The organism is Ancylobacter sonchi (assembly GCF_018390695.1).
GTDB classification, from domain to species: domain Bacteria; phylum Pseudomonadota; class Alphaproteobacteria; order Rhizobiales; family Xanthobacteraceae; genus Ancylobacter; species Ancylobacter sonchi.
In genome coordinates this window covers 1-111,454 of sequence record NZ_JAHBGF010000033.1, presented here as the reverse complement: position 1 = coordinate 111,454, position 111,454 = coordinate 1, and the positions used below count along the sequence as shown (strand labels likewise).

Below are 111,454 nucleotides of genomic sequence, written 5' to 3'. Positions count from 1 at the left end.
CCGGAGATGCTGCTCTCCGCGCTCGACATCTACCGCAGCCGCTTCAAGCCGTCCGAGCAGCTCGCCCGCCCCTACACCATGGTCGGCGTCAACGTCATCGCCGCCCCGACCGATGCCGAGGCGCGCCGGCTGGCGACCACCCAGCAAATGTCGTTCGCCGACATCTTCCGCGGCGCGCGCGGCCTCAGCCGGCCGCCGATCGACGACATCGAAAGCTACTGGTCCCCGATGGAGAAGGCGCAGGCGATGCGCATGCTCGCCCGCTCCATCGTCGGCTCGCCGGAGACGGTGCGCGCCGGCCTCAGGGCTCTGGTCGCCGAGACCGGGGCGGACGAGCTCATCGTGGTGTCGGACGTCTTCGATCACGCCAAGCGCCTGCGCTCCTTCGAGCTCATCGCCGAGGCGGCGGGGCTCGATGCGGCGCCGACGGCAAGCCTGCCGGACACCCGCGTTCCCGACGCGAATCTAGCCTCCGCCACCTAGAGCATTTTCGAGCGAAACGGGCACCGGTTCGCGCGAATAAAATTCGCACTTACAAAGACTTATAGCAATTCCGGCGAAGCGGGCGTCACCGGAATTGCCTGAGTCGTTCCGTATCGTTTCGGCATGACGATTTGCGGTATCTGATTTCCGGGCAGTGGCGGAAATGCGCCATGCCCGGAAAGGCGGCACTTGGTTCGATTGCAGCATTTTCAATATTTTAGCTGGCAAACGAGCCCGACCCAGAACGCACCCGCTCGGGATCGCCCCAGTTTCCGTGACGGAATTCGACAAATTGATGGACTTGATCCATGCGATTACCGCATGGCTTGGGGTGCATCTGGAATTTTACTAATCTATATCCCCTTCTGGTCGACGGGCGGGTCGGCTGCGATCACCAGAGGGAGTCCGATGCTCACTTCCAGTCCTCCGGGCGTCTCACGCCGCAGGTTCCTCACATCGACGGCGATGGCCGCGCTGCTGGCCGCCAGCGGCAAGGCGTTCGGCGATGTGATCCGCGGCACGCAGCCCTTCTCGCCTTTCGACTACGCGCCGCCGGAGACCCTGCCGGGCGGGCGCTGGTACTTCTTCTCGCCCGACGAGGCGCGGACGGTGGAGGCCATGGTCGAGCGGCTGATCCCGGCCGACGATCTCAGCATGTCCGGCAAGGATGCCGGCTGCGCCGAGTTCATCGACCGGCAGCTCGCCGGCTCCTACGGCTCCTCTGAGCGGCTCTACATGCAGGGCCCCTTCCAGAAGGGCACGCCCGAGCAGGGCGACCAGTCGGAATTCGTGCCGCGCGAGCGCTACCGCCGTGGCCTCGCCGCGCTGGATGCCTGGTGCCGCGCCAACCATTCCAAGGCCTTCGCCGAGCTGCCGGGCGAGACCCGCGACGAGATCCTGTCCGGGCTCGAGGCCGGCAAGATCGAGCTGCCGGGCTTCGACGGCAAGCTGCTGTTCGAGACCGTGCTCGGCAACACCATGGAAGGCTTCTTCGCCGACCCGATCTATGGCGGCAACAAGGACATGGTGTCGTGGAAGATGCTGGGCTTTCCCGGCGCGCGGTACGACTACCGCGACTATGTCGAACGTCACAACGAGAAGCTCGACCTGCCGCCGCTGTCGATTGCCGGCCGGCCGGAATGGAAGACGAAAGGCTAGTCCATGGCTATGAAGCTCCCCCGCAAGGATGTGGTGGTCATCGGCCTCGGCTGGGCCGGCGCCATCATCGCCAATGAACTGACCGACGAAGGTCTCGACGTCGTCGCCGTCGAGCGCGGCCCGTGGCGCGACACGGCGCGCGACTTCAACATCGCCACCGCCGCCGACGAGCTGCGCTACAACCAGCGCCAGGAACTGATGGTGCGCCCGGCGCAGAGCGCCATCACCGTGCGCAACAACATCTCGCAGACCGCGCTGCCGATGCGCAACTGGGGCTCGTTCCACCCCGGCAACGGCACCGGCGGCGCCGGCAACCACTGGGCCGGCATCACCTTCCGCTTCGGGCCGGACGATTTCCGCCTGAAGAGCTACCTCACCGAGAAATACGGCGCCGCCGCCATGCCCGAGGAGCTCACGCTCCAGGACTGGGGCACCGACTGGGCCGAGATGGAGCCGTATTACGCGTCCTTCGACCGCCTCGCCGGCATTTCCGGCAAGGCCGGCAATCTGAACGGCGTCATCCAGGAGGGTGGCAACCCGTTCGAGGGTCCGCGCTCGGAGGAATACCCGACCAAGCCGATGAAGCAGCCCTATGGGCCGACTTTGTTCGCGGAGGCCGCGCGCAAGCTCGGCTACAAGCCGTTCCCGGTGCCGTCGGCCCTCCTGTCGGAGGCCTATACCAACCCGCTCGGCGTCACCATGGGGCCGTGCACCTTCTGCGGCTTCTGCACCAATTACGGCTGCGCCAACTATTCCAAGGCCAGCGCCATCACCACGGTGCTGCCGGCGCTGGTGCGCAAGTCGAACTTCACCGCGGTGACCAATTCCGAGGTGCTGCGCGTCACCCTCGACCGCTCCGGCACCCGTGCCACCGGCGTCGTCTATGTCGATAGCTCGGGCCAGGAATGGGAGCAGCCGGCAGACCTCGTGGTGGTCAGCGCCTTCACCTTCGAGAATGTGCGGCTGATGCTGCTGTCCGGCGTCGGCAAGCCCTACGACCCGGTGTCGAACACCGGTACCACCGGGCGCAACTACTGCTACCAGACCGCCAACGGCGTGCAGCTGTTCTTCGACGACAAGAACTTCAATTCCTTCATCGGCGGCGGCGCCGTCGGCATGGGGATCGACGAGTTCAACAACGACAATTTCGACCATTCCGGCCTCGGCTTCTTCGGCGGCGGCTCGATCCGCGTGACGCCGATCGGCGCCGCGCCGATCGCCAGCCGCCCGACCCCGCCCGGCACGCCGCGCTGGGGCTCGAAATGGAAGAGCGAGACGCAGAAGGCCTATCTCAGCACCATGAGCATCGGCTGCGAGGCGTCGAGCTACGCCACGCGCGGCAACCATCTCTCGCTGGATCCGACCTACACCGACCGGCTCGGCCGCCCGCTGCTGCGGGTCACGTTCGACTTCCCGGAGAACGACCTCAAGATGGCTCAATACTGCACCTCCAGGGTCGGGGAGATCGCCCGCGCCATGGGGCCGCGCCAGGTCGTCGAGCGGCCGATGAAGGGCCACTGGAACACCGTGCCCTACCAGTCCTCGCACGTGGTCGGCGGCTTCGTCATGGGCACCAATCCGACCACCAGCTCGGTGAACAAATATCTGCAGACCTGGGACGTGCCGAACCTGTTCGTGGTCGGCGCCTCCGCCTTCCCGCAGAACCCCGGCTACAACCCGACCGGCACCGCCGCGGCGCTGGCCTTCAAGGCCGCCGACGCCATCCGCAACCTCTATCTGAAGGCGCCGGGCGCGTTGGTGCCGGCATGAGCAGGACCGCCCTCCTCGCCCTCGCCGTCGTCACCGGCCTCACCGGCACCGCCTTCGCCGGCGACCAGACCGATTTCGTCACCGTCGAGCGCGGCCGCTATCTCGCCGTGCTCGGCGACTGTGCCGCCTGCCATACCGCGCCCGGCGGCAAGCCCTTCGCCGGCGGCGTGCCGATCGAGACGCCGTTCGGCCGGCTGGTCGGCGCCAACATCACGCCGGACCGCGAGACCGGCATCGGCGACTGGTCGCTGGACGAGTTCCAGCGCGCCATGTCGGAAGGCGTCGCCAAGGGCGGCTACCATCTCTACGGCGCCATGCCCTACACCGCCTACACCAAGGTGACGGCAGCCGACAACGCGGCGCTGTTCGCCTATCTCAAGACCCTCGATCCCGTGCACAACGAGGTCGAGACCAACCAGCTGCCCTTCCCGTTCAACATCCGGCTCAGCCTGTTCGGCTGGAACCTGCTGAACTTCACCAAGGGCGAATACGTCCCCGACCCGAAGCGCGACGCCGAGTGGAATCGCGGCGCCTACATCGTCGAGGGCCTCGCCCATTGCGGCACCTGCCACACGCCGAAGAACGCCCTGGGCGGCGACAAGGCCGGCGAGGCGCTGCGCGGCAACGTCGTCGACGGCTGGCTGGCGCCGGACATCACCGGCAACGGCCATGCGGGCATCGGCAAATGGACCGCCGACGAGCTCGTCGCCTACATGAAGGACGGCGCCAACCGCTACGACATCGCCTCCGGGCCGATGGCCGAGGTGGTGGAGAAGTCGTCCAGCCAGTGGACCGATGCCGACCTCAAGGCGGTGGCGACCTATCTGAAGAGCCTTGACGGCGCGCCCGCCGCGCCGCCGGCGCCGCTCGCCGCCACCGATCCGCGCATGGTCGCCGGCCGGGCGATCTATGAGGATCGCTGCTCGGGCTGCCATGTCGGCACCGGCGAGGGCATCACCGGCCTGTTCCCCAAGCTCGCCGCCGCGCCGCTGGTGAACAATGCCGACGCCTCCTCGCTGATCCGGGTGGTGCTGGCGGGAAGCCGGGCCGGGACAACCGATGCCCGCCCGACCGGCCCGTCCATGCCGGCCTTCGCCTGGAACCTGAAGGACGAGGACGTCGCCAACCTGCTCACCTATGTGCGCAGCAGCTGGGGCAATGCGGCCCCGCCGGTGAAGGTCGAGGCCGTCCACGAGCTGCGCGGCGAATTGCAGCCCTGACCGCGCTCCGAACCCGGGCCGACAGTCGGCCCGGGTTCAGTCTCTACCGCCTCACTTGCCCGCCCGGGCCGGCCGCGCGTCGCCGAGATTGGGCAGCAGCGCGGCGAGGATGCCGATCGCCGGCAGGAAGGCGCAGGCCTCGAAGACGAAGGTGAGGCTGGTCCAGTCCGCCAGCACGCCCAGCACGGCGGCGCCGATGCCGCCGAGCCCGAAGGCGAGGCCGAAGAACAGCCCCGACACCATGCCGACCCGGCCCGGCATCAGCTCCTGCGCGTAGACGACGATGGCGGAGAACGCCGAGGCCAGGATCAGGCCGATCACCACGCTCAGCACCAGCGTCGCGGTCAGCCCGACATGCGGCAGCACCAGCGAGAACGGCAGCACGCCGAAGATCGAGCCCCAGATGATCGCCTTGCGGCCGATGCGGTCGCCCAGCGGGCCGCCGACCAGCGTGCCGACCGCCACCGCCGCCAGGAACACGAACAGATAGAGCTGCGCCTGCTCCTCCGTCGTGCCGAAATGCTGCATCAGGTAGAAGACGTAGAAGCTGGTGAAGCTGGCGAGGTAGAACCACTTCGACACCAGCAGGCACACCAGGATCGCCACCGCGCCGATCACCTTGGCCCGGCCGAGGCGGGGGATCAGCGTGGCCGGGCCGCCGCTCAGGCGGGCATGGCCGTTGGCCTTGTACCAGTTGCCGAGGCCGGTGAGCAGGATGATGCCGCCCAGCGCCGCGAGGCAGAACCAGGCGAGGCTCTCCTGGCCGCGCGGCAGCACGACGGCGACCAGCAGCAGCGGCCCGAGCGCGCTGCCGATATTGCCGCCGACCTGGAAGGTCGACTGCGCCAGCCCATAGGCGCCGCCCGAGGCCAGCCGGGCAATGCGCGAGGATTCCGGGTGGAAGATCGACGAGCCGATGCCGAGCAGCACGCCGCCGGCGAGCAGCACCTCGAAGGAGCCGGCGAAGGCCAATACCAGCAGGCCAAGCATCGACATGCCCATGCCGAAGGGCAGCGAATAGGGCTGCGGCCGGCGGTCGGTATAGAGCCCCACCAGCGGCTGCAGCAGCGAGGCGGTGACGTTGTACACCAGCGTCAGCAGGCCGATCTGGGCGTAGTTAAGGTCGAAATTGCCCTTGAAGACCGGATAGGCGGCGATGAACAGCGACTGCAGCATGTCGTTGAGCATGTGGCAGAGGCCGGCGGCGCCGAGCACAAGGTAATGGGTACGGACGGGGGACGCCCGGTCGGCAACGGTATCGGCAGCGGTATCGGACATGGTGGCAACGCGGATCCTGCTTCGCGCCGCGGACGGCGCTTCGGTCGATGCCAGTCTTAGCGGCTGGCCTGCGGCCCGCTACCGCGTTAAGGTCATCTTCTTACGCGAGTGGGCCAATGCAGCCGGGCAGTACCGTCGAAGACGCCTTTCGGGAGGTCGCCCGGCCGGTCATCGCGCTGGGCTCCGACTATGCCGACGGCCATGTCATCGCGCCGCACTGGCACCGGCGCGACCAGCTGCTCTACGGCTCCACCGGCGTGGTGCTGCTCGCCACCGCCGCCGGCGCCTGGGTGATGCCGCCGGAGCGCGGCATGTGGATCCCCGCCGGCATCGTGCACGATGTGCGCATCCTCGGCCGGGTCGGCATGCGCAGCCTCTATATCGAGCCCGGAATCATCCGGGGCATGCCGGCGCACTGCCAGGTGCTGGGCATCCCGCCGCTGATGCGCAGCCTGCTGGCCGAGGCGGTGTTCGTGCCGGCGGAATACGATCCAACCGGACGCGACGGCGCGCTGATGGCGCTGATCCAGCACGAGATTCCGCTGCTGCCGGCCCTGCCGCTATCGCTGCCGCTTCCCGCCCACCGGGCGCTGGCCGAGCTTTGCCGGCACTTTCTCCTCGCGCCGACGCCGCATGCGACGATCGACGCCTGGAGCGAGGCGGCCGGATGCAGCCGCCGCACCTTCACCCGGCTGTTCCGCCGGGAGACCGGGCTGAGCTTCGTCGCCTGGCGCCAGCAGGCCTGCGTGATGGCGGCGCTGCCGCGTCTCGCCGCCGGCCAGCCCGTCACCGCCGTCGCCCTCGATCTCGGCTACGACAACCCGGCCGCCTTCACCGCGATGTTCCGGCGCATCCTCGGCGCCCCGCCCGGCGCCTATCTCGCGCGGGAGGCCTGAACGGGCTTGCGCCATGAGTGCCGCGGCTTGTCCTGCCTCGGCCGCCGCCGCTAGAAATGGGGGCGGGGCGGAAACACGATAGCGCCGGGAATGCGGGCGGGGGGACGGGTCGTGAATACCGAACAGGGCGTGCTGCGCCTCTCGATCGCGGTCACGCTGCTCATGGCGGCGGCGGGTATCGTGTTCGGCCTCATGTCCGGCTCCTTCGCCATCGTCTTCGACGGCGTCTATGCGATGACCGACGCCACCATGACCGTCGTCGCGCTGCTGGTGTCGAACCTGATCGCCACCTCCACGGCGGGCGGGGCCGCCGGCGGACGGCTGGTGAAGCACTTCACCATGGGGTTCTGGCATCTGGAGCCGATGGTGCTCGGCCTCAACGGCATCCTGCTCACCGGCGCGGCGGTCTATGCGCTGATCAACGCCATCGGCAGCCTGATGGCCGGCGGCCGCCACCTCTCCTTCGACCACGCCATCGTCTATGCGGTGCTGACCATGGTCGTCGCGCTGGTGATGGCGGCGGTCGGCCGGCGCGCCAACCGGACGCTCGACTCCAGCTTCGTCGCGCTGGATGCCAAGGCCTGGCTGATGAGCGGCGGCCTCAGCGGCGCCCTGCTCGCCGCCTTCGTCTTCGGCTATTCGACCCAGGGCACGCGCCTCGCCTGGATGACACCCTATGTCGATCCGGCGGCGCTGGCGCTGGTCTGCCTCATCGTCATTCCGCTCCCCGCCGGCACCATCAAGCAGGCGCTCGCCGACATCCTGCTCGTCACCCCCTCGGAGCTGAAGCAGCATGTCGACGAGGTGGCGGAAGCCGTGGTGCGCCGCTACGGCTTCCTGTCCCACCGCTCCTATGTCGCCCGCGTCGGGCGGGGGCGGCAGATCGAGCTCTACTTCATCGTGCCCCGCGACCAGCCGGCGCGGAAGCTGGAGGAGTGGGACCATATACGCGACGAGATCGGCGAGGCGATCGGCGGCGAGAGCCCGGACCGCTGGCTCACCATCGCCTTCACCACCGATCCCGAATGGGCCGATTGAGGCCAGCGGCCGGCCTCCGGTACGGAAATACTTCCAGCCGGATGTCTTGCCACATCTTTCGTACCGCCGGGTACTGGATAGCCGTTGAAGCCGCTTCGGCGCTGCGCTAATGCGTCCCCATGAGCAATAAACTCGAAGTCCTGCGCAACCGGCTACTGGCGGCGCAACGGGAACTGATCAAGGCGGCGGCCGAGGCGGGAACGCTCCCCTCGGACAATGCGCTGCGCAAGATCGCCGATATCGAAGTCACCATCGGTGCCATCGAGGCGATGCTCGACGAGCAGCGCAAGGGCTAGACAGGCCCGACCTCGCGCTCCTGCCTCCCACAACCCGACCATCATGCGCGACGCCGCCGGGCGGGAACGACCGGACGGGCCCGGCGCGCGATATCTCACGACCCTGCCGCTTCGCCGCGAGACCGGCCGGCACCGGCCACCCATGGCGGCCTCCTCCGCGGCGCAGCGCGGCCGCGCTCAGTTGTTGACCGCGATGATGGCGACCCGGCCCTTGTCGCCGATGCCCGAGAACCAGATCTCGCCATTGCCGATCATCACCCCCCGCCAGTTGGCGAACAGGTCGGCATAGTTCTGCGCCGCCACCACCTGCCGGACCTTGGGGGTGAGAATCTTGTCGTAGCTGGCGATGAGGCCCTTCGCGTTGCGCACCGTCGTCGTCTTGCCGCCGATCTTGGTGCGCAGCGGGTAGTCGACCATGCCGGCGACGGCGGTCCGGTCATCGGCGGCGACCGCCTTCTTCAGCGCCTCGAAGAAGGCGTGGTAGGACTCGTGTCCGCCGAACAGCCCGTCCAGCGTCGCGTTCACCTCGCCTGCGCTCTGCGCCCGCGCTACGCCCGCGCCAGGGCCGATGGCGAGACAGGCGGCGAGCAGCAGCACGATGGTCGCGCCGCGCGAGCTCCGACGCAGCAAGCTGGCCAGCCGGCAGCCCCGGACCGCGCGCAACCGAACGGGGACGATCGAGAGCCCGAATACGCTTGCCTTCATGTCATTCCCCCATTTTCTCCGGCGATCCTTACCCGAAATTGTGCCCGGCGCCGCACGGAGGAACGAAGGGCGGAGGTGAATAGGGGCTGATCCTGACAGATCGATTTTCCCTTGATAGTTGCGGGCGCCGCTATCAGGCTACTCCTCGGTGGCGCCACGCTGGCGTTCGACGGCGCAGGTCTCAAGGCTCCGGCGCACCCGATGACGGAGGAGTGCCGTGCCCGCCCTGCTGAAATCGATACCAAATGAATGGGGACCGAAGGCCGGCGCGGACGCCGGAGCAGCGACGCTCACGCGCACCGGCCCCAACGACATCCTGATGACCGCGCCCGCCAATCTGGCGCTGGTGATGCTGTCGCCGCAGCCGAACCGCGAGGTCGCGCTCGACAGCGACCGCCGCACCATCACCCTGGCGCCGGTCGGCTCCCTCGAAATCGTGCCGGCGGGGTCCGAGCTGTTCGCCCGCTGGGTGGTCGCCAAGGAGAACCTGCTCGTCGCCCTCGATCAGCAGCGGCTGGCGCGGCTGGCGGGCGAGGAGTTCCAGAATGACGGCTTCGAGCTGCAGCCGCCGAGGATCGGCGGCGTCGATCGCAAGGCGCTGCGGCTGTCCCAGATGCTGCGCGAGGAATTCCAGCGCGGCGAGCACGCCAGCGAACTCTGCTTCGACGCGCTGATCACCCTGTTCGCCACCCATCTGCTGCGCAACTACTCCTCGCTGCGCGACCGGCCGGACGACCGCCACAGCGGCGGCCTGTCGCCGAGGGCCTGGCGCACGGTGAACGACTTCATCCAGGAGAACCTGTCGCAGCCGCTGTCCATCGCGCGGCTGGCCGAGATCGCCGGCCTTTCGCCGAGCCACTTCCTGCGCGCCTTCCGCCGCTCGCTGGGGCAGGCGCCGCATCAATATCTGCTCGGCCAGCGCCTTGCTCTGGTGGAGCGGCTTGTGACCACCACCGACCTGCCCTTCGCCGACATCGCGGCGGCGAGCGGCTTCTCCAGCAACAGCCACATGACCTCGACGATGAAGCGCCTGCGCGGCGTCACCCCGACCGAGCTGCGGCGCGGCGGCCTCTAGCCGCCCCGCTTCCCGCCTCCCCTCCGCCGTCCCCAGCCCGGCCCGCCAGCGGCCTTGCCCTCCGCCCCCCGCCCGGCGGAAGCTGCGACCGCGCCGGTCCGCGCGGGAGCCCGTCGAAACGATGACGTCGGAAACGCTGTTTCACCTCCTCTACCTCGTCGCCATCGTCGCCGAGGCGATGACGGCGGCGCTCGCCGCCGGCCGGCGCCAGATGGACTGGTTCGGCGTCGCGCTATTGGGTAGCATCACCGCGCTCGGCGGCGGTTCGGTGCGCGACGTGCTGCTGGGTCGCCATCCACTGTCCTGGGTCGAGAACCCGTCCTATCTATTGATCACCGCCGGCGCGGCGCTGGCGACCATCCTGATCGCCCGCCACATGGGCCATCTGCGCCGGCTGTTCCTGCTCCTCGACGCGGTCGGGCTGGTGGTGTTCACCATCATCGGCTGCAACATCGCCGCCGGCCTCGGCCTGTCGCCGGTGATCGTCATCGCCTCCGGCATGATCACCGGCTGCGTCGGCGGCGTGCTGCGCGACGTGTTGTGCGCCGACGTGCCGCTGCTGTTCCGCGCCGAGCTCTACGCCACGGTGTCCATCGTCACCGGCATGCTCTATCTCGCCGGCCAATGGTGGGGCCTGCCGCATGAGCCGGTGATGCTGGGGGCGATGCTGCTCGGCCTCGCTTTGCGCCTCCTGGCGCTGCGCTTCGGCTGGAGCATGCCGAAATTCGTCTACACGCAGTCGCTGCACTGAGGCATCGCGGCACCAAGGACGGCGCCTTCAGCCTGCGGCGACCGCCTCCCCGGCGAAGAAGCGGTTCTCCGGGCGCGGCAGGCCGAGATGCTCGCGCAGCGTCGCGCCCTCATAGTCGCGCCGGTAGATGCCGCGCCGCTGCAACTCCGGCACCACCTTGTCGACGAAGTCGTCGAGCCCGGCGGGCAGGAACGGGAAGGTCACGTTGAAGCCGTCCGAGCCCTCGGTCTCCAGCCATTCCTGCATCTCGTCGGCGATGCTCTCCGCCGTGCCGACGAAGGCGAGGCCGGCATAGCCGCCGAGCCGCTGGGCGAGCTGGCGAACGGTGAGGTTCTCGCGGCGCGCCATCTCGATCACCCGCTCGCGGGCGCTGCGGCTGGCATTGGTCTCCGGCACGTCGGGCAGCGGTCCGTCGGGATCGAAGCGCGAGGCGTCGTGGCCGAGCGAGATGGAGAGCGAGGCGATGGCGCTGTCGTAATGCACCAGGCTGTCGAGCTTGGCCCGCTTGGCCCGCGCCGCCTCCAGGCTGTCGCCGACCACCACGAAGGCACCGGGCAGGATCTTGAGATGGTCGCGCGGCCGTCCCAGCCGGTCGAGCCGGCCCTTCACGTCGGCATAGAAGGCGCGGCCGGAGGCGAGGTCGGAGGCGGCGGCGAAGATCACCTCCGCCGTTTCGGCGGCCAGCTGGCGGCCCGGCTCGGAGGCGCCGGCCTGCACGATCACCGGCCAGCCCTGCACCGGCCGGGCGATGTTGAGCGGCCCGCGCACCGAGAAATACGTCCCCTTGTGATTGAGCACGTGCAGCCGCGCCGGATCGAAAAAGAGCCCGCTGTCGGGGTCGCGCGGGAAGGCGTCGTCGGCGAAGCTGTCCCACAGGCCGGTGACGACGTCGAAGAACTCGCGCGCCCGCACATAGCGCTCATCGTGCTCCATGTGGTCGTCGAGCCCGAAATTCAGCGCCGAATCCGGGTTGGAGGTGGTGACGATGTTCCAGCCGGCACGCCCGCCGCTGATGTGGTCGAGCGAGGCGAAGCGCCGGGCGATGTGGAACGGCTCCTCGAAGGTGGTCGAGGCGGTGGCCACCAGCCCGATGCGCGAGGTCGCCATCGCCAGCGCCGACAGCAGCGTGAACGGCTCGAAGGAGGTGACGGTGTGGCTGCGCTTCAGCGCCTCCACCGGCATGTTCAGCACCGCCAGATGGTCGGCCATGAAGAAGGCGTCGAACTTGCCCTCCTCCAGCTTCTGCGCCAGCCGTACGAGATGGCCGAGGTTGAAATTGGCGTCCGGCCAGGCGCCGGGATAGCGCCAGGCGCCGGTATGGAGGCTCACCGGCCGCATGAAGGCGCCGAGGTGAAGCTGCTTGCGAGTGCTCATGCCGGTCTTTCCCGTGGCCGTGGCGGGCGGAGGCGAGCCCTATAGCTATGCCGCGACGGCGCCGCCGCAAGCGGCGACCTGTCGGTTCCCCGGCACATGAGCAAAAGCACCCGCCCGAGGCGGCGATCGCGGAAAAACCTTCTCAGCTCTCGCTGGCCTGCGGCAGCGCGGCGCGCCGCCGGCGCGGCGCCGGCTTGGCCAGCTTGCGCAGGATCAGCGTCGTGCCGACGAGGAACACCACGGTGAGCACCGCCATCACCGCGATCCACTCCACGCTGCCGAAGCTGCCGAGTTGCGAGGCGGTGTGCCCGGCGAGCCAGCCCGGCGCCAGCATCACCGCGGCCCACGCGATGGCGGAGGTGACGTTGGCGATCTGGAAGTGGCGGTGCGGCATCGCCATCATGCCGGCCACCAGCGGGATGGTCGAGCGGATCGGGCCGAGGAACCGCCCGAAGAACACCGAGGCGAAGCCGTAGCGCTTGAAGAACAGCCGGGCGCGCGCCACGCTCGGCCGATACTGCGACAGCGGCCAGCGGTAGATCACGCTGCGGCCGACCCGGCGCCCCAGCAGGTAGGAGACGGCGTCGCCGAGGATGGCGCCGATGATCGAGCCGACGAAGATCGGCAGCGGCTCGACGATCCCGGACCCCATCAGCCCGCCGATCAGCATCATCAGGGCTGTCGCGGGAATGAACAGGCCGACGATGACGAGGGATTCGCCGAAGGCGATGATGCCCGCCAGCAGCAACGCGTAGGACTGATGCGTCTCGATGAAGACGCCGACCTGGCCGATGAACTGTTCCATGAACACTCTTCTTGCCCGATGCGTGCGTCAGTTGATTGACAGCCCGCACCGGTTCCGCCCCCCAGTGGCGCGCAACATAGCCGCTGCGGCTCGCCGCCCGGCAGGGGTGGCGCGATCACAAGGCGGCTAGGTCACCCTCGCCCACGCCCCGGCATGGCTGGCCAAGCCCTCGCCGCCCTGCACGGATTGGTGAGAATAACTCAGTATTCTATGAAAATAATGCCGGATTAATTCACGCCGGGGCGAGAGCTACCGTTTCTCCATCAACACGGCGCCGCGCTGCGGGCCCAATCGGATGGAGATCGACATGCGTACCTGGTTCATCACTGGCGCCTCCCGTGGTTTCGGCGCCCTCATCGCCCGCGAGGCCCTTGCGGCCGGCGACAATGTCGTCGCCACCGCCCGCGACCCGCGCACCGTCGTCGATACGCTCGGCGAGCATCCCCGCCTGCTGGCCGTCGCCCTCGACGTCAATGACGAGGCTCAGGCCTTCGCCGCCGCCGGCGAGGCGGTGAAGCGCTTCGGCCGCATCGACACGCTGGTCAACAATGCCGGCTTCGGCCTGCTCGGCGCGGTGGAGGAATCCAGCGCCTCGGAAGTCGAGCGGGTGTTCCGCACCAATGTGTTCGGCCTGCTCAACGTCACCCGTGCCGTGCTGCCGCACATGCGCCGCCAGCGCTCGGGGCACGTCATCAACATCTCCTCTCTGGGCGGCTATGGCGCCTATCACGGCTGGGGCGTCTACGGCGCCACCAAGTTCGCGGTGGAAGGGCTTTCCGAGGCACTGTCGCAGGAACTCGCCCCGCTCGGCATCGCCGTCACCGTGGTGGAGCCCGGCTTCTTCCGCACCGACTTCCTTGACGACCGCTCGCTGGTGAAGACCCACGCCGAGATCGCCGACTATCACGAGACGGTCGGCGCCATGCGCAGCTTCGCCGCCGGCGCCAACCACGCCCAGCCGGGCGACCCGGCCAAGCTCGCCAAGGCCTTCATCGTGCTGGCCAATGCCGAGAACAAGCCGCTGCGCCTGCCGCTCGGCAGCGATGCGGTGGCGCGGATCGAGGACAAGCACGCCTTCGTCGAGAGCGAGCTTGCCGAGTGGCGCGCCCTCGCCCTCTCGACCGACCACGACGATCAGGCCGCCGCCTGATTACCGGCCGGGGAGAGCCGCCGGCCACCCGGCTGGCGGCTCTCACGCCCCGGAATTCTCACGCACCGCGAGAAAAATCGATGAAGGCGCGCAGCGAGGCCGGCATCTGCCGCCGGCTTGGATAATACAGGTAGAAGCCGGGATAATGCGGGCACCACTCCTCCAGCACCCGGACGAGCGCGCCGCTGGCGAGATGCGGGCGCGCCTGCGCCTCGAAGAGATAGGCCATGCCGACGCCGTCGAGCGCCGCCTCCAGCATCAGGTCCTGCTCGCTCAGGGTCAGCGGCCCGTCCACCTCGACGGCGATCTCCTCCCCGCCCCGCTCGAACTCCCACGCATAGAGCGCGCCGCCGAGGAAGCGGAAGCGGATGCACGGCTTCCCGCGTAACTCGCGCGGATCGTGCGGCACGCCGTGACGGGCGAAAAAGGCCGGCGAGCCCACCACCGCGAAGGCATGGCGCGGACCGATCGGCACGGTGATCATGTCGGCGGCGATCGCCTCGCCGAAGCGGATGCCGGCATCGAACCCCTCCGCCACGATGTCGACGAGCGCGTCGCTGACCACCAGCTCGACCCTGATATCGGGATAGGCGGCGATGAACCGCGCCAGCAGCGACCTCAGCACCAGCCGCGCGCACAGACGCGGCGCATTGAGGCGCAGCGTGCCGAACGGCCGGTCGCGGAAGCTGTTGAGTTCGTCGATGGCGTCGTCGATGTCGCGGAACGCCGGCCCCACCCGGCCGAGCAGCCGCTCGCCCGCCTCGGTCAGCGCCACGCTGCGTGTGGTGCGGTTGAGCAGCCGAACCCCGAGCCGTTCCTCGACAAGCCGCATCGAGTGGCTGAGCGCCGACGGCGTCACCCCCAGCTCGGCCGCCGCCCGGCGAAAACTGCCATGCCGGGCAATGGCGAGGAAGACGCCGAGGTCGGCGGGATCGATGCGCGCCATTGATGAACTGGTCTCGCTAATGGGACTTCGAGCATCGGTAAGGATGCACAATGCTACCCGGCTTCACCAGCAGCGATTTGTCGGCCTCACCGGCCACCCGACCGGCAGGGCTGGCCTCATCGTCCACCTCACCGGCCTTCCGGCGGAGCTAGCGGTCGCGGCAGGGGAACTCCTGCTGGTGCACCGCGATGCCGTCCTCCCCCGCGAGGATCACCGCATAGGCCGGCGGCTCGAAGCTCACTTGGTGCGGCCCGGAAAAAGCCAATGCCGACTGGTGGTTAGTGCTGCGGACGGCGGCGAAGGGAAGACCCTCCCACAGCCCGCTGGCCAGCCGATGCACGTGGCCGGCGAAGAGATGGCGCACACTTCCATGCCGGCGCAGCACCGCCGCAAGCCGGTCCGCCTCCGCCAGCCGGGAATTGTCGAGGGAAGGAATCCCGATCGACACCGGCGGATGATGAAGAAATATCAATGATTTAGATACCCCCGTCAACGCCGCGTCCAGCCAGTCGAGCCGCACCGCGCACAGCCGCCCCTCGACATGGCCGGGTTCATGGGTGTCGAGCAGCACCGCCCGCCAGCCACCGAGATCGACGGCCGCCTGCACGAAGCCGTCCGCTCCGACGACACCGGGAAAGGCGGCGGCGAAGGCGATGCGGTCGTCGTGATTGCCCATCATCAGCCGACAGGGCGCCTTCAGCGCAGTCAGCCGCTCGGCCAGCGCCGCATAGGCCGCCGGCTCGCCATCGTCGGTAAGGTCGCCGGAGAACACCACCAGATCGGCATCCGCATGGTGACGGTTCAGGTCGGCGAGGCAATCCTCCAGCCGCGCCAGCGGATCCGAGCCCTGCAAGATACCGCCCGGCGACACCAGGTGAAGATCGCTTACCTGAATGATTTTACAGGGCTTTTTCACACCGCCGTCTCCCGCAGCGTGGCCTCGATCAAGGCCAGCAGTTCGTCGCGCAGCTGCGGCGCGCAGCCGATCACCGGGCCGCCGGCAAGAAGATCGCCGGCCTCGAAGTCATTGGTCCAGCCGCCCGCCTCGCGGATCAGACACAGCGCGGCCAGGCAGTCCCAGGCATTGATATGCGGCTCGTAATAGGCGGCGTGGCGCCCGCAGGCGACATGCGCCAGCCCCAGCGCGCCGGAGCCGTGGCGCACGAACATGCCGCCCGCCGCCAGCAGCTTCTCGATGAACGTCGCCACCACGCGCGGCGGCACCCGACCATTGGCGCCGACGCTGACCAGCCCGCTGCGCAGGCCGTTGCGCGCATCGACGTGGATCGGCGCGCCGTTCAGCGTCGCCCCCTGCCCGGCGACCGCCCGGAAAAGCTCGCGTGCATTGGGATCGAGGATGAAGCCCGCCACGGTGACACCATCCTGCATCAAGGCGAGCGAGACGCACCAGTTGCGGATGCCGTGCAGAAAGCAGCTGGTGCCGTCGATAGGGTCGAGAACCCAGACGAATCCTGACGCCGAGGGCGTGAAGCCGTATTCCTCGCCGAGAAAGCCGTCGTCGGGAAACGCGACGGCGATCCGCCTGCGCACCAGTTGCTCGACCTCGCGGTCGGCGATGCTCACCACGTCCTGCCCGCCGGTCTTGGCCTCGACGGCGAGGCTGGCGATCTCGCCAAAATAGCCCAGCGCCAGCGCGCCGGCCTCCTCGACGACGGCGCGCGCGACATCGAGCCGCGCGGCAAGGGGATCGGACTCGGTCACGCAGCTACTCCGCTGTCTGTCTCGGCGATGAGGAAGTTGTAGAAGAAGAAGTGCTCGCCCGCTCGACGAACACCGCCCGCAGGCGGACCGTGGAGGGCGCGGCGCCGGGCGAGGCCAGCCGGCGGTCAAGGTGTGCCACCGTGTGGACGGCGATCTCCGCCGGATCCTGCCGGAAGGTGCTGAGCCGATAGGCGTCCCAACTGGCCTCGGGTATGTCGTCGAAGCCGATCACCGCAACGTCTTCCGGCACGCGCAGGCCGAAACGGTGTCGCGCCGCATCCATCACCCCGAAGGCGATGAGATCGTTGACGCAGAACACCGCCTGCGGTCGATCCACCATCGCGAACAGCACCTGCGCCGCCTGCTGGCCGCCAGCATAGTCGGAATCGGCGCCACGAGCCGCGACCGCCTGCGCCCCGAGCCGGCGCGCCTCGTCGAGAAAGGCCTGCTCGCGCTCAACGATGCTCGGCGTGCCCGAGGCCGAGCCCGCAAGGCCCAGCCGGGTCAGTCCACGCGCGAGGAACAGCCGCGCTGCCTCGCGGGCGGCGGCCTCGTTGTCGACCTTCACGTGATCGCAGCCGGGTTCGGATCGGCCGATGGAGATCAGCGGCTGGCCGTTGCGGCGGGCGAGCTCCACGAAGGAGGCCGGCGGCGAGCCGGACAGGATGATCGTCGCCTCGGCGCGATAGCCGAACAGCGCCGCCTGCGCCGCCTCCAGCTCCGCCGTCGAAGAGCCGGTATTGATGAGAAACGGCAGATTGCCGCGCCGGATCAGCGCGGCAGTCAGTGCGGCGACGAGATGGGCGCGGAACCCGACTTCCGGCCGCGTCGCCACCAGCCCGACCAGTCGGCTGCGATTGGCCAGCAGACCGCGCGCGAGATCGTTGACCTGGTAGCCGAGCTCGGCCGCCGCCCGCATCACCTTCTCGCGCGTCTCGGGGGAAACGCTGGCGCCCGGGGTGAAGGCACGCGACACTGCCGACCGCGACACGCCAGCCCGCTCGGCCACCTGCTGCGCACTGACGAAACCACGCACGCCGTCATCGGTAAGGGACATGGTCAGCGGCCGACCTTCGACAGCACGTCGGATTTCAGGAAGCGCTCCACCACCAGCATGAAGCCGATGGACGGAACGAGCAGCAGCAACGCCGTGATGGAGGCCACCTGGTAGTTGCCGCCCGCCCCGGCAGTGTAGAGCAGCAAGGGCAGCATGTTCACGTCCGGCGCGCCGACGAAATAGCTCCCCGTGAACTCATCGAGCGACTCGAGGAAGACGAAGATCGCGCTGGCGAGCAGGCCCGGCGCCGCCAGTGGCAGCGTCACGTCGAGAAAGGCCCTCAGCGCCCCGGCGCCGATGGAGCGCGCCGCCTCCTCCAGCTCCGCGTCGACGGCCGAGAAGGCGGCGGTGGCGATCCACACCGCGTAGACAAGGCCGTGGGTGACATGCACCAGCACCACGCCGGGGATCGTGCCGTTGAGCCCGAGCTGGTAGAACAGCCGCGCGACGTTCACATAGACCGTCAGGTTCGGGAAGGCCTGCGGGATCAGGAAGGCGATCAGGATCACCGCCCGGAACGGCAGCCTCAGCCGCGCGAGCGCGTAGCCGGCGGGAATGGCGAGCGCCAGCGAGACCACGACCGTCAACCCGGCCACGGTCAGGCTGTTGGCGAGTGCCTCCGTCGCGTTGCCGCGCGGCGCGAACACCCGGCCCCAGTAGCTGAAGCCATAGTCGATCGGCAGCGCGTGCGGGAAATACCAGCGCTCCGCCACCGTCCACAACAGCAGGTTGGCGAGCGGCCCGAAGATCACGAAGGCCAGCAGGCCCAATACCAGGCCCCGCGGGATCCACCACAGGTCGACGCCCATGGCCGGGCGGTCCTGCGAGGCGCTCGTGACATCGATCTGCGCCATCATGCCCGCTCCTTCACGCTGTGGCGCAGATACAGCCACGCCACGCCGGCGCTGGCGATGAGCGAGACCACGCCGAGCGCGTTCGCCACGCCATAGTCGCCATAGGCGTTGATGCGGAAGGCGATGTCGGCGGTGATCATGGTCGGCGACTGGGCGTTGATCATCAGCGGGACCGACAGCACCGACATCATGGTGACGAAGGACAGCACCAGCGCCACCATCAGCGTTCCCGCTACTTGCGGCACGAGGATTTCCAACAGGATGCGCACCCTCGAGGCACCGAGATTGCGCGCCGCCTCGAGGGTGCCGCGGTCGACCGACGCCATGGCGCCGGCGACCAGCAGCGCCACGAAGGGCGTCTGTTTCCACACAAAGGCGATGACGATGCCGCGCCAGTCGAGGAAGCTCGTCGCGTCCATCGGCGTGATCAGCCCAGCGCCGATCAACACGTTGTTCATCAAGCCGTTTTTGGCGAGGAAGGTGCGCAGCACCTGCCCTACCACGATGAACGGGACGAACATCGGCCAGCGATACAGCCAGCGCAGCAGGGCGACCGCGCGCGGATTCTCGCCGAGTGTCAGATAGCCGCCGATGGCGATTGCGAGCGCGCCGATGATCGCCGTCGACAGGCTGACGATCATCAGCGTGAACAGGATGTCGGAGGTGTAGAGCTCGAAGGTCTTGATGAAATTACCGAAACCGAACCCGCCGCCGACCTCGAAGGCGCCGGCCACCGAGGCGGCCAGCGGCACCACGAACAGCAGCAGGATCACCGCGAGGGCGGGCAGGACGAGCAGCAATCCCAGAGCGGGCGTCGGCATGTCGGTCTTCCGGGAGAAGCGGCCACCCGGGACGATCGGGTGGCCGATGAGGCTCAATTGGTGGCCTGACGCTCATAGGCTTCGAGGATCGCGCTGTTATAGGGCGCGATGGGGAACGGCTTGCCGTTCTTCGCCAGATCTTCCGGGGTGATGGCGATGAACAGCTTGTCCCACGTCGCCTTGTCGAGCTCCGGCTGGACGTACTGGGCGTCGATGCCCGGATACCAGTTGAAGCGCTTGACGATGCCCTCCGCCTGCACCTTCGGGCTGGTGGCGAGCTCGACGAACTTCTCGGCGAGTTCCTTGTTCGCGCTCTTAGCGGGGATCACGTAGTGCATCGGCTGGCCGGGCATGCCGGGCGCCGGCAGCACCAGCTTGAAGTCCGGCGGCAACTGGCCGTTGGCCTGCCAGGAATAGAACATGTCGACCCACACCGGCCCCATGGCGATCTCGCCGCGCGAGAGCAGGTCGAGCGTGCCGGCATTGCCGGGGGTGAGCGTCGCGTTCCTGGTGAAGTCGCGCAGCGAGGCGAAGGCGGCGTCCCACTTCTTAGTCTCGGCCGCTTCGAAGGGACCGTTCATCAGCTTGTTGGCGTCGCCGTCGCCGAAGGCGTAGATCCAGCCCATCACGAAGCTGACGCCGGAGGCGCCGCCCTTGATGCCGTTATAGCCGAACTGCTTGGGATGGGCCTTCGCCCAGTCGGCAAGCTCGGCATAGCTCTTGGGCGGGTTGGGCACCAGCGCGGGGTTGTAGGCGATGGCGGTCTGGCTGTTGAACATCGGCATGACGTAGCCGGTCACCTTGGTGCCGAGCGCCATGTCGGCATTGGAGCGGCTCACCAGCTTGCCGGTGGAGATCTTGTCGCGATACGCCTCGAGATAGGCGCCGGTGATCATCGGGCCGACGAACTTCTCGTGCACCACCGCGACATCGGTGTCCCAGGTGGTGCTGCCGGCCTGCTTCTGCGCCTCGAAACGCTCGACGATCTTCTGCGAGCCGGCATCGCCCGGGCCGGTGCCGACCACGCGCACCGTGTTGCCGGGATACTGCTTCTCGAACAGCGGCGCGAGGTACTGGTTGACGTAGTCGACCATGTTCTGGTCGCCGGCGGTGATGACGGTCAGCTCGGCGGCACTGGCCGGCGCGGCGGCGAGGCCGAGCGTCAGTGCCGAGGCGACGAGCGCAGGCTTGAGAAGGCTCTGCATGGATCGGATCTCCGTTGGAAGAAGGATGGCGGGTCAGCTTGCCTGGAGGACGCGCTCCACCGGACCGCGCGGGGCCGCTGGAGAAAGCTCGGCCGCCGCCTCTAGCGCCGTCGCATCGGGCGCGCTCGACGAGGTCGGCAGGTTGAAGAGGAACAGCTTGTCGCCGGGGATGCGCAGCTCCACGCCGGCACCGCTGTCGAAGGGCCGGGCCGCATCGGCGAACAGCGTCTGGTCGCCGACCCGTACCGAATGCCGCCAGCCGCCGCCGAGATAGCTCGCCGCCTCGACGCGGCCGGCGATGGTCAGCCCTTCCGCTCTCGACGCTTGTGCGTCAGCGGCGACCATCTCCACCGCCTCGGCGCGGAAGCGGGCTTCCAGCCGGCCGCTCGACAGAAGGCGTCCATCAAGGGTCAGCGTGGCGGAGGACGACTGCCGGCCGGCCGCGATGTGGACCGCGCCGCCGGCGACCTGTCCCTCCAGCGCCAGCACGTTCTCGGCGCCCATGAAGGCAGCGACGAAGGACGAGGCGGGGCGGCTGTACACCTCTTCCGGCGAGCCCTGCTGGGCGATGCGTCCGGCTTCCATGATGACGACGCGGTCCGCCATCGCCATCGCTTCCTCGCGATCATGGGTGACGATGACGGCGGTGATGCCGAGCCGGCGCTGCAGCGCGCCGATCTCATGGCGCACCTTCAGCCGGATGCGGGCATCGAGATTGGAGAGCGGCTCGTCCAGCAGCAGGATCTGCGGATCGACCGCGAGTGCCCGGCCGAGCGCCACCCGCTGGCGCTGCCCGCCGGACAGCGCGGCCGGCTTGCGGGCTCCGAGCCCTTCAAGGCCGAGCAGGGTCTCGATCTCGGCGACCCGCCGGTCGATCGCGGCGCGGGAAAGCCCCTTCAGCTTCAACCCGTAGCCGATGTTCCGGGCGACCGTCATGTGCGGCCACAGCGCGTAGGACTGGAACACCAGCGCCATGCCCCGCCGGTCCGGCGGCATGAGCGTGACATCGCGCCCATCGACCGCGACCGTGCCGGTGGAAGGCGCCACGAAGCCGGCCATGGCCCGCAACAGAGTGGTCTTGCCGCAGCCGGAGGCGCCGAGCAGGGCGACGAACTCTCCCTTGCCGATGGCGAGGTCGAGCCGCTCCAGCACGCGGGTCGCGCCATAGCCAACCGACAGATCGGCGATGCGGAGGAAGGCGTCGTCGTTCATTCCGGGTCCTTGCACAGCTGTGCAACATCGGGCGCAGATCGCCGCGGCCACGAACCGGAACTAGCTTGCTTTCATTGCAGAGGGATGACGGCTCGGGGATGACGGCTCGCCGACCGGTCACGGCCGCCCCGGCGACCGAAAGGGATAGGCCAAGATCGAAACGCGGCACGCCCCGGGGCGGATCTCGGGAAGGTGGATCACCGGAACGGCGCAAGATCACCGCGGCTGGGAATGGCAAACCCGGAGCCTACCCTTCCACAGCGATGGGGAAGCCCAACCGATGCACGCGGATCGATGGACGATGGAGGACCGGAGATCGCCGCTGACGGCCTACGCGCCGTCGACCTGCGACAAGGCGCGTTTCCGGCAAGAAACGTGTCCGCACGGCGACCGATCAAGGTGCCGTGCGGACCGTAAATGTCAGACATCAACCTTGGTCTGATCGACGACGGTGGCACCCGGCGCGTTCTTCTTGATCGATTCGATGGCGCTCAGCGCCGATGCCTTGGCTTTGTAACCTTCCGACGAAAACATGCTTTCGCCGTTCGACGCCTTGAACCGGAACCGGAATTCGCCGGACTTATCCTTGTAGACCTCAAACTTGTACATTTCCCACCTCGTCATTTTTTGACGTTAGGCGGCCATGTCAGCACGAATTGGCACTCTTGGGTAGCGGGAGAGGGTCAGTCGTCCACCTTGAGCGCGGCGATGAAGGCTTCCTGCGGAATCTCGACGCGGCCAAACTGGCGCATCTTCTTCTTGCCTTCCTTCTGCTTGTCCAGAAGCTTGCGCTTGCGGGTGATATCGCCGCCATAGCACTTGGCCGTCACGTCCTTGCGCAACGCCTTGATGGTCTCGCGGGCGATGATCTTGGCGCCGATGGCTGCCTGGATCGGGATGTTGAACAGATGCTGCGGGATCAGGTCCTTCAGCTTCTCGCACATCGCCCGGCCGCGATATTCCGCCCGCGAGCGGTGCACCAGCATGGAGAGCGCGTCGACCGGCTCGGCATTGACCAGGATCGACATCTTCACGAGGTCGCCCTCGCGATATTCGGTGATGTGATAGTCGAAGGAGGCATAGCCCTTCGAGATCGACTTCAGCCGGTCGTAGAAATCGAACACCACCTCGTTCAGCGGCAGGTCGTAGGTGACCATGGCGCGGGCGCCGACATAGGTCAGCTCGATCTGGTTACCGCGCCGGTCCTGGCAGAGCTTCAGCACCGCGCCGAGATAGTCGTCCGGGGTCAGGATGGTGGCGCGGATCCACGGCTCGCGGATCTGCTTGATCTTCACCACGTCCGGCATGTCGGCCGGGTTGTGCAGTTCGAGCACCGTGCCGTCGTTCATCTCGATCTCGTAGATGACCGAGGGAGCGGTGGCGATCAGGTCGAGGTTGAACTCGCGCTCCAGCCGCTCCTGGATGATCTCCAGATGCAGCAGGCCGAGGAAGCCGCAGCGGAAGCCGAAGCCCAGCGCCGCCGAGGTCTCCATCTCGAAGGAGAAGCTGGCATCGTTGAGGCGCAGCTTGCCCATCGCCGCGCGCAGATCCTCGAAATCGGCGGCGTCGACCGGGAACAGGCCGCAGAACACCACCGGCTGCGCCGGCTTGAAGCCCGGCAGCGCCTCGGCGGTCGGCCGCTTCTCCTCGGTGACGGTGTCGCCGACGCGGGTATCGGCGACTTCCTTGATCGAACCGTTGAGGAAGCCGATCTCGCCCGGGCCGAGCTCGGCCATCGCCACCATCTTCGGCGTGAACACGCCGACGCGGTCGACATCGTAGACCGCATTGGTACGCATCATCTTGATGCGCTGGCCCTTTTTCAGCACGCCGTCGACGATGCGCACCAGCACCACGACGCCGAGATAGACGTCGTACCAAGAGTCGACCAGCAGCGCCTTAAGCGGCGCCTCGCGGTCGCCCTTGGGCGGCGGCAGGCGGGTGACGATGGCTTCCAGCACGTCGGGGATGCCGAGGCCGGTCTTCGCCGAGATCAGCACCGAATCGGAGGCGTCGAGGCCGATCACGTCCTCGATCTGCGCCTTCACCTTGTCCGGCTCGGCGGCTGGCAGGTCGACCTTGTTGAGGACCGGGACGATCTCGTGATTGTTGTCGATCGCCTGGTAGACATTCGCCAGCGTCTGCGCCTCGACGCCCTGCGAGGCATCGACCACCAAGAGCGAGCCTTCCACGGCGGCGAGCGAGCGGTTCACCTCATAGGCGAAGTCGACATGGCCGGGCGTGTCGATGAGATTGAGGACGTATTCGTTTCCGTCCTTCGCCTTGTAGGACAGGCGCACCGTCTGCGCCTTGATGGTGATGCCGCGCTCGCGCTCGATGTCCATGTTGTCGAGCACCTGATCCGACATCTCACGCTCGGACAATCCGCCCGTGATCTGGATCAGGCGGTCGGCGAGGGTCGACTTCCCATGGTCGATATGGGCGACGATGGAAAAGTTGCGGATGTTGGCGACGGGCTCGGTGCTCATGGCGCGCGGGATAGCATTGGCGCTCACCGCTCACAAGCGTTGCGGCGGTTTGCAGAGAGGCTTCTGGGGCGGCTTGCAGGCTGGCATCCGATCGACCACATTCCCGGCACCCCACCCATGGAGTGATCATGTCCGAGCTCAAGATCGCCGTCGTCCCCGTCACGCCGTTCCAGCAGAACTGTTCGATCGTCTGGGACGAGACGACCAAGCGGGGCGCGGTGATCGATCCGGGCGGCGACCTGCCGCGCATCCTCGCGGCGCTCGAAGAGCTTGAAGTGACGGCGGAAAAGATCGTTCTCACCCATGGCCACATCGACCATGCCGCCGGCGCCGCCGATCTCGCCGAACAGCTGAGGGTACCGGTCGAGGGGCCGCATATCGGCGACAAATTCCTGCTCGACGACCTGGTGGCCAATGGCGAACGCACCGGCATTCCCGGCAAGGCGGTCACCCCCAGCCGCTGGCTGGAGGAAGGCGACAGCGTCGATATCGGCGGCATTCCGTTCGAGGTGCTGCACGTTCCCGGTCATACGCCGGGTCATGTCGTGCTGTTCAGCCGCGACAATGCCTTCGCTCTCGTCGGCGACACGCTGTTCCAGCGCTCGGTCGGACGCACGGATTTTCCCTATGGCAATCACGACCAGCTGATCACCGGCATCAAGACCAAATTGCTGCCGCTCGGCGATTCCGTCACCATCCTGCCCGGCCACGGCAATGCCTCGACCATCGGCACGGAAAAGCGCAGCAATCCCTACATTCGCTGATTTGCCGCAGCGTTAAACGGAACGTTACTCGCGCTGCGGCGCAGCACGGCCAATCATGGCGGGGAGCCTCGTGCTGGGGGAGCTTCGCTCATGCCGTCATCACCGTGCCTGCGCCGCATCCGCTCCGGCCTGATCCCGCTTGCCGCCACCTTCGCCGTCACCTTCGCCGCCCCGGCGTTGGCGCGGGCGGATCGCTGCCCGAAGCTGGTGGCGGAGGCGCCGGTCCGGGTGCTTCCGGCGGCGTTCCGCCCTTCCCCGCAGCCGCTGGAAAGCGGATTCCGCGAAAACCTGTTCCGCCTCGCGGCCGGCGCTCCCGGCGAGGTGACGCTGAACTATATCGGCCACTCGACCTTCCTGATCGAGACCGCCGGCGGCGTCACCGTCGCTACCGACTATAACGACTATGTCCGCGCCGATGTCGTGCCGCGCGTGGCGACGATGAACCGGGCGCACAGCACGCATTTCTCGCTCGCCCCCGATCCCGGCATCGAACACGTGCTGAAGGGGTGGGGCGACACGCCCGGACAGCCGGCCCGCTACGATCTCGACGTCGGCGATTTGTGGATCGGCAACCTGCCGACCAATACCCGCGACTGGGAAGGCGGCACGATCCGCAACGGCAACTCGATCTTCGTGTTCCGCGCCGCCGATCTGTGCATCGCCCATCTCGGCCATCTGCATCACACGCTCACCGAGGACGACATTGCCGCGCTCGGGCGCATCGACGTCGTGCTCGCCCCGGTCGACGGCAGCTACACGCTCGATGTCGACGGCATGATCGAGGTGCTGAAGGCGCTGGAATCGCCGCTGGTCATCCCGATGCACTACTTCAACCCGTCGACCCTCGATGCCTTCCTGAGCCGCCTCGGCGGGCGGGCCTTCATCATCGAGCGGCATGCCGGATCTAGCCTTGTCGTCTCGCGCGCCAGCCTGCCGCGCAAGCCGACGGTCGTCGTGCTGCCGCCGCGCTGAGGCGCGCTACATGTCGCTGCGCGCGAGGCGTTCCAGCCAGCCCGTCGCGACGCCGGCCTCCATCGGATGGCCGAACAGGTAGCCCTGGCCGCATTCGCAGCCGAGTTCCTGCACCGCCGCCGCCTGCTGCTCGGTCTCGATGCCCTCGGCCAACACCCGCATGCCGAGGTCGCGCCCCAGCCCGGCCACCGCGCGGACCAGCGCCCGGTCGGCCACCGAATTCACCATGTCGACGATGAAGGAGCGATCGAGCTTGATCGTGTCCACCGGCAGGCGGCGCAGATGGGTCAGCGAGGCATGGCCGATGCCGAAATCGTCCAGGGCGATGGAGAAGCCCTGGCGCCGCAGTTCCACCAGCGCGTCGACCACGGCCTCGCCCCGCGCGCCGAAGGTCACGGCCTCGGAGACCTCGAACTCGATCTGCCCGGCCTCGACGCCGGCGGCGAGGATCGCCTCGCTTACCCGCGCAATACTCGCCCCGCGCTGGAAATTGTTACGCGAGAGATTGATGGCGATACGGCCCGGCTGGATGCCCGCCGCGCGCCACAGGCCGATCTGCCGGCACACCTGCCGGACCACGACGTCGCCGATCGGCACCATCAGGCCGATGCTCTCGGCCTGATCGAGGAAGTCGCCCGGAAACAGCAGGCCGCGCTCCGGATGACGCCAGCGCAGCAACGCCTCGAAGCCGAAAGGCCGCCGGTCGACCATCCGCACCAGCGGCTGGTAATGGATCTCGAACCCGCCGTCGACGAGCGAGGCACGCAGATCATCGATGCATTTGTAGCGCTCGTCGGCCGCCTGCCGCATGGCGGGATCGAAGAGCTGGATGCGCCGGCCCTCCTCGGCCTTGGCGGCATAGAGCGCGAGGTCGGCGTTGCGCTGCAGGACATCCGGACGGTCGCCGTCCTGCGGCCACAGCGCCGCGCCGAAACTGGCACTGACGGTCAGCCGCGTCGCCGTGGAGGGCTCCTCGATGGCGGCCGACAGCGAACGGCAGATGCGTTCGGCGTGCTGGCCCAACGCCTCGGGCGTGCCGAGGCCCGGCAGGATGACCGCGAACTCGTCGCCGCCGAGCCGGGCGCAGACCGCCTGCGGCTCGCCGCAGGCCGACAGCCGCTTGCCGATCTCAAGCAGCACCGTGTCGCCCACCGCGTGGCCGTAGCTGTCGTTGATCTCCTTGAAGCCATTGAGATCGATGGCCAGCAATCCACCGACCGCGGTCGGATCGGCCATGGCCCGCTCCAGCTGCTCGGTGAAGCGCCGACGATTGGCGAGGCCGGTCACCGCATCGTAGCCGGCATAGAATTCGGCGCGGCTGGTCGCCTCGACACGGTCGGTCACGTCCCGCTGGTTGACCAGCACCGAGAGCCGCCCGGTCACCGGATCGATGGTCGTGCGGGCGTCGATGCCGTACCAACGCCGCCCCCTTGCCGTGTCGACGATGAAGTCGCCGGACACCGTCCGCCCCATGAAGGCGTCCGGCCGCTCCGGGTCCCGCGCGACCACGCCCCCCCACATCTGCAACCCTTCGGACGGATCGGCGAACATCGAGGCGAAGCTGCGGCGCTCGCCCGGGAAGCTCGCTTCGGCGGCCGGGTTGCGATAGCTGACCCAGCCCTCGTCGTCGAACAGCAGCACGTTCACCAGCGTGTGCCGCAACGCCTCGCCGGCCCGCAACTCGTCGGTCAGGCGGGCATAGTGCTCGACCTCCATGAGCAGGCCGACATTGCCATTGTCGAGCCGCACGCCGCTCATCAGCGCATCGACGGTGAAGGGGCGATGGCTGGGATAGAAGGTCCAGCGCTCGGTCACCACCTCGCCGGCCGATATCCGCTCGACCAGCCGGCCGAGGCGCTGGCGCATGGCATCGGAGTGCGGCGTGAAATCGCGCGCGAAGAACTCGGCTTCCTGCCCGGGGTCGACACCCCACAGATGCAGGGCCGCCTCATTGGCGAAATGCTTGCGCATGCGGCCGATGTCGAGAATCCACACAGGCCGCTTGAGCGCCACCAACCCTTCCGTCCGGCAGGCCGGAAGGGCTCGAGTCAACAGACTACCGGTACCCGCCATCACTTCCGCCGCCAATACGGCGTGCCCCCGCTGCGGATCCAACGATTGCACCGTACGAGCAATTAGTTACCACGGCAATGTGGCGGCCACGCTGTTTCCACGCTCCCCGCCCTGTCCCGTCAGGCAGGCGCGTAGGAGGCCGGATCGAGCACGCCCGGCCGGCCCGGCAGATCGAGCACGCTGGCGCGCGGCGTGCCCTCGGAAATCACCCGCCCCCGCCGTACCACGAACAGCCGTGCCGCCTTCAGCCGGATCGCCTCGATGGGGTCGGCGGCCTGCAGCACCACCAGATCGGCATTGCAGCCGGGCGCGATGCCATAGCCTTCCAGCCCCATGATGCGGGCGGGATTGGTCGTCACCGCCTCGAAGCACCAGGTCATCGCCTCGCGCGCGGTCATCTGCCCGACATGCAGCGCCATGTGCGCCACCTCCAGCATGTCGCCGGAGCCCAGCGAGTACCAGGGGTCCATCACGCAGTCATGGCCGAAGGCGACGTTGACGCCGGCGGCGCGCAGTTCCGGCACCCGCGTCATACCGCGCCGCTTGGGGTAGCTGTCGTGCCGCCCCTGCAGGGTGATGTTGATCAGCGGATTGGCAATGGCGTGGACGCCGGCTTCGGCGATCAGCGGGATGAGCTTGGAGACGTAGTAATTGTCCATGGAGTGCATGGAGGTGAGGTGCGAGCCGGCGACCCGCCCCTGCAAGCCGAGGCGCTGCGTCTCATAGGCCAGCGCCTCGATATGGCGGGACAGCGGATCGTCGCTCTCGTCGCAGTGAATATCGACCCGCAGCCCGCGCTCGGCGGCGATCTCGCACAGCGCCTTCAGCGACGCCGCGCCGTCCGCCATGCTGCGCTCGAAATGCGGGATGCCGCCGACAATGTCGATGCCCATGTCGAGCGCGCGCACCAGATTGCGGGCGGCATTCGGCGAGCGATAATAGCCGTCCTGCGGGAAAGCGACCAGTTGCAGGTCGATATAGTCCTTCACCCGCTCGCGCACCTCGAGCAGCGCCTCGACCGCCAGCAGCCGGTCGTCGCAGACATCGACATGCGAGCGGATCGCCAGCAGTCCCTGGCTCACCGCGAGGTCGCAATAGCGCAGCGCCCGCTCGATCACCGCCTCATGGGTGAGCAGCGGCTTCAACTCGCCCCACAGCGCGATGCCCTCCAGCAAGGTGCCGGATTCGTTCATCCGCGGCAGGCCGAGCGACAGCGTGGCGTCCATGTGGAAATGCACGTCGACGAAGGGCGGGCTGACCAGCCGGCCGCCGGCATCGATCACCCGTCCGGCCTCGGCGTCGATCCCCGGCTCGACCGCGACGATGCGGCCGCCCTCGCAGGCAATGTCGAGGCCCGAGCGCCCGTCGGCAAGGCGGGCGTTGCGCACGAGAAGATCAATGCTCATCGTTGTCCCTTGAAATACGGCTTCATCAAAGCGCGCGGATAGTCGGCGCGGCGTGCCAGCAGCACAAGCGCGGCGATGGAAAATAGGTAAGGCAGCATCAGGAAGATCTGGCTCGGCACCGCGCCGCCGGTGATGGTCTGCAGACGCAGCTGGTAGGCATCCAGCGCGCCGAACAGCAGGGCCCCGAGCAACGCCTTGCCCGGCCGCCACGAGGCGAAGACGGTGAGCGCGATGCACACCCAGCCACGCCCGTTGATCATGCCGAAATAGAAGGCGTTGAAGGCCGAGAGCGTCAGGAAGGCACCGCCCAGCGCCATCAGCGCCGAGCCGGCCATCACCGCGCCGATGCGCAGCCCGACGACGGACAGCCCCTGCGCCTCCACCGCCTCGGGGTTGTCGCCCACCGCCCGCAAGGCGAGCCCGAGCGGGGTGCGCGCCAGCACCAGCGCCAGGACAATCACGCAGGCGAAGGCAAGCAGGGTGAAGGCGGTCTGCTGGCCGAGTATGGGGCCGAGGAACGGCACATCGCGCAGCAGCGGCAGGTCGAGCGGTGGAAAGGCGTCGATGCGCGGCGGCGTCCCCACATTGGGGAAGGCGACCCGGTATCCGAAATAGGCGATCGATGTCGCCAGCAGGGTCACGCCGATGCCGGTGACGTGCTGGGAGAGCCCCAGCGGCACGGTCAGCACGCCATGGATAAGCCCGAACAGCGCGCCCACCAGCGCCGCCACCAGCACCCCGCCCCAGAGCGGCAGGCCGAGATAGACCGCCAGCCAGCCGGACATGGCGCCGGCGACGAAGATACCCTCGATGCCCAGGTTGAGTACGCCGGCGCGCTCGCAGAGCAGCGCCCCGAGCACGCCGAAGATCAGCGGCGTGGCAATGCGGATGGTCGCCGCCCAGAAATTCGCCTGCGACAGGATCTCCAGCGCGGCCCACATCACGCGGTCTCCCTGCGCACGCGAACGATCCGGAAGCGGATCAGCAACCCGCCGACCATCACGCAGAGCAGCGACAGCGCCACCACGAGATCGGCGAGATAGTTGGAAACGCCGATGGCACGGCTCATCGAATCCGCACCGACGAAGACGGCGGCGATGAAGACCGCTGCCGGGATCACCCCCAGCGGCGACAAATTCGCCAGCGTCGCCACCACGATGCCGGCATAGCCGAAGCCGGGCGACAGGTCGGCGGTCAGGTAGCCCTTGAGCCCCGCCACCTCGCTGGCGCCGGCCAGCCCGGCGAGGCCGCCGGACAGCAGCCCGACCAGCGCCATCGCCTTGCCGACCGGCAGGCCGGCATAGCGGGCGGCGCGGGCGTTCTCGCCGACGGCGCGGATGCGGAAGCCCCACACGGTGCGGGTGATCAGCACATGCAGGCCGATGGCGCAGACCACCGCCAGCACCAGCCCCCCATGCAGGCGCAGGCCCGGCACCAGCTTGGGCAGGGTGGCTTCGTCGAGCACCGGCGCCGATTGCGGCCAGCCAAGCGCCATTTCGTCCTTCATCGGCCCTTCCAGCATCATCTGCACGAAGAGCAGCACCACGAAATTGAGCAGCAGGGTGACGACGACCTCGTCGGCGCCGAAGCGCATCTTGAAGAACACCGGCACCAGCAGCAGGGCCGCTCCGGCGACCGCCGCGCCGACCAGCACCACCGGCACCAGCAGGGCCGGCGGCAGCTCCAGCATGCCCGCCCCAAGCGCGACGGTGGCGAGCGCGCCGGCATAGAGCTGCCCCTCGGCGCCGATGTTCCACAGCTTCGCCCGGAAGGCGACGGCGACGGCAAGGCCGGTGAAGATCAGCGGCGTGGCGCGTGTCAGCGTCTCGGCGAAGGCGAAGCCGCTGCCGGCGGCACCCTCCACCATGAGCCAGAAGGCCTGCAGCACCGGCGCGCCGGACAGCGCCAGCGGGATGGCGGTGAGCAGCAGCGCCACCAGCCCCGCCCCCACCGAGACGGCGAGGGTCAGCCAGACCGGGGTGCGCTCGCGCGGAACGAAGCGGATCATGCGGCCTCCTCCGCCGAATGCCCGGCCATCATCAGGCCGACGGTGCGCGTGTCGAGGCCGGCGGCGTCCATGGCCGGCGACAAATGCCCCGCATGGATCACCGCGATGCGGTCGGACAGCGCGAAAAGCTCGTCAAGGTCTTCGGAAATCAGCAAAATTCCCGCGCCACGCCCCCGCGCCGCCAGCAGCCTCCGATGCACGTCGGTGGTGGCGCCGATATCGAGGCCACGCGTCGGCTGATGCGCGAGGATGAGGCGCGGCGCGCGCTCCAGCACGCGGGCCAGCACCACCTTCTGCATGTTGCCGCCGGACAAAGCGCGGATCGGCGCCTCCGGGCCGGGGCAGCGTATGTCGTAGTCGCGGATCGCCTGCGCGGCGCGGGCGCGGATGGCGGACCGCCGCAGCAGGCCATGCCGCTGGTTCTCCGAGGCGGCGAGCGTCTCCAGCACATAGTTCTCGGCCACGCTGAGCGCGCCGATGGTACCGTCGCGATGGCGATCCTCGGGGATGCGGCCGACGCCGGCTCCGATGCGCGCGCTCGGATCGGCGCGGGTCGCGGCGTGCCCGACGATCTCGCAGCTGCCATTGCGCGGCGCCTTCAATCCGGCGACCAGCGCGGCGAGCGCTCCTTGACCGTTGCCGGAAACGCCGGCGATTCCAATGATTTCGCCGCCACGCAGCTCCAGATCGGCGCCCTCCAGCCGGTCACGCTCGCCGGGCGCGCCGACGTCGACGCCGGCAAGGCGCAGCACCGGAGCGCCGAGAGTCGCCGGTGCGCGCTCGCGCGGCGGGATCTCGCGCCCCACCATCAGCTCGGCCAGGGTCGCCCTGTCGGCGCCCGCCGTCGGCCGGTCGGCGACCTTGGCGCCGCCGCGCAGCACCACCACACGCTCGCACAAGGCCAGTACCTCATGCAGCTTGTGGCTGATGAAAATGACCGCAAGCCCTTTCTTCGAAAGGGCTTTCACGGTCTCCGCCAGACCGTCCGCCTCCTGCGGGGTGAGCACCGCGGTCGGCTCGTCGAGGATCAGCACCCGCACGTCGCGGTAGAGCGCCTTGAGGATCTCGATGCGCTGCTGCTCGCCGACCGACAGCCGGCCGACGGGAACGCCGAGGTCGGCCTCGAGCCCGGTCTCCTTCATCAGCCGCGCCACCTTCGCCCGCGCGGTCGCCTTGCCGAAGCCGAGACGCCACAGCGGCACGGTGCCGAGCACGATGTTCTCGAAGCCGGTGAGGTTCTCGGCCAGCGCAAAGTGCTGATGCACCATGCCAATTCCCGCCCGCAACGCCGCTTCCGCCGAGCCGCCGGGCAAAGGTGCCAGCTGGCCCGCGGCATCGGCGATATGCACCGTGCCCTCGTCGGCGACGTAGTGGCCGAACAGGATGCTCATCAGCGTCGTCTTGCCGGCGCCGTTCTCACCAAGCAACGCCACGATCTCGCCGGCCCGCACGTCGAGGTCGATGGCGTCGTTCGCGACCAGACTACCGAAGCGCTTGGTAATGCCGGACAGCGAGAGGACCAGCGGCCGTGTCTCGTGCGGTGGACGATCAGGCTGATCGGGTGCGGTCAGAGCGATCATGAGGATGCCTTCTGAATCTTCCTGATGAGGAGCAGCCTCGGAAGGGGACCGTCCACCTCCCTCTCCCCAGGGAGGCGAGCCGTCACCACCGGCCACCTCCATCGTTCTTCCTCACCTCGTCGGGACGAAGCGGATCGTCGAGGGGCCACACACTCGCGGAACGTGGAGCCCCCTCACCCCACCCCTCTCCGTCAACATCGAATGTATCCGATGTTGACCTTGCCGAAGGCCAAACTCGGCAACAGCCGAGTTCGGCGCCGGGAGAAGGAGGCACCGGATCCTGCACCGACCTTCCTTCGGTTATCCGCAGGAGAAGGGGCAGGCTTCCGGTGGAAGATGCCAGCCCCGTGCCTTCGGGTTTCAGCCGCGAAGACGGGGTGCCGGGACGACGACGAACGACGGTGGGGCAAGGTGCCGGGTGGCGGGTGGCGGCGACTGCCGCAGACCCCGCCGCCGCCGTCCCGCCACCACGCCCTTACATGGTCGGCTTCGGCTCGGCGTCGTTCACGTTGACGCGGAACATGCCGTCCTTGATCTCCTTCTCGCGCACCAGCACGAGCTCGATCACCTCCGGCGGCACCACCTTCGGGTCGAGCGGGGCGAGGCTCGCGCCGCCATGCGCCATGTAGGAGAATGGGCCGTAATCCTCGGCGGTGAAGGTGCCGTCCATCACCGCCTTGATGGCGCGGTCGATGGTCGGCTCCATCTGCCACAGCGCCGAGGCGATCACCGTGCCGGGATATTGCGCGGAGGTGTCGATGACGTTGCCGATCGCCTTGACGCCCCGCTCCTTGGCGGCGTCGGACACGCCGAAGCGCTCGGCGTAGAGAATGTCGGCACCCTTGTCGATCTGGGCGAAGGCGGCTTCCTTGGCCTTGGGCGGGTCGTACCAGGAGTTGATGAAGGTCACGAGGAACTTCACGTTCGGGTTCACCGAGACCGCGCCCTCCATGAAGGCCTGCATCAGCCGGTTCACCTCGGGGATGGCGTAGCCGCCGACGAGGCCGATGATGTTCGACTTCGTCATCTTGCCGGCCACCATGCCGGTGAGGAAGGACGGCTCGTGGATGAAGTTGTCGAACACCGACAGGTTCGGCTTGGTGGGACCGAAGGACGAGCCCATCAGATAGACGGTGTTCGGGTAGTCAGCCGCTACCTTGCGGGCCGGGCGCTCCACCGCGAAGATCTCGCCCACCACGAGGTCGGCGCCCTCCTGCGAATATTGCCGCATCACCCGCTCATAGTCGGTGTTGGCGACGTTCTCGGAGAATTTGTAGGTGATGTCGCCGCGCGCCTCGGCCGCCTTCAGCGCCTTGTGGATGCGCGACACCCATTGCTGCTCGACCGGCACGGTGTAGATCGCCGCCACCTTGATCGGCTTCGCCTTGGCGGCGAAGGCGGCGCTGCCGAAGCCCCCGAGCGCCAGGGCGCCGGCGCCGAGCGCCAGCAGCTGGCGGCGATCAAGCAGCCCTGACGAAAAAAGCGGCACGGATTCCGTTGATTTGCGCATCTGTCTCACCTCTCCCGAGCCCGGGGCCTCGCCCGTTTCCTGTCGGTCAGCTTATGCGAGTGGCGTGCCAATTTCGAACTGTTTGGTCCGAAATTCACCGCTCGCTGCGTTCACGCTGCCAGCAGGCCAGAAGATAGGTGCGAATGAAAGGCGGCATCGCCTCGTCCACCTCGTCGGGGCCGCGCACCACCACCACGTCGGCGAGTTCGGAACGCTCCTCCGAGGCGATGAAGCCGCGGATGCGGGCGGCAAGAGCGTCGGCGCCGAGCGGGCTGCGCACTTCCCGGATCAAGGCGATGCGCGGGCCGGCGAACACTCCGGTCCAGCCCGCCGCGACCTCGACGTCGGCATGGGTCACTCCCATCTCCTCGCCGAGCTCGCGCATGGCGCTGCCGCTGAGATCGACGGTGCCGTCCGGTCGCAGGTCGCTGAGGTCGGGCGTGCCGGCAGCGAAGTAGATTCGCCCGGCATTGGCGGTCCAGGACGCCATCCGGCCGAGCAGGAAGGCGCCGTCGGCCGCGCGCAATGCCGCCATGGAGAAGGTGTTGCACACCCCCTCGCCCGGAAAGCCGTTGCGCAGCCACCACAGCAGCGAGGCGAAATCGGTCTCGCGGTAGCGGCCGGTCAGTACCCCGTCCGCTACCTGGTGGCGGGCCATCACCAGGATGCGGCCGTTCCACAAGGCAGGATTGGTCGCCGCCTGCGCGGCGAAGAAGGCGTCGACCTCGGCGCGCCGGCTCTCGGCATAATCCCAGGAGCCCGGCTCCAGCCTGAGATCGAGGTGGTCGATCGGCATCACCTGCGCATCGCCGTCGCTGCCGATCATGCGCGTTCACCGCGTGCCGGGGGCCGGGTCGAGACCGGCGTCGCGGCGCCCCGACCGGCGCGCGCCTCACACATGCAGCACGCCCTCTGCCACCACCACGGCGCCGCCGCCGATGGTGACGCGGGTCAAGACCTCGCCCGCCACGTCCAGCCCCAGCCGCACCAGGCTCGACCGGCCCATCTCGACGCCCTGGAGGATGTCGTAGGCGGTAAAGCCCTCCGCCGGCTTCTCGCCCTGCATCAGCACCGCCGCCAGCGCGGCGGCGGCCGAGCCGGTGGCGGGATCCTCGTGGATGCCCATATTGGCACCGAACATGCGGGCGCGGAAATCGCCCTCGCCCTCGTCATCGCGGCAGAACACATAGACGGAATCGGCGGTGCCGCCGAAGGCACTGATCAGCCGCCCGGCGCTCGGGCTGATGCGGGCGAGCGACGAGCGCGACTCCAGCGGGATGCAGACGAAGGGCACGCCCGCCGAGGCGACGACCGGGCGGTAGTCGTCGAAGCCGATATCCGACCGGTCCAGCCCCAGCGCCTGCGCGCAGGCCTCGACGCTCGGCGCCTCCTCGTCGAGGATCTCGGGCAGGCGGGGAACGGTGAAGGTGGCGGTGCCGGCGCGCGGATTGCGCAGGCTGACATGGCACGGCACCGGGCCGGCGCTCTCCTCCAGCACGAAGTCGGTCGACAGTTCGACCTCGTCGCGCAGGGCGAGCAGCACCGCGGCGCCGACCGTCGGATGGCCGGCGAAGGGCAGCTCGTGATTGATGGTGAAGATGCGCAGCCGCGCGCGATGTTCCTCATCGGTCGGCGGCAGCACGAACACCGTCTCCGACAGGTTGAACTCTCGGGCGATGGCCTGCATCTGGTTGCCGTCGAGCCCCTCGGCATCGAGCACGACGGCGAGCGGATTGCCCGCGAGGGCGCGGTCGGTGAAGACATCGAGCACGACGTAGCGGCGGGCCATGGCCTTACAGCTTCTCCGGGGTGAAAACGCGCGAAGGGGTCACGAACTCGTCCTGGGCGGCGACGGTGAGGATCTCCCGCGAGCCGGCCGCCGCGGTACGGGCAAGCAAGCCGTAGGCCGAGGACGCGGCCTTGCCGAGCGCCTCCGCCGTCGAATGGCTGCTTTTCCAATGCACGAAGAACAGGGCGGCGATGGCGTCGCCGGCGCCGTTGACCGAAATGCCCAGCTTGGGCGTGCGCACGCGGTAGCAGCCGTCCGGGCCCGAAGCGAGCATGTCGATGGAATCGGCGGGGGTGTCCTCGGTATGCAGGCTGGTGACCAGGATGACGCGCGGGCCGGTGGCGTGCACCGCCGCGCAGGCGAGGCGGGCATCCGCCAGCGTCGTGGTGGCGCGCCCGGACAGGAAATCGAGCTCGAACTGATTCGGCGTGATGATGTCGGCGGCGGGCACGGCGCGGTCGCGCATGAATTCCGGGATGCCCGCCCGGACATAGACGCCGGTGTCGGTGTCGCCCATCACCGGGTCGCAGCAATAATGCGCGGCGCTGTTGGCGGCCTTCACCCGGCCGACGGCATCGAGAATGGCGTCGCCGATCTGCGCCGACCCCATATAGCCGGACAGCACCCCGTCGCAGCGCGGCAACGCGCCGAGATCGTCGATGCCGTTGACGAGATCCTGGATGTGCTCGGCGCCGAACACCTCGCCGCGCCAGGCGCCATAACCGGTGTGATTGGAGAACTGCACGGTCTGCAGCGCCCACACCTCATGGCCGAGCCTTTGCATCGGAAACATGGCCGATGCGTTGCCCACATGCCCATAGGCAACCCAAGATTGAATCGAAAGGATGTTCATCCGCACGCGCCCCGGCCTTCCAAGAACGATCCGCGCATAGCGTCGCCGATGCAAGGGCACAAACGAAATTAGATGTGCGGATCCATAATGTTGGCGTGTGGCGTGTCGCATGCGATACGCTTTTGGCCGACAATATCCGGTGCTTCGCCACCGCCGACAACCGAAACCGACAACCCCGAGAGATCATGACCGCGATGCTTTCCGCCTGCGCCCTCGCCGCCGCCATTCGCTCGGGCGACCTCGCCCCGGCCAAGGTCGCGGCCCGCTGCGCCGAGGCGATCGCCGCGCAGGAGGGGGAGATCCACGCCTTCACCGCCCTCGACGTCGAGGCGATGCTGGCCCGTGCGCAGCAGCCCGGCCTCGCCGCCCGCCCGCTTGCCGGGCTGCCGATCGGGATCAAGGACACGTTCGACACCGTCGACTTCCCGACTGCCTACGGCTCGCGGATCTACCGGCGCCACCGGCCGGCCGCCGACGCTGCGATCGTGCGGATGATCGCCCGCAATGGCGGCCTCGTCGCCGGCAAGACCTCCACCACCGAATTCGCCTTCACCACGCCGGCGGAGACGCGCAACCCGCACCGTCCTTCCCACACCCCGGGCGGGTCCTCCTCGGGTTCGGCGGCGGCGGTGGCGGCGGGCATGCTGCCTCTGGCCATCGGCTCGCAGACGGCGGGCTCGGTGATCCGTCCCGCCTCCTATTGCGGCGTCACCGGCTTCAAACCGTCCTTCAAGCTGATCCCGATGCTGGGCAGCAAGACCTTCTCCTGGTCGCTCGACACGGTCGGCCTGTTCGCCGCCGGGGTCGCCGACGTCGCCTTCGCCGCCCGCGCGCTCAGCGGGCGCGAGCTGTCGATCGACGCCACCGCCCGGCCGCCCCGCCTCGCCGTCATCCGTACGCCGCGTGCCGGCGCCGCCAGCCGCGATGCCGACGCCGCCCTCGAGGCCGCCATGCGCGCCGCCGAACGGGCGCGGGCGCATGTGCGCGAGGTGACGCTGCCGCCGGAGGTGGAGAGCGCCGACGAGGCCCATGCCATCGTGCAGGCCTATGAGGCGTCGCTGGCGCTCGCCGACGAGTGGGACCGCCATCGCCGCCAGCTCTCGCCGCAGCTCGCGGTCTATCTGGAGCAGGCCGCCGCCGTGACGCCCGACACCTATGACGCGGCCCGGCGCACCACGCGCCTGGCGCGCCACGCCTTCGCCGACCTGGTGGAAAGCTACGACGCCGTGCTGACCTATTCCGCCCCCGGCGAGGCGCCGGAAGGGCTCACCTCCACCGGCTCGTCGATCTTCAACCGGCTGTGGACGCTGCTGGGCGCGCCCTGCGTCAACGTCACCGGCCTGACCGGCGCCAGCGGCCTGCCGATCGGCGTGCAGGTGGTCGGCCGCTTCGGCCGCGACCGCTCCGCCCTCACCGCCGCCGCCTTCATCGAGAAGGCCATCCGCCCGGCGTGAGCCGGCTCAGTTACCGCCGGCCAGATCGCCAATGACGCGCCACAGGCGGTCCTTGAGGCCGACGACGGGGGGCGGGGCGATGAGGATGGCCGGCCCCTCCGCCGGGGTGCCGCGAACGGCCAACCGGCCGACATGGATCTCGCCATCGCTCCGGTAATGCTCGCCGCCGGCGCGGCCGAACAGCGTCGGGCCGAGGCCGGTGACCTGATAGACCGCAACCAGCGCGCGGGCGTCATCGAGGTCGGCGATCAGCCGGTCGCGCACGGCATCGATGTCCGGATCGAGCCGGCGAACGGCGCTGCCGGGCTGATCGGGACGGTCCGAAGTCGCCGCGCCGAGCCAGACCGGCCGCCGCTCGGCGCCGATGTCCAGCACCTTCCACAACAGCACGCGGTCGCGGCGGCCGGTGTCCCCCTGCTCCGCCGTCTCGAAGGCGAGGTCCGGCAGGCGGCCGGCATAGACCAGCAGCGCCCTATCCGGCTCGCCTGCCTGCCAGCCGGCGGCGGCCATGGCGTGCTGGATCTCCTCGCGCGTGCCGACGAGGCCGACGTCGAGCGGGTCGCCGGGGAGTCCCGGAAGGGTCGAGGTGACCATCGGCAGCGGCTTGATGCCCGGCTGCTCGCCGTGGTGGGTCCACAGCCGCGGCGCCATCGAATAGGCGAGCGCCAGCCACGCAAGGAAGGCAAGCAGCGCCCAGTGCCAGACGCGACGCGCCGGCCGACCCGGAGTGGCCATGCCCGCCCCTACTCCGCCGCCACCGATTTGTGGCTGGCCGGATCGTAGTTGAGCACCGGCGCCAGCCAGCGCTCGGTCTCTTCCACGCCCATGCCCTTGCGCGCGGCATAGTCCTCGACCTGGTCACGCTCGATGCGGCCGACGCCGAAATAGGCGGCGTCGGGATGGGCGAAATACAGCCCCGACACCGCCGCGCCCGGCCACATGGCGAAGCTCTCGGTGAGCTCCACCCCGATGGACGAGGTCGCGTCGAGCAGCTTGAACAGCGTCGCCTTCTCGGTGTGGTCGGGTTGGGCGGGATAGCCCGGCGCGGGGCGGATGCCGCGATAGGTCTCCTTGATCAGCGCCTCGTTGTCGAGCGCCTCGTCCGGGGCATAGGCCCAGAACTCGCGGCGCACCCGCTCATGCATGCGCTCGGCGAAGGCTTCGGCGAGGCGGTCGGCCAGCGCCTTCAGCAGGATCGAGGAATAATCGTCATTGGCCTTCTTGAACGCCTCGGAGCGCTCATGCTCGCCGAAGCCGGTCGACACGCAGAAACCGCCGACATAATCCGCCACGCCGCTGCCCTCGGGGGCGACGAAATCGGCGAGCGCGATGTTGGCGCGCCCCTCGCGCTTGCCCATCTGCTGGCGCAGCGTGTGCAGCGTCGCCAGCGGCGCGTTGCGGGTGTCGCCGGCATAGAGGGCGATGTCGTCGCCCACCGCATTGGCCGGCCAGAAGCCGATCACCGCACGGGCGGTGAGCCACTTCTCGTCGACGATCCTCGCCAGCATCTTCCGCGCGTCGTCATAGAGCGCGCGAGCGGCGACGCCGACCTTGGGATCGTCGAGGATGGCGGGGTAGTGGCCGATGAGCTCCCAGGACTGGAAGAACGGCGTCCAGTCGATATAGGGCACCAGCTCGGCAAGGTCGTAGCTTTCGAACACCCGGGTGCCGAGGAAGGTCGGCACCGGAGATTGATAGCCGGCAAAGTCCAGTGCGAGACGGTTGGCCCGCGCCTCTTCCAGCTTCACCCGAACCTTGTTGCGGTCACTCTTGGCATGGGCGTCGGCGAGCTTGGCGTATTCGGCGCGGATGCTCGCCGCATAGTCGGCGCGGGTGTTGTCGTTGAGCAGGTTGGACACCACGCCCACCGCGCGCGAGGCATCGGTGACATAGACCGCCGGGCCGCGCAGATATTGCGGGGCGATCTTCACCGCCGTGTGGACGCGCGAGGTAGTGGCGCCACCGATCAGCAGCGGCAAGTCGAAGCCCTCGCGCTCCATCTCCGAGGCGACATGCACCATCTCGTCCAGCGACGGGGTGATGAGACCGGACAGGCCGATGACGTCGACCTTCTCCCTGCGCGCCACTTCGAGGATCTTCGCGGTCGGCACCATCACGCCGAGGTCGATCACCTGGTAATTATTGCACTGGAGCACGACGCCGACGATGTTCTTGCCGATGTCGTGCACGTCGCCCTTCACCGTCGCCATCAGGATCTTGCCGGCGGCGGGAGCATCGGTGAGGCCGAGCTCCAGCTTTTCCGCATCCATGAACGGCATGAGGTAGGCCACCGCCTGCTTCATGACGCGGGCCGACTTCACCACCTGCGGCAGGAACATCTTGCCGGCGCCGAACAGGTCGCCGACCACGTTCATGCCGGCCATCAGCGGGCCTTCGATGACATGCAGCGGCCGCGCGGCGGCCGCGCGTGCCTCCTCGGTGTCGGCCTCGACGAATTCGGTGATGCCGTTGACGAGGGCGTGCTCCAGCCGCTTCTCCACCGGCCAGGTGCGCCAGGTAAGGTCGGCCTCCTTCTTCTCGCGCCCGCCGCCGCGGAACCGCTCGGCAAGGGCGAGCAGCCGCTCGGTGGCGTCGTCGCGGCGGTTTAGCACCACGTCCTCGCACGCCTCGCGCAGCTCCGGCTCGATCTCGGAATAGGGCGCGAGCTGGCCGGCATTGACGATGCCCATGTCCATGCCCGCCGCGATGGCGTGATAGAGGAACACCGCGTGCATCGCCTCGCGCACCGGCTCGTTGCCGCGGAACGAGAAGGAGAGGTTCGACACGCCGCCCGACACATGGGCGTGCGGCAGGTTCTGCCGGATCCAGCGCGTCGCCTCGATGAAGGCGACGCCGTAGCCGGCATGCTCCTCGATGCCGGTGGCAACCGCGAAGATGTTCGGATCGAAGATGATGTCCTCGGGCGGGAAGCCGACTTCCTCGACGAGGATGCGGTAGGCGCGGGCGCAGATCGAGGTCTTGCGCTCGAACGTGTCGGCCTGGCCCTGCTCGTCGAAAGCCATGACGACGACGGCGGCGCCATAGGCACGCACCAGCCGGGCATGATGACGGAAGGCGTCCTCGCCCTCCTTCATCGAGATCGAGTTCACGATCCCCTTGCCCTGGATGCACTTCAGGCCGGCCTCGATGACGCTCCACTTCGACGAATCGACCATGATCGGCACGCGGGCGATGTCCGGCTCGGCGGCGACGAGGTTGAGGAAGGTCACCATCGCCTTCTCGCTGTCGAGCAGGCCCTCGTCCATGTTGACGTCGAGCACCTGCGCGCCGTTCTCCACCTGGTCGCGCGCCACCGCCAGCGCGGCGGTGTAGTCGCCATTGGTGATGAGCTTGCGGAAGCGCGCCGAGCCGGTGACGTTGGTGCGCTCGCCGATGTTCACGAAGGTGGCGACGGGTGCGGTCATGACGCCTGCTCTTGATGCGGGGTGACGGAAGGACGGCGGAGTCGGGAACGGGTGGCGGTTCTCATGCCCGCATCTCGAAGGGTTCGAGGCCCGACAGGCGCAGGCGCGGGGCGATCTCCGGGAGGTCGCGCGGCGCATGCGGGGCGACGGCGCGGGCGATGGCGCCGATATGGTCCGGCGTCGTGCCGCAGCAGCCGCCGACGATGTTGACGAGACCGGAAGCGGCGAACTCGCCGACCAGCTTGGCCATCGCCTCCGGGCTCTCGTCATAGAGGCCGAACTCGTTGGGCAGGCCGGCATTGGGATAGGCGCAGACGAAGGTGTCGGCGATGCGCGACAGTTCGTCGATATGGCCGCGCATCTCCTTGGCACCGAGCGCGCAATTGAGCCCGATGGAGAAGGGCTGGGCGTGGCGCAGCGAATTCCAGAACGCCGCCGGGGTCTGGCCGGACAGTGTGCGGCCGGACAGATCGGTGATGGTGCCGGAGATCATCACCGGCACGCGGATGCCGCGCGCCTCGAACAGCCGCTCGATGGCGAACACCGCCGCCTTGGCGTTCAACGTGTCGAAGATGGTCTCGATCAGCAGGAGGTCCGAGCCGCCGTCGATCAGCGCACCGGCCTGCTCGCCATAGGCGGTGGCCAGCTCGTCGAAGGAGGTGGCGCGGAAGCCGGGGTCGTTGACGTCCGGCGAGATCGAGGCGGTGCGGTTGGTCGGCCCGATGGCGCCGGCGACGAAGCGGCGGCGGCCGTCCTTCGCCTCGGCCAGCTTCGCGGCCTCCTTGGCCAGCTTGGCGCCCTCGAAGTTCAGCTCGTAGACGAGGCTCTCCATGCCGTAATCGGCCATGGCGATGGTGGTGCCCGAGAAGGTGTTGGTCTCGACGATATCCGCCCCGGCCATGAAATAGGCGAGGTGGATGTCGCGCACCGCATCCGGCACGGTGAGGTTCAGCAGGTCGTTATTGCCCTTGAGGTCGCGGTTCCACGACTTGAAGCGCTCGCCGCGATAGCCGGCCTCGTCCAGCTTCAGCTGCTGGATCATCGTGCCCATGGCGCCGTCGAGCACGAGGATGCGCTCGCGGGCGGCGGCCTGGAGGGCGGCGAGGGTGTCGGTCCGGGATACGGTGTCAGCCATGGCGGAGCACTTTCTGCTCCCTCTCCCCGCGGAGAGAGGGTTGGGGTGAGGGGTACCGCCGCGCAATGTTTCGAGAATGCGGAGCGGAACGCCGTCTATGTTCGTCAGCACGTCGTTATTGCAGAAACGGATGACCAGATAGCCACACGCCTCGATCATCTAGGTTCTATCGACTTCGGTCTCAGGGCCGTGTTGCCCGCCGTCGCGTTCGACCACCGATTGGATATCGGGGCAGAGCAATCGACCGTGAAGCGATCGATCGGCGCCTGCCGCCGGAACTTCCAACCATCCAGCGGCCGGTTGCGGAGCGTGACCAGAAGAGAAACTCAGCGTCCGTCTGGTCTCGGCGCAACCGGCGCGCACGAAATATCTTAGCGTCCATCCCCCTCACCCGCCGCTCCGCGGCGACCTCGCCCCAGTAGGGAGAGGTAAGCAAGACGCTCACGCCGCCGCCTGGCCGTTGCCCTGCCCTTCCGCATTCTGCGGCGGGCGGATGCCGAGCAGGTGGCAGATGGCGTAGACGAGGTCGGCGCGGTTCAGCGTGTAGAAATGGAACTCGGTCACGCCGCGATCGACGAGGTCGAACACCTGCTCGGCCGCCACGGCGGCGGCGATCAGCTTGCGGGTCTCCGGATCGTCGTCCAGCCCCTCGAAGCGGCCCGCCAGCCATGCCGGCATGTAGCAGCCGGTCTTCTCCGCAAAATTGTTCGCCTGCTTGAAGTTCGATACCGGCAGGATGCCGGGCACGACGGGAACATCGATCCCCCGCGCGCGCACCTTGTCGAGGTAGCGAAAATACAGGTCATTGTCGAAGAAGCACTGGGTGATCGCCCGCGTGGCGCCGGCCTCGACCTTGGCCTGGAGGATGTCGAGATCGGTGTCGAAGGACGGGCTCTCCGGGTGCTTTTCCGGGTAAGCCGATACGGAGACTTCGAAATTCGCGATGCGGCGCAGGCCGGCGACCAGATCGGCGGAGCTCTTGTAGCCCTCCGGGTGCGGCTCATAGGCCTGGCCGACCCCGCCCGGCGGATCACCGCGCAGCGCCACGATATGGCGCACGCCGGCATCCCAATAGCCGCGCACCACCTCGTCCACCTCGCCCTTCGAGGCGGCAACGCAGGTGAGATGCGCGGCGGGAGCGAGGCGGGTGTCCTTGACGATGCGCTCGACGGTGGCGTGGGTGCGCTCGCGGGTCGAGCCGCCGGCGCCATAGGTCACCGAGACGAATTTCGGTGCCAGCGGCGCCAGACGGGTGATGGAGTTCCACAGCGTGGCCTCCATCTCCGGCGTCTTGGGCGGGAAGAACTCGAACGACACCGAAATCGGCCGCCCGCCGGAGCGGCGGCTGCGGCGCTCGACATCCGACGACATCAGGCGACCTCCTTGTGCTTTTGGGCGGGCTGCGTCGCGCGCGGATCGCGGGCCAGCCAGAGAGAAACGGTAAGTTTTCCATCGGCTTGCGGGGCAAGCGGGCGATGCGAGCGCGGCACCAGCCCGGCCTGGGACAGCCAGTGCTCGACCACCTCCGGCGCGAAGCCGAGGCGACGATGGGCGTGCGCCTCGCGCAGGAATTCGAGGTCGTGCGGGGCGAAATCGACCACCAGCAGATGCCCGCCGGGCTTCAGCACCCGCGCCGCTTCCTTCAGCGCCCGCGGGGCGTCCTCGAGGAAGTGCAGCACCTGGTGGACGATCACCACGTCGAAAGCGTCGCGCGGCAGAGCGAGGCTGTAGATATCCCCCTGCCGCACCGTGCAATTGCGCGCGCCGGCCCGCTCCAGATTGGCGCGGGCGACGGCGAGCATGTCGGACGACAGATCGATGCCGACGCCGCGCTCGATGCGCGGGGCAAACAGCTCCAATATGCGCCCGGTGCCGGTACCGAGATCGAGAAGCGAAGAAATCTCAATGCCTTGAAGGGCCTCGAGAATGGCCTGCTCGACCTGTTCGTCGGGGGCGTGCAGGCGGCGCAGCGCGTCCCATTCATGGGCGTGGGCGCGGAAATAGGCCTGGGCATGGGCGGCGCGGGCGGCGCGCACCGCCTCCAGCCGCTCATGGTCGCGCAAGAGGATGTCGTCGTCCGGCGCCATCAGGGCGAGCAGCGCGTCGCTGAGGGCGGCGGCGGGGGTCTCGGCGGCGCGGCGGTAGAACACCCAGCTGGCCTCGCGGAAGCGCTCCACCAGCCCGGCTTCGGCCAACAGCTTGAGATGCCTCGAAATTCGGGGCTGCGACTGGCCGAGGATTTCGGTAAGCTCGGAGACGGTCAGCTCGCCTTCGCCCAGCAGCGCGAGCAGGCGCAGGCGCGTGTCCTCACCGGCCGCCTTGAGGCCGTCGAGCAGGGACGCGAAGCTGAGCGGCGATGCCGGCATGGAGCCCTCGATGAGATATAAAGATATCTTTATGTCTTTTCGCCAGGGGATGCAAGGGAAGTCAGATGCAAGGGAAGTCGTGGGGGAGTCGGCGACCCGGTCGACAAGGCGTCGGCCCGGCCGCCGCACAGGGCAGTGAGGTGTAGGATGAGGACGATTTCGCCGACCGGGGCGACCGATCAGGCCGATGCGGCGGAATTCGGCGTCCGCCCCGGCGAGGTGACCCATGAGCTGCCGGCCGCTCCCGATGCCGGGGTGTATTTCATCGGCCGGCTGCGCACGCCCTGGACCAGCCGCCGGGACTGCCCGAAGAACGGGCGCGAGTCGCAGGCGGTGTGCACCGTCGAACTCGATCCCGCCCTCGCCCCGGCGCTCGACGGGCTGGCCGGCACCACCCATCTGTGGCTGCTCTACTGGATGGACCGGGCGCCGCGCGACCTGCTCGTGCAGGTGCCCCGCACCTATGGAAGGGGACGCGGCACCTTCGCGCTGCGCAGCCCGGCGCGGCCCAACCCCATCGCGATGAGCGCGGTGCGCCTTTTGGGCATCGAGGGCACCCGACTCACGGTGACCGGGCTCGACTGCCTCGACGGCACGCCGCTCATCGACATCAAGCCGTATTTCGCCTCCACCGACTGCCATCCCGAGGCGGTGGTGGGCTGGCACCGCGAGCGCGAAATCGCCGATGGCCGTGCGAGCAGCAACGACTTTTCAACGATTTCGAAACCATAATGCCCCGGTCGACGTTAACGACATAGGACAGGGTTACTGTTGCTTATATGCATCGCCCATGCGTTTCGTGCATGGCTGAAGCACACTGGACCATTCGTGACTTAGTCTTGTCTTGAACCCGCCTTGTTCCTGCGTCATGTCGTCGTCGCAAAGGTTGTGGCATTCACTCCAGTAGGCTTGATGATGGTCGTTCGCCTAGGTTTCGCTCCCGCGGTCGCTCTGGCCCTTCTGACGTCGGTCGGTACGGCCGGCGCCCAGTCCTATCCCGTCGAGGCCACGCAGTCGGCCGAGCCGGTGCCGGGCACCGTCGAGGTGCCGGCCGCCATCGATCCCTACGGCACGTCGAGCGCCCCGGCGCAGGGCGGCGTCGCCCCGATCATGGCCCCGCCGGCCACCGCCGGCGCGCCGGCCCCGGTTTCCGGCTATGCCAATGGCGGCACCCCGTCGGGCTATCCCACCGGTGCCTATTCCGGCCAGCAGCCGGCCGGCTACACTGCGCCCAACTACGCCGCGCAGTCGGCTCCCGGCACCACCGCGGCACAGCCCGGCTATCCCGCCGGCGCCTATTCCGGCCAGCAGCCGGCCGGCTACGCCGCGCCGAACTACACCGCGCAGTCCGGCCCCTATACACCGCCGGGCCAGGTGCATGCCGCCGCCCCGGCCGGCCAGCCGGGCTATTCGGCTCCGCAGCAGCAGCAGGTGATGGGCGCCAACGGCGCCTCGGTCGCCACGCTGCCGCCGGAGGATCAGCCGGAGGAAGGCCCGCCGAAGGAACTGCCCGCCAATCTGAAGCGGCAGACGGTGGACTACGCGACCACCCAGCCCCCAGGCACCATCATCATCGATACGCCGAACACCTACCTCTATTACGTGCTGCCCGGCGGCAAGGCCGAGCGCTACGGCATCGGCGTCGGCCGCGACGGCTTCACCTGGTCCGGCACCGAGAAGATCTCCCGCAAGGCGGAATGGGCCGACTGGCGCCCGCCGGCGGAGATGATCGAGCGCCAGCCCTACCTGCCGCGCTTCATGGCCGGCGGCCCCGGCAACCCGCTGGGCGCCCGCACCATGTATCTCGGCGGCACCATCTACCGCATCCACGGCACCAACCAGCCGTCCACCATCGGCCAGTTCATGTCCTCCGGCTGCATCCGCATGCTGAACGAGGACGTCGAGAACCTGTATGACCGCGTGAAGGTCGGCACCAGGGTCGTGGTGATGCCGGGCAACCCGGCGGCCAAGACCGCCGATGGCAGCGCCGCGATGCAGCCGATGCCGGTGAGCGCCGCCGGCGCGCCGAACGTGGCGGTGCGCTGAGGCCATCTCTCCGGCGGGCATTCCCGCCGGAAGCCTGACGACATGAAATCGCCCGGACGAGGGATCGTCCGGGCGATTTTCGTTTGCGGATCGAACAGAACGGGCGGCCGCCCTCACCGCCCCCACAGGCGCTGGGCGGGCACGCGCACCTCGATGGCGCTGCCGGCGACGAACTCGCCGGGCCGTTCCACCCAGGCGACGAGGCCGCGCCGGCCGCGCGCCGCGCCGACAAAGGCGAGGTCGAGGCCGGTCCGGCCGGGATGATGCCGCGCCACCGCCGCCCCGGCATGGCGGCAGGGCGCGTTCTCCCCCTCGACCGCCAGGCAGGCGCCGCCGGGAAAATGCAGCCGGGTGCCGGGCGGCAGCGCGGTCAGGTCCGGTAGCCCCTCCACCACCAGATTGGCGCCGAGCCAGGACGGCTCGATCACCGGCAGCTCCAGCCGGCCGGCGATGAGGGCGAGTTCGTCCGGCGCCACCAGCGTCAGCTGCCGCGTGTTGCGGATCGGCGTGCCGCGCGGATACCACGGCACCCGCGAATCGGCCTTGCGGGTGAAGCCGCGATGGCGGTCGCCGGCCAGCCCCTCGAAATCCACCGCCGCTCGCTCCACCGGGCGGGTGAGGAAATCCGCGCCGTCGGCAATGAGCAGCAGCGACAGCCGCGCGGCCAGTTTGCGGGCGGGCACGGTGGCGTCGTCGAACAGCGGCAAGGTTTCGTTCATGCACGGATCTCCGCGAGTGTAGGACGGATATTAACCGCCCCGCACGACGCCGGGGAAATGCGGACTGCGCGCGGACACCGACCGGTCTAAGATACCATCGTTTCCCGCCGCGCACCGGAACCCCGCACCGGGGTGGCGCGTTTGCGCTCCGTCGGCGCGGCGCCAGCATGAAGGACGAGACCCGATGTCGACCCCGACCGATTCCTTCCCCTCCACGCCGGCCGGCTCGCTCGCGGGCCACCTGCACGAACTGCGCGCCAAATGGGGGTGGTTCGTCGCCCTCGGCATCATCCTGATCGTGGCCGGGGCGATCGCGCTCGGCAGTTCCTACGGGCTGGTGGTCGGCACGCTGATCTCGGTCTACTACATCGGCGCGATGATGGTGGTCGCCGGCATCGCCCAGATCTTCCACGCCTTCGCGGTGAAGGGCTGGGGCGGCTTCTTCTTCTGGCTGCTCGACGGCCTGCTCTATCTGGTGGCCGGCGTCATCGCCTTCACCAATCCCGACCTCGCCGCCGCCGTGCTCACCCTGCTGCTCGGCATCTCGTTGATCGTCGGCGGCCTGTTCCGGCTGGTGGCGGCGTTCAAGCTGCGCCCGGCGGCCGGCTGGGGCTGGATCCTGTTCTCCGCCGTCATCGCCGTCCTGCTCGGCATCGAGATCACCGTGCAGTGGCCGATCAATTCCATGTGGATTCTCGGCCTGTTCCTCGGCGTCGATCTCATTTTCAACGGCTTCACGGTATTGATGCTCGGGCTCGGACTGAAGAAGAAGTAAGCGAGGTTTCGTGAGGCAGAGCGCCACCGCCCGACGCGTCGCGCAGGAACAGCCGGCCGGACAACCGGCCGGCATTGTGCCGCCGCCGGATCGCCGCGATGCCCCGACCGGTTCCACCCCGCCGACGGCCGCCGACACGCCGGGCACCGCCCCGACACCGCCGGCCGCCAGCGGGCGCGACCTGCGGCTCGACCTGTTCCGCGGGCTGGCGCTGTGGTTCATCTTCCTCAACCACATCCCCAACAATGTGGTGAACTGGATCACCAACCGGAATTTCGGCTTCTCCGACGCCACGGAGATCTTCGTCTTCATCTCCGGCTACACCGCCGCCATGGTCTATGGGCGCGAGCTCGACCGCTCCGGCACGCTGGTGACCTCGGCACGCATCCTCAGGCGGGCCTGGCAGCTCTACATCGCCTTCATCTTCCTGTTCGTGATCTATCTCGCCGAGATCTCCTATGTCGTCGGCTCCTTCTCCAATCCGCTCTATGCCGAGGAGATGGGAGCGCTGCAGTTCCTCTCCGAGCCGGACGTGGCGCTGGTGCAGGCGCTGCTGCTGAAGTTCCGGCCGGCCAACATGGACGTGCTGCCGCTCTATATCGTGCTGCTCGCCGGCTTCCCCCCGGTGCTGTGGGCGCTGAAGCGCTGGCCGGACGCGACGCTCGCCGTCTCGGCGCTGGTCTATGCGCTGGCGCTCAATCTCGGCATCAACCTGCCCGGCTATCCCGACGACCGGATGTGGTTCTTCAACCCGTTCTGCTGGCAGCTGATGTTCGTGTTCGGCGGCTGGTGCGGGCTGGGAGGCAGCGACCGCCTCGCCGGGCTGATCCAGAACCGGCTGGTCGTGGCACTGGCGCTCGCCTATCTCGTCGTCTCGCTCGCCGTGGTGGTGAGCTGGTGGTGGCGCCCGCTGGAAGGGCTGGTGCCGGACGCGATCGGCTTGCTGATCTACCCGATCAGCAAGACCGACCTGTCGCCGCTGCGCTTCCTGCACTTCCTCGCCCTCGCCGTGGTGGTGGTGAAGCTGGTGCCGGTGGATGCGGCCTGGCTGCGCTCCCCGGCGCTGCGGCCGATGATCCTGTGTGGCCAGAACTCGCTGGAAGTGTTCTGCTTCGGCGTGTTCCTTTCTTTCGCCGCACATTTCGTGTTGAACGAGATCAATGGCTCGCTGACCATGCAGTTCATCATGAGCGCGGCGGGCATCTTCCTTATGGTGGCTCTCTCCGTGCTGTTGTCATGGTATGCTCGCGTGGAGCGCGAGATTGCCGCGCGGAAGTATGGGTAGACGGCGCGGATCGACGTGAAACGCACGACGCTCGGAGTGATACTGGCTTGCACGGCGTTCCTGGCGGGCGGCGCTACCGTCCCGGCGCGCGCCGAACCCGTCTGCGCCGCGCCTTCCGAGCTCACCCGTGCCGGCTTCGGCCTGCCGCGCCTCGCCAAATCGCTCGAGGACAAGACGCCAACCACCATACTGGTGCTGAACTCCTCGGCCACGGTCGAGAAGAAGCCCGCCAAGAGCACCGGCGCCGCCAAGGACGCGGTGCCCAAGCGCTTCCCGAGCTATATCGAGGAGATTCTGCGCGCCCGCTATCCCGATGGCGGCATCGTGGTGGCGACGCAGAACCAGCCGCGCGCCACCGCGCAGGCGATCCTCACCGTGCTGCCCGACCTTCTGCGCGTCAACAAGCCGGCGCTGCTGATCTGGCAGACCGGCACCTATGACGCCATTCTCGGCGTCGACACCGGCGCCTTCGGCGACGCGGTGAGCGACGGCATCCGTATCGCCCACGAGGCCAAGACCGACGTGATCCTCGTCGGCCCGCAATACAGCCCGCGCACCTCCTTCGCCTTCGACGTCGCGCCCTACACCAACACGCTGCAATGGACCGCTCGTGGCAACGGCGTGCCGTTCTTCGACCGCTACGACGTCATGCGCTACTGGCAGGACGAGGGCATCTTCGACCTCGACGCCGACCGCCCCTCCCCGACCCTGTTCGACGATGTGCATGGTTGCATCGGCCGGCTGCTGGTCGGCATGATCGCCGACGGGGTCGACAAGAAGACCCTCGGCTCCCGCTAACCCCAACCCCGACACCGCCAAGATGAACCTGACCCGCCTCGCGCTTCCGGGCCTCGTCGCTGCCACGCTCACCGTGACACTCGCCTTGCCGCTCGCCGGCACGCCGGCCGCCGCCGCCACTTTGCTGGCGCCGAGCTGCCCGGCCGGCAACGTGGCGCTGACCCGGCTCAGCCAGCCGCTGCCGCGCTTCGCCAAGGCGCTGCGCGAGGGCGGGCCGGTGAAGATCATCGCCATCGGCTCCTCCTCCACCGCCGGGGCGGGGGCGAGCTCGCGCGCGGCGAGCTATCCGAGCCGGCTGGAAGCGGCGCTGCGCCAGCGCTTCCCCGGCATCGAGCTCACCGTGGTCAATCGCGGCATCAACGGGCAGGACGCGCCGGAGATGCTGGCGCGCTTCGAGACCGACGTCGCGGCTGCGAGCCCGACGCTGGTGCTGTGGCAGGCCGGGGTGAACGCGCTGTTCCGCGCCAACGGGCTCGATACCGCCGAGGCGCTGCTGCGCGAGGCGATCGCCCGCACCCGCGCGCTCGGCGCCGACATCGTGATCATCGACCCGCAATATTCGCCCAAGGTGATCGGCGACCCGGAAGCGCTCGACATGCTGCGCCTGCAGCAGCGCGTCGCCGACGAGGAAGGGGTGGGCGTGTTCCACCGCTTCGCGCTGATGCGCGAATGGCACGAGGCGAAGGGGCTGGCCTTCGACGCCTTCACCTTCAAGGACGGCTTCCACATGAACGATTTCGGCTACGAGTGCTTCGCCAAGGGACTTGGCGGCTCGCTCGCGGCCAATGTCGACAGCCAGCTGCGCTCGGCGGATGTGAGCGGCCCGACCTCGCTGGCCAAGCCCGCCAAGGCGGGCGCCGCCATGACCGGCAGCGCCATTCCCGGCGCGGCAGCGCCGACCGGCAAGACCCCGGCGCCGGCGGCTACCGGCCCGGCGCCCGAAGGCCTGCCGGACAGCACGGCGACGCCGTGAACGCGGGCGGCGCCCCGGCGGCGCCGTCCTTCATGCAGGCTCGCCGACATGAGCCGGATGATCCGGCCGGACCGATCCTCGCGCTTCCGGTGGTAGCGAGGGCGGGACGGGATCGCACGATCCACCTGTTCCCCACATGAGTTTCGGCAGCGATTATGGTGAGGCGCGCCGTCATGCCAGAACGAGGGAAACCCCGGTGTCCGTCATCAGCCACATCACATTGGGAACGAACGACAAGGATCGGTCGGCAACGTTCTACGATGCCGTGCTGGGAGCCATCAGCTTCGCCCGGCTAGCCAAACCGCCGGAAAAGCCCCTCGCCTATGAGCGCGACGGCCAGATGCCGACCATCTACATCTACACGCCGGAGGACGGTCGCCCGGCGACATGGGGCAACGGTACGCATGTCGCCTTCGTCGCCGAGACCAAGGCCGCGGTGCGCGCCTTCCACGAACAGGCCCTGAAGCTGGGCGGACGGAGCGAAGGCGAACCCGGGCCGCGACCGCATTATGGGCCGAACTACTACGCGGCCTATGTGCGCGATCCCGACGGGAACAAGCTGCAGGCGGTCTGCTACGCGGCGGAGTGAGCGCCGATCACACCACCAGCGCGAGGGCGAAGCCGTCATAGCCCTTGGAGCCGACCGTCTGGACGGCGGTGGCGACGAGGCGCGGCTCGGCGGCGACCATCTCCATGAAGCGGCGGATGCCCACCACCGATTCGTCGGTGTTCGCGGGATCGGCGGCGCGCCCCTCGCGCACCACGTTGTCGGCGACGATCACCGTGCCCGGATGCGACAGCGCCAGCGCCGCCTCCAGATAATGCGGGTTGCCCGGCTTGTCGGCGTCGATGAACACGAAGTCGAACGGCGCCTCGCCGGCAGCGATCATCGCCGCCAGCGTCGTGCGGGCGGGGCCGACCCGCACCTCGACGCGATCAGCCAGACCGGCATGGGCGATGTTGGCGCGCGCCACCTCGGCATGGTGCGGGTCGAATTCCAGCGTGACCAGACGGCCGTCCTCCGGCAGGGCGCGGGCCAGCCAGATCGTCGAATAGCCGCCGAGCGTGCCGATCTCCAGGATGCGCCGGGCGCCGCGCATCATCGCCAGCAGCATCAGCAGCTTGCCCTGGTTCGGCGCGACGTTGATCGCCCTGAGGCCGGCGGCGTCGCTCGCTTCGAGCGCCGAGGCCAGGGCCGGGTCGGGCGGCAGCAGCGTGTCCTCGATCCAGTGGTCGACGCGCGACCACACCGCCTCGCTCATTCGTCGTCGCCGCGATCGGAGAAGGCGCCGCCGAAGCGCTTCATCACCGCCTCGCGGGCGGCGAGCACCTTCTTCTCGTAGTCGAGCGCCATCGGCTCGGTGAGCACGCTCTCAAGGCCGGCGAGCAGCGCCCACAGCGCCGGAACCTCCGCCTCGTCCTCGACGAACTCGGCCAGCGCGTCGCCGTCGCCATCGTCGACGGTGCGGGACAGGAACTCGAACAGCACCACCGCCACCGAGCGGTCGACGTGCAGGACGATCTCCTCGGACGACTTGTCGGTAGGGCCGGTGGACGGCTTGGCGGCCATGTGATGCTCTCCGCGTTTCACCCCATTCCTCTCATTTTCCGGGGCGCGGCGCCACACGCTTTCACATCAACTTGCTTTCACGCCGTCACCATGCTGCTAGACCCGGAAACACAGGAGAATCCCGGTGAGCGCAGAACAAGACCTCCACACGCTGCGCGACTTCCTGCGCTACGCCGTCAGCCGCTTCAACGCCGCCGAGCTCGGCTTCGGCCATGGCACCACCACCGCGCTCGACGAGGCCGCCTTCATCATCCTCGAGGCGCTGCACCTGCCGGTCGACGAGCTCGACCCCTGGCTCGACTGCCGCCTGACCGGCGGCGAGCGCGCCCGCCTCGCTTATCTGATCGAGGAGCGCTGCCGCACCCGCAAGCCGGCGGCCTATCTGCTCGGCCGCACCTATATTCGCGGCGTGCCTTTCAAGAGCGACGAGCGCGCCATCGTGCCCCGTTCCTTCATCGGCGAGCTGATGGCCGGCGACCTGTTCGGCGGCGAGGGCTTCTCGCTTGTGCCGGAGCCGGAGGCGGTCGGGCGGGTGCTGGACCTGTGCACCGGCTCGGGATGCCTCGCCATCCTCGCGGCGATGCTGTTCGAGAATGCCGCGGTGGACGCGGTCGACCTCTCGCCCGAGGCGCTGTCGCTGGCAGCGGAGAACGTGGCGCTGCACGAGATGCAGGACCGGGTGAGGTTGCACCAGGGCGACCTGTTCGCGCCGCTGAAGGGCAAGCGCTACGACCTGATCATCACCAACCCGCCCTATGTCGACGCCAAGACCTGCGCCGCGCTGCCGCCGGAGCATCGCCACGAGCCGATGCTGGCCTTCGCCGGCGGGCCGGACGGGCTCGATATCGTCCGGCGCATCCTCAGGGAGGCGCCGAAGCACCTCTCCCGCGACGGTGGCCTCATCTGCGAGATCGGCACCGACCGGGAGATACTGGAAGCCGAGTATCCCGAGCTGCCCTTCCTGTGGCTCGACACCGAGGACAGCGAGGGCGAGGTGTTCTGGCTGTCGGCCGGGGACTTCGCCGGGCGCTGAGGATTCGCGGAGCGCTCGGCGCCGGGGACAGACCGGAAATCGCCCGGCGGGTGCCGGATTTCGGCCACGGGCGGCGGGTGCTGTGCGCGGCAAAGCAACTGCCCGTGAGGAAGCCCATGCGCCGCCGTTCCACCCTCGCCTTCTCCGCCCCCATGCTTGCCGCTGTCGTCCTCGCCGCCTCCGCGCTCGCGCTGCCCGCGCGGGCGGCGACGCTGTGCACGGTGCTCGCCGACGCGGCGACCGGGAAGGTGCTGACGCAGGACGGACCCGGCTGCGAGGAGCGGGTGACGCCGGCCTCCACCTTCAAGATCCCGATCGCGCTGATGGGCTACGACGCCGGCATCCTCACCGACGCCCATGCGCCCTCCTGGCCCTACAAGCCGGGCTATCCCGCCTGGCGCAAGGAATGGAAGGCGGATGTCGACCCGACCTACTGGATGAAGGAATCGGTGGTCTGGTACTCGCAGGAGATCACCCGCAAGCTCGGCATGGCGCGCTTCCGCGCCTATGTCGACGGCTTCGGCTACGGCAACCGCGACGTCTCCGGCAACACCGGCAAGAAGGACGGCCTGACCGAATCCTGGCTCTCCACCTCGCTCGCCCTCTCGCCCAAGGAGCAGCTCGGCTTCCTCGGCCGCATGCTGCGCGGCGAATTGCCGGTGTCGAAGCGGGCGGTGGAGATGACCGGCGAGATCACCCGCGTCCCCACCACAGCCAATGGCTGGCAGGTGCACGGCAAGACCGGCATGGGCTTCGCCCGCGACGCCAAGGGCCAGCCGGTGCGCGGCCAGCCTTATGGCTGGTTCGTCGGCTGGGCGACGAAGGACGGGCGTTCGGTGACGTTCGCCCGGCTCGACCGCGACGCCGTGCGGCAGGAGACGCCGACCAGCTGGCGTGCCCGCGACGCCATGCTCGCCGAGCTGCCGGGGCTGCTCGACAAGGTGAAGTAGGCGGGGCACCTCTCGCGGGCGGCGGCCGGAAGCCGCCCGGGCAATTTGCACGCGCTCGCCTTTAAACCAAGGGATGATCGCCCCCCTTGATCGGATGAAACCACCACGCCCGGGTACAATATCGGCGGCGCGCGCTCCTGCGTAACCTTCTCCCATCGGCCGACCGTGATGGCGGCCCAATGGGAGAGCGCAGATGTACGCCCGGATGCTCATCGTCTTCGTGCTGTCCGGCGTGGTGGCGCTGAGCGTGATCGCGGCGCATGCGCCCGAGCCGTCGAACGCCGCGCCGGCGCCGCTGGTGGTGGCGAGTGCCGATGCCGGCTAGGGCGCGACCGCCGCGGCGCCGTCCGGCGGCGCCACTTCGCGGCGCCATGCCACGCGGGCGAACACCGCGACTGGCTCGCCATCGCCCCGGGGCATGTCGAGCGGGGCGCTGACCAGTTCGAGATCGTCGCCGTCGAGCGTGCAGTGGCGCAACTGCTCGGTGCCGATCCAGCGCGGGAACCAGGAGATGTCGACCCGGGTGACCAGCCGATCCGGCGGTTCGATCCGGTAGGTGCCGGAATAGGCGACGAGGTCGCGGAAGGCGGCCGCCTGCTCGGCCTCGGTGACCGGCGAAGGCCGGCCGGTCGGGGTGATCAGGGCGAAGAACCGCCCACCCGGATGCAGGAGGATGGTGCCCGCCGGATGCGGGCCGAACGGCTCCCACTGGCGGCCGGTCGACACCTCCTCGAAATGGAAGCTCCTGAGTATCCAGGCACCGAGCAGATCCGCCTCGCGCATCGCACCGCCCTCCGGCGGCGCCCGCAACCTCAGCCGCCCTTCATGCGCTCCAGAAGCGCCTGCGTCGGCCAGCAGTCAAGCGGCATGCCCCTCGCCTTCTGGTAGGCGCCGAGCGCGGCGCGGGTCTTCATGCCGGCCTTGCCGTCGACCTTCTCGGCGTAGAAGCCCTCGCGGGTGAGCACCTTCTGCATGAATTCGAGGTCGGTGGTCTTCACCAGCGCGATCGGCTGCCAGTCGCGGGCGAAGGGACGGTCGTCCTCGATGCGGTCGGCGAGGTGGCCGACATAGAGCACGTAGAGATCGGCGAAGTTGTAGTTCTTCAGCGCGAAATAGTTGGCCGGCGTCAGGAAGGCCGGGCCGAAGGGACCGGCCGGCATGATGATCGAGGCCGGGTCCTTCATCGCGGTGGGCGGGATGCGGCGGCCATCCGCCACCTTCACGCCGCTCTTCAGCCAGTCGGCGATCGGACGGGTGACGGCGGGCTCTGCCTGGGTGCAGTCGAAGCCGGCCGGTACCGCGATCTCGTAGGCCCAGCGCTTGCCGGGCTGCCAGCCCTCCTCGCGCAACAGGCTGGCGGTGGCGGCCAGCGCCTCCGGCACCGAGGTCCAGATATTGGCGGTGCCGTCGCCGTCGAGGTCGACGCCGTATTTCAGGTAGCCGGTCGGCATGAACTGGGTGAGGCCCATGGCGCCGGCCCAGGAGCTCTTCATCTCGGCGCGCCTCACATGGCCCTCGTCGAGGATCTTCAGCGCGGCGAGGAATTCGGCGCGGAACTCGTCCTTGCGGCGGCCGACATAGGCCTGCGTCGCCACGACGCGCAGCGCATCGTAGTTCAGCTTGGCGCCGCCATAGGAGGTCTCGCGCGCCCAGATGGCCAGCAGGATCGAGCCGGGCACGCCGAAGCGCCGCTCGATGGCGTCGAGCTGGCCGCGATATTGCGCGGCGAGCGCCCGGCCGCGCGACGCATAGGAGGCGATGGCCTTGTCGGAGAGATAGGCGGCCGGCGTCTGCACGAACTCGGCCTGCGCGCCCGGCTTCTGCGGCTTGCCGGGAATGGCGAGGTCGGGCAGCGAATAATCGGGCTCCAGCCCCTTGGTCTCGCGCTCGAAGGTGGCGCGGGAGATGCCCATCGCTTGAGCCGCCGGCCATTGCGCCGCCAGCCAGCGGTCGAAGGCGGCGTCGGCGTGGGCGGACGAGGACGCCCCGGCGATCGCGGACAGGGACAGGAGGGCGACGGCGAGGCGGGACAAGATGCGCATGCGCCCTACTTAGCGCAGCGGGAGCCGGCGCGGAAATCCTCCCCGTTCACGGTTGCGCGTGTCGGGACCGGGCGGCGCCGGGCGTCCTTGTAGTGCCGGCACGGATGCCGGCGGAAAGCGGGAGAGACACGATGGGACTGAGGCAGGCGATCACCCCCTATCTGTGGTTCGACAGCGAGGCCGAGGCGGCGGCGACGTTCTACGTCTCGGTGTTCCCCAATTCGCGCATCCTCACGGTGGCGCGCTATTCCGAACTCGGCCCCGGCCCGGAGGGCAGCGTGATGGCGGTGGTGTTCGAGCTCGACGGCGTGACGTTCGGCGCCATCAATGGCGGACCGACCTTCAAGCTCAGCGAGGCGACCTCCTTCCTGATCGACTGCCGGACGCAGGAGGAAATCGACTTCTACTGGGAGAAACTCGGCGCCGGCGGCCAATACCAGGCCTGCGGCTGGCTGAAGGACCGCTTCGGCCTGTCCTGGCAGGTGAACAGCCAGGAACTCGTCGAGAAGGCACATGCCGACCCCGCCACCTCGCGGCGGGTGATGGCGGCGATGATGGAGATGACGAAGATCGACCTCGCGACGCTGCGAAAGGCGGCGGAGGGGGCGTGAGGCACCCTCCACACCGGAGCTGGCACGCCGGGGCCGGCGCCGGAGTTGGCGCCGGGCCTGGCGCAGCGGGGCTTATCGCACCGCGACGATGAACAGGCGCGGGAAGCGCAGCAGCACCTTGCCGTCCACCCGCGCCGGATAGGCCTCGGCGATCCGCGCGGTGTAGGCGGCGAGGAAGGCGGCGCGCTCGCCGGCATCGAGCGGGTCGAGATAGGGCCGCAGCGCCGTCGACTTGAACCACTCGGCGATGGCGGCGGCGCCATCGAGCGCGTGCTGGTAGTGGGTGTGCCAGATCTCCACCCGCTGCGCCGCCGGCTTCAGCAGGTCGTAATAGGCACCGACCGAGGGCAGCTCGTCGCGGGTGGCGCCGGCGATCTTGCCTGCCCACGGCCCGTCCGTCGCCGTCTGCGCCATCAGCACATGCGAGGGCTCGGCGACGTTGTCGGGCATCTGCACAGCGAGCACACCGCCCTCGGGCAGCCCCTCCAGAAGGCGGCGCAGCACGGCGGGATGGTCCGGCACCCACTGGAACACCGCATTGCCGAAGATCAGGTCGGTGCCCGGCTCGGGCTGCCATGTCGCGACGTCGGCGACCTCGAAACGGGCGGCGGGCAGGCGCTCGCCGGCCTGCCTGACCATGTTGGGCGAAGAATCGATGCCGAGCACCTCGGCCTGCGGCCAGCGCTCCGCCAGCAGCTCGGTGGAATTGCCCGGCCCGCAGCCGATGTCGACGACGCGGCGCGGCGTCTCCAGCGGGATCTGCGCGACGAGATCGCGCGAGGGGCGCGTGCGCTCGTCGGCGAACTTCAGATAGAGGGCGGGGTTCCAGTCTTCGGCGGCGGCACGCAGGGTCATCGGCTCACTCTCTCACGATCTTGTCGGGCACGGCGGCAGGTTGGACGGCGGAAAGTCGGGCGGCCTCCTCGCGCAGCGCGGTCAGCACCGCCCGCTGCTGATGGCCGCCGCACAGCATGTGGAAGGTGCCGCTGACGGTCACCTCGTCATAGGCCTTCTCGATCTCGGCGAGGAAGGCATAGTCGTCCGGCCGGAACGCCGCGCCCATGTGCCAGCGGGCGATGAAGCCCCACAGCATCGACTGGGCGAGCAGGATCACGACATAGCGGATATGGGCGCGGCGGGCCGCAGGGTCCGTCACCTTGTCCCAGCCGCCGAGGCTATCCGCCGCGTCGCGCGACATCTTCAGATAGGTGTAGAAACGCACCGTGCTCTCGACGACATCCGGGTGCAGATTGCCGATGGTGGCGCCGGACGCATGGATGAAGGCGAAATAGCTCTCCTTGCGGGCGACATCGGCGAAACCGCCGGCGCCGGCGGCGGGATCGGCGTGGAGCGCCCGCCAGAAGCCGAGCATGTCCATGCTGTGCAGGCCGAATTGCAGCGCGCGGATCTCGGAGGAAAACAGCCGGATGCTGCCCTGACGCGTCGCGGTCAGCCGGATGATACCGCCGGCACAGGCAAGCGCGACGGCGATCCAGCCGGCGATCAGGGCGCTGCGGATCGACGGATCGGCGGCGCGCACGAACCACGCGAACGCCGCCGTCGCCACCAGGATGGCGACGAGGCCGAGACCGAGGTCCCAGCGGTTGAGGGCAAGGCGCCGGAGCGTTCGCATCGGCTGACCGCGGTCGGGTTGCGCTGGTTCGGGCTATAGCGCGTCCGGCCGCAGCGCGCGAGTCGCGAAAAGGCAGGCGGACGGCATCCATGACCGCTGCCGTGCCGACGGGGCCGGGCGTGGACGCCGCGCCCGGAAACGCAAAAGCCGGCGCGGGGAGCCCGGCGCCGGCTTTCGTCAGATGGAAGGACGACGGGCCGCCCCGCTTTCCCCGCGCCTCAGCGCGTCAGCTTCTTGTGCTTCATCCGGTGCGGGATGATGGCATCGACACCGAGGCGGCGCTTCTTGTCTTCCTCGTAGTCGTGGAAGTTGCCCTCGAACCACTCGACATGGCTGTCATCCTCATAGGCGAGGATGTGGGTGGCGATGCGGTCGAGGAAGAAGCGGTCATGCGAGATGATCACCGCGCAGCCGGCATAGTCTTCCAGCGCCTCTTCCAGCGCGCGCAGCGTCTCGACGTCGAGATCGTTGGTCGGTTCGTCCAACAGCAGGACATTCGCCCCCTGCTGCAAAATCCGCGCGAGGTGAACGCGGTTGCGCTCGCCGCCCGACAGCATGCCGACCTTCTTCTGCTGGTCGCCGCCCTTGAAGTTGAAGGCGCCGCAATAGGCGCGCGAATTGATCTCGCGCTTGCCGAGATAGAGGATCTCGTTGCCGCCGGAGACTTCCTCCCACACCGTCTTCTTGTCGTTCAGCGCGTCGCGGTTCTGGTCGACATAGCCGATCTGGACGCTGTCGCCGATGGTGATGGAGCCGGCATCGGGCTTTTCCAGCCCGGTGATCATGCGGAACAGCGTGGTCTTGCCGGCGCCGTTCGGCCCGATGACGCCGACGATGCCGCCCGGCGGCAGCTTGAACGACAGGTTGTCGATCAGCAGCCGGTCGCCGAACGACTTGCTGAGGCCGTTGAACTCGATGACGTTGTTGCCGAGGCGCTCGGCCACCGGAATAACGATCTGCGCGGTGGTCGGCGCCTTCTCCGACGCCTTCTTGACCAGTTCGTCATAGCGCTGGATACGCGCCTTGTTCTTGGCCTGGCGCGCCTTGGGGGACGCCGCCATCCACTCCTGCTCGGAGGCGAGCGCGCGCTGGCGGGCCTCGTCCTCACGGTTCTCCTGCGCCATGCGCTTGGTCTTCTGCGTCAGCCAGGAGGAGTAGTTGCCCTCATAGGGGATGCCGCGGCCGCGATCGAGCTCGAGGATCCAGCCGGTCACGTTGTCGAGGAAGTAGCGGTCATGGGTGACGATCAGGATCGCGCCCGGATAGTTCCGCAGATGGCCTTCCAGCCAGTTGGTGGTCTCGGCGTCGAGATGGTTGGTCGGCTCGTCGAGCAGCAGCAGCTCCGGCTGCGACAGCAAAAGCTGGCACAGCGCGACGCGGCGGCGTTCGCCGCCGGAAAGCTTGGTCACGTCGGAGCCCTCCTCGGGGCAGCCGAGAGCGTCCATCGCCTGGTCGATCTTGCTGTCGAGGTCCCACAGGCCCTGCGCCTCGATCTCGTCCTGGAGCGCGGTCATCTCGTCCGCGGTCTCGTCGGAATAGTTCATGGCGAGTTCGTTGTAGCGGTCGAGGATGCCCTTCTGCTTGGCAACGCCGAGCATGACGTTCTCGCGCACCGACAAGGCGGGATCGAGCTGCGGCTCCTGCGGCAGGTAGCCGACGCGCGCGCCCTCGGCGACCCAGGCCTCGCCGGTGAAGTCCTTGTCCATGCCGGCCATGATCTTCAGCAGCGTCGACTTGCCCGAGCCGTTCGGGCCGAGAATGCCGATCTTGGCCGTCGGGTAGAAGGAGAGGTGCACATTGTCGAGCACCTTCTTGCCGCCCGGATAGGCCTTGGTCATGCCGTGCATGTGGTAGACGTACTGGTAGGAAGCCATGAGCCAGATCCTGCGCATCTGCGCGTGGGGGGCGCGCGCCGCGGCTATGTGCCGACAGCGGGCCGTGGTGCCGGTGAGAAGGGTTGCGCGCTATGTAGACCGCGCGCCTGTACCCGGCAAGGCCACCGCTGCCCCGGACGAGGCCGGCGGCGCCGGGAAATCGCTTATCTCCACCGCCGCCGACGGGAAACGGGCGACCAGCGCTTCGCTGTCGCCCAGCTCGACATCCTCGGGCTCGACGCCGGGCCATTCGGTGCTGCCGCCAAGGAACCAGTGGCCGCCAGCGGCGAGGCGGGCGGTATGGAAGGTACCGCCGGGAATGAACAGCTGCACGCACTGGCCGGCCGCGAGGTCCGGCCCGACCACCGCGCGCTCGACGCGACCGTCCTCGTGCAGCAGCAGCACGTCGAGCGGGTCGCCGAGATAGTAATGGTAGAGCTGGTCGTTGCGGATGCGGTGCAGTTGCACCGGCGCCGCCGGCGTCACCAGGAAATACAGCGCCGAGCCCATCGGCCGCCCGCCCTCGAACGGTGCCGGCAGGCCGGCGGGCGCGATGCGCTGCGGCGCGACATAGGTCAGCCGCACGAAGCCGCAGGTCGCGCCCGGCGCGAGATCGAGCCGCACGATCACCTCGTCGGCGGTCATGTCCGTGCCCTCCAACATACCGAGCCGGATACTAGCCCGCCCGGCCGGCGAGGCCCATGGCGACGTCGTCGCAGGGCGCGCAGCGACAGGGTTTCCGACCAGCCGACGAACTTTCCTGCTCCGGTACTGGAACGCCACCGCGCTCTCCGCGTTACCCCCTTGCTGCAGGGCAGCGAACGGGGAGGCGTGCCTATGTCACTACCTCCGCTTTCACTACCTCCGCACGGCGGGGCGAGGCTTGTATAGGATTGGCATGGCGAGAGTACGAACCGCATCAGAAACCGGCATGCGCCCCGCGCTCCGGTCGGATTGGGCCCTCTTCCTCGACATTGACGGCACGCTGATCGAGCACGCCGACCATCCCGAAGGGATCACCATCCCGGAGGATCTGCCGACGCTGCTGATGCGCTTGCAGACCGCCTTCGACGGCGCTGTCGCGCTGGTCTCCGGCCGCACCATCGAATGGATGGACCGCCGCTTCGCCCCGGCACGGCTCGCCGCCGCCGGCCAGCACGGCGCCGAGCTGCGGCTCGACCCGCATGGCAAGGCGGTGCCGCTCGCCATCCCGCCCTGGCGCAAGCGGCTGGAGGACGAGCTCGACGCGGCGCTCAAGGCGTGGCCGGGCGTCTATCTCGAGCACAAGCCACTGTCGCTCGCCGTGCATTATCGCGCGGTGCCGCAATTCGAGGACGACGTGAAGCTGAAGGTCGGCGCCATCGCCAACGGATTGCAATCCGACATCGAACTGCTCGCCGGGCGCAGCGTGATCGAGATCCGCCAGGCCGGATTGACCAAGGGCACGGCGGTGAAGCGCTTCCTGGAGACCGCGCCCTTCGCCGGGCGTCTGCCGGTGTTCCTCGGCGACGACGTGACCGACGAGGACGGCTTCGGCGCGGTGAAGGCGGCCGGCGGCCTCGCGGTGGCGGTCGGCCCGCGCCCGACCGACCAGGCCGATTTCCGCCTCGGCGACCCCGGCGAAGTGCGCGGCTGGCTCGCCTCGGTGGTGGCCGAGAGCCTCGGCCTGGCGGAGGCGACGCGATGAGCTCCAATCTCAATCTCGCCGCCATCGGCAACGGCACCATCGCCGCGCTGATCGATCCGAACGGCCGCATCGCCTGGTGCTCCTGGCCGCGCATCGACGGCGACCCGATCTTCTCCGCCCTGCTCGGCGGCGAGGAACCGGCCGGCGGCTTCTTCGACGTAGTGCTGGACGGACAGGTGAAGGCGACGCGCCGCTATCTGCCCAACACCGCCGTCATCGAGACCGTGCTGGAGAGCGCCGACGGCGCCAAGCTGCGCATCACCGACTTCGCGCCGCGCTTCAAGCTCTATGATCGGATCTACCGCCCGGCGACGCTGGTGCGGCGCATCGAGCCGATCGCCGGCACCTGCCGCGTCACGGTGCGGCTGCGGCCGCATTTCGACTGGGGCGAGCAGAAGCCGGTACCGGTGCGCGGCTCCAACCATATGCGCTTCGCCGGTGCCGACTTCACCGTGCGCGCCACCACCGACCTGCCGATCGTCTACATTGCCGAGGAGCGCCCCTTCGTGCTCGGCAAGGCGGCGACCATCGTGCTGGGGCCGGACGAGCCGTTCGCCGCCTCGCTCACCGAGACCGCGCGCTCCTTCGAGGAGAAGACCCGCGACTACTGGTACGAGTGGGTGCGCTACCTCTCCATTCCCTTCGAATGGCAGGACGCGGTGATCCGCGCCGCCATCTCGCTGAAACTGTGCGCCTATGAGGAGACCGGCGGCATCGTTGCGGCGCTGACCACCTCGATCCCCGAGGCGCCGCACTCGATCCGCAACTGGGACTACCGGCACTGCTGGCTGCGCGACAGCTATTTTACCGTGCGGGCGCTGAACCTGCTCGGCGCCACCCGCACGATGGAAGACTACATCCGTTACCTGACCACGGTGATCGCCTCCGAGCCCTCCGGGCGGCTGGCACCGGTCTATTCCATCGTGCCCGGCACGCCGCTGGTGGAACGCTTCGCCCCGGCCCTGCCCGGCTTTCGCGGCATGGGACCGGTCCGGGTCGGCAACCAGGCGGCCGAGCAGGTGCAGAATGACGGCTACGGCCATGTGGTGCTGGCGGCGGCGCAGATGTTCTTCGACCACCGGCTGCCGACGCGGGGCGACCGCGCGCTGTTCGAACTCCTGGAAGGCGTCGGCGCGCGGGCGGCGGAATTCGCCTTCGAACCCGATGCCGGGCTGTGGGAGCTGCGCGGCAAGCGGAGGGTGCACACCTTCTCGGCGGTGATGAGCTGGGCGGCCTGCACCCGGCTCGCCAAGATCGCCAATGTGCTCGGCCTGCCGGAGCGCGCCGCCTACTGGAAGGAGCAGGCGGCGGCGATCCGCGCCCGCATCCTCTCCTTCGCCTGGAACGAGGAGATGAACAGCTTCCTCGATGCCGAGGAGGACGGCCAGATCGACGCCAGCCTGCTGCTGCTCGCCGATCTCGGCTTCGTGCGGCCGGACGATCCGCGCTTCATCGCCACGGTGGAGCGGGTCGGCACCGACCTCATGCGCAACGGCTATCTGATGCGTTACGCCGGCGAGGACGATTTCGGCCTGCCCGAGACCTCCTTCACGATCTGCTCGTTCTGGTACGTCAACGCGCTCGACATGATCGGGCGCCGCGACGAGGCGCGCGCGATGTTCCAGAACCTGCTCGACCGGCGCAACGAGGCCGGGCTGCTTTCCGAGGACATCGACAACCAGACGCTGGAGCTGTGGGGCAACATTCCGCAGACCTATTCGATGGTGGGGCTGATCGACACGGCAATGCGCCTGTCGAAGACATGGGAGGAAGCGTTCTGGCGCGGCTCGTAATCGTTTCAAATCGGGTCGCCTCGCCGAAAGAGCGCGGCGCCAAGGCCGGGGGGCTGGCCGTCGCGTTGCGCGAGACGCTGAACAAGCGCGGCGGGGTGTGGTTCGGCTGGAGCGGGGAAACCCAGGTCGACCCGCCGGCCGAGCCCAAAATCTTCCGTTCCGGCAAGGTGACCTACGCGCTGCAGACCCTCGATCCGGAGGACCAGCGCGACCACTATGCCGGCTATGCCAACGGCACGCTGTGGCCGCTGTGCCATTACCGGCTGGGCCTCCTGAACTTCCGCCGCACCGAGTGGGAAGGCTATCGCCGGGTGAACGCCACCTTCGCGCGGGCGCTGATGCCGCTCCTGAAGCCCGACGACATCGTCTGGGTGCACGACTACCACTTCATCCCGCTGGCCAGCGAATTGCGCGCGCTCGGCTTCGAGGGGCGCATCGGCTACTTCCACCACATTCCCTGGCCGACGCCGGAAGTGTTCCTCACCCTCCCCTCGCATGCGGCCTTGGTGCGCGATTTGTCGCGCTACGACCTCGTCGGCTTGCAGACCGAGCACGACGTGCGGGCGCTGCTCACCTATGTGTCGAGCGAGGCGCGCGGCTGGATCGCGCCGGGCGGCGTGGTCGGCCTGCGCGACCGGCGCTTCCGCGTCGCCACCTACCCGATCGGCATCGACGCCGACGCCTTCGTGCGCGACGCCCAGGCGGCGGCCGGCAGCGAGGACGAGGATCGGCTGAAGGCCAGCCTCGCCGGGCGGGCATTGGCGGTCGGGGTCGACCGGCTGGACTACTCGAAGGGATTGCCCAACAAGTTCGCCGCCTTCGGTGAACTGCTCAAGAGCCATCCCGAGCGGCGCTCCACCGTGACCATGATGCAGATCGCCCCGCTCAGCCGCAGCGAGGTGGCGGAGTACCAGGCCCTGCGGCGCGAACTGGAGGAACTGGCCGGCTCGATCAACGGCGAATATGCCGAATTCGACTGGGTGCCGCTGCGCTATCTCAACCGTCCGTTCCAGCGCGCCACGCTGGCGGCGATCTACCGCACCGCCCGGCTGGGACTGGTGACGCCGCTGCGCGACGGCATGAACCTCGTCGCCAAGGAATATGTGGCGGCGCAGAACCCGGAGGATCCGGGCGTGCTGGTGCTCTCGCGCTTCGCCGGTGCCGCCGACGAATTGTCCGGCGCGGTGATCGTCAACCCCTATGACGTGGAGGGAATGGCCGACGCGCTCGACATGGCGCTGTCCATGCCGCTCGACGAGCGACGCGACCGCTGGCGCACCAATATGGACAAGGTGAGCCGCAACACCATCCACAGGTGGTGCGAAACCTTCCTCCACGACCTTTCAGGGGTTGACGGTTTTGGTGCAGGCGTCGAACCTTCGCGCAGCGCCTCTCCTCCCACCAAGACGGCGCGCGGCCGACGCTGAGCGGCTAGCGGTTCCGCCCCCCTCCCCCTCCCGACCTCAACCCATCGGCGATCATGTGGCAGGTTCCTTCCAACCCGGTGAATGAAACCGAGCGCCTAGCCGTGCTCGAAGCCTGCCGCATGATGGATTCCCCCGGCGACGAGCGCTTCGACCGGCTGACCTGGCTGGCCCAGCACCTCTATGAGGCCGACGTCGCCTTCCTCAGCTTCATCGACGAGCACCGCCAGTGGATGAAGTCGCTCAGCGCGCCGCTGGTCGGCACCCAGATCGACCGCAAGTTGTCGGTGTGCCAGCACATCATCTCCACCGGCAAGCCGCTGATGTCGCCGGACCTGAAGACCGATCCGCGCTTCGACGGCCATCCGGTGGTGCCGAAAATCCCGCTGCGCTTCTATGCCGGGGTGCCGCTGATCGCCGCGCCCGACCTCGCCATCGGCTCGCTCTGCGTGATGCGGCGCGAGGCGGCGGCGGAGGACGAGGCGTTCGACTTCTCGCCGCTGGAGGCGCTGGCCGCCATCGCCGTCGACGCAGTGGCGCTGGCGCAGCGCAACGAGGAGCTGGCGGCGGAATCGCGCATCGACGCGCTGACCGGCCTCGCCAACCGCCGCGGCTTCGACGACGCGCTGCTGCGCGCCGCCGGCATCTGCAACCGCAGCGGCGAGCCGCTCTCGGCGCTGCTGATCGACATCGACCGCTTCAAGACCATCAACGACCAGCTCGGCCACCTCGCCGGCGACATGGTGCTGCGGCGGGTCGGCGAGGCGCTGTCCAGCGTGAAGCTGCGCCAGGGCGACATGGTGGCGCGCTTCGGCGGCGAGGAATTCGTGATGCTGCTGCCCGGCAGCGGCCTCGCCGGGGCGATGGAAGTGGCGGCGCGGGTGCGCACCCGCCTGATCGAGGCCGGTATTCCCAGGCCGGAAAGCGGCATGGTCACGGTCAGCATCGGCGTCGCCGCCCAGCCGGGCGATGCCATAGACGGGCTCGAACTGATCGCCCGCGCCGACGCCGCGCTCTATGCCGCCAAGCGGGCTGGGCGCGACCGCGTGGTCGGCGACGGGATGGAGGCGGCGCCCAACTAGGCCGGCCCTCCCAACTAGGCTGGCCCCTGCGCCTCGGGCGGCTGGCAGCAGACAGGTTTCGGCATGCCGCCTCCGGCGGCTAGCCCTCTATATGCCCCTCCGGCGGCTAGCCCTCTATATGCCGCCTCCGGCGGCTAGGCTTCTATGCGCCCGACATCCGGCAGCCAGCGAACCGACATGGCGAAATCCTGCGCGCCGCCCGGCGGGATATGCGCGAGGCCCGGCTTGCCGGCAAAGTCGCCCGAGGCTCCCTCCGGGCTGGCATAGCCGTACCACGGCTCGATGCACAGGAAGGGCGCACCGGGCTTCGACCAGATGCCGAGCTGCGGCATGCCGGGGAAGGCCACTTCCAGCCCCGGCAGGCCGGAGACGCCGAAGCGCACATGGCGCGAGCGTGGCTCGGTGAAGATCAGCGCGTCGCGCTCGAACATCGCGTCGGTCGGCTCCAGTACATCGCCATGGACCAGCGGGCTCGGCTCGGCGGCGGCCGACAACAGCCCGCCGACCGGGCGATGGATCGGCGCCACCTCGGCCTTCTCGAACACCAGCCGGTGCTGCGCGCGCGTGCCGCCATAGGGCAGCGGCCACAGGAAGGCCGGGTGGAAGCCAAAGCTCGCCGGCAGGGGCGCGGTACCGGGATTGGACACCGTCGCGGTGATGGTCAGCGTCGCCTCCGCCAGCGCGTAGGTGACGCGCAGCGCGAAGTCGAACGGGTACTGCTCGCGGGTCTGCGCATCCGCGTCGAGGCCGAAGGTGACCGAGGACGGTCCCTTGTCGACCAGGGTGAACACTCGCCGGCGGGCGAGCCCGTGCTGGAGCATCTTGTAGGTGCGACCCTCATGCACCAGCTCGTCGCCCGGCAGCCGGCCGATGATGGGGAACAGCAGCGGCGCCCGGCCGCCCCAGAAGGCGGCGTCGCCGTTCCACAGCAGCTCGCGACCCTGCGCATCGCGCAGCCGCACCAGTTCGGCACCGAGCGGGGCGACCTCGGCGGAGAGATGATCGGAGGCGATGGCGACGGCGCCCTCCACCTTCCCGGCGGTCGCCTGGCTTGCCGGCTCGACGCTCATGGCTGTCTCCGTCCCTTGCTGGTCGATGATCGACCTTATCGCGATTCCCGTGCAGGACGATGTCGCACATGCCCGATGTCCGGCGAATGTCGTGCGCTTGCACGTCGCAGGGCGACGATGCGGCAACCGGCTCAGCGCGAGCTGTCGTCCGATCCGGAAAAAATGCCGAAAAGCGAATAGAAGCAACGCGCGAAATGTGGGATCTGAGTCCTCGATATATTCTTGGACATATTCCCGGACCTATTCTCCGTCGTAATCTCGACACCTCGCCACTCCCCACGCCTCCATCTGACCGGACCTGTCATGGCCAAGACCCTCGGCCCCGTCGCCGCGTTGCTGCTCGGCGTGTTCTTCCTGGTAACCGGGAGCGGCCTGCAGAATACGTTGCTGCCGCTTCGCGGCGCCTTCGAGGGGTTCAGCGCCGTCAGCCTCGGCGTGCTCGGTTCGAGCTATTATCTCGGCTTCGTCGCCGGCTGCCTGATCGTGCCCCGGCTGGTGCGGCGCACCGGCCATATCCGCGCCTTCGCCGTGCTCACTTCCAGCGCGGTGGCGGCGATGCTGGTGCATCCTTTGTGGATCGAGCCGGCGGTGTGGTTCGTGCTGCGCGCCGTCACCGGTTTCTGCTTCGCCGGCCTCTACCTCGTCATCGAAAGCTGGCTGAACGACCGCGCCACCAACCAGACGCGCGGCTTCGTCATGAGCGCCTATGTCATCGTCGACTATGCCGCGCTGACCGCCGGCCAGATGATGATCACCCTGTCGCCGGTGCGCGGCTTCGAGCTGTTCGCCGTCGCCGCCATCCTGTTCTCGCTGGCGACGTTGCCGGTGGCGATGACCGGCTCCGGGCAGCCCGCGCCGATCGAGACCGCGCGGATCCGCCTGCTGCGCCTCACCCGCGCCGCGCCGGTGGGCGTGGTCGGCTGCTTCGTGGTCGGGCTCACCAATGGCTCGCTGTGGTCGCTGGGGCCGATCTTCGGCATCGGGCGCGGGCTGACCGCCGACGGCGCCGCCACCTTCATGAGCGCCGCGGTGGTCGCCGGCGCCATCGCGCAATGGCCGGTCGGCTTCCTTTCCGACCGCATGGACCGCCGGCGCATCCTCGCCTGGATCGTCGCCGGCGCCATGGTGGCCGGCCTTGTGCTGGGCTCGCTGCCGCTCGGGCTGTGGGGCCTCTCGGGCCTCGCCCTCATCTATGGCGCGCTCGCCCTGCCGGCCTATTCGCTCGCCGCCGCCCATGCCTATGACCGCACCTCGCCCAGCGAGGCGGTGGAGACGGCGGCCGGGCTGCTGCTCGCCTATGGCGTCGGCTCGGTGCTCGGCCCGTCGGTCGCCTCGGTGGGCATGCTGCATTGGGGACCCGGCGCGCTGTTCTACTTCACCGCCATCAGCCACCTCATGCTGTTCGCCTTCGTGCAGTGGCGGATGGTGTGGAAGAAGGAAGTGCCACCGACCGCCAAGGCGGCGGAGACGGTGGCCTGCTCGCCGACCGGCATGGTGCCGGTGCCCGAGGCACCCACCCTGGCGCCGGTCGCCGGGGGCGAGGCGGCAAGCGCCGCCGAACTCGCCGCCGGCCTTGCTACCGACTTCACCAGCGAGGAGCCCTCGCCGCCATCGGGTGCGGTGGCGGATGATCCGGTGCTGGCGCCGCAGGACGGGCGCTCCGACGGCGCGTGAGTCGGGGCCACCGGCGGAACCGGCGGCGGAACCCGAAGCGGGAGGCGGCGTTACCCTGCGCCCGCGTGGAACGGAGACCCGCCAATGTTCAAATACGCCGTGATCTTCCTGATCATCTCGCTGGTCGCCGGAGGCATCGGCTTCACCGGCGTCTCGGCGCTGGCGCGGCGGATCTCCTTCATCCTGTTCGGCCTGTTCTTCCTCGGTTTCCTGGCGCTGGTCGGCCTCGCCATGCTGGTCGACCAGGCGATGACCACGCCCTAGCCGGGAAGCGCCGGCCCACGCCTAGGGGGGTGGAGGAAAGGCGAGGATGCCGCGCGTATAGGTCTCGACCAGCGCGCTGAAGGGACGCCCGTCCGGCAGCTTCAGCACCGCGCGGTGCTCCAGCAGGAAATCCGGCATGTCGAGCGGACCACCGGGCGTGGCGGGGATCGGCGTGCCCATCTCCCAGCCTTCCGGCAGGGGCTGCCACAGCAGCCGGGACGAAAGGGTAGAGCGGCTGAAGCCGAGCGGGCGCACCACCCGGCCGAAGGCGGTATCAGTGGTTTCAAGTTCGCGGTTCATCTCCTCGCTCAGCAAAGCCGGCCGGTACCAGTTGTCGGCCTCCGACAGCACGAGACCGTCGCAGGCGAGCCGCACCCGGCGATAGACGATGCGCTCCTGCGGGCCGGCGCCGAGCAGCTCGCGGATGCCGGCATCGGCCGGCTTGTCGGCGTCGCGCACGCGGTCGGCCACCACCTTGGCGCCGGCCGGGGCGAGCCGGTGCGCCGCGCACCAGCGATCCAGCGTCAGGGTGGCGCTGGGGTTGGAGAGCAGCTCGGCATTGAGCGTCTGCACCAGCGCATAGGCCTGGAGCCGCGCCAGCGCGGTGTCCGGCCAGCCGGCCCGGCCGGCCTCGAAGGCGGTGGCGGGGGATGCGAGGCCGGCAATGACGAAGAGAGCAAGCAACAGGCGGCGCGACAGCATGGGGAATCCGCAGGTGGGACATGGCGAAGCTGGACAGGTGCGCCGAGGCTAGGGGTCGATGGCACAGCTGCCAAGCGGCAAACGCCCGGGTCGCCCTCCCCGTTTGACGCAGCGCAAGGAGGCGGCAGCGGCGCCTGGCTAGGCTTTCGTCATCCTAAGAACCGTGGAGGATGTCATGCCGCTCGAAACCGTCCTGTTCCTTGCCGCCGTGCTCATCGTGTTCGGCGGCTTCGCCGGCACGCTCGCCTATGTCGACGTCTCGACGCGCGCGGTACGGCGCGCCAACCATCCGCTCCCCGGCGAGTGAGCGTGACGCGGGCCGACGCCCCCCTCAGCTGCCGCCGATGAGGATGCCGGTGGCGAGCACCAGCGCGCCGCCGATCACCACCTGCACCACCGCGCGCAGGAACGGCGTCTCCATATAGCGGTTCTGGATGAAGGCGATCGCCCAAAGCTCGACGAACACCACCGCGACGGCGATGGCGGTGGCGGTGCGGAATTCCGAGATGAAATAGGGCAGCGCGTGGCCGAGGCCGCCGATCGCGGTCATCACACCGGAGGCAAGGCCGCGCTTGATCGGCGAGCCGCGCCCGGAAATGACGCCGTCATCATGCGCCGCCTCGGTGAAGCCCATCGAGATGCCGGCGCCGAGCGCGGCGGCGAGGCCGACCTGCAGGGTGGTCCAGGAATTCTGGGTGGCGAAGGCGGTGGCGAAGATCGGCGCCAGCGTCGACACCGAGCCATCCATCAGCCCGGCCAGCCCGGGCTGCACCCAGGTGAGCACGAATTGCCGGCGGGCGCGGCCGTCCTCCTCGGCCCGAACGCCGTTCTGCTGCTGGCTGGCGGCGATGTGCTCGGCGAGATCGTGATGCCGGCGCTCCTCCATGGCGAGGTCGCCGAGCAGCTTGCGGGTGGGCGCATCGGTGCTCGCCGCCGCGGCGCGGGTGTAGAAATCCGCTGCGTCGTCCTCCATGCGCGCCGCCTCGCGGCGGATGTGCTCCAGGCCGAGATTCTCCACCAGCCACACCGGCCGGCGCGAATAATAGCCGGCAACATGCTCGCGGCGGATCAACGGGATCACCTTGCCGAAGCGCTGCTGGAACAGGGCGATCAGCCGGGTGCGATGGCCGTCTTCCTCCATCGCCATGGCGTCGAAGGCGGCGGCGGTGTCGGGATAGTCGGCCCGGAGCTTCTCGGCATAGGTGGCGTAGATGCGCCCGTCATCCTCCTCGGAGGAGATGGCGAGGGCGAGCACCTCGGCTTCCGAGAGATCCGAGAACCGGCGGCGATGGGCGAGGCTGGCGAACATGGCGCTCATTCATTAGAATAGTTCTAATGAATGTTCTAACCCAAGGTCCCAGCCCCGGCAATGAAGACCTTGGTGGAACCGCTACACGAGCCACTGGCGGGAAACGGGGGATGCCGAGCGCGCGGGTCTTGATGCCGCAGGCGAGGCGCCAATAGTTAGGCATTGACCTAACTATTGATCTGACCTAGCCTCCGGGCATGACCACGTCCCACCTCGCCCTCGACGGCACATTTCGCGCACTCGCCGACCCGACCCGCCTCGCCGTGGTGGAAGCGCTGGTGCGCGGCCCCGCCTCGGTGAGCGACCTCGCCCGCCCTTTCGAGATGGCGATGCCGAGCTTCCTCCAGCATCTCAAGGTGCTGGAGGACAGCGGCCTCGTCGCCACCCGCAAGGTGGGACGCGTGCGCACCTGCACCCTGCGCACCGAGCCGCTCGCCGCCGCCGGCCACTGGCTCGACGCCCAGCGGCTGTTGTGGACCCAGCGCCTCGACCAGCTCGACACATTGCTGTTGCAACTGAAAGACCAGGAGGAATCCCGATGACCGCCACGCCACACACGATCTTCGACCCGAACCTCGACCTGGAACTGCGGCGCGAGGTGGATGTGTCGCCCCATCTGGTCTGGCGCGCCTGGACCGAGCCGGAGCTGCTGAAGCAGTGGTTCACCCCCGTGCCGTGGAAGACCACCGATTGCGAGCTCGACCTGTGGCCGGGCGGCAAGTTTCGCACCGTGATGCAGGGCCCGGAGGGGCAGGTGCACGACAGCACCGGCTGCGTGCTCGCCGTGGTGCCGCAGAAGCTGCTGGTGTTCACCGATGCGCTCGGCCCCGGCTACCGCCCGACCGGCAGCGCCTTCATGAGTGCCTCGGTCGAGATCACCCCGACCGCCACCGGCACGCTCTATGTCGCCCGCGCCTTCCACAAGGACGAGGCGGCCAAGGCGCAGCACGAGGCAATGGGCTTCCACCAGGGCTGGGGCACGGCGTTCGAGCAGCTTGTGGCGCTGGTGCGGGGACTGTAGCGGCTTTGTACCGCCAGTACGGCGCAAGCCTTGCGGGCAACGAGGCCGGCACCGGGCCGGGCTGGTTTCCGCCCGAGAACCCTCAGCTCGGATCGTCCGGCTGGCCGTCATCGTCCATGTCGGCGTGGAAGACGTGCAGCACGTGGTGCACGATGGGCGAGAGCACCACGCCGGTCGCCAGCACGATGACGAGGCCGGAGAAGATGGCGTAGGAACCGGCGAACAGCTTGCCGGCCTCGGTGTGGAGTTCGGAGACCGGGCCCATGCCGGACAGGATCATCGCCGCGTTGAGATAGGCATCGACGAAACCCATCCCCTCGAAGCCGGCATAGCCGGCCATGCCGACCGCGAGGCCGAACAGCATGATCGCGAACCAGAGCGCGATGGCGTTGCCGAGGCGGCTGAAGAACAGGCGGCGCGTGGTGTAGGGCTGGCTCAGCCGGACAAAAAACGACGAAGGCGGCGTAGCGGGGCGTTTCGCCCCGACATCCGCCGCCTTCGAACCCGTCTTGCGCGCCATCGCCGGCTCTCCTCAAGCCGCGACCGCGCTATCGCTCAGTTGTCGAGGAAGCTGCGCAGCTTGCGCGAGCGGCTCGGGTGCTTGAGCTTGCGCAGCGCCTTCGCCTCGATCTGGCGGATACGCTCGCGCGTCACCGAGAACTGCTGGCCGACCTCTTCCAGCGTGTGGTCGGTGTTCATGCCGATGCCGAAGCGCATGCGCAGCACGCGCTCCTCGCGCGGGGTGAGCGAGGCGAGCACGCGCGTGGTGGTCTCGCGCAGGTTCGACTGGATCGCCGCGTCGATCGGCAGGATGGCGTTCTTGTCCTCGATGAAGTCACCGAGGTGGCTGTCTTCCTCGTCGCCGATCGGCGTTTCCAGCGAGATCGGCTCCTTGGCGATCTTCAGGACCTTGCGGACCTTCTCCAAAGGCATGCCGAGCTTCTCGGCCAGCTCCTCCGGGGTCGGCTCGCGGCCGATCTCGTGCAGCATCTGGCGCGAGGTGCGGACGATCTTGTTGATCGTCTCGATCATGTGCACGGGGATGCGGATGGTGCGGGCCTGGTCGGCGATCGAGCGGGTGATCGCCTGCCGGATCCACCAGGTGGCGTAGGTCGAGAACTTGTAGCCGCGGCGGTACTCGAACTTGTCGACCGCCTTCATCAGGCCGATGTTGCCTTCCTGGATCAGGTCGAGGAACTGCAGGCCGCGATTGGTGTACTTCTTGGCGATGGAGATGACGAGGCGAAGGTTGGCCTCGACCATTTCCTTCTTGGCCTGGCGGGCTTCCTTCTCGCCCTTCTGCACCATCTGCACGATCTTGCGGAATTCCTGGATCTCCAGCCCGGTCTCGGTGGCGAGAGCGTGGATTTCCGAGCGCAGGTCGCGGATGCCGTCGAGTTCCTGACCGACGAAGCCCTTCCAGCCGCGCGAGGTGAGGTTCTTCACGCGGTTGATCCACTTGGGATCGAGCTCATAGCCCTGATACTGGCGCAGGAAGTCCTCGCGCGACACGCCGAAGCTCTCGGCGAGGCGCATGAGGCGGCCCTCCAGCGACACCAGGCGCTTGTTGATGTCGTAGAGCTGCTCGACGAGGTTGTCGATGCGGGCCTGGTTCAGCGACAGCGACTTCACCTCGCCGATCAGCTGGTCCTTCAGCGTCTTGTACTTGCGGTCCTGCGAGGGCGAGAGGCTCTCGTTCTTCAGCTTGGACTCGACGTTCTGGTCCTGCAGGCGGCGCAGCTTCTTGTAGGCGTCGGCGATGTTGTCGAAGGTTTCCAGCACCTTCGGCTTGATCTCCGCTTCCATGGCGGCGAGCGACAGGGAGTTCTCCATGTCCTCGTCGTCTTCGGCGGCAATGCTCTCGCCGATGGTCTGCTCGCGGGCCTCGTCGCCGTCAGGCGCGATGGGGCCGCCCTCGACGATCGGGCCGTTCTTCGCCTCGGGACCGGCATAGGTCGCCTCGAGGTCGATGATGTCGCGCAGGAGGACCTTGCCCTCGACCAGCTCGTCGCGCCAGATGATGATGGCCTGGAAGGTGAGCGGGCTCTCGCAGAGCCCGGCGATCATCGCCTCGCGGCCGGCCTCGATGCGCTTGGCGATGGCGATTTCGCCCTCGCGCGACAGGAGCTCGACCGAACCCATCTCGCGCAGATACATGCGGACCGGGTCGTCGGTGCGCTCGCCCGGCTCGGACTTGGTCTCGGAACGGATGACCGCGCGGGGAGCCGACTCGGCGATCTCGCCGCCGCTCTCTTCCTCGTCGTCCCCGCCGCTGCTCTCGCCTTCTTCCTCGCCCTCGGCCTCGGCCTCCTCGGCCTCGACGACGTTGATGCCCATCTCGTTGAGCATCGCGTAGATGTCCTCGATCTGGTCGGAGGTGTTCTGGTCGGAGGGCAGAACCTCGTTCAGTTCGTCATAAGTGACATAGCCGCGCTTCTTGGCGAGCTTGATCATCTTCCGGACGGCGGCGTCCGAAAGGTCGAGCAACGGGCTATCCGGGGTATCGCCGTCCTTCTCGGGGGCTTCGGTCGCTTCCGCTGCCTGCTTCGCCATGCGCGTGCTCCTTAGACCGCCGGTGGCAACCGCCCCCGGCAAAAGCGGCGGACAAACCACCACCCACCTGACATCCCACGTCTCGGGAATTGCAGAACCGACCTGCCGCGTTTACAGCCAGAACCGTAAACGTTCGCTTGCCTGCTCCGCCCCTTCCCCGCACCGGCCGGGACGATACCGGCGCGAAGATAGTGCCGACGCAAATAGGGGCCTCTCGCGCCACGGCGCCTTCACGCTCGCGGGCGGGTGACCCTGAACCTTCCTCACATCGACCGCCCCGATCGTCCGGAGGCGGCGCCGAACCCCTCTACCAAAGCTTCGGTCCCGTCAAGTGCCGCAAGCTGTCTTTGTACGTCGAGGAAACGAGCCCAATTGAGTTCGTCGGGCTCCTCGGCGAGGCGTTTCTCCGCCTCCTTGATGTCCTTAGATAGAGCGTGGGCGCGCCGGTGCAAGACCAGCCGCTGATGCCACCACAATTCGACATCGGCCGGCGCCGCCTCGGCGAAGGCCGGCCAGTCGTGGCGCGGCACCGCCTGCGCGGCAAGGCGACGGGCGAGATCGGCAAGCCCTTCCGCCTCGATACGCGCGGCGACGCTCGGGGCGTCCTCGCAGCCTTCGAGATGCGCGGTGAGCAGCATCTGGCGCAGCCGGTCGGCGTCCTTGCTGAGGAAGGGCAGCTCGGCGACGTCCTCGGCCGAACGGTCGAGCAGCCAGGGATGGTTCATCAGCGCGAACAGCAGCAGCGCCTCGTTGCGCGGCACCGCGCTGGCGGCACCCTGGATGAGCGCCGAGCGGCGCAAGCCCTCGCCGGGGACAGCATCGCGCGGCGACGGGGTGCGGTCGGCCCAGCCCTTGCCGGACCCTCCCCGCCCCGGACCGCCCCTGCCCTGCCCGCCCGGCCCCTTGCGGCCCTCGCCGAACGGGCGGCGGGTGCCGCCGGTCGAGATGCTGGCGGGGGCGAACAGCGCGCGGAAGCGCTCCATCAAATCGGCGCGATAATGCTTGCGGACGGTCTCGTCGGCGATGAGGCGGACAATCTCGCCAATGCGCGCCTCCAGCGCGGCGCGGCGCTCCGGCGTGTCGTAGGTGGCGTTCTCCAGCTCGCGGTTCCACAGCACCTCGGCCAGCGGGCGGGCCTGTGCCAGCACACCCTCCATCGCCTCGCGGCCGCCGGCGCGGATCAGGTCGTCGGGATCCTGCCCCTCGGGCAGCGTGCCGATATTGAGGCTCATGCCGGGCTTGAGATGCGGCAAAGCAAGGTCGAGCGCCCGCCAGGCGGCGCGACGGCCGGCCTTGTCGCCGTCGAACAGCAGCAGCGGCTCGGGCGCCATCTTCCAGAGCAGCGCCAGCTGCTCCTCGGTGAGCGCGGTGCCGAGCGGCGCCACGGCGCCGGCAAAACCGGCCTCGACCATGGCGATGACGTCGACATAGCCTTCCACCGCGATGACCGGCGCGCCCTTGTGGGCGGCGGCGCGGGCCGAAAAGCCGTTATAGAGCAGCGCTCCCTTGTGGAAGAGCGGCGTCTCCGGCGAGTTGAGGTACTTCGCCGGAACGTCCTTCTCCAGCGCCCGACCACCGAAAGCGACGACGCGGCCGCGCAAATCGTGGATGGGGAACATCACGCGATCGCGGAACCGGTCATAGGGGACCGGGATGTCGTCCGCGGCGATCAGCAGGCCGGCCTCGACCATGTCCTCGACCGGAATGCCGCGGGCGCCGAGCGCCTCCTTCAGCGCGAAGCGCTCGGGCAGCGCATAGCCGAGACGGAAGCGCGCCTGCGTCGTCGGACCGAGGCCGCGATCGGCGAGATAGCCGCGCCCCTTGGCGCCGGCACGGCCCTGCAGCATCGCCTCGTAATATTTCGCCGCGAGTTCCATCACCTCGTGCAGCGTCTTGCGGCGGACCTCCTTCGCCTCCTCCTCGCGGGAGGAGACCGGCATCGGCACGCCGGCCATGTTGGCGAGCCGCTCCACCGCCTCCGGGAAGGCGAGCCCTTCGGTCTCCATCAGGAAGTCGAACTGGTCGCCGTGCTTGCCGGAGGAGAAGCAGTGATAGAAGCCCTTCTGGTCGTTGACATAGAAGGACGGCGTCTTCTCGGCGTTGAAGGGCGAGAGGCCACGCCACTCGCGCCCCTGCTTCTTCAGCTGCACGCGCTTGCCCACCACCTCCGACAGCGGGAGGCGTTGGCGAATCTCGTCGAGAAACGAGGGCGGAAAGCGCATGGAGTGGTTTGAACCGGTGTTTCGCGGACGCCTAGCAACAGGCAAGAGCCGGGCCGAGTGACCTTAAGGCGTCCCGGCTGAAGGGTCGAGCCGCCGATGCGGCCCTTCGGAACGCGTGATAGCTGCGCCCGCTATCCACATTATCCACCGTGGAAAAGAGTCGCGCAACACTCAACCAATCGGTTGACAGTTGCCCGGCACAGGCAGATATTCAACCTCATGGTTGAGCAACTTCCGATATCCACGCCGCTGGACCTCGTGTTCCACGCCCTCGCCGATCCGACGCGCCGGGCGATGCTGCACGCACTTTCCAACGGAGAACGCACGGTCGGCGAACTCGCCGAGCCGTTCGCCATGTCGCTTGCCGGCGCCTCCAAGCACGTGAAGGCGCTGGAGTCCGCCGGCCTGATCCGCCGCGAGGTGAAGGGGCGCCAGCATCTGTGCCGCCTCGACGCCGCCCGGCTCGCCGACGCCGCCCAATGGCTCAGCTTCTACGAACGCTTCTGGACCGAACGCCTCAACGTCCTCGACGCACTGCTGCGTGAGGAGGACGCCCAATCGGACACACAGGGAGACCAGAGATGAACCAGCACGCCACCGCCCAAACCTCAGCCGGTGCCTTCGCCGCCGACGGGTACGGCACCCGCCTCTCCCCCGACACGCTGCGCTTCGAACGCCTGCTGCCCGGCCCGGTGGAACGGGTCTGGGCCTATCTCACCGAACCGGAAAAGCGCCGCCGCTGGATGGCCGACGGCCCGATGGAGCTCGCCCCCGGCGGCCAGGTCGACCTCGTGTTCCGCAATGGCGAGCTGAATGGCGGCCAGCCGACACCGGAGCGCTTCGCCAAATATGAGGGCGAACACCACAATCAGGGCGTCGTGCTGGCCTGCGAGCCCAACCGGCTGCTGCGCTTCAGCTGGGACGGCTGCTCGGCCGGCGCCTCGGAGGTGACCTTCGAGCTCGCGCCGCGCGGCGAGAAGGTGCTGCTCACCGTCACCCACCAGCGCCTCGCCTCGCGCGACGCCATGCTCAGTGTGGCCGGCGGCTGGCACTCCCACCTCGCCTTGCTGGTCGAGGAACTGGAGGGGCACGAGCGCCCGGCGATCTGGTCGCTCATGTCGCGCTATGTCGACGAGTACGACGCCCGCCTTCCCAAGTAAGGGGCTCGCGTCAGGCGGCGGCGGCGACGCCCAGCTTGCCCTCGACGCCGTGCCGGGCGATCAGCCCGGCGACGAAGCCGGACGCCTTGGCGGCCTCGACGAAACGAACGATCTCGTCGAGCGCTGCCGCCTTGGCCTTCGGCGTGCCGATGGCCTGCTGCACGGCGGCATACTGGCCGGGCAGCAGCCGCCCGCCCGGCACGCGGGCCAGATCGGCGAGCAGGCCGGGACGCAGGCCGGCGAGCGCGGCGCGCTTGTTGTCGATGAAGTCGGCGAGCGCCTCGGCCATGCTCTCGGAAGGCACCAGCGTCGCATGGGCGACATTGCGCTCCAGCCAGAGGCCGTAGGCGGTGCGCCGCGTCACCGCGATCTCGATGCCGGGCGCGTCGACCTCGGCCACCGTCTGCAAGGGCGAACCGGCCGGCACCAGATAGGTCGCCTCGATCTCGCAATAGGCGGGCGTGAAGGCGATCACCTTCGCCCGCTGCGGCTCGGCGCCGATATTGGCGATGTCCCACTCGTCGCGGGAGGCCGCGTCGGCGACCAGGCCCGGCGAGGCATAGGGCACCAGCTTCAGCGCCACGCCGAGATGATCGGCGAAGGCGCGCGCCATGTCCGGCGAGACGCCCACCGGGTCGCCGGCCTCGCTGCGGCCGGTGACCAGCAGGAAGTTCGACAGGTTGATGCCGGCGCGCAGCACGCCGCCGGGCGCCAGCAGGTCGCGCACCGCGGCGGATGGCGGCGCAAGGTCGGGACGGGCACTCATGGGGGATCCTGCCGAATAGAGCCGCCGACTGGCGGAGGCCGCAGAGGAAATCCGGCCGACGGGACGCCCCGCCGGCCGGCCTGGATCACGCGGTGAGCAGCGCCTTGACCGCGCCGCTCGCCTTGCCGAAATCCATCACGCCGGTATAGCGCTCCTTGAGCGCCGCCATGGTGCGGCCCATGTCCTTGAGGCCGTGGGCGTCGATCTCGGCGATCACCTCGGCGATGGCGGCCTGCGATTCGGCCTCGCTCATCTGCGTCGGCAGGAAGGAGAGGATGACCTTGATCTCCTCGCGCTCCTGCGTCGCGAGATCGACGCGGCCGGCCTCCTCATAGACCTTGGCGGATTCCTCGCGCTGCTTGACCATCTTGGTCAGCAGGCCGAGCAGTTCGTCGTCCGACAGCGGATCCTTGCCCTGGCCGCGCGCCTCGATGTCGCGGTCCTTGATCGCCGCATTGATCAGCCGCAGCGTGCCCAGCCGCAGCTTGTCGCCGGCCTTCATCGATTCCTTCAGGGCGGTATTGATCTTCTCGCGCAGCACGTCTGCCTCTCTTCCCATTCTATGTCCGGGCGGCGGCGGCGACCGGTGTCGCGCCGCTCCGTCACGCCCAAAAACTCCGAAAATGTCCCTCGGCCGCAACCGGCCGCCTGATTTCCGCCGCCCAAGCCTTCCATGCAGCTCGGGCCTTCCATGCAGCTCCGCGCTGCACGAAGAGCCGATGCGCAGCGTTGCGGGCTGGCATAAGGCGCGGCAAACGACTAATTAGGCCACACTTAACCGAGGAACAAGACACATGAGCGGCAACGCATCCGATGCGGCCACCGATGACGTGTGGGCCGAACCGCTTCCCACCGCGCTTCTCGTTCTCGCCGACGGCACCGTGCTGGAAGGCTTCGGGCTGGGCGCCACCGGCCATGCGGTGGGCGAGGTGTGCTTCAACACCGCGATGACCGGCTATCAGGAAGTGCTGACCGACCCGTCCTATGCCGGGCAGATCATCACCTTCACCTTCCCGCATATCGGCAATGTCGGCACCAATGAGGAAGACATCGAGACCGTCTCGATGGCCGGCGCCTCCGGCGTGCGCGGCGTGGTGCTGCATTCCGCCATCACCGACCCGTCGAACTACCGTGCCACCCGCCATTTCGACGCGTGGCTGAAGGCGCGCGGCATCATCGCCATCTCCGGCATCGACACCCGCGCGCTCACCGCGCTGATCCGCGACAAGGGTATGCCCAACGCGGTGATCGCCCACGCGCCGGACGGCAAGTTCGACCTGCCCGCGCTTCAGGCCGAAGCGGCCGAGTGGCCGGGTCTCGTCGGCATGGACCTGGTGCCGATGGTGACCAGTGCCCAGCGCTTCTCCTGGGACGAGACGCCCTGGCAGTGGCCGGAAGGCTATGGCCAGCAGACCGCGCCGGTGCATCACGTCGTCGCCATCGACTATGGCGTGAAGCGCAACATCCTGCGCCTGCTCGCCCGCGCCGGCTGTAAGGTGACGGTGGTGCCCGCCACCGCCTCGACCGACGACATCCTGTCGCTGAAGCCGGACGGCGTGTTCCTGTCCAACGGCCCCGGCGACCCGGCGGCGACCGGCGAATATGCGGTGCCGGTGATTCGCGACATCATCGAGCGCGGCATCCCGACCTTCGGCATCTGCCTCGGCCACCAGATGCTCGGCCTCGCGGTGGGCGGGCGCACGATGAAGATGCATCAGGGCCATCACGGGGCGAACCACCCGGTGAAGGACATGACCACCGGCAAGGTGGAGATCACCTCGATGAACCACGGCTTCGCGGTCGACCGCGACAGCCTGCCGGCCACCGCGCAGGAGACGCATGTCTCGCTGTTCGACGGCTCGAACGCCGGCATCCAGCTGACCGACAAGCCGGTGTTCTCGGTGCAGTACCATCCCGAGGCGAGCCCCGGCCCGCAGGACAGCCACTATCTGTTCGACCGCTTCGTCGAAATGATCGCTAACAACAAGAAGGCGGCCTGAGAGCCGCCTTCCTTCGCGAACAGGTACGATGAAAGGCCGGGAGCGGGCGCGCTCCCGGCCTTTTCGCGTCAGTGGGAGCCGTTCAGAGCGGCGAAGACCTGATCATACTCGCCCCGTGCCTCCGCCCCGCGCAGGAAGCCGACCCGCTCGACGCAGATCTCCGGTCCCTGCGGATACGCCTTCAGCAGCGCGACCGTCTCGGTGATGAAGGCGTCGAGCGGCATCGAATTGGGGTTCTGTGCGTGGCCCGGCATCAGGTCGGTGGCGACCGCCGGCGGCACGATCTCGATCACGTCCACCGAGGTGCCGGCGAGCTGCGCGCGCAGGCTCTGGCTCCAGGAATGGATCGCCGCCTTGGTCGCGTTGTAGGTCGGCGTGGCGACGAGCGGCACGAAGGCCAGCCCGGACGAGACCGTCATCAGCGTGGCGGAGGGCTGCCGCTTGAGATGCGGCAGCAACGCGGCCGCGAGCCGGATCGGGCCGAGAAGGTTGGTGGCGATGATCGCCTCCGGCACGGCAAGATCGACCGGCTCGGCGGTGAGGTCCTCGGCGACCATGATGCCGGCATTGTTGATCACGACATTGAGCGCCGGATAGGTCGCCGCCACCGTACCGGCGAAGGCGGCGATCGCCTGCGCGTCGGAGATGTCGAGAACTTCGTAGGCCATGCCCGGATTGGCCGCGACGGTCTCTTCCAGAGCCTCCCTGCGACGGCCGGTGATGATGACCTTGTTGCCCTCTCGGTGCAGTGCCTCGGCCAATGCACGGCCGATGCCGGCATTGCCGCCGGTGATGAGGATCGTGTTACCGCTGATGTCCATTTCTGCCTCCGCAAATGCTGGTGCTTGCGTCGGCGATGGTTATAGGGTTCACACTTACATTCAGAAAGAAGGCACCTGAAATATCTATACTTACCTGAAAGAGAGTGACGTCATGCCCGCTCCGATCCCTCGCCCCGCCGAGCCCCGGAAGACGCCTCCAGAAACCGTCGACCCGCGTGTCGAGGCGCTGGTCAACGAGGTGATCGGCCGCGTCGCCGACAAATGGACGATGATCGTGCTGGAGGTGCTGACCGAGCATGGCGAGCTGCGCTTCACCCGTATCGGCGAGTTCGCCTGCGGCATCAGCCAGAAGATGCTCACCCAGACGCTGCGACAAATGGAACGCGACGGGCTGGTGCTGCGCACGGTGCATCCGGTGATTCCGCCGCGCGTCGAGTACCGGCTGACCGATCTCGGCCTCAGCCTCGCCGAGGCGTTCTGCGGCGTCTGGCAGTGGGCGGAAGCCAATATCGCGCGCATCGAGGGCGCCCGCGCGGCGTTCGACGCGGCAAAGGCGGGATGAGGCTGCCGCCGCCCGCCGCCCCGCCCGTGCAGAAAGGAGGGGCCGCTCCGCGCCTCACGCAGAGCCTTGACGCATGGGCGCCCTTCCCCCTCGCGGGAATCTGGTTTAAGGGAAGCGCCCAATTGCGGGGCACACCTCCGCCAACAAACTGATCCGGGTTCACCAGGACGCGTCGCAAACGCGTCCTTTTTCGTGCGCCCGGACATATGCGCGAGCCGCACGGGATCCGATGCCGAAACGCACAGACATCTCCACCATCCTCATCATCGGCGCCGGCCCGATCGTTATCGGCCAAGCCTGCGAGTTCGATTATTCCGGCACCCAGGCGTGCAAGACCCTCAAGTCCGAGGGCTACCGCGTAGTGCTGGTGAACTCCAATCCGGCGACCATCATGACGGACCCGGATCTCGCCGATTCCACCTATATCGAGCCGATCACCCCGGAAATCGTCGCCAAGATCATCGCCAAGGAGCGCCATGTCGCCCCCGGCGGCTTCGCGCTGCTGCCCACCATGGGCGGCCAGACCGCGCTGAACTGCGCGCTGTCGCTGCGCAAGATGGGCGTGCTCGACGAGTATGACGTCGAGATGATCGGCGCCACGGCGGAGGCCATCGACAAGGCCGAGGATCGCGAGCTGTTCCGCGACGCCATGACCAAGATCGGCCTCGACACGCCGCGCTCGCGCCAGATCAAGAACCTGCCGCAGGCGCTGGAAGCGCTCGACGAGATCGGCCTGCCGGCGATCATCCGCCCGTCCTTCACCATGGGCGGACAGGGCGGCGGCATCGCCTACAACAAGTCGGAATATATCGAGATCATCGAGCGCGGCATCGACGCCTCGCCCACCAACGAAGTGCTGGTGGAAGAAAGCGTGCTCGGCTGGAAGGAATACGAGATGGAGGTCGTCCGCGACAAGGCGGACAACTGCATCATCGTCTGCTCCATCGAGAACATCGACCCGATGGGCGTGCACACCGGCGATTCGATCACCGTGGCCCCAGCGCTGACGCTGACCGACAAGGAATACCAGATCATGCGCGACGCCTCGCTGGCGGTGCTGCGCGAGATCGGGGTGGAGACCGGCGGCTCCAACGTGCAGTTCGCCATCGACCCGGAAACGGGCCGGATGATCGTCATCGAGATGAACCCGCGCGTGTCGCGTTCCTCGGCGCTGGCGTCGAAGGCCACCGGCTTCCCGATCGCCAAGGTCGCCGCCCGCCTCGCGGTCGGCTACACGCTGGACGAGATCGCCAACGACATCACCGGCGGCGCCACCCCGGCCTCGTTCGAGCCGACCATCGACTACGTCGTCACCAAGATCCCGCGCTTCGCCTTCGAGAAGTTCCCCGGTGCCGACCCGGTGCTGACCACCTCGATGAAGTCGGTCGGCGAGGCGATGGCCATCGGCCGCACCTTCCAGGAATCGCTGCAGAAGGCACTGCGCTCGCTGGAGACCGGGCTGACCGGCCTCGACGAGATCGAGATCGAGGGCCTCGGCCAGGGCGACGACAAGAACGCCATCCGCGCCGCCATCGGCACGCCGACGCCGAACCGCCTGCTGCAGGTGGCGCAGGCGATGCGGCTCGGCCTCGACAACGAGGCCATCCACGCCGGCTGCAAGATCGACCCGTGGTTCCTCGACCAGATCCGCGAGATCGTCGACACCGAGGCGAAGATCCGCGCCCATGGCCTGCCGAAGACCGCCGGCGCCTTCCGCCGGCTGAAGGCGATGGGCTTCTCCGACCAGCGCCTCGCCAGCCTCACCCGCCAGCACGAGGCGGAGGTATCGGCGCAGCGCCGCGCGCTCGACGTGCGCCCGGCCTATAAGCGCATCGACACCTGCGCCGCCGAGTTCGCCTCGCCGACCGCCTATATGTATTCGAGCTACGAGACGCCCTTCGCCGGCGTGGTGGCGGATGAGAGCCGCCCGTCGGACCGCAAGAAGGTCGCCATCCTCGGCGGCGGGCCGAACCGCATCGGCCAGGGCATCGAGTTCGACTATTGCTGCTGCCACGCCGCCTTCGCGCTGGACGAGGCCGGGTACGAGACCATCATGGTCAACTGCAACCCGGAGACCGTCTCGACCGACTACGACACCTCGGACCGGCTGTATTTCGAGCCGCTGACCGCCGAGGACGTGATCGAGATCCTCGACCGCGAACGCTCGAACGGCACGCTGCACGGCGTCATCGTGCAGTTCGGCGGCCAGACGCCGCTGAAGCTCGCCCGCGCGCTGGAAGATGCCGACATCCCGATCCTCGGCACCTCGCCGGACGCCATCGACCTCGCCGAGGACCGCGACCGCTTCAAGACGCTGCTCGACAAGCTGAAGCTGAAGCAGCCGGCCAACGGCATTGCCTATTCGGTGGAGCAGGCGCGGCTGGTGACGGCCGACCTCGGCTACCCGCTGGTGGTTCGCCCCTCCTATGTGCTGGGCGGCCGGGCGATGCAGATCATCCACGAGGATAGCCAGCTCGGCGACTACCTTTTGGAGACCCTGCCGGGGCTGGTGCCGAACGACATCAAGGCCCGCTACCCGAACGACAAGACCGGGCAGATCAACACGCTGCTCGGCAAGAACCCGCTGCTGTTCGACCGCTATCTGTCGGATGCCATCGAGGTGGACGTCGACTGCCTCGCCGACGGCACCGACACGTTCATCTGCGGCATCATGGAGCATATCGAGGAAGCCGGCATCCATTCGGGCGACTCGGCCTGCTCGCTGCCGCCCTACTCGCTCTCCGCCGCCACCCTCGCCGAGCTCGAGCAGCAGACGCGGAAGATGGCGCTGGCGCTCGGCGTCGGCGGCCTGATGAACGTGCAGTACGCGATCAAGGACGGGGTGATCCACGTCCTCGAAGTGAATCCGCGCGCGTCGCGCACAGTGCCCTTCGTCGCCAAGGTGGTGGGTGAGCCCTTCGCCAAGATCGCCGCGCGCGTCATGGCCGGCGAGAAGCTGGCGTCGTTCGGCCTCAAGCCGGCGGCGCTCGACCATGTGGCGGTGAAGGAAGCGGTGTTCCCCTTCGCCCGCTTCCCCGGCGTCGACACGGTGCTCGGCCCGGAGATGCGCTCCACCGGCGAAGTGATGGGCCTCGACCGTTCCTTCGAGGTGGCCTTCGCCAAGAGCCAGCTCGGCGGCGGCACCAAGGTGCCGAAATCCGGCACGGTGTTCATCTCGGTGCGCGAGGACGACAAGCCGCGCATCCTCGACACCGCGCGGCTTCTGACCTCGCTGGGCTTCAAGGTGCTGGCGACCTCCGGCACCCAGCGCTACCTCGCCGAGAATGGCATCCCCGCCACCAAGGTGAACAAGGTGCTGGAAGGCCGGCCGCACATCGTCGACGCCATCAAGAATGGCGACGTGCAGCTGGTGTTCAACACTACCGAGGGCGCGCAGGCTCTGGCGGATAGCCGCTCTCTGCGCCGCGCCGCCCTCTTGCACAAAGTGCCGTATTACACCACCCTATCGGGTGCCATCGCAGCGGCGCGCGGGATCAAGGCCTATATCGGCGGCGATCTGGAAGTGCGGGCCCTGCAGGATTACTTCAGGCACGACCGGGTCTGACCTCGCGCTTCGCGACGTAGCGAATCGCAGGCGACCCGGCCGACAACAGACAGATACCAGCCCGACGCGAAGGTCCTTTCGCCGAGACAAGGCGGCAGGATTCATCGCGGGGGCTGCGTTTGCTTTTGGGAGGTCACAAGAGACCTATGGAAAAGATTCCGATGACCGCCGGCGGTCACGTCGCCCTCGAAGAGGAGCTGAAGCGCCGCCAGCAGGTGGAGCGCCCGCGCATCATCGACGCGATCTCCGAAGCTCGCGCCCATGGCGACCTCAGCGAGAACGCCGAGTATCACGCGGCCAAGGAACAGCAGGCGCTGAACGAGGGCCGCATCGCGGAACTGGAAGACAAGCTGTCGCGCGCCGAGATCATCGACGTCGCCAAGCTCACCGGCGACGTGGTGAAATTCGGCGCCACGGTGAAACTGATCGACGAGGACACCGAGGAAGAGCGCGTGTGGCAGATCGTCGGCGACATGGAAGCCGACGCCAAGGCGGGCCGCATCTCCATCTCTTCGCCGCTCGCCCGCGCGCTGATCGGCAAGAAGCTCGGCACCTCGGTGGAGGTGGTGACGCCCAAGGGCGCCCGCTCCTACGAGATCGCCGACGTGCGCTTCGCCTGACCTCCTGACAGGACCATGGTGCGCGACGGCCTCGATCCGACGCCCGATCCGGTCGCTTTCCCGGATCCCGCCGGAATCGAGGCTGTCGCGCCCAATCTCAAGCGCCGGCTCTCCGGCGTCACCTCGACGCTGGAGCGCGTGGTGCCGGTGCAGGCGCGGACGCTCCGCATCGCCGCGCTGGGGCCGAAGCTGGCAGCCGGCGTACCGCGAATCGCCTGGAGCGACCTCCGGCATTTCTGGCGCGCGCCGCCGGGCCGGCCGGCCCGCATCTGGCACGCCCGGCGCAACATCGAGATGCTGACCGGCGTCGTGCTGCGCGACCTCATGCGCATGAAGCTCCGCCTCGTCTTCACCTCCGCCTCGCAGCGCCGCCACACACGCTGGACGCGTTTCCTGATCGCGCGCATGGACGCGGTGATCTCGACCTCCGGCAAGACCGCCACCTATCTGAAGCGCCCTTCCACCGTCATCCATCACGGCATCGACGCGGATGTGTTTCATCCCGCGCCAAGCCGCGCGGCGGCGCGGGCGGCGCTCGGCCTGCCCGACCTCAACCTCGTCGGTTGCTTCGGGCGCATTCGCGCGCAGAAGGGCACCGACGTGTTCGTCGAGGCGCTGCTGCGGGTGCTGGCGGCGCATCCCGGCTGGGGCGGCGTGGTGCTGGGACGCGCGGTCGGCACCGATGCCGGCTTTCTCGACGGGCTGAAGGCCAAGGTGGCGGCGGCCGGCCTCGATGGCCGCATCCTGTTTGCAGGCGAGGTGGACACCTCGGCGACGCCGGACTGGTACCGTGCCCTCGATCTCTACATCGCTCCGCAGCGCTGGGAAGGCTTCGGCGTCACCCCGATCGAGGCGATGGCCTCGGGCGTGCCGGTGATCGCCACCCGCGTCGGCGCCTTCGAGGAACTGGTGAGCGAGGGCATCACAGGCGCGCTGGTTCCGCCCGGCGATGTCGAGGCCATGACGGCGGCGCTGCGTGCCCATCTCGAACTCGGCGACGACGCGCGGGCGGCGATGGCCGCGCGGGCGCGGGCGCACGCCGTGTCGGCGTTCTCGCTGGAGCGCGAGGCAGCGAAGATCAACGCCGTCTACGAGGCGGTGTGGGACGCCGACCGGCGCGGCTGAGCCTCATCGGCGGCGATGGCCTGGCGCGAACCATCGAGGCCCCGCTCCCAATAGGTCCGCACCCAGTCGACCGGACCAAAGCCGGGACGGTTGCGGGTGCCCCATTGCTTCACATCGGCACGGGCTACCTCGCTCGGCTTGGGCACGCCGTGGAACACCACGAGCGGCACGCGCGAAGGCTTGCGGGCGGTCCGGAACACGACGTTCAGCGGCCAGTGCGGCACGCAATGCCGGCGGAACGACACCGCGAAGCCTTCCGGGAAATAGTGCCGCCGATGGGCGCGCACGCCGATATAGACCTGATCGTTCTTGGCCAGCGCATAGGCGGCGTCGGGATCGGCCATGGTGTCGAGGTAGAGATGGTCCTGCTCGCCGGGCCGCCAGGCGACCATCGAGCTCTGGGCTCCGCGATCCGGGCGCAGCGAGACCGGCAGCACTTCCCAGATGTTGGGGTTCCACTCGCGCAGGATATGCAGGCCCGGCGTCGCGCGGGCATGGGCGACGATGGGATCGAGCGGGCGAAGGATCACCACGTCGAGATCGAGATACAGCGCGAGGTCGACCCCTTCGAGCAGGCCGGGGGCGAACATGCCGAGCTTGGGCCAGCAGCCACGCCAGCGCAGGTTCAGCGCGCCGGTGCCGGGCAGGTCGGCGGTCTCGACCTCCGGGCGCAGGCCGTCGGCACGGTCGGTGAGGCAGATGAAGCGGAACGGCTCGGACAGGTGGTCGCGCACGCCCTGATAGAGGACATTCACATCCTCGGCCGGATAGGCCTCGCCCCATTTGATGCAGATGACGGCGAGCATCAGTCGAGGCTCCGGGTGGCGGGGACGGGAAGCTCTAGCACGGGCGCCAGCGCGCGGGCGAGGATGTCGCGCGCGTCCTCGGCCGGCGGCACCAGCCGGGTGAGCGTGGCGGCGAACTGCTCCGGCGTGACGCTGCGCATCGGCAGGATGGCGAGGCTGGCTCCGGCCATGCCGGCGATGATCTCGTCGGCATAGTGCTTGTGCACCACCCGCGACTTCAGCCCGATCACCGGCCGGCGGGCGGCGAGGCCCTCGGCGAGCATGCTGAGCGAATCCTCGGTGACGACGACGGCGTCCGCTCCGAACAGCGCCCGCACCGAGCCGGGGCCGGCGGTGCGGTAATCGACGAATTCGGCGAGGTCGCCGGTATTGGCGAGCGCCCGGAAGCGGTCAGACACCGCCTCCGGCGTGCGGCGCGAGGTGGTGACGCGCCATTTCACGCCGTAGCGCCGCGCGACAGCCGGCACGAGGGCGAGCAGCGCCTCCCACTCCTCCAGCGGAAACTCGCGACGATAGGCCGAGCCGCCGACCAACAAAGCGAGCGTGGCACCCTCGAGAGCGGCGATGTCGGCGAGCCGGCGCGGCGGCGGATAGGCGTCGGGATCCACCGTCGAGGGGATCGGCGCATAGGCGGCGCCGGGGTCGCCCGCCTGCCGCGGCGAGGAGACGATGTTGAGCGCGATGGCGGTCTCGTCATAGCCGTCGATGCCGCCGGAGATCACCAGCGGCGTGCCGAAATGGCGGGCGAGCAGGATGCCGGCGGCAATGGTCGGGCGACCGGACGCGACGATGATGTCGGGCTTCGCCACGCCGGCGAGATCGATGCCGTAGATCAGCTTCAGCCAGAAGCCGGCGTCCCGGCCCCAGCGGCGCATCACGAGCTTGCGGATGTCGTCGCGCGCCCAGCGGGCGGGACGGATCTCCAGGCGCTGCACCTCGACCGGCGCGAGCCGCGCCACGGCAAGCGCCATGCCCTCCGCCTGGTTGAAATGGCCGGGCTGCCGGTCGCGCAGGATGAGCACGCGTGTCACGCCGGCTGCCCCATGCCGAGGAAGCGGCGGCCGAGCCAGTTGCGGAAGCGCCGCCACTTGCGCAGCCGCTTCTCGATCTTGCGCGACAGCTTGGTCTTCATCTTCGCCCCGGCGAACGGTGTGCGGGTGCGGTAGTCGAGAAAGCGGTCGCGGGCAGGATGGTCGCAATCGGCGTAGTTCGGCTTGATCTGGCCGATGAAGTGGATGATGGCGGCCTCGCCCCAGTCGACCGGATCGCCCTCGTAGCGGCCCTTCACCAACCGGCGATGCAGGTTCCAGCGCTCGTCGAGCGCCAGCCACTGGCCGCGCAGCGCACCGTTGAGCGCGTCCTGGTCCATCATCGGCAGGTCGGGATGGTCGGCAGCGAACGCCATCACCCGCTCGGACAGGCTCTCGCGGCGCCACTGGTCGAGGTCGATCAGCAGCACGCCGCTGTTGAAGTAGCGCATCTCGCCCGGCAGGCCGATGGCGAGATTGCGGGCGGCGTGACGGGCCGGATCGAGCCGGGCGATGTCATCCACCGCCGCCACCGCGAAGCGCTGCATGTCGAGGCTGGCGAGCGGCGCCAGCGGGGCGTTGATCAGCGTATCGCAATCGACATAGAGCAGCCGGCCCTGCGCCTGCGGCAGCAGCAGCGGCATGAGGATGCGCGCATAGGCGGTGCGCGAGAGATGGTGATTGACCGGCCGGGCGCCGAAATGGCGCTCCATCTCGCGGGCCAGATCGACGAAGGCGATGTTGTCGCGCGGGTAGCTGGCGCGCATCCGCGCCTGGTCCTCGGCACCGACATTGTCGCAGAACACCACGACGCGCTCGACCTCACCGCCCGCATTGTCCGCCAGCGAGGCGAGCAGCACCGCGGTGAGCTCGACATAGGCGGCATCGGTGGCGGTGGCGACGATCATGTCCCCTGCCCGTCCATCGGTACGATGGCGGAGTCCTTGGCCTGCTTGAGGGTCAGAGCGGTCTTCACCTTGCTGACATTGGGGGCGCTGGTCAGCTCCAGCACGAAGTTCTGGAACGAGCGCAGATCGGGTGCGACGCAGAGCAGGATGAAGTCGGTCTCGCCGGACAGCATCCAGCAGGAGCGCACCAGCGGCCAGCGCTCCACCTGCTCGGCGAAGGCGGTGAGGTCCGCCTCGGCCTGGCTCACCAGATGCACCATGGCGAAGGCCATCAGATCGAAGCCGAGCGACTTCTCGTCGAGCAGGGCGCGATAGCCCCTGATGATGCCTTCCTCCTCCAGCGCCCGCACCCGGCGCAGGCAGGGCGGCGCGGAGATGCCGACCCTTTGGGAAAGCTCGACATTGGTGATGCGGCCGTCCCCCTGGAGCTCACGCAGGATGTTCCAGTCGATCGTGTCGATACGGCGCGCCACGCGGCTCTCCCCAATGGGACGGCGAAAGGCGCCGCACCCGGCGCGCACCATAGAGGAGCGGCCGACCAGCGCAATAATCTTTCGCGGGAGCCCGCGCAATCTTGCCTTGGGACAACTTTCGGATAAGCCACGAGCCGCTTGCAGAGCAGCGCCCCAGCCCCTACATTTTCGCATGGCTGTAGCCAGCCGACCGGCCCGCCTCTTGCTAGCGACCTCTCTTATCGCTCCCCCCTTGCAAGCGACGATGCCAGCGGCCAGATGCAGCCCTGCTGAAGGAGCGGCCGGTGCCGCCCCACGAGATTTCGCGAGTGCATTCCATGTCGCCGGCCCCCAACCACATCAAGGTTGCGATCATCGGCTCCGGCCCTGCCGGCTACACCGCCGCCATCTACGCCGCGCGCGCCATGCTGGAGCCGGTGCTGTTCCAGGGCATCCAGCCCGGCGGGCAGCTGACCATCACCACCGATGTCGAGAATTATCCCGGCTTCAAGGACCCGATCCAGGGACCGTGGCTGATGGAGCAGATGCAGGCGCAGGCCGAGCACATGGGCACGCGCATCGTCAGCGACATCGTCACCAAGGCCGACTTCTCCTCCCGTCCGTTCCGACTGGAGACCGATGCGGGGCAGGTGTGGATCGCCGAGACGGTGATTCTCTCCACCGGCGCCCAGGCGCGCTGGCTCGACCTGCCCTCCGAGCAGGCCTATCGTGGCTTCGGCGTCTCCGCTTGCGCTACCTGCGACGGCTTCTTCTATCGCGGCAAGGAAGTGTTCGTGATCGGCGGCGGCAATACCGCGGTCGAGGAAGCTCTGTTCCTCACCAACTTCGCCTCCAAGGTGACGGTGGTGCATCGCCGCGACCATTTCCGCGCCGAGCGCATCCTGCAGGACCGGCTGTTCGCCCACCCCAAGGTCGAGGTGGTGTGGAACGCCGTGCTGCATGAGGTGAAGGGCGAGAACGAGCCCACAAGGGTCACCGGCGTCACGCTGAAGAATGTCGAGACCGGCGCCGTCAGCGCACACAAGGCCGACGGCGTGTTCATCGCCATCGGCCACGCACCGGCGACCGAGCTGGTCGCCGGCCAGCTGAAGCTGAAGCCGAGCGGCTATGTGTGGACCGCCCCCTACTCCACCTCCACCTCGGTGGAAGGCGTATTCGCCGCCGGCGACGTTGCCGACGACACGTTCCGACAGGCGGTAACCGCCGCTGGCATGGGCTGCATGGCCGCGCTCGAAGCCGAGCGTTTCCTCGCCGCCCGACATCCCCTCGCACATGCGGCGGAGTGACATGGACGGCAAGGCGCGGGCACGCGACATGGACTGGGACAAGCTCAAGGTCTTCCACGTCGCAGCGGAGGCCGGGTCCTTCACCCATGCCGGCGAGGCACTGGGGCTGTCGCAATCGGCGGTGAGCCGGCAGGTGTCGGCGCTGGAGCAGGAACTCAACATCCCGCTGTTCCACCGCCATGCCCGCGGCCTGATCCTGACCGAGCAGGGCGACCTGCTCTACCGCACCGCGCACGAAGTGTTCATGAAGCTGGAGGCCGCGCGGGCCAAGCTGACCGACAGCCGCGAGAAGCCGAACGGCGAATTGCGCGTCACCACCACGATGGGTCTCGGCACCCACTGGCTGACGGCGCGGATCGGCGAGTTCCTCGAGCTCTATCCCGATATCCGCATCACGCTGATCCTGACCGACGACGAGCTCGACCTCGCCATGCGCGAGGCCGACGTCGCCATCCGCCTGCGCCAGCCGGTGCAGCCGGACCTGATCCAGCGCAAGCTGTTCACCGTGCATTTCCACGCCTTCGCCTCGGCGGAATATCTCAAGCGCAACGGCCATCCGCGCACGCTGGACGAGATCGACAAGCACCGCATCATCCTGCTGGGCGGCCCGATCCCCTCCTATTTCCAGCCGCTGAACTGGCTGGAGCGGGCCGGCCTCGAAGACGGGCAGGAAGGACGCGTACCCTCGCTGTCGGTGAACAACGTGCTCGGGCTGAAGCGCGCGGTGGAACGCGGCGTCGGCATCGGCATCGTGCCGGACTACCTGCTGGAGGATTCGGCGACGCTGGTGCAGCTCTTCCCCGAGCGGCCGACGCCGACGCTGGAAGCCTATTTCGTCTACCCGCAGGAAATGCGCTCCGTGGCGCGCATCCAGGTCTTCCGCGACTTCCTGGTCGCTAAGGCGCAGCGCTGGAACTTCTGATCCCCTGATCGCCTAATTTTTACCCACGCCATCGCCCGAGATGGCGTGGGCGCGCGGCTATTTGCCGAAAGATTTGCGGAAATCGACGCAAATCCCATCCGTTTCATTATAAAATTGTCACATAAATGCGATTTTGCGACAGATAATTGCCGCTGCTCGCAAAACGCATGCCTGCCATGCGGGCATAATTCATTGTCAAATGCCTTATGAACAGTCATATGTTGTTTCGACGCTGTTGCACTGAGTGCTTCAGCTGTTCCCCTCTGGAAGGTCGCCGCTCTGCGGCGAAACTCGCCGGGCTCTCTTGAGCCCGGCTTTTTTCTTTCCGGATCTGGCGCGGTACATCCGCTCTTCACGACGTGAGCGGCACGGGGCGCTCGTCAGACCCCGAGGATGTTCTCGACCATGCGGCCGGCGATCTCGCGCTCGGCATAGACAACCAGGTCGGCACCGCGGCCACGCAGGTGCTCCACCCCGTCCTCGCTATGGGCGCGCGCGGCGATGAACAGGTCGCGGCGCAGGCGGCGGGCCACCTCGATCAGCGCCCCGCCCTGCAATTCGTCCGGCACGGTGACCATCAGCATGCGTGCGCCGGCGATGCCGGCGTCGCTCAGCACTTCCGCCGGGCTGCCGCTGGCGACGACGCCGCGCCCGCCGCCGCGCCGCCAGCGCTCGACCTTGAGCCGATCCTGATCGACCACCACCAGCGGCACCTTCGCCTCGGCGAGCTGGGCGGCGATGGCGGAGCCGACGCGGCCGAGACCGACGAGGATGACCGGCCCGTCGCCATGCGGCTGGTGAGGCCCGTAGCTCTCCTCCGCCACCGGCACCGTCGCTCGTTCCTCGCCGGCGTAGCGCGCCGCCCAGCGCTCGGCCGCCTTGAAGACGAACGGGTTGAGCGCGATGGAGATCATCGCCCCGGCGACGATGAGGTCGCGGGCGTCGGTCGGCACCAGCCCCTCATTGATGCCCAGCCCGATGAGGATGAAGGAGAACTCGCCGATCTGGGCGAGGCTCGCCGCCACGGCCGCCGCCATGGCGTGCGAGCGGCCGAGCAAGCGCACCAGCCCGATCGCCACCGCCGCCTTGACCGCCAGGATGACGATCAGCACCGCCGCCACGTCGAGCGGCCGGCGCAGGAGGATGCTCGGGTCGAACAGCATGCCGACCGAGACGAAGAACAGCACCGCAAAGGCGTCGCGCAGCGGCAGCGAGCCCTCGGCGGCGCGATGGCTGAGATCGGATTCGGCCAGCACCAGCCCGGCGAAGAAGGCGCCGAGCGCGAAGGACACGCCGAACAGCAGCGCCGAGCCATAGGCGATGCCGAGCGCGACGCCGAGCACCGACAGGGTGAACAATTCGCGCGAGCCGGTGCGGGCCACCAGCGCCAGCATGGCGGGAATGACCCGCCGCCCGACGACCAGCATGAGCGCCACGAACAGCGCCACCGCCCCCAGCGTGGTGCCGATCGAGGTGGCGAGGCCCGACAGGTCGGCCTGCTGCCCGCGCGCCAGCCCGGCCAGCACCGGCAGCAGCACCAGCACCAGCACCATGGCGAGGTCTTCCACCACCAGCCAGCCTATGGCGACACGGCCGTTCTCGGTCTCAACCGCCCGCTGCTCCTCCAGCGCGCGCAGCATCACCACGGTCGAGGCGACCGACAGCGACAGGCCGAAGACGAGGCCGCCCGCCACCGACCAGCCCCACAGCAAGGCAAGGCCGAGGCCCACAAGGGTGGCGACGGCGATCTGCGCCACCGCGCCGGGCACCGCGACGCTCCAGACCCGCAGGAGGTCGCGCGGGGTGAAGTGCAGGCCGACGCCGAACATCAGGAGGATGATGCCAAGCTCCGCGAGTTGCGGGGCGAGCGCGGTATCGGCGACGAAGCCGGGCGTATAGGGCCCCACCAGCAGCCCGGCGAACAGATAGCCGACAATGGGCGACAGCCGCAGCCGCGTCGCGAGATAACCGAGGATCGCCGCCAATACGAAGGCCAGGCAGACGGTAGCGATCAGCGGCACCTGATGCGGCATTGCGCGGCGCCTCCCTTGCGCGTGACATATGGGGTGTCGGGTGACGCGGCAGCGAGTCCCGCCGCGACCCGCAAGGTGACCGCCCCGACCGCGAGAGGCAAGCGTCGCGAACCGCCGGGCGACGATTTGCCCGGCGGGCCCGGTCACATGAACAGCTTCTCGGTCTTGTCCATGCCGGCATAGAGGCCGGCGACCTGCTCGCCATAGCCGTTGTAGATCAGCGTCGGGCGCCGCTCGCCGGTGCCGATGTCGCGCTCGCTGGCCTGGCTCCAGCGCGGATGCGGAACCTCCGGGTTCACATTGGCCCAGAAGCCGTATTCGCGGCCCTGCACCTGCTCCCACAGCCCGACCGGCCGCTCGGCGACGAAGGAGATTCGCACAATCGACTTCACCGACTTGAAGCCGTATTTCCACGGCAGCGCGAGGCGCAGCGGGGCACCGTACTGGTTGGGCGCCGGCTTGCCGTAGACGCCGGTGACGAAGAAGGCGAGATCGTTCATCCCCTCGACCATGGTGATGCCGTCGACATAGGGCCAGGGGTAGATGAAGCGGTTCTGCGCCGGCGCCACCGCCGGGTTCAGGAAGGTCTCCATGCGGATGTACTTCGCCCCCGACAGCGGCTTGGCGTAGGCGATGAACTCCCGCACCGGGAAGCCGGTCCATGGCACCGCCATCGACCACGCCTCGACGCAGCGGTGGCGGTAGAGGCGCTCCTCCAGCGGCATGGCGCGGATGATGTCGTCGATGCCGACCTCGCGCTCCTTCTCGACGAGGCCGTCGATCTTCACCGTCCAGGGACGGCGCGGCATGCGCTCGGCGATGTCGGCCACCTGGTAGTTGCGGCGGTCGGAGCCGAACTCGTAGAAATTATTGTAGTTGCCGGAGATCTCCTCGGGCGTCACCGGGCGATCCAGCGTGAAGGCGTCGTTGCGCTTGGCCGGATAGAGATCCTTGGTCGGATCGAGGTCGGGATTGCCCGGCGTGGGAGCGGCAACGGCCGGCAGACCGAGCCCCAGCGTCGCCGCCAGCCCGGCCCCGGCGCCGAGCAGATGACGGCGCGACAGATAGACGGCTTCGGGCGTGGCGGCACTCTCAGGCAATTCCCAGGAAGGACGACGGCGGATCAGCATGGATATCTCCCATCGGCTGTGACCGAGAAGATACGTCCGAAAGCGACCGAGCGTTACAATCCCGTACGTTCAACTCCCCGTGCGGGCAAAGCCGCCCCGCCCGGCCGGCGTGCGAACGTGAAACGGCGGCGCTCCAACGCAAAACGGCCCGGCACCTTCCGATGCCGGGCCGTTCGCTGAAATTGTCCGATCGGTCAGTTCGCCCGCAGGGTCAGGTCGCCCACGCCCACCGCGAGGTTCACGCCGGTCTGGCCTTCGACGCTGAAGGGCTGCAGCGCGACGGTGTTCTTGGAGCCGCCGAGCAGCGCGTTGCCGCCGACGCCGACACCGAGCGCGACACTGCCGGACACGCCGGTGTAGCGGCCGGCGAGATCGCTGGAATCAATGCGGGTAGTGGGCGCGAACACGCCCCAGACCAGCGCGTTGCGGCCGGTGACGCCGACATCGAGGCCCCAGCGGCGAATGGTGCCCTCATAGGCATAGCGGGCGCCGCGGCGGGTAACGAAGCGGCAGTCGAGCGTGCGCTTCGAGCCGATGATGAAGCTCACCGACTTGGAGCCGGTGCACTCCAGCGTGCCGACCTGCACACGGTTGATCTGCTGGGCCGAGGCCGGCGTCGCGAGGACGCCGCCGAATCCGGCGACGAGGGTCGCCGCGAAGGCACCGAGCGTCACATATTTGCGGAACATGATCGATCTCCTTGAACCAAGCGCCTCTGCGCCGGAAATGGGACCATTAAAGGCGGCCGGCGAGTGCCGGCGCGCCCCATATTATTACCTCAACGGAGCGAGCCGCAGAAGCGCTGGATGCGCAGGCACGCCTCCTCGAGGTCCTTGGTAGCGGTCGCATAGGAAATGCGGAACGCCGGGCCGAGGCCGAAAGCCGAGCCATGCACCACCGCAACGCCTTCGGCGTCGAGAAGTTCAGTCGCGAACACCTCGTCGTCGACGATCACCTTGCCCGATTCCGTCGTCTTGCCGATGACACCGGCGCAGGACGGATAGACGTAGAAGGCGCCTTCCGGCTTCGGGCAGGTGAGGCCGTTCGCCTGGTTGAGCATCGAGACGACGAGGTCGCGGCGCTCCTTGAACGACTTGTTGTTCTCGGCGATGAAGTCCTGCGGACCGTTCAGCGCCTCGACCGCCGCCCACTGGGCGATGGACGAGGGGTTCGAGGTCGACTGCGACTGCAGCGTCCCCATCGCCTTGATCAGCTCTTCCGGGCCGCCGGCATAGCCGATGCGCCAGCCGGTCATGCAATAGGCCTTCGACACGCCGTTCATGGTCAGCGTGCGGTCGTAGAGGGCGGGCTCGACCTGCGCCGGGGTGACGAACTTGAAGTCGTCATAGACCAGGTGCTCGTACATGTCGTCGGTGAGGATCCACACATGCGGATACTTCACCAGCACGTCGGTGAGCGCCTTGAGCTCGTCATAGCTGTAGGCCGCGCCGGAGGGGTTCGACGGCGAGTTGAAGATCAGCCACTTAGTCTTCGGCGTGATCGCCGCCTCAAGCGCCTCGGGACGAAGCTTGAAATTGTCCTCGAGCGTCGTCTCCACCGCCACCGGGGTGCCGCCGGCGAAGTTGACGATGTCCGGGTAGCTCACCCAGTACGGCGCCGGGATGATCACCTCGTCGCCGGCATCGACGGTGGCCAGCAGCGCGTTGAACAGCACCTGCTTGCCGCCGGTGCCGACGGTGATCTGGCTCGGCTTGTAGGTGAGGCCGTTCTCGCGCTTGAACTTGGCGACGATCGCCGCCTTCAGCTCCGGAATGCCGTCGACCGCAGTGTAGCGGGTCTGGCCGTCGCGAATCGCCTTGATCGCGGCTTCCTTGACGTTGTCGGGCGTCTCGAAATCCGGCTCGCCGGCCGACAGCGCGATGATGTCGCGGCCTTCCGCTTTCAGCTCCCGCGCCTTGTTGGAAATGGCGATGGTCGCGGAAGGCTTGATGCGCTTCATGGCGGCGGATACGAGGCTCATGGCCGGACTCCGTTTGGATGTTTTGCGCGCGACAACTAGTCGAGCCCTTGCACGGCGGCAAGTCTTTCCCCACCTCACAACGCACCTATCGATGCGGTATGGCGCCGCGATCACCCGCTTTTTCGCGGTATCCGGGAATCCGACGTGCTCAAGCTCCATGCGATGCAGAGTTCCGGCAACTGCTACAAGGTCCGGATGCTGCTGGCGCGTATCAATACGCCCTTCGAGCTCGTCGACGTCGACCTGCTGCGCGGCGAGAACCGCACGCCGGAATTCCTCATGAAGAACCCGGAAGGCCGGGTGCCGCTCCTGGAAATGCCGGGCGGGCGCTTCCTGCCCGAATCGAACGCCATCCTGTTCTATCTCGCCGAGGGCACGAAGCTGCTGCCGGCCGACCGGCTCGCCCGCGCGGAGGTGCTGCGCTGGATGTTCTTCGAACAGCACTCGCACGAGCCGGCCATCGCCGCCGCCCGCTTCTGGCTGAAGCTGGTGCGTGGCGGACGCGACCTGCGCACCCACGACATCGACCGCTGGATGGAGGAAGGCTACCGCGCCCTGAAGGTGATGGACCGGCACCTGCAACGCCGCCGCTTCTTCGTCGATCAGACCTTCACCATCGCCGACATCGCGCTCTACGCGCACACCCATGTCGCCGACGAGGGCGACTTCGATCTCTCCCCCTTCCCGGCGGTGCGCGCCTGGCTGGCGCGGGTCGCGGCGCAGCCCGGCCATGTCGACATGGAGTGGCGTCCGCAGGTCGTGCAAGCCGCTGATTAACAAGCGTTAACCTCTTGCCCCGAAATGGCCGCGAAATCGCGCGGCATCGCCCAAGTACCGTCGAAGGCGAGCCGCGTTCAGCATCGAAGCTCTCACCCATCGGAACGGAATGCTCCGGCGCCGGACGGATGAGGATCTCGCCATGCCGCACCACGATGTCGTCGCTGCCGCCGAGGTGAAGCACACCTCGGTCCGCCGCTTTCGCCGGGCGCTGATGGAAGCCGGCGTCGTGCTCACGCTGACGCTCGCCATCGTGGCGGTGCTGTGCATGTTCGGCCTGCAGGCGGCCTCGGCCATGGAGATGAACGCCATCGACGGCGCCGATCCCAGCGGGCGGCTGACCATCGGCGCGGTGCTGCTCGCCGCCTTCGTCGCACTGTGCGGCCTGTCCGGCTACATGCTGCGCAACACGCTGCAGCCGGTCGAGCCGCGGCATCGGCGCCGCCAGGGCTGAGCCCGCCTTCCATCTTCCCATGGGGCCGGTGACGCGGGTTTGAACGCGCCGTCGGGCCACCTACCTCACCAACCCCGTTGCCTGCCCCGCCCCGCCTGATCTAACGATGCGTCAGGTCGCTCCCCGCAGGTCGCTCCTTGCCGGAATGCCGACCGGAGCCGCCAACCGGAGAGCATCGTGATCCGCCCCTTCCGCCTCGCCGCCCTCTCGCTGTCCCTCGTCCTGTGCGCGATCCCGGCGCTGGCACAGTCGCAGGGCGCAGCACCGGTCAGCGTCCGCACTTCCGCCGGCCCGATGACCCTCGAGACGGTGGCGGGCGGCTTCGAGAACCCCTGGGGCCTCGCCTTCCTGCCCGACGGGCGCATGCTGGTGACGGAGCGGCCCGGCCGGCTGCGGATCGTCAGCCGCTCGGGCACGGTCTCCGCGCCGGTCGCCGGCGTGCCGTCGGTCTATGCCAGCGGCCAGGGCGGCCTGCTCGACATCGCCGTGGCGCCGGATTTCGACACCAGCCGGCTGGTGTATTTCTCCTATGCCGAACCGCGCGAGGGCATCTCGGGCACCAGTGTCGCCCGGGCCAAGCTTACCGAGAATGGCGGCGGTGCCCGGCTGGAGAATGTCGAGGTGATCTTCCGCCAGCAGCCTTCGGCCGGCGGATCGAGCCATTACGGCTCCCGTCTCGCCTTCGGCCGCGACGGCACGCTGTTCGTCACCCTCGGCGACCGCTATTCGCTGCGCTCCGAGGTGCAGAAGCTCTCGACCCATATCGGCAAGATCGTGCGCATCAATCCCGACGGCTCGGCGCCGGCGGACAATCCCTTCGCCAAGACGGCCAGTGCGCGGCCGGAGATCTGGAGCTTCGGCCACCGCAACGTGCAGGGCGCCGCCATCGATCCGCAGACCGGGCAGCTCTGGACGGTCGAGCACGGCGCGCGCGGCGGCGACGAGCTGAACCATCCCGAAGCCGGCAAGAATTACGGCTGGCCGGTGATCACCTATGGGCGCGACTATTCCGGCGCGACCATCGGCGAAGGCACCGCGAAGTCGGGCATGGAGCAGCCGGTGAAATACTGGGACCCGTCGATCTCGCCAGCGGGGCTCGCCTTCTACACCGGCAACCTCATCCCGCGCTGGAAGGGCGATTTGTTCACCGGCGGGCTCTCCGGCACCCGGCTGGTGCGGCTGAAGCTCGATCCCTCGCGCCAGCGCGTGGTCGAGGAGGAGGCGCTGCTGACCGAGCTCGGCGAGCGCATCCGCGACGTGCGGCAGGGGCCGGACGGGGCGCTGTGGCTGCTCACCGACGATCCCGGCGCCGGCCGGCTCCTGCGCCTCGCGCCGGGGGAGTGAGCCGGGGGGGTGAGCCCCGCGCCTACCATTTCTGGAAGATGAACCACGCCCCCAGCGCGATGAAGGCGAAGCCGATGGCGTGGTTCCAGCCGAGCGGCTCCTTCAGCCAGAACACCGAGAAGCCGGCGAACACCACCAGGGTGATCACCTCCTGCATGGTCTTCAGCTCGGCGGTGGCATAGACGGCCGAGCCATAGCGGTTGGCCGGCACGGCCAGGCAATACTCGAACAGCGCGATGCCCCAGCTCGCCAGTATCGCGATGACCAGCGGCGCCGACTTGTATTTGAGATGACCGTACCAGGCGAAGGTCATGAAGATGTTGGAGGCGGTGAGCAGCAGGATCGGCAGCAGCGCGGGCGGGAACAGCGACGTGAGCGCGGGCATCGGGCCTCTCTGGACATCTCTCGCGGGAAGAACCGGCGAGAGATAGCGCCCACTGCAACGACGTCAATGCACCGATCGCGACTGCCGCAGCGGCCGCCTCACATCTCGACCCATTGCCGCAGCAGGTTGTGATAGACGTTGGTCAGCGACAGCACGGCGGGTGAATCGATCGGCGCCACCTCGCGGGTCTGTACGATGGCGACGTCGAGATCGTAGAGCAGCGCTCGGCGGCCATCGTCCTTGATCATCGACTGGGTCCAGAAGAAGCTTCCCCAGCGGCTGCCGCGGGTGATCGGGCGCACCGCGTGCAGGCTGCTCGACGGATAGACCACCATGTGGCCGGCCGGCAGCTTCACCTCATGGCCACCGAACGTATCCTCGATGACCAGCTCGCCGCCATCATATTCCTCCGGATCGGTGAGCGAGAGCGTGCTCGACACGTCCGCCCGCATGCGCATGCCGGTGCCGGGAATGGCGCGGATGGCGCTGTCGACGTGAGCGCCGAACTCCATGCCGACATCGTAGCGGTTGAACATCGGCGGCAGCACGCGCAGCGGCATGGCGGCGGAATTGAACACCGGGTTGCGGCCCAGCGCCCGCAGGATGATGTCGCCGAGTTCGCGGGCTTCCTTGGAGTCCTCGGGAATCTGCAGGTTGTTCTTGGTCTTCGCCGCCTGCACCCCCGCCGTGGCGCGGCCATCCACCCACTGCGAGGATTCCAGCACACGGCGGCAATAGGCGACCTCGTCGCGGGTCAGCACGTCGGGAATGGTCACGAGCATGGGATACACCTCGAAAGAAAGCGGCCCCGCAAGCGGGGCCGAAGGTGGCGGACGCCCCGACAGGAGCATCCGCCGAGTGAAGAGGTCAGGGAAGGCAGGCCCTCAGAAGGTGGCGCCCACAGTGAACACGACGGCGCGGCCGGTACCCACGACGGCACGGTTGTTGAAGCCCGCCACGTAGTTAAGTTCGTCGGTCAGGTTGTAACCGTTGACCGCGAACCGATAATTGCCCTGCTTGTAGGAGATCAGCGCGTCGAGCGAGAAGGTCTCGGGAATCCAGGCGGTATTGGCGGTATTCGTATAGTAGCCGTCTGTATAGGTAATGCCGCCGCCGATGAGCAGTTCACCTGGGATGGAGGTCAGCCAGTGCTTGGCCACATCGTAGGTGGTCCAGATCGAGGCCGAATTACGCGGAGCGTAGTTCACCTCGTTGCCGATGGTCGCGGCCGTTGCAGGAGGAGAATAAGTGATTTCGCTATCGAGATAAGTATAGGCAGCCTGAACGGTCCAAGCATCGGTAAGGTTGCCCGTCAAGCCGAGCTCGACACCCTGCACTCGCTGACGGTCGCCGGTCGCCACGGCGTCGCCTACAGCATCGTAATAATAGGCGTTACCCTTGATGGTATGAAACAGTGCACCGGTCAAACCGAGCTTGCCATCGAGCAATGAGAACTTGGCACCAATTTCGGTGGTTTCATTTGATTCTGGTGCGACAGCGGAAGTGCCGCTCAGCGGGTTCGGAGTGACCGCAACATTGCCACCAGGTGGCGTGAAGGACTTGCCCCACGAAACATAGTAGGTCTGTTCCTTGGTGGGCTCCCATATCAGCGAAAGGCTCGGGCTGAAGAAGCTAGAGTGTGAGTCGTAATCAGACCAACCGCGCACTCCGGGTGAGGGCGCCCTGCCGCCCGTGGTCGAGGTTTCGTAGTTGATGTTGTAGTTGTCGAAGCGGCCACCGGCGAGCAACGATACCGTGTCGACAAACCAGAAGCGATCCGAAGCAAATATTGCCGAATTGGTAGCCTGAGAGCGGCGCAGATTTAGTCCGCTATCGTAAACATAGAAGCTGTCCGAATTGTAGAAGGACGGATCGGCAATGGTACCGACTGTCTTGGTGCCGGAATTCGTCAGATAGCTACGGGCATCGTTCTGGAAATAGAAATCGACGCCGGCTACGAACTGATTCCGAAATTTTCCGATCGAAAAATCAGCGATCGCTGTGGTGATATTCTGTCCGCCATAAGTCTCCTGGTCGAAGCCTGCCGGACCGCCAAGAGAATAGGGAACGTTCGGATTGCCATTGATGACTGGAATGCCACAGGTGGCAGCCGCACAGGTAGCCGCCGACTGGGTATAGTAACGATTGTAATAAGCCAGCCGGCTATCATTGGTAACGGTCAGCCAATCATTCACCTCGTTACGATACTTGGCCGTGAACATGGTGACGTCGTAATTGTCCTTGTCGGTCTCCTTGCCATAATAGTTGGAGCGCGACACGCCGGGATATTCCGTCACCGGCAGGGAAACGCCGGTGCTGCGGGTGGCGAACGGGACACCCATGTCTGTCTGGCCGTCACCATCCTGATAGAAGATGTTCAGGTGCAAGGTCTGGTCGGTGCCGAGACCGAAGCCGACGGCCCCCAGGAAACCGTAGCGGTCCTTATACATGTAGTCGCGATCGACGAGATCCTGCTCGGTGTACATACCGACAAAGCGCACCGCAGTGGTGTCGTCTATCTGCTTGTTGACGTCGCCGACCACGCGGTACAGCGGGCCGTTACCGATCTGTCCTTCGAAATCATACTTGTCGCCCAGATGCGCTTGCTTCTGGGTGATGTTGATGGCACCGCCTGTGGTCCCCATGCCGAAATTTTCGGACGACGAGCCCTTGAACACCTCGACGGATTCGAAGGCAAAGCTGTCGCGGGTATAGGAGCCGAAATCGCGCAGGCCATCGACATAGATGTCGCCATTGGCCTGGAAGCCGCGAATGCGGAACTGGTCGCCGTTCATGCCGCCATTGCCTTCGCCGGACGAGGCGGTGACGCCGGGCACGTTGCGCAGCGCCTGTTCGAGCGTGGTGACGCCCTGCTGCTGCATCGTCTCCTGCGAGATGACGGTTATGGTCTGCGGCGTATCCTGAATCGTGCCCGGCATGCGCGACAGGCCGGTGGTGGCCTCAAGAGCATTGGCCGGGGCGTTGTCACCCTCGACAGTGACGGTGGGCAGTTCTTCCGTTGCGTTCGGCGTCGACGTGGCCTGCTGGGCCTGCGCGTCCAGCAGCGGGATAGCCGACATCGTCATAGCCAAGCCGGTGGTCAAGGCCGCCCCGGATACCGAGGGCCTGAGTGTCTTCATCTTCGTCATTCGTCCAACCCCTGTGAGCACGTCCAACATCAGGTCGGATAAAGGAAGAGTCTAACTCGGTTCAAACACTATGTTTTTTAGAGATTCAAAAGTCTAATTCGCTTGGCATGCCAGGATGGACTTTGTTTTTAATTGTTAAAAATTGAATCAGATCACAACTCCTTGCCATTGCACAATCGATTGCCCTATTTCCGTCTCAATCCAGCCGCGCCAACGCCTATGTTGCCGCAACGACACATGGACGATGATTTACAAGATCGTGACAGCGCATGGCCGATGATTGGATTTCCCTTGCGGCGCTGAAACGCATGGGTGCCGACGAACTGAAGCTTCGCATCGCCGAGGGGCCGCAGGCCGCTGCCCACTGGGTGCGGGCGGGCGCGCTGAACGGCCTCGTCAATGCCCAGCTCGCCTGGGGGCGCATGCTGCTCGACGGCACCGGCACGACGCGGGATGCCGAGGCCGCGTTGCGCTGGTTCTCCATCGCCGCGCAGGCCGGCAGCGCCGAAGGCCTCAACATGGTGGGGCGCTGCCACGAGCATGGCTGGGGCACACTCATCGCACCGGCGCGCGCGGCCGAGTTCTATCGTCAGGCGGCGCAGGCCGGCGACGCCTGGGCACGGTTCAATCTCGCCGGCCTGTTGCTGGCCGGCAATGGCGTGCCGTCCGACCGCCGGGAGGCGCTCAGCCTCTATGTCCGTGCCGCCCGCGCCGGCCACGTCAAGGCAGCCACGCTGGTCGGACGCTATCTGGAAAATGGCTGGGACCGGCCGGCGCGACCGGCGGCGGCGCGACGCTGGTATCGTCGCGGCGCCGAGGGCGGCGACTATCGCGGCCAGTTCGACTATGGCCGGCTGCTGCTATCGGCCGGCCGGCAGGAGGAAGGGCTCGCCTGGATGCGCAAGAGCCTGGAGGGCGCGGTACCGGCCTTCTGCCGGCTCGCCGGCGAGGGCTTGCGCGCCAACCCCGACCCGGCGATCGGCGCCCTCGCGCTGCTGGCGCTGAGGCGCGCCTGCGCGAGCGATACGGCGCAGGACCAGCGGGCCTATGCCTCCGCCCTTGTCGAGGGGGTGGGCGGCGCGGCGGACCCCGAGGCCGCGCGGATCGCCTTCGCCGATGCCCGGCAGATCGAGGATCGCGAGCGCCTCGCCCGCGAAGCTGTTATCCGGCAAAGAGCCGAAGCGTCGCTCGCTCCCAAGAAGGCTCGCTCCCGGCTGCCGCGGGCGATCCGCGCGCTGCTTCGGCGCGGCAACTAGGCCGCGGGGTCAGCGCCGGCTTTCGGCCCAAGCGCGGAACTCGCGCAGCAGATTGGCGAAGTCCCAGAAGGCGGCGGCCAGCAGCAGGCCGGCGACGAGGGCGAGCACGGTCGCGGTGCCCTGCGAGAAATCGATCGGGCCGCGGGCGAAATCATAGGCGGTGAAAGCGCCGAACAGCGCCACCAATGCGGCGATGATCAGATAGGCGGTACGGTCGAGCCGGCTGGCAGCCAGCGCGACCAGCAGCGCGACCAGAATGCCGATCGCTGCCGCCCACAGGATCCCCAGCGAGAACAGCGTCGCCATCCAGCGACCGACGACGAAGGACAGATAGGCGAGCGCCATCAGCACCAGCAAGCCCGCCCGCAGGCGCACCATGGACGGCCTGTTGATCTGCGCCATTGCCGGCGGCTCCCCATCTTGCCATGGTCGCAGCCTATTCGGTCTCTCTCATCCGCGTCGAGCCCGACGTCCGAACGCCTCGCCGATCCTCCACCGTCGATCGCCGGTTCGACCGGAGGAACCTAGTCGCCGTGCCGCCGTTGCCGTTCCGCCTGCCGCCGCGTTCCCCTCCCGCCATATTGCCTCCGCCACATTGCCTTGCATTGTCGTGTCGCCCTCCCTGCCCCGTTTCATTCCGAGCCGAACCATGCGCCATGTCCTCGTCCTGCTGAACGCAAAGGCAGGAACCCTGCAGCAACGCGACGGCGAGGCGGTGCGCCGCGAAGTGGCCGACCGGCTCTCCCGCGACGGCCGCAAGGTGGAGGTGCAGCTGCTCACCGGCGAGGACTTGCTGCGAGCCATCCGTGCCAGCGGACGCGGGCCGCACGATACGGTGATCGTCGGCGGCGGCGATGGCAGCGTCAGCCTGGCGGCGCGCTGCCACGAGAATTCCGGCAAGGCGCTCGGCATCCTGCCGCTGGGCACGATGAACCTGCTGGCGCACGACATCGGTATGCCGACCGATATCGGAGCCGCGCTCGACGCGCTCGACACCGCCCGGCCGATGCGCGTCGACATGGGCACGCTGAACGGGCGGCGGTTCCACACCATTTCCGGCTTCGGCTTCTTCAGCCAGATGGCGCGGGCGCGGGAAACCGCCCGCCGCTGGGGGCTCGGCCGCTTCTTCGCCGTGCCGATCGCCGCCTTTCTCGCCCTGCGGCGCACCGGGCGCATCCATATCGACGTCGAGGTCGACGGCCAGAGGCGGCATTTCGCGGCCTTCTCGGCCCTCGTCACCGTGAACCGCTTCACCGGACCGGGCTGGCGGCGCGGGCGGCTCGACGAGGGCCTGCTGGAAGTCCACATCGTCGAGGATCGCGGCGCGCTCGCCAAGCTGAAGGCCGGCGCCGATCTGGTGACGGATAGCTGGCGCGGCAATCCCGGCATCGTCAGCCTCGCCGGGCGGGACATCCTCATCAGCCGCGGCGAGCGCAAGCGCAGCTGGGTCTCGACCGACGGCGAGCTGAGCCGCGAGCGCCTGCCGCTGCACTATCGCGTGGTGCCGCAGGCGCTCGAACTGCTGGTGCCGGACGCCGCGCCTCAGCGCGGCTCGATCTCGTAGGTCACCGCGACGCTGGCCTGGACCTCGGCCTCTCCGGCCTCGACCGGCACGGAATCCGCCTTCATCAGCATCGGCGCCGCCATGGCCCGCCCCATCGGCCGCACCCCGCCATTACCGGTGACGGTGAGAATGCGCACCAGCCGCACGCCGCTCGCCTGGGCGATCAGTTCAGCCTGGTGGCGGGCATCCTCCACCGCCGCAACACGCGCCTTGTCTTCCAGCTTGGCCGGCTCGGCGATGTCGAAGGAGATGCCGCCGATCTGGTTGGCGCCGGAGGTCACCATCTTGTCGAGCAGATCGCCGAGACGGCCGAGATCGCGCAGCCGCACCGAGACGTTGTTCTGCACCTGGTAGGCGACGACCCGCGGCGGCTCGGTGGAATCCTTCTTCGGCGGCGCGTATTGCGGCTGCACGGAGAAGCCGGAGGTGGCGATATCGCGTGCCTCGATGCCGGAATCCTTGAGCGCGGCGATCATGTCGGTGACCGCCTTGCTGTTGGCGTCGAGCGCCTCGCGCGCGGTCTTGCCGTCGCTGATCACCCCGGTGGAGAAGCGCGCCATGTCCGGGGCGGCGGCGGCGCGGCCTTCGCCGGTGACCGTAAGGGTCGGACGCCGGGGAGCGGCGGAGAGCTCCTGCGCCGACAGCGGCGACAGGCCGGCGAAGAGGCTGGCGGAGACGAGGGCGGCGAGGGCGGCGGCAGGAGCGGCCTGGGCGAGTTTCATGTTGCGCATTCCCCGGGGAACAGGATGGTGTCGCGCCGACGTAGCGGCATGCGAGGCAAACCACCTCCCGGTGGCGGCAATACGGCGGTGGACGGCGCCCTCCGGCGCGATGCCCGAGTGTTGGCGTCGCGATGGGTATTTGCTAGCGTTCGCCCGCTTCCCCGGAGCGGCCCCGCCCTCCGCGGCGGGCCTGTAGCTCAATGGTTAGAGCCGGCCGCTCATAACGGTCTGGTTGCAGGTTCGAGTCCTGCCGGGCCCACCAATTATATCAAGCACTTAGCTTAGGTGGGCTCGCAATCGGGCCGTTATTGCCAACAAAACGACCAACGATTGAGGCTGAGATGCCTGCCCTGTGCGCCCATTTCGTCGGCTTCCGCGACGACCGCTGTTGGTCCGCCGTCCGCGCGTTCGGCCGCCCAGACTTCATTCATATCGGCTGGGATCGCCGCGCCCGGCACGAGATTATGGACTGCAAACACGGCCGTCTTCGCGACCGGTAAGCAAGACCAGTCCCCCTCCAATGGCTGCGATCTGGTGGAGGCGGCGGTGCGAAGATCACCATCGTGAATGCAGGCGCGAGCGACCTCGCTCGGGCCCTGTCCTCGTCCACCAATATCCGATCGCCGGGCACGCGAAGGGCTAACGTCCCCTCCGTCAGAATTGCGTCGCCCACACGCGGGACGGAGACTCGACGGCGGCCATCCGGGGCAGCCCCGGACACAGCCGCGTCTGGTTCGTCAAGGAACCCCAGCACGACCGCAGTGTTCGAGCAGGTGAAGGCGCGCCCATCAGAACTTCGTACCGCCGCTGAAGCGGAACGCCTGCGTCTGGTCGTAGTCTTCCTTGGTCAGCACCCAGGCATAGTCGAAGCGCAGCGGGCCGAAGGGCGACTTCCAGATCAGGCTCACGCCGACCGAGGAGCGGATCGAGTCGCTGTCGGCGACGCAGACATTGGCGTAGCCCTTGGTCCTGGAGCCTGAGATCGCGCTGCAATCGACGAGATTGTCTTGCCAGCCGGAAACGTTTTCGAAGGTCGTGCCGCCCTCATATCCCCACAGAGAGCCGGCATCGGCGAACAGCGCGGCGCTCATTCCCACCTCCTTCGGCAGGAAGGTAAGCGGGAACTGCAACTCAGCGGAGGCGCCCCAGTAGAGCGTGCCGCCCAGCGCGTCCGGATCGGAACCGTCGAGGCCGGAGGCCAGGTCGCGCGGACCGATACCGTTCGATTCGAAGCCGCGGACGAGGTCCGGCCCCTTGAAGAAGTTGTCGAGGATGCGCAGGTCCTCGCCGCCCCAGGAGGAGACGTTGCCCGCCTGGCCGCGCACCATCAGCACCACGTCGCCGAAGGCGGGCATGTACCAGCGGGAATCGAAGGTCGAGCGGATGTAGTTCACATCGCCGCCGACACCGGCGAGGTCCTGCTTGAACTCGAGCAGGTAGCCGTTGGTCGGGCCGATGTTGCTGTCCAGCATGTTGTAGCTGAGCGTGTAGCCGATCGCCGAGGTGATGTAGGCCTGATTGTTGATTTCAAGCAGTGCCCATGACGGTGTGCCGTAATCTTCGATGGTTTCCTCGTCGATCGAGATTTCCTTCTGCGACAGCGTGTAGCGCAGGCCGAGGGTTAGCTCGTCGGAGAACGGCAGGCCGACGCGCAGCGTGCCGCCTGCGGTCGTCGTGTCGTAAGGACTTGAGCTGGTGGCTTCCGTCACTCGCCAGGACAGGTCGAAACCGGCAGAGATGCGGGAGTCGAGGAAGTAGGGCTCGGTGAAATTGAAGTCGATGCCCTGCGTATCCTCGCCGAGCGTGCCGGCGAGGCGGACATACTGGCCGCGGCCGAGGAAGTTCTTCTCCGACACCGCCACTTCGCCGATGAAGCCGTCCGAGGTCGAGTAGCCGCCCGAGATCG

General features: G+C 68.2%; 106 protein-coding genes, 1 tRNA gene and 1 pseudogene (1 of these 108 cut by a window edge). 48 read left to right on the top strand and 60 right to left on the bottom strand.

The features are described 5' to 3' along the window. The 4 genes from KHC28_RS20115 to KHC28_RS20100 form a co-directional block, all read left to right on the top strand. On the top strand, positions 1-483 hold the end of the coding sequence (locus KHC28_RS20115) for an LLM class flavin-dependent oxidoreductase (protein WP_214010157.1). The gene continues 567 nt to the left of window position 1, outside the view; the window shows 483 of its 1,050 coding nt (coding positions 568-1,050); its start codon lies beyond the left edge, outside the window; its stop codon occupies positions 481-483. 408 nt (positions 484-891) lie between these two features. Beyond that, the gene (locus KHC28_RS20110; RefSeq protein WP_214010156.1) at positions 892-1,641 is read left to right on the top strand and encodes a gluconate 2-dehydrogenase subunit 3 family protein; all 750 of its coding nucleotides are present in this window, start codon (positions 892-894) and stop codon (positions 1,639-1,641) included. Positions 1,642-1,644: 3 nt separating this feature from the next. After that, entirely contained in the window at positions 1,645-3,411 is a 1,767-nt protein-coding gene (locus tag KHC28_RS20105) for a GMC family oxidoreductase (protein ID WP_214010155.1), read from the top strand. Next, positions 3,408-4,631 carry a c-type cytochrome gene (locus KHC28_RS20100; protein ID WP_214010154.1) on the top strand — a complete coding sequence of 408 codons (1,224 nt, stop codon included), beginning with the start codon at positions 3,408-3,410 and terminating at the stop codon, positions 4,629-4,631. Before KHC28_RS20105 ends, KHC28_RS20100 begins: the two co-directional genes overlap by 4 nt. Before the next feature lie 51 nt (positions 4,632-4,682). Here KHC28_RS20100 and KHC28_RS20095 read toward each other — a convergent pair whose 3' ends face one another. Continuing rightward, positions 4,683-5,909, bottom strand: a complete 1,227-nt coding sequence (locus KHC28_RS20095) for an MFS transporter (protein WP_214010153.1) — start codon at positions 5,907-5,909, stop codon at positions 4,683-4,685. 116 nt (positions 5,910-6,025) lie between these two features. Here KHC28_RS20095 and KHC28_RS20090 point away from each other — a divergent pair, with 116 nt between their 5' ends. The 3 genes from KHC28_RS20090 (at position 6,026) to KHC28_RS20080 (ending at position 8,139) form a co-directional block, all read left to right on the top strand. Beyond that, positions 6,026-6,805, top strand: a complete 780-nt coding sequence (locus KHC28_RS20090; protein WP_214010152.1) for an AraC family transcriptional regulator — start codon at positions 6,026-6,028, stop codon at positions 6,803-6,805. 111 nt (positions 6,806-6,916) lie between these two features. Beyond that, a complete protein-coding gene (locus tag KHC28_RS20085) occupies positions 6,917-7,843 on the top strand; it encodes a cation diffusion facilitator family transporter (protein WP_312893283.1) in 927 nt (308 codons plus the stop codon). Between the two features lie 119 nt (positions 7,844-7,962). Further along, entirely contained in the window at positions 7,963-8,139 is a 177-nt protein-coding gene (locus KHC28_RS20080) for a hypothetical protein (protein WP_214010150.1), read from the top strand. Positions 8,140-8,316: 177 nt separating this feature from the next. On the opposite strand, the gene KHC28_RS20075 is transcribed toward KHC28_RS20080, so the two are convergent. Beyond that, entirely contained in the window at positions 8,317-8,844 is a 528-nt protein-coding gene (locus KHC28_RS20075) for a hypothetical protein (protein WP_246565041.1), read from the bottom strand. Between the two features lie 217 nt (positions 8,845-9,061). On the opposite strand from KHC28_RS20075, the gene KHC28_RS20070 reads away from it, so the two are divergent. Beyond that, positions 9,062-9,919: a helix-turn-helix domain-containing protein gene (locus KHC28_RS20070; protein ID WP_214010149.1), complete on the top strand. Its 858-nt coding sequence runs from the start codon at positions 9,062-9,064 to the stop codon at positions 9,917-9,919. Positions 9,920-10,040: 121 nt separating this feature from the next. Continuing rightward, positions 10,041-10,670, top strand: coding sequence for a trimeric intracellular cation channel family protein (locus KHC28_RS20065; protein ID WP_214010148.1), 630 nt, complete (start codon positions 10,041-10,043; stop codon positions 10,668-10,670). Between the two features lie 27 nt (positions 10,671-10,697). Here the strand turns inward: KHC28_RS20065 and KHC28_RS20060 are convergent, their stop codons facing one another. Further along, complete coding sequence (locus KHC28_RS20060; protein WP_214010147.1) at positions 10,698-12,044, bottom strand: LLM class flavin-dependent oxidoreductase; 1,347 nt, start codon at positions 12,042-12,044, stop codon at positions 10,698-10,700. 142 nt (positions 12,045-12,186) lie between these two features. Continuing rightward, complete coding sequence (locus tag KHC28_RS20055; RefSeq protein ID WP_214010146.1) at positions 12,187-12,849, bottom strand: DedA family protein; 663 nt, start codon at positions 12,847-12,849, stop codon at positions 12,187-12,189. A gap of 307 nt (positions 12,850-13,156) precedes the next feature. On the opposite strand from KHC28_RS20055, the gene KHC28_RS20050 reads away from it, so the two are divergent. After that, positions 13,157-13,999, top strand: a complete 843-nt coding sequence (locus KHC28_RS20050) for an oxidoreductase (protein ID WP_214010145.1) — start codon at positions 13,157-13,159, stop codon at positions 13,997-13,999. 58 nt (positions 14,000-14,057) lie between these two features. Here the strand turns inward: KHC28_RS20050 and KHC28_RS20045 are convergent, their stop codons facing one another. The 10 genes from KHC28_RS20045 to lepA form a co-directional block, all read right to left on the bottom strand. Continuing rightward, positions 14,058-14,945, bottom strand: coding sequence for a LysR family transcriptional regulator (locus KHC28_RS20045; RefSeq protein WP_214010144.1), 888 nt, complete (start codon positions 14,943-14,945; stop codon positions 14,058-14,060). 148 nt (positions 14,946-15,093) lie between these two features. Next, complete coding sequence (locus KHC28_RS20040; RefSeq protein WP_214010143.1) at positions 15,094-15,861, bottom strand: phosphodiesterase; 768 nt, start codon at positions 15,859-15,861, stop codon at positions 15,094-15,096. After that, complete coding sequence (locus KHC28_RS20035) at positions 15,858-16,667, bottom strand: inositol monophosphatase family protein (protein ID WP_214010142.1); 810 nt, start codon at positions 16,665-16,667, stop codon at positions 15,858-15,860. Before KHC28_RS20035 ends, KHC28_RS20040 begins: the two co-directional genes overlap by 4 nt. Before the next feature lie 4 nt (positions 16,668-16,671). Continuing rightward, on the bottom strand, positions 16,672-17,724 hold the full coding sequence (locus KHC28_RS20030; RefSeq protein WP_214010141.1) for a LacI family DNA-binding transcriptional regulator: 1,053 nt from the start codon (positions 17,722-17,724) through the stop codon (positions 16,672-16,674). A gap of 2 nt (positions 17,725-17,726) precedes the next feature. After that, positions 17,727-18,533 (bottom strand): ABC transporter permease, encoded by an 807-nt coding sequence (locus KHC28_RS20025; RefSeq protein WP_214010277.1) that lies wholly within the window; start codon positions 18,531-18,533, stop codon positions 17,727-17,729. A 44-nt stretch (positions 18,534-18,577) separates the two neighbouring features. Beyond that, on the bottom strand, positions 18,578-19,399 hold the full coding sequence (locus tag KHC28_RS20020) for an ABC transporter permease (protein ID WP_214010140.1): 822 nt from the start codon (positions 19,397-19,399) through the stop codon (positions 18,578-18,580). A 53-nt stretch (positions 19,400-19,452) separates the two neighbouring features. After that, positions 19,453-20,604 (bottom strand): ABC transporter substrate-binding protein, encoded by a 1,152-nt coding sequence (locus KHC28_RS20015; RefSeq protein ID WP_214010139.1) that lies wholly within the window; start codon positions 20,602-20,604, stop codon positions 19,453-19,455. Positions 20,605-20,637: 33 nt separating this feature from the next. Then, the gene (locus KHC28_RS20010; RefSeq protein ID WP_214010138.1) at positions 20,638-21,816 is read right to left on the bottom strand and encodes an ABC transporter ATP-binding protein; all 1,179 of its coding nucleotides are present in this window, start codon (positions 21,814-21,816) and stop codon (positions 20,638-20,640) included. Between the two features lie 420 nt (positions 21,817-22,236). Beyond that, positions 22,237-22,425: a YegP family protein gene (locus tag KHC28_RS20005; protein ID WP_214010137.1), complete on the bottom strand. Its 189-nt coding sequence runs from the start codon at positions 22,423-22,425 to the stop codon at positions 22,237-22,239. Between the two features lie 74 nt (positions 22,426-22,499). After that, a complete protein-coding gene (gene lepA, locus KHC28_RS20000) occupies positions 22,500-24,305 on the bottom strand; it encodes a translation elongation factor 4 (protein WP_214010136.1) in 1,806 nt (601 codons plus the stop codon). Positions 24,306-24,433: 128 nt separating this feature from the next. Here lepA and KHC28_RS19995 point away from each other — a divergent pair, with 128 nt between their 5' ends. Both KHC28_RS19995 and KHC28_RS19990 read left to right on the top strand, forming a co-directional pair. Beyond that, positions 24,434-25,069, top strand: a complete 636-nt coding sequence (locus tag KHC28_RS19995) for an MBL fold metallo-hydrolase (RefSeq protein WP_214010135.1) — start codon at positions 24,434-24,436, stop codon at positions 25,067-25,069. A gap of 90 nt (positions 25,070-25,159) precedes the next feature. Further along, complete coding sequence (locus KHC28_RS19990; protein ID WP_214010134.1) at positions 25,160-26,041, top strand: MBL fold metallo-hydrolase; 882 nt, start codon at positions 25,160-25,162, stop codon at positions 26,039-26,041. Between the two features lie 6 nt (positions 26,042-26,047). On the opposite strand, the gene KHC28_RS19985 is transcribed toward KHC28_RS19990, so the two are convergent. From KHC28_RS19985 to pdxY, 9 genes are all read right to left on the bottom strand, one after another. Then, a complete protein-coding gene (locus KHC28_RS19985; RefSeq protein WP_214010133.1) occupies positions 26,048-28,054 on the bottom strand; it encodes a putative bifunctional diguanylate cyclase/phosphodiesterase in 2,007 nt (668 codons plus the stop codon). 179 nt (positions 28,055-28,233) lie between these two features. Next, the gene (locus KHC28_RS19980; protein WP_214010132.1) at positions 28,234-29,520 is read right to left on the bottom strand and encodes an amidohydrolase family protein; all 1,287 of its coding nucleotides are present in this window, start codon (positions 29,518-29,520) and stop codon (positions 28,234-28,236) included. After that, a complete protein-coding gene (locus KHC28_RS19975; RefSeq protein WP_214010276.1) occupies positions 29,517-30,461 on the bottom strand; it encodes an ABC transporter permease in 945 nt (314 codons plus the stop codon). Before KHC28_RS19975 ends, KHC28_RS19980 begins: the two co-directional genes overlap by 4 nt. Then, positions 30,461-31,528 (bottom strand): ABC transporter permease, encoded by a 1,068-nt coding sequence (locus KHC28_RS19970; RefSeq protein WP_214010131.1) that lies wholly within the window; start codon positions 31,526-31,528, stop codon positions 30,461-30,463. Before KHC28_RS19970 ends, KHC28_RS19975 begins: the two co-directional genes overlap by 1 nt. Further along, positions 31,525-33,108 carry an ABC transporter ATP-binding protein gene (locus tag KHC28_RS19965; RefSeq protein ID WP_214010130.1) on the bottom strand — a complete coding sequence of 528 codons (1,584 nt, stop codon included), beginning with the start codon at positions 33,106-33,108 and terminating at the stop codon, positions 31,525-31,527. Before KHC28_RS19965 ends, KHC28_RS19970 begins: the two co-directional genes overlap by 4 nt. Before the next feature lie 475 nt (positions 33,109-33,583). Next, positions 33,584-34,618 carry a BMP family protein gene (locus KHC28_RS19960; protein ID WP_214010129.1) on the bottom strand — a complete coding sequence of 345 codons (1,035 nt, stop codon included), beginning with the start codon at positions 34,616-34,618 and terminating at the stop codon, positions 33,584-33,586. 94 nt (positions 34,619-34,712) lie between these two features. Beyond that, a complete protein-coding gene (locus KHC28_RS19955; protein WP_214010128.1) occupies positions 34,713-35,444 on the bottom strand; it encodes an NUDIX hydrolase in 732 nt (243 codons plus the stop codon). A gap of 66 nt (positions 35,445-35,510) precedes the next feature. Then, positions 35,511-36,407: a PhzF family protein gene (locus tag KHC28_RS19950; RefSeq protein ID WP_214010127.1), complete on the bottom strand. Its 897-nt coding sequence runs from the start codon at positions 36,405-36,407 to the stop codon at positions 35,511-35,513. A gap of 4 nt (positions 36,408-36,411) precedes the next feature. Beyond that, complete coding sequence (pdxY, locus tag KHC28_RS19945) at positions 36,412-37,260, bottom strand: pyridoxal kinase PdxY (RefSeq protein WP_214010126.1); 849 nt, start codon at positions 37,258-37,260, stop codon at positions 36,412-36,414. A 185-nt stretch (positions 37,261-37,445) separates the two neighbouring features. Here pdxY and KHC28_RS19940 point away from each other — a divergent pair, with 185 nt between their 5' ends. After that, positions 37,446-38,714 carry an amidase gene (locus KHC28_RS19940; protein WP_214010125.1) on the top strand — a complete coding sequence of 423 codons (1,269 nt, stop codon included), beginning with the start codon at positions 37,446-37,448 and terminating at the stop codon, positions 38,712-38,714. A gap of 6 nt (positions 38,715-38,720) precedes the next feature. On the opposite strand, the gene KHC28_RS19935 is transcribed toward KHC28_RS19940, so the two are convergent. The 5 genes and pseudogenes from KHC28_RS19935 to KHC28_RS19915 form a co-directional block, all read right to left on the bottom strand. Beyond that, entirely contained in the window at positions 38,721-39,449 is a 729-nt protein-coding gene (locus tag KHC28_RS19935) for an LssY C-terminal domain-containing protein (RefSeq protein WP_214010124.1), read from the bottom strand. 8 nt (positions 39,450-39,457) lie between these two features. Further along, a pseudogene (gene metH, locus KHC28_RS19930) lies at positions 39,458-43,274 on the bottom strand (methionine synthase). A 155-nt stretch (positions 43,275-43,429) separates the two neighbouring features. Continuing rightward, the gene (locus KHC28_RS27515; RefSeq protein WP_246565059.1) at positions 43,430-43,567 is read right to left on the bottom strand and encodes a hypothetical protein; all 138 of its coding nucleotides are present in this window, start codon (positions 43,565-43,567) and stop codon (positions 43,430-43,432) included. Between the two features lie 148 nt (positions 43,568-43,715). Beyond that, complete coding sequence (gene metF, locus KHC28_RS19920) at positions 43,716-44,645, bottom strand: methylenetetrahydrofolate reductase [NAD(P)H] (protein WP_214010123.1); 930 nt, start codon at positions 44,643-44,645, stop codon at positions 43,716-43,718. Continuing rightward, positions 44,645-45,640, bottom strand: coding sequence for an ArsR/SmtB family transcription factor (locus KHC28_RS19915; protein ID WP_214010122.1), 996 nt, complete (start codon positions 45,638-45,640; stop codon positions 44,645-44,647). Before KHC28_RS19915 ends, metF begins: the two co-directional genes overlap by 1 nt. 147 nt (positions 45,641-45,787) lie before the next feature. On the opposite strand from KHC28_RS19915, the gene tsaA reads away from it, so the two are divergent. After that, a complete protein-coding gene (gene tsaA, locus KHC28_RS19910; protein ID WP_214010121.1) occupies positions 45,788-46,372 on the top strand; it encodes a tRNA (N6-threonylcarbamoyladenosine(37)-N6)-methyltransferase TrmO in 585 nt (194 codons plus the stop codon). Positions 46,373-46,552: 180 nt separating this feature from the next. Further along, positions 46,553-47,686, top strand: coding sequence for a L,D-transpeptidase (locus tag KHC28_RS19905; RefSeq protein WP_214010120.1), 1,134 nt, complete (start codon positions 46,553-46,555; stop codon positions 47,684-47,686). A gap of 113 nt (positions 47,687-47,799) precedes the next feature. Here KHC28_RS19905 and KHC28_RS19900 read toward each other — a convergent pair whose 3' ends face one another. After that, positions 47,800-48,405 (bottom strand): MOSC domain-containing protein, encoded by a 606-nt coding sequence (locus tag KHC28_RS19900; RefSeq protein WP_214010119.1) that lies wholly within the window; start codon positions 48,403-48,405, stop codon positions 47,800-47,802. A 184-nt stretch (positions 48,406-48,589) separates the two neighbouring features. On the opposite strand from KHC28_RS19900, the gene KHC28_RS19895 reads away from it, so the two are divergent. The 5 genes from KHC28_RS19895 (at position 48,590) to KHC28_RS19875 (ending at position 52,825) form a co-directional block, all read left to right on the top strand. Continuing rightward, the gene (locus KHC28_RS19895) at positions 48,590-49,180 is read left to right on the top strand and encodes an HdeD family acid-resistance protein (protein ID WP_214010118.1); all 591 of its coding nucleotides are present in this window, start codon (positions 48,590-48,592) and stop codon (positions 49,178-49,180) included. Positions 49,181-49,190: 10 nt separating this feature from the next. Beyond that, positions 49,191-50,465, top strand: coding sequence for an OpgC family protein (locus KHC28_RS19890; protein ID WP_312893282.1), 1,275 nt, complete (start codon positions 49,191-49,193; stop codon positions 50,463-50,465). 15 nt (positions 50,466-50,480) lie between these two features. After that, positions 50,481-51,263, top strand: a complete 783-nt coding sequence (locus KHC28_RS19885) for an SGNH/GDSL hydrolase family protein (protein WP_312893281.1) — start codon at positions 50,481-50,483, stop codon at positions 51,261-51,263. 22 nt (positions 51,264-51,285) lie between these two features. After that, on the top strand, positions 51,286-52,236 hold the full coding sequence (locus KHC28_RS19880) for an SGNH/GDSL hydrolase family protein (RefSeq protein ID WP_214010117.1): 951 nt from the start codon (positions 51,286-51,288) through the stop codon (positions 52,234-52,236). A 196-nt stretch (positions 52,237-52,432) separates the two neighbouring features. After that, positions 52,433-52,825 (top strand): VOC family protein, encoded by a 393-nt coding sequence (locus tag KHC28_RS19875; RefSeq protein WP_214010116.1) that lies wholly within the window; start codon positions 52,433-52,435, stop codon positions 52,823-52,825. 7 nt (positions 52,826-52,832) lie between these two features. On the opposite strand, the gene KHC28_RS19870 is transcribed toward KHC28_RS19875, so the two are convergent. Further along, complete coding sequence (locus KHC28_RS19870; RefSeq protein WP_214010115.1) at positions 52,833-53,498, bottom strand: O-methyltransferase; 666 nt, start codon at positions 53,496-53,498, stop codon at positions 52,833-52,835. Continuing rightward, positions 53,495-53,806, bottom strand: a complete 312-nt coding sequence (locus KHC28_RS19865) for a hypothetical protein (protein WP_214010114.1) — start codon at positions 53,804-53,806, stop codon at positions 53,495-53,497. Before KHC28_RS19865 ends, KHC28_RS19870 begins: the two co-directional genes overlap by 4 nt. 124 nt (positions 53,807-53,930) lie before the next feature. Here KHC28_RS19865 and prmB point away from each other — a divergent pair, with 124 nt between their 5' ends. From prmB to KHC28_RS27780, 3 genes are all read left to right on the top strand, one after another. Continuing rightward, positions 53,931-54,839: a 50S ribosomal protein L3 N(5)-glutamine methyltransferase gene (gene prmB / locus KHC28_RS19860; protein ID WP_214010113.1), complete on the top strand. Its 909-nt coding sequence runs from the start codon at positions 53,931-53,933 to the stop codon at positions 54,837-54,839. A gap of 116 nt (positions 54,840-54,955) precedes the next feature. Continuing rightward, positions 54,956-55,789 carry a class D beta-lactamase gene (gene blaOXA / locus KHC28_RS19855; RefSeq protein ID WP_246565040.1) on the top strand — a complete coding sequence of 278 codons (834 nt, stop codon included), beginning with the start codon at positions 54,956-54,958 and terminating at the stop codon, positions 55,787-55,789. A gap of 193 nt (positions 55,790-55,982) precedes the next feature. Beyond that, positions 55,983-56,114, top strand: coding sequence for a hypothetical protein (locus KHC28_RS27780; RefSeq protein WP_281419138.1), 132 nt, complete (start codon positions 55,983-55,985; stop codon positions 56,112-56,114). Here KHC28_RS27780 and KHC28_RS19850 read toward each other — a convergent pair. Beyond that, the gene (locus KHC28_RS19850; protein ID WP_214010112.1) at positions 56,111-56,572 is read right to left on the bottom strand and encodes a lipocalin-like domain-containing protein; all 462 of its coding nucleotides are present in this window, start codon (positions 56,570-56,572) and stop codon (positions 56,111-56,113) included. The genes KHC28_RS27780 and KHC28_RS19850 overlap by 4 nt on opposite strands. A 29-nt stretch (positions 56,573-56,601) precedes the next feature. After that, positions 56,602-57,831 (bottom strand): lytic murein transglycosylase, encoded by a 1,230-nt coding sequence (locus KHC28_RS19845; RefSeq protein WP_214010111.1) that lies wholly within the window; start codon positions 57,829-57,831, stop codon positions 56,602-56,604. A 131-nt stretch (positions 57,832-57,962) separates the two neighbouring features. On the opposite strand from KHC28_RS19845, the gene KHC28_RS19840 reads away from it, so the two are divergent. Then, the gene (locus KHC28_RS19840; protein WP_214010110.1) at positions 57,963-58,442 is read left to right on the top strand and encodes a VOC family protein; all 480 of its coding nucleotides are present in this window, start codon (positions 57,963-57,965) and stop codon (positions 58,440-58,442) included. A gap of 72 nt (positions 58,443-58,514) precedes the next feature. Here the strand turns inward: KHC28_RS19840 and tam are convergent, their stop codons facing one another. The 4 genes from tam to KHC28_RS19820 all read right to left on the bottom strand — a co-directional run bounded on the left by tam (position 58,515) and on the right by KHC28_RS19820 (position 62,594). Next, entirely contained in the window at positions 58,515-59,297 is a 783-nt protein-coding gene (tam, locus tag KHC28_RS19835; protein WP_214010109.1) for a trans-aconitate 2-methyltransferase, read from the bottom strand. Positions 59,298-59,301: 4 nt separating this feature from the next. Then, positions 59,302-60,075 (bottom strand): hypothetical protein, encoded by a 774-nt coding sequence (locus KHC28_RS19830; RefSeq protein WP_214010108.1) that lies wholly within the window; start codon positions 60,073-60,075, stop codon positions 59,302-59,304. A 218-nt stretch (positions 60,076-60,293) separates the two neighbouring features. Continuing rightward, the gene (gene ettA, locus KHC28_RS19825) at positions 60,294-61,949 is read right to left on the bottom strand and encodes an energy-dependent translational throttle protein EttA (protein WP_214010107.1); all 1,656 of its coding nucleotides are present in this window, start codon (positions 61,947-61,949) and stop codon (positions 60,294-60,296) included. A 90-nt stretch (positions 61,950-62,039) separates the two neighbouring features. Further along, positions 62,040-62,594, bottom strand: coding sequence for a cupin domain-containing protein (locus KHC28_RS19820; RefSeq protein WP_214010106.1), 555 nt, complete (start codon positions 62,592-62,594; stop codon positions 62,040-62,042). Between the two features lie 286 nt (positions 62,595-62,880). On the opposite strand from KHC28_RS19820, the gene otsB reads away from it, so the two are divergent. From otsB to KHC28_RS19800, 4 genes are all read left to right on the top strand, one after another. Next, positions 62,881-63,636, top strand: a complete 756-nt coding sequence (gene otsB / locus KHC28_RS19815) for a trehalose-phosphatase (protein WP_246565039.1) — start codon at positions 62,881-62,883, stop codon at positions 63,634-63,636. Further along, positions 63,633-65,429, top strand: coding sequence for a glycoside hydrolase family 15 protein (locus KHC28_RS19810; RefSeq protein WP_214010104.1), 1,797 nt, complete (start codon positions 63,633-63,635; stop codon positions 65,427-65,429). The genes otsB and KHC28_RS19810 overlap by 4 nt, the downstream gene beginning before the upstream one ends. Then, on the top strand, positions 65,414-66,856 hold the full coding sequence (gene otsA, locus KHC28_RS19805) for an alpha,alpha-trehalose-phosphate synthase (UDP-forming) (protein WP_214010272.1): 1,443 nt from the start codon (positions 65,414-65,416) through the stop codon (positions 66,854-66,856). Before KHC28_RS19810 ends, otsA begins: the two co-directional genes overlap by 16 nt. 119 nt (positions 66,857-66,975) lie before the next feature. Then, entirely contained in the window at positions 66,976-67,935 is a 960-nt protein-coding gene (locus KHC28_RS19800; RefSeq protein ID WP_246565038.1) for a GGDEF domain-containing protein, read from the top strand. Between the two features lie 134 nt (positions 67,936-68,069). On the opposite strand, the gene KHC28_RS19795 is transcribed toward KHC28_RS19800, so the two are convergent. Continuing rightward, the gene (locus tag KHC28_RS19795) at positions 68,070-69,005 is read right to left on the bottom strand and encodes an aldose 1-epimerase family protein (RefSeq protein ID WP_214010102.1); all 936 of its coding nucleotides are present in this window, start codon (positions 69,003-69,005) and stop codon (positions 68,070-68,072) included. A 303-nt stretch (positions 69,006-69,308) separates the two neighbouring features. Here KHC28_RS19795 and KHC28_RS19790 point away from each other — a divergent pair, with 303 nt between their 5' ends. After that, the gene (locus KHC28_RS19790) at positions 69,309-70,679 is read left to right on the top strand and encodes an MFS transporter (protein ID WP_214010101.1); all 1,371 of its coding nucleotides are present in this window, start codon (positions 69,309-69,311) and stop codon (positions 70,677-70,679) included. A gap of 84 nt (positions 70,680-70,763) precedes the next feature. Further along, positions 70,764-70,943 carry a DUF1328 family protein gene (locus KHC28_RS19785; protein WP_214010100.1) on the top strand — a complete coding sequence of 60 codons (180 nt, stop codon included), beginning with the start codon at positions 70,764-70,766 and terminating at the stop codon, positions 70,941-70,943. 21 nt (positions 70,944-70,964) lie between these two features. Here KHC28_RS19785 and KHC28_RS19780 read toward each other — a convergent pair whose 3' ends face one another. Then, a complete protein-coding gene (locus tag KHC28_RS19780) occupies positions 70,965-71,645 on the bottom strand; it encodes a hypothetical protein (RefSeq protein ID WP_214010099.1) in 681 nt (226 codons plus the stop codon). 175 nt (positions 71,646-71,820) lie between these two features. Between KHC28_RS19780 and KHC28_RS27775 the strand changes: the two genes are divergently transcribed. Continuing rightward, on the top strand, positions 71,821-71,952 hold the full coding sequence (locus KHC28_RS27775) for a hypothetical protein (protein WP_281419137.1): 132 nt from the start codon (positions 71,821-71,823) through the stop codon (positions 71,950-71,952). A 24-nt stretch (positions 71,953-71,976) separates the two neighbouring features. Here the strand turns inward: KHC28_RS27775 and mbfA are convergent, their stop codons facing one another. After that, complete coding sequence (mbfA, locus tag KHC28_RS19775; protein WP_214010271.1) at positions 71,977-72,954, bottom strand: iron exporter MbfA; 978 nt, start codon at positions 72,952-72,954, stop codon at positions 71,977-71,979. Between the two features lie 197 nt (positions 72,955-73,151). On the opposite strand from mbfA, the gene KHC28_RS19770 reads away from it, so the two are divergent. Continuing rightward, entirely contained in the window at positions 73,152-73,496 is a 345-nt protein-coding gene (locus KHC28_RS19770; protein ID WP_214010098.1) for an ArsR/SmtB family transcription factor, read from the top strand. Continuing rightward, complete coding sequence (locus tag KHC28_RS19765; RefSeq protein ID WP_214010097.1) at positions 73,493-73,975, top strand: SRPBCC family protein; 483 nt, start codon at positions 73,493-73,495, stop codon at positions 73,973-73,975. The genes KHC28_RS19770 and KHC28_RS19765 overlap by 4 nt, the downstream gene beginning before the upstream one ends. 82 nt (positions 73,976-74,057) lie before the next feature. On the opposite strand, the gene KHC28_RS19760 is transcribed toward KHC28_RS19765, so the two are convergent. The 3 genes from KHC28_RS19760 to dnaG all read right to left on the bottom strand — a co-directional run bounded on the left by KHC28_RS19760 (position 74,058) and on the right by dnaG (position 78,750). After that, positions 74,058-74,495, bottom strand: coding sequence for a hypothetical protein (locus KHC28_RS19760; RefSeq protein WP_246565037.1), 438 nt, complete (start codon positions 74,493-74,495; stop codon positions 74,058-74,060). A 35-nt stretch (positions 74,496-74,530) separates the two neighbouring features. Further along, positions 74,531-76,528 (bottom strand): RNA polymerase sigma factor RpoD, encoded by a 1,998-nt coding sequence (gene rpoD, locus KHC28_RS19755; RefSeq protein ID WP_214010096.1) that lies wholly within the window; start codon positions 76,526-76,528, stop codon positions 74,531-74,533. 263 nt (positions 76,529-76,791) lie between these two features. Next, positions 76,792-78,750: a DNA primase gene (dnaG, locus tag KHC28_RS19750; protein ID WP_214010095.1), complete on the bottom strand. Its 1,959-nt coding sequence runs from the start codon at positions 78,748-78,750 to the stop codon at positions 76,792-76,794. A 219-nt stretch (positions 78,751-78,969) separates the two neighbouring features. Here dnaG and KHC28_RS19745 point away from each other — a divergent pair, with 219 nt between their 5' ends. After that, positions 78,970-79,335: an ArsR/SmtB family transcription factor gene (locus KHC28_RS19745; RefSeq protein ID WP_214010094.1), complete on the top strand. Its 366-nt coding sequence runs from the start codon at positions 78,970-78,972 to the stop codon at positions 79,333-79,335. Continuing rightward, positions 79,332-79,910 (top strand): SRPBCC family protein, encoded by a 579-nt coding sequence (locus KHC28_RS19740; protein WP_214010093.1) that lies wholly within the window; start codon positions 79,332-79,334, stop codon positions 79,908-79,910. The genes KHC28_RS19745 and KHC28_RS19740 overlap by 4 nt, the downstream gene beginning before the upstream one ends. Before the next feature lie 10 nt (positions 79,911-79,920). On the opposite strand, the gene KHC28_RS19735 is transcribed toward KHC28_RS19740, so the two are convergent. After that, a complete protein-coding gene (locus KHC28_RS19735; protein WP_214010092.1) occupies positions 79,921-80,676 on the bottom strand; it encodes a transporter substrate-binding domain-containing protein in 756 nt (251 codons plus the stop codon). An 85-nt stretch (positions 80,677-80,761) separates the two neighbouring features. Then, on the bottom strand, positions 80,762-81,235 hold the full coding sequence (locus KHC28_RS19730; protein ID WP_214010091.1) for a GatB/YqeY domain-containing protein: 474 nt from the start codon (positions 81,233-81,235) through the stop codon (positions 80,762-80,764). A 235-nt stretch (positions 81,236-81,470) separates the two neighbouring features. Between KHC28_RS19730 and carA the strand changes: the two genes are divergently transcribed. After that, complete coding sequence (carA, locus tag KHC28_RS19725) at positions 81,471-82,676, top strand: glutamine-hydrolyzing carbamoyl-phosphate synthase small subunit (RefSeq protein ID WP_214010090.1); 1,206 nt, start codon at positions 81,471-81,473, stop codon at positions 82,674-82,676. 68 nt (positions 82,677-82,744) lie between these two features. Here carA and KHC28_RS19720 read toward each other — a convergent pair whose 3' ends face one another. Next, positions 82,745-83,497, bottom strand: coding sequence for an SDR family oxidoreductase (locus KHC28_RS19720; protein WP_214010089.1), 753 nt, complete (start codon positions 83,495-83,497; stop codon positions 82,745-82,747). Positions 83,498-83,609: 112 nt separating this feature from the next. Here KHC28_RS19720 and KHC28_RS19715 point away from each other — a divergent pair, with 112 nt between their 5' ends. The 4 genes from KHC28_RS19715 (at position 83,610) to KHC28_RS19700 (ending at position 89,330) form a co-directional block, all read left to right on the top strand. Then, positions 83,610-84,020: a winged helix-turn-helix transcriptional regulator gene (locus KHC28_RS19715; protein WP_214010088.1), complete on the top strand. Its 411-nt coding sequence runs from the start codon at positions 83,610-83,612 to the stop codon at positions 84,018-84,020. Positions 84,021-84,249: 229 nt separating this feature from the next. Next, positions 84,250-87,585 (top strand): carbamoyl-phosphate synthase large subunit, encoded by a 3,336-nt coding sequence (gene carB, locus KHC28_RS19710; protein WP_214010087.1) that lies wholly within the window; start codon positions 84,250-84,252, stop codon positions 87,583-87,585. Positions 87,586-87,731: 146 nt separating this feature from the next. Beyond that, positions 87,732-88,205, top strand: coding sequence for a transcription elongation factor GreA (gene greA / locus KHC28_RS19705; protein ID WP_214010086.1), 474 nt, complete (start codon positions 87,732-87,734; stop codon positions 88,203-88,205). A 15-nt stretch (positions 88,206-88,220) separates the two neighbouring features. Continuing rightward, complete coding sequence (locus KHC28_RS19700; RefSeq protein WP_214010085.1) at positions 88,221-89,330, top strand: glycosyltransferase family 4 protein; 1,110 nt, start codon at positions 88,221-88,223, stop codon at positions 89,328-89,330. Here the strand turns inward: KHC28_RS19700 and KHC28_RS19695 are convergent. From KHC28_RS19695 to KHC28_RS19680, 4 genes are read right to left on the bottom strand one after another with little or no spacing between them, the layout of a single operon-like run. After that, positions 89,294-90,136, bottom strand: coding sequence for a hypothetical protein (locus KHC28_RS19695; protein ID WP_214010084.1), 843 nt, complete (start codon positions 90,134-90,136; stop codon positions 89,294-89,296). The genes KHC28_RS19700 and KHC28_RS19695 overlap by 37 nt on opposite strands. Continuing rightward, positions 90,136-91,167 carry an ELM1/GtrOC1 family putative glycosyltransferase gene (locus KHC28_RS19690; RefSeq protein ID WP_312893278.1) on the bottom strand — a complete coding sequence of 344 codons (1,032 nt, stop codon included), beginning with the start codon at positions 91,165-91,167 and terminating at the stop codon, positions 90,136-90,138. The genes KHC28_RS19695 and KHC28_RS19690 overlap by 1 nt, the downstream gene beginning before the upstream one ends. Continuing rightward, the gene (locus tag KHC28_RS19685) at positions 91,164-92,072 is read right to left on the bottom strand and encodes a glycosyltransferase family 8 protein (protein ID WP_214010083.1); all 909 of its coding nucleotides are present in this window, start codon (positions 92,070-92,072) and stop codon (positions 91,164-91,166) included. Before KHC28_RS19685 ends, KHC28_RS19690 begins: the two co-directional genes overlap by 4 nt. Next, positions 92,069-92,545 carry an Lrp/AsnC family transcriptional regulator gene (locus KHC28_RS19680; protein ID WP_214010082.1) on the bottom strand — a complete coding sequence of 159 codons (477 nt, stop codon included), beginning with the start codon at positions 92,543-92,545 and terminating at the stop codon, positions 92,069-92,071. Before KHC28_RS19680 ends, KHC28_RS19685 begins: the two co-directional genes overlap by 4 nt. A gap of 317 nt (positions 92,546-92,862) precedes the next feature. Between KHC28_RS19680 and trxB the strand changes: the two genes are divergently transcribed. Both trxB and KHC28_RS19670 read left to right on the top strand, forming a co-directional pair. Then, entirely contained in the window at positions 92,863-93,831 is a 969-nt protein-coding gene (gene trxB, locus KHC28_RS19675) for a thioredoxin-disulfide reductase (protein ID WP_214010081.1), read from the top strand. Positions 93,832-93,859: 28 nt separating this feature from the next. Beyond that, complete coding sequence (locus KHC28_RS19670) at positions 93,860-94,753, top strand: LysR family transcriptional regulator (protein WP_213350993.1); 894 nt, start codon at positions 93,860-93,862, stop codon at positions 94,751-94,753. A 380-nt stretch (positions 94,754-95,133) separates the two neighbouring features. On the opposite strand, the gene KHC28_RS19665 is transcribed toward KHC28_RS19670, so the two are convergent. The 4 genes from KHC28_RS19665 to KHC28_RS19650 all read right to left on the bottom strand — a co-directional run bounded on the left by KHC28_RS19665 (position 95,134) and on the right by KHC28_RS19650 (position 99,897). Beyond that, on the bottom strand, positions 95,134-96,786 hold the full coding sequence (locus KHC28_RS19665; RefSeq protein WP_214010080.1) for a cation:proton antiporter domain-containing protein: 1,653 nt from the start codon (positions 96,784-96,786) through the stop codon (positions 95,134-95,136). Positions 96,787-96,929: 143 nt separating this feature from the next. Further along, positions 96,930-97,916, bottom strand: coding sequence for a protein-methionine-sulfoxide reductase catalytic subunit MsrP (gene msrP, locus KHC28_RS19660; RefSeq protein WP_214010079.1), 987 nt, complete (start codon positions 97,914-97,916; stop codon positions 96,930-96,932). Positions 97,917-98,110: 194 nt separating this feature from the next. Then, the gene (locus KHC28_RS19655) at positions 98,111-98,605 is read right to left on the bottom strand and encodes a DUF992 domain-containing protein (protein ID WP_214010078.1); all 495 of its coding nucleotides are present in this window, start codon (positions 98,603-98,605) and stop codon (positions 98,111-98,113) included. A gap of 89 nt (positions 98,606-98,694) precedes the next feature. Then, positions 98,695-99,897, bottom strand: coding sequence for a pyridoxal phosphate-dependent aminotransferase (locus tag KHC28_RS19650; protein WP_214010077.1), 1,203 nt, complete (start codon positions 99,895-99,897; stop codon positions 98,695-98,697). A gap of 144 nt (positions 99,898-100,041) precedes the next feature. On the opposite strand from KHC28_RS19650, the gene KHC28_RS19645 reads away from it, so the two are divergent. From KHC28_RS19645 to KHC28_RS19635, 3 genes are all read left to right on the top strand, one after another. Continuing rightward, complete coding sequence (locus tag KHC28_RS19645; RefSeq protein WP_214010076.1) at positions 100,042-100,674, top strand: glutathione S-transferase family protein; 633 nt, start codon at positions 100,042-100,044, stop codon at positions 100,672-100,674. Positions 100,675-100,816: 142 nt separating this feature from the next. Next, positions 100,817-101,128, top strand: a complete 312-nt coding sequence (locus tag KHC28_RS19640) for a hypothetical protein (RefSeq protein WP_214010075.1) — start codon at positions 100,817-100,819, stop codon at positions 101,126-101,128. Positions 101,129-101,305: 177 nt separating this feature from the next. Continuing rightward, positions 101,306-102,472 (top strand): PQQ-dependent sugar dehydrogenase, encoded by a 1,167-nt coding sequence (locus KHC28_RS19635; protein ID WP_376772765.1) that lies wholly within the window; start codon positions 101,306-101,308, stop codon positions 102,470-102,472. Positions 102,473-102,494: 22 nt separating this feature from the next. On the opposite strand, the gene KHC28_RS19630 is transcribed toward KHC28_RS19635, so the two are convergent. The 3 genes from KHC28_RS19630 to KHC28_RS19620 all read right to left on the bottom strand — a co-directional run bounded on the left by KHC28_RS19630 (position 102,495) and on the right by KHC28_RS19620 (position 106,006). Then, positions 102,495-102,857 (bottom strand): DMT family protein, encoded by a 363-nt coding sequence (locus tag KHC28_RS19630; protein WP_214010074.1) that lies wholly within the window; start codon positions 102,855-102,857, stop codon positions 102,495-102,497. 98 nt (positions 102,858-102,955) lie between these two features. Beyond that, complete coding sequence (locus KHC28_RS19625) at positions 102,956-103,639, bottom strand: Fe2+-dependent dioxygenase (protein WP_214010073.1); 684 nt, start codon at positions 103,637-103,639, stop codon at positions 102,956-102,958. Between the two features lie 102 nt (positions 103,640-103,741). Further along, a complete protein-coding gene (locus KHC28_RS19620; protein WP_246565036.1) occupies positions 103,742-106,006 on the bottom strand; it encodes a TonB-dependent receptor in 2,265 nt (754 codons plus the stop codon). A 269-nt stretch (positions 106,007-106,275) separates the two neighbouring features. On the opposite strand from KHC28_RS19620, the gene KHC28_RS19615 reads away from it, so the two are divergent. After that, positions 106,276-107,262, top strand: coding sequence for a tetratricopeptide repeat protein (locus tag KHC28_RS19615; protein ID WP_214010072.1), 987 nt, complete (start codon positions 106,276-106,278; stop codon positions 107,260-107,262). A 9-nt stretch (positions 107,263-107,271) separates the two neighbouring features. Here KHC28_RS19615 and KHC28_RS19610 read toward each other — a convergent pair whose 3' ends face one another. Further along, positions 107,272-107,664 (bottom strand): hypothetical protein, encoded by a 393-nt coding sequence (locus KHC28_RS19610; protein WP_214010071.1) that lies wholly within the window; start codon positions 107,662-107,664, stop codon positions 107,272-107,274. 247 nt (positions 107,665-107,911) lie between these two features. Here KHC28_RS19610 and KHC28_RS19605 point away from each other — a divergent pair, with 247 nt between their 5' ends. Further along, a complete protein-coding gene (locus tag KHC28_RS19605) occupies positions 107,912-108,826 on the top strand; it encodes a diacylglycerol/lipid kinase family protein (protein ID WP_214010070.1) in 915 nt (304 codons plus the stop codon). Here KHC28_RS19605 and KHC28_RS19600 read toward each other — a convergent pair. Further along, positions 108,805-109,548 (bottom strand): SIMPL domain-containing protein, encoded by a 744-nt coding sequence (locus KHC28_RS19600; RefSeq protein WP_214010069.1) that lies wholly within the window; start codon positions 109,546-109,548, stop codon positions 108,805-108,807. The genes KHC28_RS19605 and KHC28_RS19600 overlap by 22 nt on opposite strands. Positions 109,549-109,734: 186 nt before the next feature. Between KHC28_RS19600 and KHC28_RS19595 the strand changes: the two genes are divergently transcribed. Continuing rightward, positions 109,735-109,810: transfer RNA gene (locus KHC28_RS19595), tRNA-Ile, on the top strand. A 526-nt stretch (positions 109,811-110,336) separates the two neighbouring features. Here KHC28_RS19595 and bamA read toward each other — a convergent pair. Then, the coding region (gene bamA, locus KHC28_RS19590; protein WP_214010068.1) for an outer membrane protein assembly factor BamA at positions 110,337-111,454 on the bottom strand (1,118 nt) is incomplete at its 5' end.

Bases quoted from the DNA above. Each gene is read 5' to 3' on its own strand.
- KHC28_RS20110 (WP_214010156.1), top strand. From the start codon at position 892: ATGCTCACTTCCAGTCCTCCGGGCGTCTCACGCCGCAGGTTCCTCACA.
- KHC28_RS20105 (WP_214010155.1), top strand. From the start codon at position 1,645: ATGGCTATGAAGCTCCCCCGCAAGGATGTGGTGGTCATCGGCCTCGGC.
- KHC28_RS20100 (WP_214010154.1), top strand. From the start codon at position 3,408: ATGAGCAGGACCGCCCTCCTCGCCCTCGCCGTCGTCACCGGCCTCACC.
- KHC28_RS20095 (WP_214010153.1), bottom strand. From the start codon at position 5,909: ATGTCCGATACCGCTGCCGATACCGTTGCCGACCGGGCGTCCCCCGTC.
- KHC28_RS20090 (WP_214010152.1), top strand. From the start codon at position 6,026: ATGCAGCCGGGCAGTACCGTCGAAGACGCCTTTCGGGAGGTCGCCCGG.
- KHC28_RS20080 (WP_214010150.1), top strand. From the start codon at position 7,963: ATGAGCAATAAACTCGAAGTCCTGCGCAACCGGCTACTGGCGGCGCAA.
- KHC28_RS20075 (WP_246565041.1), bottom strand. From the start codon at position 8,844: ATGAAGGCAAGCGTATTCGGGCTCTCGATCGTCCCCGTTCGGTTGCGC.
- KHC28_RS20065 (WP_214010148.1), top strand. From the start codon at position 10,041: ATGACGTCGGAAACGCTGTTTCACCTCCTCTACCTCGTCGCCATCGTC.
- KHC28_RS20060 (WP_214010147.1), bottom strand. From the start codon at position 12,044: ATGAGCACTCGCAAGCAGCTTCACCTCGGCGCCTTCATGCGGCCGGTG.
- KHC28_RS20055 (WP_214010146.1), bottom strand. From the start codon at position 12,849: ATGGAACAGTTCATCGGCCAGGTCGGCGTCTTCATCGAGACGCATCAG.
- KHC28_RS20050 (WP_214010145.1), top strand. From the start codon at position 13,157: ATGCGTACCTGGTTCATCACTGGCGCCTCCCGTGGTTTCGGCGCCCTC.
- KHC28_RS20045 (WP_214010144.1), bottom strand. From the start codon at position 14,945: ATGGCGCGCATCGATCCCGCCGACCTCGGCGTCTTCCTCGCCATTGCC.
- KHC28_RS20030 (WP_214010141.1), bottom strand. From the start codon at position 17,724: ATGTCCCTTACCGATGACGGCGTGCGTGGTTTCGTCAGTGCGCAGCAG.
- KHC28_RS20025 (WP_214010277.1), bottom strand. From the start codon at position 18,533: ATGGGCGTCGACCTGTGGTGGATCCCGCGGGGCCTGGTATTGGGCCTG.
- KHC28_RS20020 (WP_214010140.1), bottom strand. From the start codon at position 19,399: ATGCCGACGCCCGCTCTGGGATTGCTGCTCGTCCTGCCCGCCCTCGCG.
- KHC28_RS20015 (WP_214010139.1), bottom strand. From the start codon at position 20,604: ATGCAGAGCCTTCTCAAGCCTGCGCTCGTCGCCTCGGCACTGACGCTC.
- KHC28_RS20010 (WP_214010138.1), bottom strand. From the start codon at position 21,816: ATGAACGACGACGCCTTCCTCCGCATCGCCGATCTGTCGGTTGGCTAT.
- KHC28_RS20005 (WP_214010137.1), bottom strand. From the start codon at position 22,425: ATGTACAAGTTTGAGGTCTACAAGGATAAGTCCGGCGAATTCCGGTTC.
- lepA (WP_214010136.1), bottom strand. From the start codon at position 24,305: ATGAGCACCGAGCCCGTCGCCAACATCCGCAACTTTTCCATCGTCGCC.
- KHC28_RS19995 (WP_214010135.1), top strand. From the start codon at position 24,434: ATGTCCGAGCTCAAGATCGCCGTCGTCCCCGTCACGCCGTTCCAGCAG.
- KHC28_RS19990 (WP_214010134.1), top strand. From the start codon at position 25,160: ATGCCGTCATCACCGTGCCTGCGCCGCATCCGCTCCGGCCTGATCCCG.
- KHC28_RS19980 (WP_214010132.1), bottom strand. From the start codon at position 29,520: ATGAGCATTGATCTTCTCGTGCGCAACGCCCGCCTTGCCGACGGGCGC.
- KHC28_RS19975 (WP_214010276.1), bottom strand. From the start codon at position 30,461: ATGTGGGCCGCGCTGGAGATCCTGTCGCAGGCGAATTTCTGGGCGGCG.
- KHC28_RS19970 (WP_214010131.1), bottom strand. From the start codon at position 31,528: ATGATCCGCTTCGTTCCGCGCGAGCGCACCCCGGTCTGGCTGACCCTC.
- KHC28_RS19965 (WP_214010130.1), bottom strand. From the start codon at position 33,108: ATGATCGCTCTGACCGCACCCGATCAGCCTGATCGTCCACCGCACGAG.
- KHC28_RS19960 (WP_214010129.1), bottom strand. From the start codon at position 34,618: ATGCGCAAATCAACGGAATCCGTGCCGCTTTTTTCGTCAGGGCTGCTT.
- KHC28_RS19955 (WP_214010128.1), bottom strand. From the start codon at position 35,444: ATGATCGGCAGCGACGGCGATGCGCAGGTGATGCCGATCGACCACCTC.
- KHC28_RS19950 (WP_214010127.1), bottom strand. From the start codon at position 36,407: ATGGCCCGCCGCTACGTCGTGCTCGATGTCTTCACCGACCGCGCCCTC.
- pdxY (WP_214010126.1), bottom strand. From the start codon at position 37,260: ATGAACATCCTTTCGATTCAATCTTGGGTTGCCTATGGGCATGTGGGC.
- KHC28_RS19940 (WP_214010125.1), top strand. From the start codon at position 37,446: ATGACCGCGATGCTTTCCGCCTGCGCCCTCGCCGCCGCCATTCGCTCG.
- KHC28_RS19935 (WP_214010124.1), bottom strand. From the start codon at position 39,449: ATGGCCACTCCGGGTCGGCCGGCGCGTCGCGTCTGGCACTGGGCGCTG.
- metF (WP_214010123.1), bottom strand. From the start codon at position 44,645: ATGTCGTCGGATGTCGAGCGCCGCAGCCGCCGCTCCGGCGGGCGGCCG.
- KHC28_RS19915 (WP_214010122.1), bottom strand. From the start codon at position 45,640: ATGCCGGCATCGCCGCTCAGCTTCGCGTCCCTGCTCGACGGCCTCAAG.
- tsaA (WP_214010121.1), top strand. From the start codon at position 45,788: ATGAGGACGATTTCGCCGACCGGGGCGACCGATCAGGCCGATGCGGCG.
- KHC28_RS19905 (WP_214010120.1), top strand. From the start codon at position 46,553: ATGATGGTCGTTCGCCTAGGTTTCGCTCCCGCGGTCGCTCTGGCCCTT.
- KHC28_RS19900 (WP_214010119.1), bottom strand. From the start codon at position 48,405: ATGAACGAAACCTTGCCGCTGTTCGACGACGCCACCGTGCCCGCCCGC.
- KHC28_RS19895 (WP_214010118.1), top strand. From the start codon at position 48,590: ATGTCGACCCCGACCGATTCCTTCCCCTCCACGCCGGCCGGCTCGCTC.
- KHC28_RS19880 (WP_214010117.1), top strand. From the start codon at position 51,286: ATGAACCTGACCCGCCTCGCGCTTCCGGGCCTCGTCGCTGCCACGCTC.
- KHC28_RS19870 (WP_214010115.1), bottom strand. From the start codon at position 53,498: ATGAGCGAGGCGGTGTGGTCGCGCGTCGACCACTGGATCGAGGACACG.
- KHC28_RS19865 (WP_214010114.1), bottom strand. From the start codon at position 53,806: ATGGCCGCCAAGCCGTCCACCGGCCCTACCGACAAGTCGTCCGAGGAG.
- blaOXA (WP_246565040.1), top strand. From the start codon at position 54,956: ATGCGCCGCCGTTCCACCCTCGCCTTCTCCGCCCCCATGCTTGCCGCT.
- KHC28_RS27780 (WP_281419138.1), top strand. From the start codon at position 55,983: ATGTACGCCCGGATGCTCATCGTCTTCGTGCTGTCCGGCGTGGTGGCG.
- KHC28_RS19850 (WP_214010112.1), bottom strand. From the start codon at position 56,572: ATGCGCGAGGCGGATCTGCTCGGTGCCTGGATACTCAGGAGCTTCCAT.
- KHC28_RS19845 (WP_214010111.1), bottom strand. From the start codon at position 57,831: ATGCGCATCTTGTCCCGCCTCGCCGTCGCCCTCCTGTCCCTGTCCGCG.
- KHC28_RS19840 (WP_214010110.1), top strand. From the start codon at position 57,963: ATGGGACTGAGGCAGGCGATCACCCCCTATCTGTGGTTCGACAGCGAG.
- tam (WP_214010109.1), bottom strand. From the start codon at position 59,297: ATGACCCTGCGTGCCGCCGCCGAAGACTGGAACCCCGCCCTCTATCTG.
- KHC28_RS19830 (WP_214010108.1), bottom strand. From the start codon at position 60,075: ATGCGAACGCTCCGGCGCCTTGCCCTCAACCGCTGGGACCTCGGTCTC.
- ettA (WP_214010107.1), bottom strand. From the start codon at position 61,949: ATGGCTTCCTACCAGTACGTCTACCACATGCACGGCATGACCAAGGCC.
- KHC28_RS19820 (WP_214010106.1), bottom strand. From the start codon at position 62,594: ATGACCGCCGACGAGGTGATCGTGCGGCTCGATCTCGCGCCGGGCGCG.
- otsB (WP_246565039.1), top strand. From the start codon at position 62,881: ATGCGCCCCGCGCTCCGGTCGGATTGGGCCCTCTTCCTCGACATTGAC.
- KHC28_RS19810 (WP_214010104.1), top strand. From the start codon at position 63,633: ATGAGCTCCAATCTCAATCTCGCCGCCATCGGCAACGGCACCATCGCC.
- KHC28_RS19800 (WP_246565038.1), top strand. From the start codon at position 66,976: ATGATGGATTCCCCCGGCGACGAGCGCTTCGACCGGCTGACCTGGCTG.
- KHC28_RS19795 (WP_214010102.1), bottom strand. From the start codon at position 69,005: ATGAGCGTCGAGCCGGCAAGCCAGGCGACCGCCGGGAAGGTGGAGGGC.
- KHC28_RS19790 (WP_214010101.1), top strand. From the start codon at position 69,309: ATGGCCAAGACCCTCGGCCCCGTCGCCGCGTTGCTGCTCGGCGTGTTC.
- KHC28_RS19785 (WP_214010100.1), top strand. From the start codon at position 70,764: ATGTTCAAATACGCCGTGATCTTCCTGATCATCTCGCTGGTCGCCGGA.
- KHC28_RS19780 (WP_214010099.1), bottom strand. From the start codon at position 71,645: ATGCTGTCGCGCCGCCTGTTGCTTGCTCTCTTCGTCATTGCCGGCCTC.
- KHC28_RS27775 (WP_281419137.1), top strand. From the start codon at position 71,821: ATGCCGCTCGAAACCGTCCTGTTCCTTGCCGCCGTGCTCATCGTGTTC.
- mbfA (WP_214010271.1), bottom strand. From the start codon at position 72,954: ATGTTCGCCAGCCTCGCCCATCGCCGCCGGTTCTCGGATCTCTCGGAA.
- KHC28_RS19770 (WP_214010098.1), top strand. From the start codon at position 73,152: ATGACCACGTCCCACCTCGCCCTCGACGGCACATTTCGCGCACTCGCC.
- KHC28_RS19765 (WP_214010097.1), top strand. From the start codon at position 73,493: ATGACCGCCACGCCACACACGATCTTCGACCCGAACCTCGACCTGGAA.
- KHC28_RS19760 (WP_246565037.1), bottom strand. From the start codon at position 74,495: ATGGCGCGCAAGACGGGTTCGAAGGCGGCGGATGTCGGGGCGAAACGC.
- rpoD (WP_214010096.1), bottom strand. From the start codon at position 76,528: ATGGCGAAGCAGGCAGCGGAAGCGACCGAAGCCCCCGAGAAGGACGGC.
- dnaG (WP_214010095.1), bottom strand. From the start codon at position 78,750: ATGCGCTTTCCGCCCTCGTTTCTCGACGAGATTCGCCAACGCCTCCCG.
- KHC28_RS19745 (WP_214010094.1), top strand. From the start codon at position 78,970: ATGGTTGAGCAACTTCCGATATCCACGCCGCTGGACCTCGTGTTCCAC.
- KHC28_RS19740 (WP_214010093.1), top strand. From the start codon at position 79,332: ATGAACCAGCACGCCACCGCCCAAACCTCAGCCGGTGCCTTCGCCGCC.
- KHC28_RS19735 (WP_214010092.1), bottom strand. From the start codon at position 80,676: ATGAGTGCCCGTCCCGACCTTGCGCCGCCATCCGCCGCGGTGCGCGAC.
- KHC28_RS19730 (WP_214010091.1), bottom strand. From the start codon at position 81,235: ATGGGAAGAGAGGCAGACGTGCTGCGCGAGAAGATCAATACCGCCCTG.
- carA (WP_214010090.1), top strand. From the start codon at position 81,471: ATGAGCGGCAACGCATCCGATGCGGCCACCGATGACGTGTGGGCCGAA.
- KHC28_RS19720 (WP_214010089.1), bottom strand. From the start codon at position 83,497: ATGGACATCAGCGGTAACACGATCCTCATCACCGGCGGCAATGCCGGC.
- KHC28_RS19715 (WP_214010088.1), top strand. From the start codon at position 83,610: ATGCCCGCTCCGATCCCTCGCCCCGCCGAGCCCCGGAAGACGCCTCCA.
- carB (WP_214010087.1), top strand. From the start codon at position 84,250: ATGCCGAAACGCACAGACATCTCCACCATCCTCATCATCGGCGCCGGC.
- greA (WP_214010086.1), top strand. From the start codon at position 87,732: ATGGAAAAGATTCCGATGACCGCCGGCGGTCACGTCGCCCTCGAAGAG.
- KHC28_RS19700 (WP_214010085.1), top strand. From the start codon at position 88,221: ATGGTGCGCGACGGCCTCGATCCGACGCCCGATCCGGTCGCTTTCCCG.
- KHC28_RS19695 (WP_214010084.1), bottom strand. From the start codon at position 90,136: ATGCTCGCCGTCATCTGCATCAAATGGGGCGAGGCCTATCCGGCCGAG.
- KHC28_RS19685 (WP_214010083.1), bottom strand. From the start codon at position 92,072: ATGATCGTCGCCACCGCCACCGATGCCGCCTATGTCGAGCTCACCGCG.
- trxB (WP_214010081.1), top strand. From the start codon at position 92,863: ATGTCGCCGGCCCCCAACCACATCAAGGTTGCGATCATCGGCTCCGGC.
- KHC28_RS19670 (WP_213350993.1), top strand. From the start codon at position 93,860: ATGGACTGGGACAAGCTCAAGGTCTTCCACGTCGCAGCGGAGGCCGGG.
- KHC28_RS19665 (WP_214010080.1), bottom strand. From the start codon at position 96,786: ATGCCGCATCAGGTGCCGCTGATCGCTACCGTCTGCCTGGCCTTCGTA.
- msrP (WP_214010079.1), bottom strand. From the start codon at position 97,916: ATGCTGATCCGCCGTCGTCCTTCCTGGGAATTGCCTGAGAGTGCCGCC.
- KHC28_RS19655 (WP_214010078.1), bottom strand. From the start codon at position 98,605: ATGTTCCGCAAATATGTGACGCTCGGTGCCTTCGCGGCGACCCTCGTC.
- KHC28_RS19650 (WP_214010077.1), bottom strand. From the start codon at position 99,897: ATGAGCCTCGTATCCGCCGCCATGAAGCGCATCAAGCCTTCCGCGACC.
- KHC28_RS19640 (WP_214010075.1), top strand. From the start codon at position 100,817: ATGCCGCACCACGATGTCGTCGCTGCCGCCGAGGTGAAGCACACCTCG.
- KHC28_RS19630 (WP_214010074.1), bottom strand. From the start codon at position 102,857: ATGCCCGCGCTCACGTCGCTGTTCCCGCCCGCGCTGCTGCCGATCCTG.
- KHC28_RS19625 (WP_214010073.1), bottom strand. From the start codon at position 103,639: ATGCTCGTGACCATTCCCGACGTGCTGACCCGCGACGAGGTCGCCTAT.
- KHC28_RS19620 (WP_246565036.1), bottom strand. From the start codon at position 106,006: ATGACGAAGATGAAGACACTCAGGCCCTCGGTATCCGGGGCGGCCTTG.
- KHC28_RS19615 (WP_214010072.1), top strand. From the start codon at position 106,276: ATGGCCGATGATTGGATTTCCCTTGCGGCGCTGAAACGCATGGGTGCC.
- KHC28_RS19610 (WP_214010071.1), bottom strand. From the start codon at position 107,664: ATGGCGCAGATCAACAGGCCGTCCATGGTGCGCCTGCGGGCGGGCTTG.
- KHC28_RS19605 (WP_214010070.1), top strand. From the start codon at position 107,912: ATGCGCCATGTCCTCGTCCTGCTGAACGCAAAGGCAGGAACCCTGCAG.
- KHC28_RS19600 (WP_214010069.1), bottom strand. From the start codon at position 109,548: ATGAAACTCGCCCAGGCCGCTCCTGCCGCCGCCCTCGCCGCCCTCGTC.